General features: G+C 36.2%; 104 protein-coding genes and 1 tRNA gene (1 of these 105 running past the window's edge). 53 read left to right on the top strand and 52 right to left on the bottom strand.

Features of this window, described 5'->3' with window-relative positions; genetic code table 11:
* Positions 1 to 229 precede the first annotated feature (229 nt).
* From LUA86_RS09175 to LUA86_RS09195, 5 genes are all read right to left on the bottom strand, one after another.
* A complete protein-coding gene (locus LUA86_RS09175) occupies positions 230 to 1,141 on the bottom strand; it encodes an alpha/beta hydrolase (RefSeq protein WP_231460327.1) in 912 nt (303 codons plus the stop codon).
* Between the two features lie 10 nt (positions 1,142 to 1,151).
* Positions 1,152 to 2,226 (bottom strand): peptide chain release factor 2 gene (prfB, locus tag LUA86_RS09180; protein WP_231460328.1). Its coding sequence is split into 2 segments (ribosomal slippage): positions 1,152 to 2,165 and positions 2,167 to 2,226, totalling 1,074 coding nucleotides; the frame shifts between segments, so codons are not numbered across the junction.
* 298 nt (positions 2,227 to 2,524) lie between these two features.
* Positions 2,525 to 3,832: an amidohydrolase gene (locus LUA86_RS09185; RefSeq protein WP_231460329.1), complete on the bottom strand. Its 1,308-nt coding sequence runs from the start codon at positions 3,830 to 3,832 to the stop codon at positions 2,525 to 2,527.
* 61 nt (positions 3,833 to 3,893) lie between these two features.
* The gene (locus LUA86_RS09190; protein WP_231460330.1) at positions 3,894 to 5,099 is read right to left on the bottom strand and encodes an NHL repeat-containing protein; all 1,206 of its coding nucleotides are present in this window, start codon (positions 5,097 to 5,099) and stop codon (positions 3,894 to 3,896) included.
* Between the two features lie 57 nt (positions 5,100 to 5,156).
* The gene (locus tag LUA86_RS09195; RefSeq protein ID WP_231460331.1) at positions 5,157 to 5,669 is read right to left on the bottom strand and encodes a hypothetical protein; all 513 of its coding nucleotides are present in this window, start codon (positions 5,667 to 5,669) and stop codon (positions 5,157 to 5,159) included.
* 160 nt (positions 5,670 to 5,829) lie between these two features.
* Here LUA86_RS09195 and pgi point away from each other — a divergent pair, with 160 nt between their 5' ends.
* The 4 genes from pgi (at position 5,830) to LUA86_RS09215 (ending at position 11,869) form a co-directional block, all read left to right on the top strand.
* The gene (gene pgi, locus LUA86_RS09200; RefSeq protein ID WP_231460332.1) at positions 5,830 to 7,476 is read left to right on the top strand and encodes a glucose-6-phosphate isomerase; all 1,647 of its coding nucleotides are present in this window, start codon (positions 5,830 to 5,832) and stop codon (positions 7,474 to 7,476) included.
* A gap of 165 nt (positions 7,477 to 7,641) precedes the next feature.
* The gene (locus tag LUA86_RS09205; protein ID WP_231460333.1) at positions 7,642 to 8,955 is read left to right on the top strand and encodes a pitrilysin family protein; all 1,314 of its coding nucleotides are present in this window, start codon (positions 7,642 to 7,644) and stop codon (positions 8,953 to 8,955) included.
* A gap of 33 nt (positions 8,956 to 8,988) precedes the next feature.
* On the top strand, positions 8,989 to 11,070 hold the full coding sequence (locus LUA86_RS09210; protein WP_231460334.1) for a pitrilysin family protein: 2,082 nt from the start codon (positions 8,989 to 8,991) through the stop codon (positions 11,068 to 11,070).
* Between the two features lie 271 nt (positions 11,071 to 11,341).
* Entirely contained in the window at positions 11,342 to 11,869 is a 528-nt protein-coding gene (locus tag LUA86_RS09215) for a DUF4251 domain-containing protein (RefSeq protein WP_231460335.1), read from the top strand.
* 244 nt (positions 11,870 to 12,113) lie between these two features.
* Here the strand turns inward: LUA86_RS09215 and LUA86_RS09220 are convergent, their stop codons facing one another.
* The 11 genes from LUA86_RS09220 to LUA86_RS09270 form a co-directional block, all read right to left on the bottom strand.
* A complete protein-coding gene (locus LUA86_RS09220) occupies positions 12,114 to 13,193 on the bottom strand; it encodes a glutaminyl-peptide cyclotransferase (RefSeq protein ID WP_231460336.1) in 1,080 nt (359 codons plus the stop codon).
* Positions 13,171 to 13,536 carry a YraN family protein gene (locus LUA86_RS09225; protein ID WP_231460337.1) on the bottom strand — a complete coding sequence of 122 codons (366 nt, stop codon included), beginning with the start codon at positions 13,534 to 13,536 and terminating at the stop codon, positions 13,171 to 13,173. The genes LUA86_RS09220 and LUA86_RS09225 overlap by 23 nt, the downstream gene beginning before the upstream one ends.
* Positions 13,537 to 13,582: 46 nt before the next feature.
* Positions 13,583 to 15,547, bottom strand: coding sequence for a DNA primase (gene dnaG / locus LUA86_RS09230; RefSeq protein ID WP_231460338.1), 1,965 nt, complete (start codon positions 15,545 to 15,547; stop codon positions 13,583 to 13,585).
* Between the two features lie 187 nt (positions 15,548 to 15,734).
* Positions 15,735 to 16,334, bottom strand: a complete 600-nt coding sequence (locus LUA86_RS09235; RefSeq protein WP_231460339.1) for a GDSL-type esterase/lipase family protein — start codon at positions 16,332 to 16,334, stop codon at positions 15,735 to 15,737.
* A gap of 284 nt (positions 16,335 to 16,618) precedes the next feature.
* Positions 16,619 to 17,563 carry a hypothetical protein gene (locus LUA86_RS09240; RefSeq protein ID WP_231460340.1) on the bottom strand — a complete coding sequence of 315 codons (945 nt, stop codon included), beginning with the start codon at positions 17,561 to 17,563 and terminating at the stop codon, positions 16,619 to 16,621.
* 146 nt (positions 17,564 to 17,709) lie between these two features.
* On the bottom strand, positions 17,710 to 18,894 hold the full coding sequence (locus LUA86_RS09245; RefSeq protein ID WP_231460341.1) for a M20 family metallopeptidase: 1,185 nt from the start codon (positions 18,892 to 18,894) through the stop codon (positions 17,710 to 17,712).
* A complete protein-coding gene (locus tag LUA86_RS09250) occupies positions 18,881 to 19,327 on the bottom strand; it encodes an SPOR domain-containing protein (RefSeq protein ID WP_231460342.1) in 447 nt (148 codons plus the stop codon). The genes LUA86_RS09245 and LUA86_RS09250 overlap by 14 nt, the downstream gene beginning before the upstream one ends.
* Positions 19,328 to 19,426: 99 nt before the next feature.
* Positions 19,427 to 19,720, bottom strand: coding sequence for a type II toxin-antitoxin system RelE/ParE family toxin (locus LUA86_RS09255; protein WP_231460343.1), 294 nt, complete (start codon positions 19,718 to 19,720; stop codon positions 19,427 to 19,429).
* Positions 19,705 to 19,932, bottom strand: coding sequence for a hypothetical protein (locus tag LUA86_RS09260; protein ID WP_231460344.1), 228 nt, complete (start codon positions 19,930 to 19,932; stop codon positions 19,705 to 19,707). The genes LUA86_RS09255 and LUA86_RS09260 overlap by 16 nt, the downstream gene beginning before the upstream one ends.
* A gap of 93 nt (positions 19,933 to 20,025) precedes the next feature.
* A complete protein-coding gene (gene secA, locus LUA86_RS09265; protein WP_231460345.1) occupies positions 20,026 to 23,328 on the bottom strand; it encodes a preprotein translocase subunit SecA in 3,303 nt (1,100 codons plus the stop codon).
* Positions 23,329 to 23,461: 133 nt separating this feature from the next.
* The gene (locus LUA86_RS09270) at positions 23,462 to 23,761 is read right to left on the bottom strand and encodes a hypothetical protein (protein ID WP_231460346.1); all 300 of its coding nucleotides are present in this window, start codon (positions 23,759 to 23,761) and stop codon (positions 23,462 to 23,464) included.
* Between the two features lie 247 nt (positions 23,762 to 24,008).
* Here LUA86_RS09270 and LUA86_RS09275 point away from each other — a divergent pair, with 247 nt between their 5' ends.
* From LUA86_RS09275 to LUA86_RS09285, 3 genes are all read left to right on the top strand, one after another.
* Complete coding sequence (locus LUA86_RS09275; RefSeq protein ID WP_231460347.1) at positions 24,009 to 24,743, top strand: intradiol ring-cleavage dioxygenase; 735 nt, start codon at positions 24,009 to 24,011, stop codon at positions 24,741 to 24,743.
* Between the two features lie 66 nt (positions 24,744 to 24,809).
* A complete protein-coding gene (locus LUA86_RS09280; protein WP_231460348.1) occupies positions 24,810 to 25,313 on the top strand; it encodes a hypothetical protein in 504 nt (167 codons plus the stop codon).
* A 5-nt stretch (positions 25,314 to 25,318) separates the two neighbouring features.
* On the top strand, positions 25,319 to 26,011 hold the full coding sequence (locus LUA86_RS09285) for a hypothetical protein (RefSeq protein ID WP_231460349.1): 693 nt from the start codon (positions 25,319 to 25,321) through the stop codon (positions 26,009 to 26,011).
* Between the two features lie 73 nt (positions 26,012 to 26,084).
* Here the strand turns inward: LUA86_RS09285 and LUA86_RS09290 are convergent, their stop codons facing one another.
* The 4 genes from LUA86_RS09290 to LUA86_RS09305 form a co-directional block, all read right to left on the bottom strand.
* Complete coding sequence (locus LUA86_RS09290; protein ID WP_231460350.1) at positions 26,085 to 27,038, bottom strand: Smr/MutS family protein; 954 nt, start codon at positions 27,036 to 27,038, stop codon at positions 26,085 to 26,087.
* 69 nt (positions 27,039 to 27,107) lie between these two features.
* Positions 27,108 to 28,694 carry a DUF1501 domain-containing protein gene (locus tag LUA86_RS09295; protein ID WP_231460351.1) on the bottom strand — a complete coding sequence of 529 codons (1,587 nt, stop codon included), beginning with the start codon at positions 28,692 to 28,694 and terminating at the stop codon, positions 27,108 to 27,110.
* On the bottom strand, positions 28,691 to 30,259 hold the full coding sequence (locus tag LUA86_RS09300; protein ID WP_231460352.1) for a DUF1800 family protein: 1,569 nt from the start codon (positions 30,257 to 30,259) through the stop codon (positions 28,691 to 28,693). The genes LUA86_RS09295 and LUA86_RS09300 overlap by 4 nt, the downstream gene beginning before the upstream one ends.
* 95 nt (positions 30,260 to 30,354) lie before the next feature.
* Positions 30,355 to 31,401, bottom strand: a complete 1,047-nt coding sequence (locus tag LUA86_RS09305; RefSeq protein WP_231460353.1) for a 3-oxoacyl-ACP synthase III family protein — start codon at positions 31,399 to 31,401, stop codon at positions 30,355 to 30,357.
* 120 nt (positions 31,402 to 31,521) lie between these two features.
* On the opposite strand from LUA86_RS09305, the gene LUA86_RS09310 reads away from it, so the two are divergent.
* The gene (locus LUA86_RS09310; protein ID WP_231460354.1) at positions 31,522 to 31,803 is read left to right on the top strand and encodes an ATP-dependent Clp protease adaptor ClpS; all 282 of its coding nucleotides are present in this window, start codon (positions 31,522 to 31,524) and stop codon (positions 31,801 to 31,803) included.
* 94 nt (positions 31,804 to 31,897) lie between these two features.
* Here LUA86_RS09310 and LUA86_RS09315 read toward each other — a convergent pair whose 3' ends face one another.
* Together LUA86_RS09315 and rsmA are read right to left on the bottom strand one after the other, a co-directional pair.
* Complete coding sequence (locus LUA86_RS09315) at positions 31,898 to 32,497, bottom strand: thioredoxin family protein (RefSeq protein ID WP_231460355.1); 600 nt, start codon at positions 32,495 to 32,497, stop codon at positions 31,898 to 31,900.
* Between the two features lie 322 nt (positions 32,498 to 32,819).
* Complete coding sequence (rsmA, locus tag LUA86_RS09320) at positions 32,820 to 33,605, bottom strand: 16S rRNA (adenine(1518)-N(6)/adenine(1519)-N(6))-dimethyltransferase RsmA (RefSeq protein ID WP_231460356.1); 786 nt, start codon at positions 33,603 to 33,605, stop codon at positions 32,820 to 32,822.
* A 152-nt stretch (positions 33,606 to 33,757) separates the two neighbouring features.
* On the opposite strand from rsmA, the gene pdxA reads away from it, so the two are divergent.
* From pdxA to ade, 17 genes are all read left to right on the top strand, one after another.
* Positions 33,758 to 34,837 (top strand): 4-hydroxythreonine-4-phosphate dehydrogenase PdxA, encoded by a 1,080-nt coding sequence (pdxA, locus tag LUA86_RS09325; RefSeq protein WP_231460357.1) that lies wholly within the window; start codon positions 33,758 to 33,760, stop codon positions 34,835 to 34,837.
* Positions 34,838 to 35,235: 398 nt separating this feature from the next.
* A complete protein-coding gene (locus LUA86_RS09330; protein ID WP_231460358.1) occupies positions 35,236 to 35,955 on the top strand; it encodes a DUF4412 domain-containing protein in 720 nt (239 codons plus the stop codon).
* 36 nt (positions 35,956 to 35,991) lie between these two features.
* Entirely contained in the window at positions 35,992 to 36,834 is an 843-nt protein-coding gene (locus tag LUA86_RS09335) for a sulfurtransferase (RefSeq protein ID WP_231460359.1), read from the top strand.
* Between the two features lie 113 nt (positions 36,835 to 36,947).
* On the top strand, positions 36,948 to 37,478 hold the full coding sequence (locus LUA86_RS09340) for a DUF177 domain-containing protein (protein ID WP_231460360.1): 531 nt from the start codon (positions 36,948 to 36,950) through the stop codon (positions 37,476 to 37,478).
* Positions 37,479 to 37,493: 15 nt separating this feature from the next.
* Positions 37,494 to 37,685 carry a 50S ribosomal protein L32 gene (gene rpmF, locus LUA86_RS09345; RefSeq protein WP_231460361.1) on the top strand — a complete coding sequence of 64 codons (192 nt, stop codon included), beginning with the start codon at positions 37,494 to 37,496 and terminating at the stop codon, positions 37,683 to 37,685.
* 100 nt (positions 37,686 to 37,785) lie between these two features.
* Entirely contained in the window at positions 37,786 to 38,724 is a 939-nt protein-coding gene (gene plsX, locus LUA86_RS09350; protein ID WP_231460362.1) for a phosphate acyltransferase PlsX, read from the top strand.
* An 18-nt stretch (positions 38,725 to 38,742) separates the two neighbouring features.
* Positions 38,743 to 39,738 (top strand): beta-ketoacyl-ACP synthase III, encoded by a 996-nt coding sequence (locus LUA86_RS09355; protein ID WP_231460363.1) that lies wholly within the window; start codon positions 38,743 to 38,745, stop codon positions 39,736 to 39,738.
* A 154-nt stretch (positions 39,739 to 39,892) separates the two neighbouring features.
* Positions 39,893 to 40,369 carry an acetyl-CoA carboxylase biotin carboxyl carrier protein gene (accB, locus tag LUA86_RS09360; protein ID WP_231460364.1) on the top strand — a complete coding sequence of 159 codons (477 nt, stop codon included), beginning with the start codon at positions 39,893 to 39,895 and terminating at the stop codon, positions 40,367 to 40,369.
* 44 nt (positions 40,370 to 40,413) lie between these two features.
* Positions 40,414 to 41,760: an acetyl-CoA carboxylase biotin carboxylase subunit gene (gene accC / locus LUA86_RS09365; RefSeq protein WP_231460365.1), complete on the top strand. Its 1,347-nt coding sequence runs from the start codon at positions 40,414 to 40,416 to the stop codon at positions 41,758 to 41,760.
* Between the two features lie 156 nt (positions 41,761 to 41,916).
* The gene (locus tag LUA86_RS09370; RefSeq protein WP_231460366.1) at positions 41,917 to 43,143 is read left to right on the top strand and encodes an LVIVD repeat-containing protein; all 1,227 of its coding nucleotides are present in this window, start codon (positions 41,917 to 41,919) and stop codon (positions 43,141 to 43,143) included.
* A 118-nt stretch (positions 43,144 to 43,261) separates the two neighbouring features.
* A complete protein-coding gene (tatC, locus tag LUA86_RS09375) occupies positions 43,262 to 44,146 on the top strand; it encodes a twin-arginine translocase subunit TatC (RefSeq protein ID WP_231460367.1) in 885 nt (294 codons plus the stop codon).
* A 45-nt stretch (positions 44,147 to 44,191) separates the two neighbouring features.
* Positions 44,192 to 44,629, top strand: coding sequence for a ribose 5-phosphate isomerase B (rpiB, locus tag LUA86_RS09380; RefSeq protein ID WP_231460368.1), 438 nt, complete (start codon positions 44,192 to 44,194; stop codon positions 44,627 to 44,629).
* A gap of 29 nt (positions 44,630 to 44,658) precedes the next feature.
* Positions 44,659 to 46,296, top strand: a complete 1,638-nt coding sequence (locus tag LUA86_RS09385; RefSeq protein WP_231460369.1) for a M28 family peptidase — start codon at positions 44,659 to 44,661, stop codon at positions 46,294 to 46,296.
* 84 nt (positions 46,297 to 46,380) lie between these two features.
* Positions 46,381 to 47,769 (top strand): LutB/LldF family L-lactate oxidation iron-sulfur protein, encoded by a 1,389-nt coding sequence (locus tag LUA86_RS09390; protein WP_231460370.1) that lies wholly within the window; start codon positions 46,381 to 46,383, stop codon positions 47,767 to 47,769.
* Positions 47,770 to 47,852: 83 nt separating this feature from the next.
* On the top strand, positions 47,853 to 49,829 hold the full coding sequence (locus tag LUA86_RS09395) for a thiamine pyrophosphate-dependent enzyme (protein WP_231460371.1): 1,977 nt from the start codon (positions 47,853 to 47,855) through the stop codon (positions 49,827 to 49,829).
* Between the two features lie 169 nt (positions 49,830 to 49,998).
* On the top strand, positions 49,999 to 50,268 hold the full coding sequence (locus tag LUA86_RS09400) for a PH domain-containing protein (protein WP_231460372.1): 270 nt from the start codon (positions 49,999 to 50,001) through the stop codon (positions 50,266 to 50,268).
* A 5-nt stretch (positions 50,269 to 50,273) separates the two neighbouring features.
* Positions 50,274 to 51,917: an adenine deaminase gene (ade, locus tag LUA86_RS09405; RefSeq protein ID WP_231460373.1), complete on the top strand. Its 1,644-nt coding sequence runs from the start codon at positions 50,274 to 50,276 to the stop codon at positions 51,915 to 51,917.
* 130 nt (positions 51,918 to 52,047) lie between these two features.
* Here the strand turns inward: ade and LUA86_RS09410 are convergent, their stop codons facing one another.
* The 3 genes from LUA86_RS09410 to LUA86_RS19280 all read right to left on the bottom strand — a co-directional run bounded on the left by LUA86_RS09410 (position 52,048) and on the right by LUA86_RS19280 (position 55,407).
* Positions 52,048 to 52,653 (bottom strand): SprT-like domain-containing protein, encoded by a 606-nt coding sequence (locus LUA86_RS09410; protein WP_231460374.1) that lies wholly within the window; start codon positions 52,651 to 52,653, stop codon positions 52,048 to 52,050.
* 44 nt (positions 52,654 to 52,697) lie between these two features.
* Positions 52,698 to 53,075, bottom strand: coding sequence for a GxxExxY protein (locus tag LUA86_RS09415; RefSeq protein ID WP_231460375.1), 378 nt, complete (start codon positions 53,073 to 53,075; stop codon positions 52,698 to 52,700).
* Between the two features lie 64 nt (positions 53,076 to 53,139).
* A complete protein-coding gene (locus LUA86_RS19280; RefSeq protein ID WP_304622661.1) occupies positions 53,140 to 55,407 on the bottom strand; it encodes a helix-turn-helix domain-containing protein in 2,268 nt (755 codons plus the stop codon).
* A gap of 110 nt (positions 55,408 to 55,517) precedes the next feature.
* Between LUA86_RS19280 and LUA86_RS09435 the strand changes: the two genes are divergently transcribed.
* Together LUA86_RS09435 and LUA86_RS09440 are read left to right on the top strand one after the other, a co-directional pair.
* Complete coding sequence (locus LUA86_RS09435; RefSeq protein WP_231460376.1) at positions 55,518 to 56,438, top strand: MBL fold metallo-hydrolase; 921 nt, start codon at positions 55,518 to 55,520, stop codon at positions 56,436 to 56,438.
* Between the two features lie 303 nt (positions 56,439 to 56,741).
* The gene (locus LUA86_RS09440; protein ID WP_231460377.1) at positions 56,742 to 58,325 is read left to right on the top strand and encodes a peptide chain release factor 3; all 1,584 of its coding nucleotides are present in this window, start codon (positions 56,742 to 56,744) and stop codon (positions 58,323 to 58,325) included.
* A 66-nt stretch (positions 58,326 to 58,391) separates the two neighbouring features.
* Here the strand turns inward: LUA86_RS09440 and LUA86_RS09445 are convergent, their stop codons facing one another.
* The 13 genes from LUA86_RS09445 to LUA86_RS09505 form a co-directional block, all read right to left on the bottom strand.
* Positions 58,392 to 59,645 (bottom strand): pyridoxal phosphate-dependent aminotransferase, encoded by a 1,254-nt coding sequence (locus LUA86_RS09445; RefSeq protein WP_231460378.1) that lies wholly within the window; start codon positions 59,643 to 59,645, stop codon positions 58,392 to 58,394.
* A gap of 86 nt (positions 59,646 to 59,731) precedes the next feature.
* A complete protein-coding gene (gene argH / locus LUA86_RS09450; protein WP_231460379.1) occupies positions 59,732 to 61,063 on the bottom strand; it encodes an argininosuccinate lyase in 1,332 nt (443 codons plus the stop codon).
* A gap of 121 nt (positions 61,064 to 61,184) precedes the next feature.
* Entirely contained in the window at positions 61,185 to 61,517 is a 333-nt protein-coding gene (locus LUA86_RS09455) for a DUF5615 family PIN-like protein (RefSeq protein WP_231460380.1), read from the bottom strand.
* The gene (locus tag LUA86_RS09460; protein ID WP_231460381.1) at positions 61,517 to 61,738 is read right to left on the bottom strand and encodes a DUF433 domain-containing protein; all 222 of its coding nucleotides are present in this window, start codon (positions 61,736 to 61,738) and stop codon (positions 61,517 to 61,519) included. The genes LUA86_RS09455 and LUA86_RS09460 overlap by 1 nt, the downstream gene beginning before the upstream one ends.
* 149 nt (positions 61,739 to 61,887) lie before the next feature.
* A complete protein-coding gene (locus tag LUA86_RS09465; RefSeq protein ID WP_231460382.1) occupies positions 61,888 to 62,952 on the bottom strand; it encodes a M20 family metallo-hydrolase in 1,065 nt (354 codons plus the stop codon).
* Positions 62,953 to 63,059: 107 nt separating this feature from the next.
* Positions 63,060 to 63,872 carry a pyrroline-5-carboxylate reductase gene (gene proC, locus LUA86_RS09470; protein ID WP_231460383.1) on the bottom strand — a complete coding sequence of 271 codons (813 nt, stop codon included), beginning with the start codon at positions 63,870 to 63,872 and terminating at the stop codon, positions 63,060 to 63,062.
* Positions 63,873 to 64,231: 359 nt separating this feature from the next.
* The gene (gene argB, locus LUA86_RS09475) at positions 64,232 to 65,056 is read right to left on the bottom strand and encodes an acetylglutamate kinase (RefSeq protein ID WP_231460384.1); all 825 of its coding nucleotides are present in this window, start codon (positions 65,054 to 65,056) and stop codon (positions 64,232 to 64,234) included.
* A 69-nt stretch (positions 65,057 to 65,125) separates the two neighbouring features.
* Complete coding sequence (locus LUA86_RS09480) at positions 65,126 to 66,097, bottom strand: acetylornithine carbamoyltransferase (protein ID WP_231460385.1); 972 nt, start codon at positions 66,095 to 66,097, stop codon at positions 65,126 to 65,128.
* A gap of 167 nt (positions 66,098 to 66,264) precedes the next feature.
* On the bottom strand, positions 66,265 to 67,395 hold the full coding sequence (locus LUA86_RS09485; RefSeq protein WP_231460386.1) for an aspartate aminotransferase family protein: 1,131 nt from the start codon (positions 67,393 to 67,395) through the stop codon (positions 66,265 to 66,267).
* 24 nt (positions 67,396 to 67,419) lie between these two features.
* Positions 67,420 to 67,788, bottom strand: coding sequence for a four helix bundle protein (locus LUA86_RS09490; RefSeq protein ID WP_231460387.1), 369 nt, complete (start codon positions 67,786 to 67,788; stop codon positions 67,420 to 67,422).
* A gap of 25 nt (positions 67,789 to 67,813) precedes the next feature.
* The gene (gene argC / locus LUA86_RS09495) at positions 67,814 to 68,833 is read right to left on the bottom strand and encodes an N-acetyl-gamma-glutamyl-phosphate reductase (RefSeq protein WP_231460388.1); all 1,020 of its coding nucleotides are present in this window, start codon (positions 68,831 to 68,833) and stop codon (positions 67,814 to 67,816) included.
* Between the two features lie 172 nt (positions 68,834 to 69,005).
* Positions 69,006 to 70,199, bottom strand: a complete 1,194-nt coding sequence (gene argG, locus LUA86_RS09500; protein WP_231460389.1) for an argininosuccinate synthase — start codon at positions 70,197 to 70,199, stop codon at positions 69,006 to 69,008.
* Positions 70,199 to 70,900 carry a GNAT family N-acetyltransferase gene (locus LUA86_RS09505; RefSeq protein WP_231460390.1) on the bottom strand — a complete coding sequence of 234 codons (702 nt, stop codon included), beginning with the start codon at positions 70,898 to 70,900 and terminating at the stop codon, positions 70,199 to 70,201. Before LUA86_RS09505 ends, argG begins: the two co-directional genes overlap by 1 nt.
* A gap of 571 nt (positions 70,901 to 71,471) precedes the next feature.
* Between LUA86_RS09505 and LUA86_RS09510 the strand changes: the two genes are divergently transcribed.
* From LUA86_RS09510 to LUA86_RS09525, 4 genes are all read left to right on the top strand, one after another.
* Positions 71,472 to 72,173, top strand: coding sequence for a DUF4397 domain-containing protein (locus LUA86_RS09510; protein ID WP_231460391.1), 702 nt, complete (start codon positions 71,472 to 71,474; stop codon positions 72,171 to 72,173).
* 239 nt (positions 72,174 to 72,412) lie between these two features.
* Complete coding sequence (locus LUA86_RS09515) at positions 72,413 to 74,800, top strand: TonB-dependent receptor (protein WP_231460392.1); 2,388 nt, start codon at positions 72,413 to 72,415, stop codon at positions 74,798 to 74,800.
* 9 nt (positions 74,801 to 74,809) lie between these two features.
* Complete coding sequence (locus tag LUA86_RS09520) at positions 74,810 to 75,964, top strand: PepSY domain-containing protein (protein ID WP_231460393.1); 1,155 nt, start codon at positions 74,810 to 74,812, stop codon at positions 75,962 to 75,964.
* A 138-nt stretch (positions 75,965 to 76,102) separates the two neighbouring features.
* Entirely contained in the window at positions 76,103 to 77,269 is a 1,167-nt protein-coding gene (locus tag LUA86_RS09525; RefSeq protein WP_231460394.1) for a M28 family metallopeptidase, read from the top strand.
* On the opposite strand, the gene LUA86_RS09530 is transcribed toward LUA86_RS09525, so the two are convergent.
* Positions 77,255 to 77,842, bottom strand: coding sequence for a DUF6624 domain-containing protein (locus LUA86_RS09530; RefSeq protein WP_231460395.1), 588 nt, complete (start codon positions 77,840 to 77,842; stop codon positions 77,255 to 77,257). The two genes, LUA86_RS09525 and LUA86_RS09530, sit on opposite strands and share 15 nt — an antisense overlap.
* A 141-nt stretch (positions 77,843 to 77,983) precedes the next feature.
* On the opposite strand from LUA86_RS09530, the gene LUA86_RS09535 reads away from it, so the two are divergent.
* Positions 77,984 to 79,054 (top strand): DUF5694 domain-containing protein, encoded by a 1,071-nt coding sequence (locus LUA86_RS09535; RefSeq protein ID WP_231460396.1) that lies wholly within the window; start codon positions 77,984 to 77,986, stop codon positions 79,052 to 79,054.
* Positions 79,055 to 79,501: 447 nt separating this feature from the next.
* On the opposite strand, the gene LUA86_RS09540 is transcribed toward LUA86_RS09535, so the two are convergent.
* From LUA86_RS09540 to LUA86_RS09550, 3 genes are all read right to left on the bottom strand, one after another.
* On the bottom strand, positions 79,502 to 80,191 hold the full coding sequence (locus tag LUA86_RS09540; protein WP_231460397.1) for a bifunctional 2-polyprenyl-6-hydroxyphenol methylase/3-demethylubiquinol 3-O-methyltransferase UbiG: 690 nt from the start codon (positions 80,189 to 80,191) through the stop codon (positions 79,502 to 79,504).
* 155 nt (positions 80,192 to 80,346) lie between these two features.
* Positions 80,347 to 81,747, bottom strand: coding sequence for an MBL fold metallo-hydrolase RNA specificity domain-containing protein (locus LUA86_RS09545; protein WP_231460398.1), 1,401 nt, complete (start codon positions 81,745 to 81,747; stop codon positions 80,347 to 80,349).
* Positions 81,748 to 81,810: 63 nt separating this feature from the next.
* Positions 81,811 to 82,038: a YtxH domain-containing protein gene (locus LUA86_RS09550; protein WP_231460399.1), complete on the bottom strand. Its 228-nt coding sequence runs from the start codon at positions 82,036 to 82,038 to the stop codon at positions 81,811 to 81,813.
* Positions 82,039 to 82,117: 79 nt separating this feature from the next.
* On the opposite strand from LUA86_RS09550, the gene LUA86_RS09555 reads away from it, so the two are divergent.
* Positions 82,118 to 82,750: an HAD family hydrolase gene (locus LUA86_RS09555; RefSeq protein ID WP_231460400.1), complete on the top strand. Its 633-nt coding sequence runs from the start codon at positions 82,118 to 82,120 to the stop codon at positions 82,748 to 82,750.
* Positions 82,751 to 82,787: 37 nt separating this feature from the next.
* Here the strand turns inward: LUA86_RS09555 and LUA86_RS09560 are convergent, their stop codons facing one another.
* Positions 82,788 to 84,377, bottom strand: coding sequence for a DUF6600 domain-containing protein (locus LUA86_RS09560; RefSeq protein WP_231460401.1), 1,590 nt, complete (start codon positions 84,375 to 84,377; stop codon positions 82,788 to 82,790).
* Positions 84,378 to 84,654: 277 nt separating this feature from the next.
* On the opposite strand from LUA86_RS09560, the gene LUA86_RS09565 reads away from it, so the two are divergent.
* Entirely contained in the window at positions 84,655 to 85,356 is a 702-nt protein-coding gene (locus LUA86_RS09565; RefSeq protein WP_231460402.1) for an SAM-dependent methyltransferase, read from the top strand.
* 54 nt (positions 85,357 to 85,410) lie between these two features.
* Here the strand turns inward: LUA86_RS09565 and nadD are convergent, their stop codons facing one another.
* From nadD to LUA86_RS09580, 3 genes are all read right to left on the bottom strand, one after another.
* Positions 85,411 to 85,983, bottom strand: coding sequence for a nicotinate (nicotinamide) nucleotide adenylyltransferase (gene nadD, locus LUA86_RS09570; protein ID WP_231460403.1), 573 nt, complete (start codon positions 85,981 to 85,983; stop codon positions 85,411 to 85,413).
* Positions 85,984 to 86,093: 110 nt separating this feature from the next.
* Positions 86,094 to 86,663: a guanylate kinase gene (gmk, locus tag LUA86_RS09575; protein ID WP_231460404.1), complete on the bottom strand. Its 570-nt coding sequence runs from the start codon at positions 86,661 to 86,663 to the stop codon at positions 86,094 to 86,096.
* A gap of 69 nt (positions 86,664 to 86,732) precedes the next feature.
* Entirely contained in the window at positions 86,733 to 87,596 is an 864-nt protein-coding gene (locus LUA86_RS09580; RefSeq protein ID WP_231460644.1) for a YicC/YloC family endoribonuclease, read from the bottom strand.
* Positions 87,597 to 87,991: 395 nt separating this feature from the next.
* Here LUA86_RS09580 and LUA86_RS09585 point away from each other — a divergent pair, with 395 nt between their 5' ends.
* Entirely contained in the window at positions 87,992 to 88,702 is a 711-nt protein-coding gene (locus tag LUA86_RS09585; protein WP_231460405.1) for a hypothetical protein, read from the top strand.
* A gap of 90 nt (positions 88,703 to 88,792) precedes the next feature.
* On the opposite strand, the gene rnc is transcribed toward LUA86_RS09585, so the two are convergent.
* The 3 genes from rnc to LUA86_RS09600 form a co-directional block, all read right to left on the bottom strand.
* Positions 88,793 to 89,521 (bottom strand): ribonuclease III, encoded by a 729-nt coding sequence (gene rnc / locus LUA86_RS09590; protein WP_231460406.1) that lies wholly within the window; start codon positions 89,519 to 89,521, stop codon positions 88,793 to 88,795.
* 95 nt (positions 89,522 to 89,616) lie between these two features.
* Positions 89,617 to 90,870, bottom strand: a complete 1,254-nt coding sequence (gene fabF, locus LUA86_RS09595; protein WP_231460407.1) for a beta-ketoacyl-ACP synthase II — start codon at positions 90,868 to 90,870, stop codon at positions 89,617 to 89,619.
* Positions 90,871 to 90,891: 21 nt separating this feature from the next.
* The gene (locus tag LUA86_RS09600; protein WP_008508386.1) at positions 90,892 to 91,128 is read right to left on the bottom strand and encodes an acyl carrier protein; all 237 of its coding nucleotides are present in this window, start codon (positions 91,126 to 91,128) and stop codon (positions 90,892 to 90,894) included.
* 157 nt (positions 91,129 to 91,285) lie between these two features.
* On the opposite strand from LUA86_RS09600, the gene LUA86_RS09605 reads away from it, so the two are divergent.
* The 6 genes from LUA86_RS09605 (at position 91,286) to LUA86_RS09630 (ending at position 97,352) form a co-directional block, all read left to right on the top strand.
* Positions 91,286 to 91,705 carry an IPExxxVDY family protein gene (locus LUA86_RS09605; RefSeq protein WP_231460408.1) on the top strand — a complete coding sequence of 140 codons (420 nt, stop codon included), beginning with the start codon at positions 91,286 to 91,288 and terminating at the stop codon, positions 91,703 to 91,705.
* Positions 91,706 to 91,850: 145 nt separating this feature from the next.
* Positions 91,851 to 93,281 carry a pyruvate kinase gene (gene pyk / locus LUA86_RS09610; protein ID WP_231460409.1) on the top strand — a complete coding sequence of 477 codons (1,431 nt, stop codon included), beginning with the start codon at positions 91,851 to 91,853 and terminating at the stop codon, positions 93,279 to 93,281.
* Positions 93,282 to 93,367: 86 nt separating this feature from the next.
* Positions 93,368 to 93,452, top strand: a tRNA-Ser gene (locus LUA86_RS09615).
* 174 nt (positions 93,453 to 93,626) lie between these two features.
* Positions 93,627 to 95,762, top strand: coding sequence for a S9 family peptidase (locus LUA86_RS09620; RefSeq protein ID WP_231460410.1), 2,136 nt, complete (start codon positions 93,627 to 93,629; stop codon positions 95,760 to 95,762).
* 127 nt (positions 95,763 to 95,889) lie between these two features.
* Positions 95,890 to 96,645, top strand: coding sequence for a hypothetical protein (locus LUA86_RS09625; protein ID WP_231460411.1), 756 nt, complete (start codon positions 95,890 to 95,892; stop codon positions 96,643 to 96,645).
* Positions 96,646 to 96,674: 29 nt separating this feature from the next.
* The gene (locus tag LUA86_RS09630; RefSeq protein WP_231460412.1) at positions 96,675 to 97,352 is read left to right on the top strand and encodes an NAD-dependent epimerase/dehydratase family protein; all 678 of its coding nucleotides are present in this window, start codon (positions 96,675 to 96,677) and stop codon (positions 97,350 to 97,352) included.
* Positions 97,353 to 97,516: 164 nt separating this feature from the next.
* Here the strand turns inward: LUA86_RS09630 and LUA86_RS09635 are convergent, their stop codons facing one another.
* Positions 97,517 to 97,696, bottom strand: a complete 180-nt coding sequence (locus tag LUA86_RS09635; protein WP_231460413.1) for a hypothetical protein — start codon at positions 97,694 to 97,696, stop codon at positions 97,517 to 97,519.
* A gap of 399 nt (positions 97,697 to 98,095) precedes the next feature.
* Here LUA86_RS09635 and LUA86_RS09640 point away from each other — a divergent pair, with 399 nt between their 5' ends.
* A complete protein-coding gene (locus tag LUA86_RS09640; RefSeq protein WP_370634351.1) occupies positions 98,096 to 99,796 on the top strand; it encodes a glycoside hydrolase family 3 protein in 1,701 nt (566 codons plus the stop codon).
* A gap of 149 nt (positions 99,797 to 99,945) precedes the next feature.
* The gene (locus tag LUA86_RS09645) at positions 99,946 to 100,152 is read left to right on the top strand and encodes a hypothetical protein (protein WP_231460414.1); all 207 of its coding nucleotides are present in this window, start codon (positions 99,946 to 99,948) and stop codon (positions 100,150 to 100,152) included.
* 74 nt (positions 100,153 to 100,226) lie between these two features.
* On the opposite strand, the gene LUA86_RS09650 is transcribed toward LUA86_RS09645, so the two are convergent.
* Complete coding sequence (locus LUA86_RS09650; protein ID WP_231460415.1) at positions 100,227 to 100,760, bottom strand: thioredoxin family protein; 534 nt, start codon at positions 100,758 to 100,760, stop codon at positions 100,227 to 100,229.
* A gap of 110 nt (positions 100,761 to 100,870) precedes the next feature.
* Between LUA86_RS09650 and LUA86_RS09655 the strand changes: the two genes are divergently transcribed.
* From LUA86_RS09655 to LUA86_RS09695, 9 genes are all read left to right on the top strand, one after another.
* The gene (locus tag LUA86_RS09655; protein ID WP_231460416.1) at positions 100,871 to 101,527 is read left to right on the top strand and encodes a TatD family hydrolase; all 657 of its coding nucleotides are present in this window, start codon (positions 100,871 to 100,873) and stop codon (positions 101,525 to 101,527) included.
* A gap of 180 nt (positions 101,528 to 101,707) precedes the next feature.
* Positions 101,708 to 102,502, top strand: a complete 795-nt coding sequence (locus LUA86_RS09660) for a ThiF family adenylyltransferase (RefSeq protein ID WP_231460417.1) — start codon at positions 101,708 to 101,710, stop codon at positions 102,500 to 102,502.
* A gap of 128 nt (positions 102,503 to 102,630) precedes the next feature.
* A complete protein-coding gene (locus tag LUA86_RS09665; RefSeq protein WP_231460418.1) occupies positions 102,631 to 105,867 on the top strand; it encodes an exodeoxyribonuclease V subunit beta in 3,237 nt (1,078 codons plus the stop codon).
* 156 nt (positions 105,868 to 106,023) lie between these two features.
* Complete coding sequence (locus LUA86_RS09670; RefSeq protein ID WP_231460419.1) at positions 106,024 to 108,888, top strand: PD-(D/E)XK nuclease family protein; 2,865 nt, start codon at positions 106,024 to 106,026, stop codon at positions 108,886 to 108,888.
* A gap of 175 nt (positions 108,889 to 109,063) precedes the next feature.
* Entirely contained in the window at positions 109,064 to 109,498 is a 435-nt protein-coding gene (tnpA, locus tag LUA86_RS09675) for an IS200/IS605 family transposase (protein ID WP_231460420.1), read from the top strand.
* 3 nt (positions 109,499 to 109,501) lie between these two features.
* Positions 109,502 to 110,059, top strand: coding sequence for a GNAT family N-acetyltransferase (locus tag LUA86_RS09680; protein WP_231460421.1), 558 nt, complete (start codon positions 109,502 to 109,504; stop codon positions 110,057 to 110,059).
* Positions 110,060 to 110,275: 216 nt separating this feature from the next.
* Positions 110,276 to 111,262 carry a pyruvate dehydrogenase complex E1 component subunit beta gene (locus LUA86_RS09685; protein WP_231460422.1) on the top strand — a complete coding sequence of 329 codons (987 nt, stop codon included), beginning with the start codon at positions 110,276 to 110,278 and terminating at the stop codon, positions 111,260 to 111,262.
* A gap of 403 nt (positions 111,263 to 111,665) precedes the next feature.
* On the top strand, positions 111,666 to 112,037 hold the full coding sequence (locus LUA86_RS09690) for an iron chaperone (protein WP_231460423.1): 372 nt from the start codon (positions 111,666 to 111,668) through the stop codon (positions 112,035 to 112,037).
* 273 nt (positions 112,038 to 112,310) lie between these two features.
* Positions 112,311 to 114,602, top strand: a complete 2,292-nt coding sequence (locus LUA86_RS09695; RefSeq protein WP_231460424.1) for a Tex family protein — start codon at positions 112,311 to 112,313, stop codon at positions 114,600 to 114,602.
* Between the two features lie 114 nt (positions 114,603 to 114,716).
* On the opposite strand, the gene LUA86_RS09700 is transcribed toward LUA86_RS09695, so the two are convergent.
* The gene (locus LUA86_RS09700; protein ID WP_231460425.1) at positions 114,717 to 115,067 is read right to left on the bottom strand and encodes a hypothetical protein; all 351 of its coding nucleotides are present in this window, start codon (positions 115,065 to 115,067) and stop codon (positions 114,717 to 114,719) included.
* 232 nt (positions 115,068 to 115,299) lie between these two features.
* On the opposite strand from LUA86_RS09700, the gene LUA86_RS09705 reads away from it, so the two are divergent.
* Positions 115,300 to 115,343: the 5' end (the start) of a YccF domain-containing protein gene (locus LUA86_RS09705; protein WP_231460426.1), read on the top strand. 325 nt of this gene lie beyond the right edge of the window; 44 of the gene's 369 nt are visible here — the first part of the coding sequence; the start codon lies at positions 115,300 to 115,302; the stop codon falls past the right edge of the window.

Raw genomic sequence — 115,343 nt, forward strand, 5'->3', positions numbered from 1 at the left:
GATCCTGACGTAATTTATTTAATAGGCTTTCTCCTCGTCTAGATAACCTAAGGTCGTTAAAAAGTTTACTGTAATCTGTTCCAAACATGAAACAAAAATAAAAATAAAGATGTGGGTACACGGTAGGATATAAGCGGCAGCCCCGAAATGCAATGAGGGCTACAGCGTTTAGCGGGGCTGGTTTAGTCAAAAGTGATTAACCTTTAATTTTCAAATCCTTATAACGGATTTAAAATTTTTCCTTCTTCATCCAATCGGCCATTAGGTTAAACCAATCTACATCTGAAGTTTTATTTTTTAAACCGAAGCCATGTCCGCCTTTTTCATAAAGATAAAGTTCTGTTTTAACGCCATTCTTTTTCAAAGCTTCGCTTAACAGAATGCTGTTTGCAACCGGAACTGTTTTATCATCCTTTGCGTGAACCAGAAATATTGGTGGCGTTTTCTTATTTACGTTTTGGTTTGCAGAGAAATAGTGCTTTAATTCATCGCTTGGCGTTGCACCCAATAAGTTTTTCATGGTTCCGGTGTGTACCGATTCCTCGAAACTTATTACGGGGTAAACTAAAACCCCAAAATCAGGACGAAGATTAACTTTTTCTTTGTCTTCAATTTTGATATCAGCGTAATGCGCTAATAAAGTTGAAGCCAAATGTCCACCTGCGGAGAAGCCCATCATCCCGATTTTATTTCTTTTTACACGATACTTTTTAGCATTTTTCCGAACTAAATAGATTGCTTGCTGCGCATCTTGCAAAAGTGCGTAGGTTTTATCAACCATTATTTCTTCGCTGGGTAATCTGTATTTTAACACAAATGCAGTTACGCCAATTTCATTAAATCGTTTGGCTACGTTATAACCTTCATGGTCTATAGCCAAAATGCCATAACCACCACCCGGGCAAATTATTACAGCCGTACCGGTTGCTTTATCAGCCGGAGCTTCAAAAACGGTTAGTGTAGGCTCGGTTACCTTACTAATTCTCGATATGCCATCGCTTCCCTTTTGTATAACTTCGGTATAAGTTGTAGAAACTTTTGAACCTGGAACCACTCCAATATACAACGGAATAACTTCTTGTGCATTTGATTTTAACATGAGCAATACACTTAAGATAAACAAAAGGGAAACTTTTTTCATAAAAATAGATTTAAAACTCCATTAAATAGGCCTTTAAAAAACCATCAATATCGCCATTTAAAACGGCATCTGGATTTGAGGTTTGGAAATTTGTTCGATGGTCTTTCACTCTTCTATCATCCAATACATAACTGCGAATTTGCGAACCCCATTCAATTTTTTTCTTTGAACCTTCAATAGCAGCGATTTCTTCGTTACGCTTGCGTTGTTCAATTTCGTAAAGCTGAGATTTTAATAAACGCAAAGCATTTTCCTTATTTTGCAACTGCGATCTCGACTCCTGGTTTTTAATAATAATGCCCGAAGGTTTATGGTATAAACGAACTGCGGTTTCCACCTTGTTTACGTTTTGTCCACCCGCACCACCCGCTCTAAATGTTTCAAACTCCACATCAGCAGGGTTAATATTTATATCAATGGTATCATCAATAAGCGGATAAACATAAACTGAAGCAAATGAAGTGTGCCTGCGGGCGTTAGAATCGAATGGAGATATCCTCACTAGGCGGTGAACACCATTTTCTCCTTTTAAATAGCCATAAGAAAAATCGCCATCAAATTGCAGGGTTACAGATTTAATACCAGCAACCTCCCCTTCCTGACTATCCTGTTCGGTGATTTTATAACCATTTTTTTCGCCCCACATCATGTACATACGCATAAGCATATATGCCCAGTCGCAACTTTCGGTACCGCCTGCACCAGCTGTAATTTGCATTACGGCTGACAGCTGATCTTCTTTAGTACGAAGCATGTTTTTCAGTTCCAAATCAGAAACGATTTGTTTACTGTTTTCGAAGAGTTCTTCTAACTCTGCTTCGGTAGCATCGCCAGATTGAAAAAACTCAAACATTACCGCAGCATCTTCTACTGCACTGTTTGCCTTTTCAAAACCATCTGTCCACTTTTTCTTTGAACTGATTTCTGCAAGAATTTTTTCTGCTTTTTTTGGCTCCTCCCAGAAATCAGGCGCCATTGTTAATTTTTCTTCTTCGCGAATAGCGTAAAGTAATTCGTCGACGTCAAAGATGCCTCCTCAGAGACGTTATTCTGTCTCTTAAATCCTGTATTTGTTCTTTAGTCATGTTGGCAAATATATAAATTAGCTGATTAGTAAATGTGTTAGTTGCTTAATTCTTTATAAACCTAGCCGGACATTACGGGACACAGCCTGCCCCGACAATTCGGAGAAGCGATCTTTAAAACAAAATAGATTGCTTCGTGCCTTGCAATAACGATTTGTCTATCTAGATGCGCTTTGCTAGCATCCTGAGCAGCGATAGTATATAAAAATACCACAGAAAACTCCGTCATTGCGAGGCACGAAGCAATCTCTACGAAAATTAGATTGCATCGTGACTCGCAATAACGGAATCTTTAAAGTTAGTTCTTCTTCATCGACATATAATCAAGCGTTAAACTCGATAGCAATTTAACACCCAATACAAATCCGCTTTCATCCAAATAAAAATCAGGGGTGTGGTGCGAAGGCGCTTTTAATGGATCTTTTCCTTTCGGCATTCCACCTAAAAACACAAATAAACCTGGAACTTTCTCTTGGAAGAAAGAAAAATCTTCTGCACCGGTTACAGGTGGTTTAAGTTTTACATGAGCTGACCCGGCAGTTGCCTGCATACTAGGCAGCATTTTTTCTGTTAATGCGATATTATTAAAGGTAACGGGATAATGATTGCTGTAAGGAATTTTAACTTCTGCTTTTCCACCTCCAGCCTCAGCTGTTTTGGTAGCAATTGTTTTTATTCTTTCGATAAACATTGCTTCATCTTCTTTGCTAAAATTACGAACTGTACCAAGCATTTCCACTTTCTCTGGGATGATATTTGAACGCACACCACCATTAATAGCACCAATGGTTACTACACCGGGGTTTTCAGTAACATTTAAATTTCTGCTCACAATGGTTTGCAGATTATTTACAATTTGTGCAGAAATTACAATAGGATCGATACTACTCCATGGGTAAGCACCATGCGCCTGCCTACCGGTAACCGTTATTTTCATATCGTTTACTGCCGCCATTGTTCCACCGGGGCGATAGGTAACATCGCCAACTTCGGTTTGAGAATTAATGTGCAGGCCAAAAATTACATCAACCTTTGGATTTTCTAAAACGCCTTCTTTTATCATTAAAGCAGCTCCACCTTCTTCGCCAGCCGAAACACCTTCTTCTGCAGGCTGAAAAATAAATTTTACTGTTCCGGCGATATCCTTTTGCATAGAAGCAAGCACTTCTGCAACACCCATCAGGATTGCAACATGGCTATCATGTCCGCAGGCATGCATTACCCCAACTTCTTGTCCGTTGTATTGAGTTTTTACTTTTGATGCAAAAGGTACATCTACCCTTTCAGTAACAGGCAAACCATCCATATCTGCTCTTAAAGCAACCACCGGACCAGGTTTACCACCTTTCAAAATCCCAACTACCCCGGTTTTTGCAACACCAGTAGTTACCTTAATCCCCAATGCTTCCAGGTGTTTAGCAATAATCCCGGCAGTTCTGGTTTCGGTATTACCTAATTCTGGGTGTTGATGAAAATCTCTACGCCAGGTTATTACTTTCTGCTCGATGGCATCAGCCTTTTTTGAAACTGCAACATTTAATGTACTTTTTTGTGCATATAGTTGAGTAGAAATTAAAATGATAAATAGAGAATAGATTTTTTTCATGAAAGGAATTTATAGTTATTGAATACTATTTAAAATTAATTAAACTATCTGTAAAAACATTTTATCCTTTTTTAAATATAGAAATCCTTCTTCCATAAACATCGCAAGTAATAACTTCTCCATTCGGGCCAATAGCCATATCTACTAAATTGTTAAAAGTACCTTCGCCAATTTTTTCCTGAACATCACCACTTTCATCTGTTTTTATAACATAACCTGGTGAATTAGCTAAGAATAGGTTTGTACCATCTGTCCTCATTCCGTGTATATAGCCTTTTACCGGAAATATCTTTAAAAACTTTCCGGCCTTATCAAAAACTTCAACTCTGTTATTTCTGGTATCAGAAACATATATTTTATTATTGAGATAACAAATACCGAAAGGTGCATTAAAATCTCCGTTACCACTACCTTGCTGCCCAAATTTTAATAAAAGGTTTCCATTAATATCATACTTCTTTACTCGATGATTTACGCCATCAACAATCCAAATATTTTGCTCATCATCCAAAGTTAAACACTCAATGTTACCAAAATTACTATCGCCAGTGCCGTAGGTTCCCCACTCTCTTATCAGTTGTTTATTGGCATTAAATATTTGAACATAGCTATTGCTTTGTGTTCTGGTTGCAATGTAATTTCCATTAGGTAAAAATGCAATTGCCCGTGCTCCAGAACCGGTGTAAAACTGTTCGAGAAATTTACCAGCCGGATCGAATTTTAAAACTCTATTGGCACCCTCATCGCTGACATAAATATTGCCTGCTTTATCAACTTCAATATGCATTGTAAAATTAAACTGTGTAGGCCCGGTTCCTTCAGAACCAAAGAAAGATGCTCTGTAATAATTTAAACCAGAGGTGTATCCAAAATCTGCATCACTAAAACGGCTATATACAGAAGTGCTGTTAAAGGTTCTTACTTTATAAAAGTTTTTAGTTAGCGCTTTGCTAATGTTAGCATCATCAAATGTTGTATCTGCAAGCTCTTTAAACAGATCATATTTCTGGGTCGAGCCATTAAATTTCCATATCTGATATTTCTGAGCAAGCGGCATGGGCGTCCACGAAAGGGTAATTCTCGAACCATACACGCCTTTGGTAGCTTTGAAATTTATTGGTCTATCGATATTTAATGTATCAATAATCCTTATAGTATCTCTTATGGTTTTTGTTTCAACAATTGTTTCAACTTCTTTATCACAAGAAAATAAAAATGAGCTCGTAAGTATTACGAGTAATGTTTTAATTTTATTAGAGTGGGGCATTAGTTTGATTTTAAAATCACTAAAGATATTCAAATTAATATCTTTAGTGAGAAAGTTTTAATTAAATAAGCCTTTAAGCTTATCCATAATACCACCAGACTGTTGAGCGCTACCGCCTTGAGCCTGATTACCGCCGTTAAACATACCAATTACATCGCCAACATCAAACTTTCCATCCGCACCGCCAGCAAGATTTCCTAAAACATCCTGAATGTTGAAAGAGCTATCATTTGGATCGGCAGTTTTTTTGGTGAGCTTGCTTAAAATTACCGGAATAACTGTTGCTGCTAATGTTTTAGCCGTTTCTGCATTAATGCCCAATCCAGCCAACTTATCTGTAAAACTCCCTGCTGCCTGCGCAGTAACTGGCGAATTTTCCGTATTGCCGGTATTGAAAATTTCTGCCAAACCACCAATATTGCCAGAAGACAATTGATTTTTTAAAGCATCAAAAATAGAACCTGAAGCTGCTTGAATTACGGCCTCATTTTGTTCATTTGGAACTGCGCTATTGTTTACAACGCTTTCCTGTACGTTCTCTCGAACCAATTCACTCAAATTTTCTAACATAACATTTTTAATTAATGTTTACAAAATAGGATGCTTAGTAATTTAGGAGATGTTTACCGCAAGTTAATTCTTTATCAGAAATAAAAAATGAATTTTTTTGAACAAAAAAAGAATACTTTTAAAAGTTTGCTTTACTACTTTTACAAAAAACAAAAATACTATGTTACCAAAAATAAATTTTACCGAAACGGAAGCCTACAAATATTTGGCAGATCATTTTATAGATATCAACGAGAAAAGCATAAAGGATTTATTTGCTGGAGATGCAGACCGCTTTTCGAAGTTCTCTTTATTTTTTGAAGACATTTTACTGGATTACAGCAAGAACAGAATAACGGAAGAAACGCTTGCTTTATTGATTCAGCTTGCCCGTGAGTGCAAACTGGATGAAGCCATAAAATCGATGTATAATGGCGATAGAATAAATGAAACAGAAGACCGCTCTGTTCTTCACATCGCATTGCGTAATTTAAGCAACACACCGATTTTAGTTGATGGTAAAGATGTTATGCCTGATGTTAATGCCGTGCTTGCTAAAATGGAGAAATTTAGCAACAGTATTATCAGTGGCGAATGGAAAGGATATACCGGCAAGGCAATAACTGATATCGTAAACATTGGTATTGGTGGTTCTGATTTAGGTCCGGTTATGGTTACCGAAGCTTTGAAGCACTACAAAAATCATTTAAACATCCATTTCGTTTCAAATATTGATGGAACACACATTGCTGAAACCTTGGCCGGTTTAAACGCAGAAACTACATTATTTTTAGTGGCCTCTAAAACCTTTACAACGCAAGAAACCATGACTAATGCGCATTCTGCCCGTTCTTGGTTTTTAGAAAAGGGTGGTAAAGAAAACGACATTGCTAAACATTTTGCAGCCTTATCAACCAATGCGAAGGATGTTTCTGCATTTGGAATTGATACAGAAAATATGTTTGAATTCTGGGATTGGGTTGGCGGTCGTTATTCTTTATGGAGTGCAATTGGTTTATCAATTTCATTAAGTATCGGTTTTGATAATTTTAAACAATTACTTGCAGGTGCGCATGCGGCAGATAATCACTTTAAAGATGCAGAATTTGAAAGCAATATGCCTGTTATTTTAGGCTTATTGGGAATTTGGTACATCAATTTTTACAATGCAGAAACGCAGGTTATTTTACCGTACGACCAATACATGCATCGCTTTGCGGCATATTTCCAACAAGGAGATATGGAAAGCAATGGTAAACATGTAGATAGAAATGGTAATGAGGTTGATTATGAAACTGGTCCGATTATTTGGGGTGAACCCGGAACAAACGGCCAACATGCATTTTACCAATTAATACACCAGGGAACCAGAATTATTCCTGCAGATTTTATAGCACCAGCACAAAGTTTAAATCCGCTAGGCGAGCATCACCCTATTTTATTATCGAATTTCTTTGCTCAAACCGAAGCCTTAATGAATGGTAAAACGGAAGAAGAAGTTTCATCAGAATTAAAAAAAGATGGTAAAAATGCAGATGAAATAGCAAAGCTAGCGCCTTTTAAAGTTTTTGAAGGCAATAGGCCGACAAATTCAATTTTATTGAAAAAAGTTACGCCTTACACATTAGGTAGCCTTGTGGCCATGTACGAGCATAAAATTTTTGTACAGGGCATTATCTGGAATATTTTCAGTTTTGACCAATGGGGTGTTGAATTAGGTAAACAATTGGCTAAGAAAATTTTGCCAGAGCTGGAAGGAAACGAAAAAGTTGGCAGCCATGACAGCTCAACCAATGGATTGATAAATCAATACAAAACCTGGCGATAATATCAGAACATATAAAAAAGCGAGCTAAAACACTCGCTTTTTTTGTGATAATTATATAATTTAGCCGAATCTCCTATTTGTTTAGTTACAATTCTCAAGTGATTATTAATATTTTTTAAACCACGAAATCAAACCCAACGATTTCAAAAACAAACAAATTATCTAATGAAAAAAAGATTTCTTTTTGCTCTTGCCATTTCCGGTTTGTGCTTTAGTGCTTCTGCTCAAAAAGTGCAATTCTCGGAATTTGATTTAGACAATGGCTTGCATGTAATTTTACATCAAGACAAAACTGCTCCAGTTGTAGCCGTATCGGTAATGTACCATGTAGGCTCAAAAGATGAAGAAACAGAACGAACTGGTTTTGCACACTTTTTTGAGCATTTACTTTTCGAAGGTTCTAAAAACATTAAACGAGGAGAATTTATGAAACTAGTGAGCAGTAATGGTGGCCAGAATAATGCCAACACCTCACAAGATCGTACATTTTACTACGAGGTTTTCCCATCAAACCAATTAGAATTAGGTTTATGGTTGGAAAGCGAACGCATGTTACATCCAATTATTAATGAAGTTGGTGTAAAAACTCAAAACGAAGTTGTTAAGGAAGAAAAACGTATGAGGATTGATAACTCTCCGTACGGAAAATTCACCGAGAAAATTTTTACGCATCTTTTTGATGGTCACCCTTACAGATGGCAACCAATTGGCTCGATGGAGCATTTAGATGCTGCAAAGCTTAGTGAATTTATTGCATTCTTTAAAAAATACTATGTGCCGAATAATGCAGTATTAACTATTGCAGGCGATTTAGACGTAGAAAAAACTAAAGGCTTGGTAAAACAATATTTTAACGAAGTGCCAAAAGGTGCACCAATCGTTAGAAAAGAGATTGTTCTTCCTGAGATTAAAAAGCAAATTATTGATACAGCTTACGATGCGAACATCCAAATACCGGCAATTTTTGCAGCTTACCGCGTACCTGGAATGAAGAGTAGAGAAAATAAGGTTTTAGGTATGATAAGCTCGATTTTATCTGGCGGAGGAAGCTCTAGATTAAGTACTAAAATGGTTGATGAAAAGAAAACGGCTTTACAAGTTGCTGCATTTAACTACACGCTTGAAGATTATGGTGCGTACATCACTTTAGCTTTACCAAATAAAAACACGCCGCTTAACGATTTATTAAAAGATATTGATGAAGAAGTTTTACGCTTACAAACTGATTTAATCAGCGAAAGCGATTACAAAAAACTTCAAAATCAATTTGAAAACAGTTATGTGAGTGCAAACAGCAGAATGCTAGGCGTGGCAGAAAATTTGGCTAACGGATATACTTTTCACAATAAGGATACAAACGACATAAATAAAGAACTTGATGTAATTAAATCGATTACCAGAGAGGAAATTAGAGATGTGGCTAAAAAATACCTGAACAAAGACCAACGTATTGTTTTGTATTATTTACCTAAAAAATAACTAAAGCTATTTTCAAATTACATTATTTAAGACATGAAAAAATTATTCATAATAGCTGCAGTTTCCTTATTGGCTCAAGGTATCTCAGCACAAACAATAGATCGTAGCCAAAAACCAAAACCTGGTCCGGCACCAGTTATTACCATTGGCGACCCGGTTATTTACAAATTAGCAAACGGCATTACCGTACTGGTTGTAGAAAACCATAAACTACCAAAAGTTACGGCAAGTTACAGCATTGATGCTGGTCCGATTACTGAAGGCGCTAAAGCAGGTGTTGTTAGTTTAATGGGAAGTATGTTAAATGAGGGCACAATTACAAAAACAAAGGCTCAGTTTGACGAAGCTGTTGACCAATTAGGTGCAGATGTTTCTGCAAGTGCATCTGGCGGCTCGGTTTCGGCTTTAACACGCTATTTCGACCAGGCATTTATGCTAATGGCCGAAAGTTTACGTAAACCGGTATTTCCCGCTGCTTCATTCGAAAAATTAAAATCTCAAACCTTAACAGGATTAAAATCAAACGAAAAAAGTGCAAAAGCAATTTCTACAAGAGTTGTAAATGCACTTTCTTATGGTATTAATCATCCAAGCGGTGAATTTACCACTGAAAAATCAATCAATGGATTAACGCTAGATGATGTTAAATCGGTTTATACCAAATACATCACACCATCAAGAGGTTATTTAACTTTTGTTGGCGATATTAAGCCTGAGGCGGCTAAAGCGCTTGCAGAAAAAGCATTCGGCGATTGGAAAGGTACGGCCTTAACATTACCAACCGTTGCGAAAGTTAGTAACCCTGCAAAAACAGAAGTAGATGTAGTGAATGTAAGCAATGCGGTACAATCAGAAATTACTGTTGCTAACTTAGTCGATTTGCCTTTAAGCAGTCCTGATTATTTTGCTGTTTTATTGGCAAATCAAATATTAGGTGGCGGTTCTGAATCGAGATTATTTATGAACCTTCGAGAAAAACATGGTTTTACTTATGGCGCTTATTCTGGAACAGGTTCGGGTAGATTTCAATCTAAATTCTCTGCAAATGCTGCCGTTAGAAACGAAAAAGTAGATAGTGCAGTTGTAGAATTTTTAAGAGAAATTAATAACATCCGTACAACTAAAGTAAGTGCTGAAGAACTTCAAAACGCTAAAAATTTATACAATGGTTCGTTTGCGCTAGGTTTAGAAAACCCGGCACGTACGGCTGGCTTTGCAAGTAGCATCTTAATAAATGGTTTACCGAAAGATTTTTACCGTACTTATTTACAAAAAATAAATGCAGTAACTACTGATGATATTTTACGAGTTTCTAAAAAGTATTTTAATCATGATAATACACGTATAATTATTGTTGGTAAAACCGATGTTTTTGTTCCTGGCTTAACAAAGGCTGGTTTCAATGTCAAAACCTTTGATAACTATGCCGCACCGGTTACGGCAACATCAAGTGCAGCTACGGCACCAGTAAAATCTGCACAGGATATTATTGGCAGTTACATTAAAGCCATTGGCGGCGAAGCTGCATTAAAGAAAGTAACATCGCTACAGCAAAGCGGCGAAATGGATATGCAAGGCAATAAACTTGCTGTTTCATTTAAAAAGATGAATCCCAACATGAGCAGCATGGAAATCTCGATGATGGGCCAAACTGCAATGAAACAAACCTTTAACGGCACAAGCGGCTACCAAATGCAAATGGGTAAAAAAGCAGAAATGACCACTGAAGAAATTGCTGAAGCCAAAGCAGATAAAGGAATTTTCAATCAACTTTATTATGGAACTGATGGAAGTAAATTAGAGGCAGCAGGCACGGCAAAAGTTGGCAAAGCCGATGCTTACAAGCTAATTGTTACTTCTGCTGCTGGTAAAAAGAAAACAGAATATTATGATACAACATCTGGTTTACTTTTGAAAGAAGAAAGCACTACAAGCAAAGATGGCAACGAGATTACGCAAAGTACAGAATACGCAGACTATAAAAAAGTTGGTGATGTTTTGTATCCTCATACCATGATGCAAAGTGTGCAAACTGCAAGAGGCGGACAAGAATTTAACATCTCCATTAAAGAGATTAAAGTAAATCCAGCTTTACAAGCAGCTGATTTTAACTAAAGCATTATTTTACAACTCTTAGAGGCTGTAACATAAATCAAATCTCTTCTAACCTTGTCATGTTGAGCTTGTCGAAACGCCGAAAATGGTGTTTCAGCAACTCCTTCGACAAGCTCAGGATGACAAATTGAATTTATGGTACAGCCTCTTTTTTTGTGTTTTTTGGCTCGAAATTGGTTATATTTAATAGTCATCTACCTAAATTTCATTTAAGTAATTATGGAAAATGCACACTACTAGCATCTATAATTTGTATAAAACATAAACACAAATGAAAAAGATAAAAATATTATTGACTGTTATTTTTGCCGCTACATTTATGCAGGCAATTGCTCAAACCGACAAAGAAACCACTGCCAAAATTATTACAGAGCAAAATTATACTTTTAACGCACAAACGGCTTTACCATTGGCAAGCAATGATGTAAACCAGGTGTTAAGAAGTTTACCTGGAGCTATGGGTGGCGGAACCATTAATTTAATTGGCTCGCAGTACGATTTAAGGGTAACTAAAGATAGTGTTGTTGCTTATCTACCTTTTTATGGCAGAGCATTTAATGCTCCTTATAATCCTTCGGAGGGCGGAATTAAATTTAAATCGAAAGATTTTAATTATAAACTTACTAAAAACAAAAAGGGCTCGTACACCGTAAACATCAGAACAAATGATGTGAAACAGGAAAACTACCAGCTCACTTTAACGGTTTCTCAAAATGGTTATGGAAACCTTGTCGTTTTTAGCAATAATAAACAATCTATAAATTTTCAGGGTGTTTTAGCAGAGCCGAAAAAAGATTAGAAGACTACAGAAATTGTACAAACCACAATTTGGTTATTACAGTGCATTTTTTAAATTTACTAAAAGCTCTGCAATACAACATTTTATAATTAGATTCAAAGATTTCTCGACTACGCTCGAAATGACGATGCCCTATTAGACATTTAACTAAGCCATCACCTCGGCAGTAGTGGAGAGGTCTTTTAAACTCGTTGGAAAATAGCCATACAAAATGACGGAATCCCATTAGGTGCTTTTATTAAAATTACTTTTTGCTAATTTTAATCTCGAAGATATAAGGCCATTTCTTGCCGGCAACGAACAACCTTTTAGTAGCCTTATCGTATGCGATTCCGTTTAAAACGTTATTCATCCTTTCATTATCAGTTTTGAAATATGATGTGGAGAATAAACCTGTCAAATCAATTTTACCTTCTACGGCACCAGTATTAGGGTTTATAATAACAATATCATTTGTTAGGTAAACATTCGCGTAAATTTTACCTTCGATAACTTCGAGTTCATTTAACTGTGAAATAGCACCTTTATCATCGTAAACATCAATAGACCCAATTTGCCTGTAAGTGTTTTTATCAAGAAAATAGATGGTGTTTGTTCCATCAGAATTTAAAATTTTCACGCCGTCGAAAGTTAAACCCCATCCTGCTTGCCCTACAGAAAAAGGAAACTGCTTTATTAGTTTAAAGGTATTTTTATCATATTCAAAGGCCGTTTTTTCATTCCATGTTATTTGCAATATTTTATTATCGATAACCGTAATGCCTTCGCCAAAATATGCGGTATCTAACTTAACCTGCTGAAGCGTTTTACCACTTTTAACATCAACTTTCTTTAGATATGAGTTGCCTTTTTCGCCAGTTCCTTCATAAAAATTGCCATCATGATATTCTAGTCCCTCTACGTATGCACTAGTATCATGTGGGAATTTCGCGACAACCTGATAGGTATATAAGTCTGGTGCTTTAGCCGAAAGGATATTGATATTTGTAGTTAAATCTTCAGATTCGCTACCATTATAAATTTTTGCAGTGATGATGTGGTTGCCGAGCTTTAATCCCTCAGTTTTAAGTTTTATTGCCGAAGTATCAGTTTTAGAAACTGATTTTATCGTATCAATTAAATAAACTACAGAATCTACGGCTTTCTCCTTTCCGAAAAGGACTTTTACATCAATCTCGTTTCCAGATTTTACATTTAAGCCGGTAAGTGGCGAAATAAAACTACGATAGGTAGAACTTTCTTCTTTGCAAGAGCTTGCAAAACTGATTGCAACCGCGATAAAAAATAAGGTTTTGATTTTGTTAATCTTCAGGCCAAAAAGCATCTTCAATGTGGTTTAGTGTAAATGTATTATCTTTTTTAAAGGTAATGGCAATGATGTCAAAGCGAATATCGTTTTGATGATTCATAATTTCTATGTAAGCCAATGAACCTAACTCCATTTGTTTTTGTTTTCTTTTTTCTACAAAATCTTCTGGCTGACCAAAGGCCAGCGATGTTCTGCTTTTAACCTCAACAAATACCATTATTTGGTTTTTGTAAGCGATTAAATCTATCTCGGTTTTGCCATGAACCCAGTTCTCGTCCAAAATTTCGTAATCATTATCTTCAAGATAAGTTTTGGCAATTTGTTCACCTTTTCGACCTAAATCGTTATGCGTTGCCATGTTTAATTATTGAGTGATTGAATTTTGAATAGTTAAATATTTGTAGCTACTTAACAATAACAGAACCTAAAAACTTGGAAATTTCTCGCTCAACATTTTTAATTACACCATAACGCTGCATTAAAATCATTTGATTATCGCCATCTGATTCATCCTTAATTTCTTTTAACAATGAAGTTAAAATTCTATCAACTTTACGCTTTTTTAGGTGAAATATTCCGCCTAAGATGGTAGCTTTTAAATTCATGGATTCATCTTTAACATAAATAAGATGCTTGTTTAACCAATTTTCGCTTAACGCATAAGGCGAGGTTGACAAGTCTATAGCTAAATCAGCAATGATTCGCTCCTCATGCTTAATAAAATGATTTGCCGTTGGAAGTCTTCCGTTATCTAACTCCACTTTATAAAATTCAACAATTTGCTTGCAAACCGAATTTTCAAACTCTACATCGGCTAAGTTTTGCATGATGAAAGAACCAATGTACATATCATCAATATTATCCCAGTTTACAAACTCATGTCCGTATGCGAGTAACAAGCGTATAATTTCCTTTTCCTGATTTTCATCGGTTTCGGCAACTTGAGTTGTAGCAGATGGGCCATTATCATCCCATAAATCATCAGGCGGTCCAAGCGGTTCTGGCGCACCAGAATTATAGTTGTTTTGATTAGACCGTTGGTTACTTTCAAAAGCTTTTTTGCTTTTGTTAGAGCGCATTTTATTCAATTCAGAAAGTAAAATGCTTTCCTCAATTTGTAATAAGCTGCTGCTTTCTCTAATAAAAACGGAAGCTTTAATGGGATCAGGAATCTTTGCAATACTTTCTACTATATCTCGTATAATACCTGCCCTTTTAATTGGGTCGGTTCCGGCTTCTTTTAATAAAACGTTGGCCTTATATAGAATAAAATCTTTACGGTTATCTTCGATGTAAGTTTTAAAAGCACCTGCACCTACATGGTGCATGTACGAATCGGGGTCATGACCATCAGGAAAGGAAACGATTTTAACGTTTAATCCTTCTTCCAAAATCATATCCAAACCTCGAAGAGAGGCTTTTATACCCGCAGCATCGCCATCAAAAAGAATGGTTACATTTTGCGTAAACCGACCAATTAATTTAATCTGTTCTACAGTTAAAGAAGTACCAGAAGATGCAACTACGTTTTCTACGCCTGCCTGATGAACAGAAAGTACATCGGCATAGCCTTCGGCTAAATAACAGTTATCTAAATCACGAATGGCTTTTTTAGCATGGAATAAACCATAAAGCACGTTCGATTTATGGTAAATTTCACTTTCAGGCGAGTTTACATATTTCGGAACGTTCTTATCCGTTTTTAGGGTTCTGCCACCAAAACCAATTACTCTACCTGTAAAATTATGAATTGGAAACATTACACGGCCTCTAAACCTATCGTAAATTTTTCCATTATCGTTTTTAATTGATAAACCGGTTTGCTCCAAAAATTCGAGTTTATGACCTGCGTTTACGGCACTCTGTGTCATAGCGTCCCAAACATCAGGCGAGTAACCGACTTCAAATTTCTTTAAGATATCTTCTCTAAAGCCGCGTTCTTTAAAATAACTTAAACCAATGGTTTTACCTTCCTGAGTTTCCCAAAGTTGTTTAACAAAAAAAGCCGTCGCAAATTGCGAAACTACATAAAGGCTTTCCTTTGCGTTTTGGGCTTCTGTATCTTGAGGAGTAAGTTCTGTTTCCTCAACCTCAATATTGTATTTATTGGCTAAAAACTTAAGCGCTTCGGGATATGAATATTTCTCATGATCCATAATGAAGCGAACCGAATCGCCACCCTTACCGCAACCAAAGCACTTATAAATTCCCTTCGTAACCGAAACATGGAAAGATGGTGTTTTCTCTCCATGAAAGGGACAATTACCAATTAAACTTGTTCCGCGTTTTTTTAAGTGTACGAAATCCCCAACTACCTCCTCAATACGGGCGGTATCCATTATCTTATCTATCGTTTCGCGGTTTATCATTTAGGTTGTAAGTTTTAAGTGATACGTTATAGGTGTACCTACTTAAACGTATTACTTAAAATTTTTAATATGTTGGGGTAGTTTTTTGAATTGGAAACCTATAAGTTCAAAACTATTTTAGAGGTTTAAATTTTACAATAGGTTTGTAGGCTCACAGACTTACAACTTACAACCTATAACTTATCACTTATTTTACCAAAGGCAGCAATTGGTCAGCAACTAATTTATTCCCGGTTTCGTTCAAATGAACTCTATCACCTGTTAAAATGCCTTTTTCTTTATCTTCGGGGTTATTTTCAGCTTCGTATTCAGCAAAGATTTTTCTTAAATCACAAACTGGCAGATTGTTCTTCGCGGCTAATTGCCTGATACCTTCTGCATATTTATTTAAATCTGCATCTAATTCATTTGTACCATCTTTTTTCTCGCCAACAACTGAAGGTGTAACCACTACAACCTTACTTCCTGCAGCTTGAATTTTATTAATCAGCGCTTGATAAAACTTTAAAAATTTATCATAATCGGTTCCGGTGTGAGAAGATTGCTTGTGCCAAACATCATTAATACCCACGTAAATTACAACCAAATCAGGCTTTTTGCTTAAAACATCATCCTCTAAACGCAAATACAAATCATAAACCTTATTGCCACCAATACCCGCACCCATTACGGTGTATTTGGTAGAATCCAAAGCTTTTTTAATTAAGGTTACATATCCATTCTTAGATACGCCTTGCTGTGTTATAGAATCACCAAAAAACACGATTCTCTTTGGCTTAAATGTCATAGATGTTAGAATAATTAGGCATAAAGAAAAAAACAGGGTAATTTTTAGTGTGGTTCTCATCGCGGTATTTTTATTTTCTTGGAATTAGATTGTAACGTAAATTTATAAATTGAATGTCGATATACCAAAGTATTATTATTGGTTTATGTGTAGATCAAGTATCTAAGAAAGATTAATATTTGACAATTAAACACTGACGAGCTGAACTTGCAGAAACCTTAAAGAGTTTCAACAAGCTTAGGTTGACAAATTGTTAGCTGTAATAAGCTAGATTAAGAACTGCCTTATTTTTTTTCTAATCTGTAATCTTTGTGTAGAATCAAAAAACTTGCTCGTTCTTCCTTTTTTAATGGATAATCCCAATTGCCTTGATAGGTGATTTTTGTAGGGAGTTTATCTTCGCCGAAATAACCCATTTCAATATTCATTTGCACATCAAAATCGAAAAGCATGTTACTATATTTCATATCAACATATCGACCTAAAATATTGAAATTACGTTTATCGAAAATCGTAACCAGCTCTTTTATCATGATGCCGTCTTTTGTCCAGCTGCTTAAATCAGGTTTAACAGAAACCTTAAAACGGTAAACCGGAATGGAATCAAGATAGGTTCCGCTTGTAAAGCCATAATCATAATACTGACGCATATTTGCACTAAAAATTTCAGTTTTACTGCCTATAAACGGCACTTTTACCGGTCGACCAGGATTAAATATTAACGTTTTAAGTTTGCTTTTATAACTTTCGTTTGTACCGCCTTTTCGATCACTAGCTGGTGCGTTTGGAACGAAATCGGTATTGTAAGCGTTCATAAAAATGTAATCAAACATCTCTACAGTATATAACTGATACTTCCCGTTCTTTTTATACATTTTGCCTTCATCCTCCTTTACCAGATATTCCATGCGGTAAGGGCCGTTATTATTATGTTTTATCTTCCGATAAATCTTTCCATCAACCTTATTGTTTTTATCATAACTATAAATGCGGTTTTCTGCAATAAAACTATAACGTTTCATATCTCTAAACGACTGATAAAAACTAGTATCGTTAACAATTGCATTGATAAAAGTTTCAATATTTAATCGCTCGGCTTTAATGTTTACTGCTCCAGAATCGAGCATAATTGTTTTTACGGTATCCGGATTAAACCTATCAATAACCTGACTGTAAACCTGTGATGTAAAAAGCGTTAAAAAGGATATTGATAAAATTATTTTTTTCATGTGGTGGTGAATTGTCAAAAATGATGCCCGTTTATGGGTGAATGATGGAGAATGGGTGGAGGATAACGGATGATGTAAGATGTGAGCGGAAAATTAGATATTCTATCCACCTTCCATCATCCATAAATCACATCGTACAGCAATCGCTAGTTTCCAAGTTGCTTAACAGCGATGTAAGCCATTAAACCTGTTGATATTTTCAAGGCATCTTCATCAATATCAAATTTTGGTGTATGTACAGAATGTGTGGTATCTTTAGCTGTATTTCCAGTTCCTAAGCGGTAGAAACATGCATCAGTTACCTGAGAATAAAAAGAAAAATCTTCAGCAGCCATCCAGATATCTAAATCAATAACGTTTTCCTTTCCTAAAAAATCTTCGGCAAAACCTCTTGCATTAGCCGTTAATTTTTCTTCATTAATAAGAAACGGATAACCTTTGTGGATATCAAAATCACAACTACCACCCATGCTTTCGGCAATACCTTCAGCCATTTTTTTCATTCTTTTATGGGCTTCGGCACGCCAGTCTTCATCTAAAGTTCTAAAAGTACCCTCTATTTTAACTTCATTAGGGATGATATTGGTTGCGCCATTTGCAGTCACTTTACCAAAAGACAACACAGATGGCAAACGTGGATCTGCATTTCTACTCACAATTTGTTGCAAAGCAATAATAATATGAGATGCAATTAAAACCGGATCTATATTTTGATGTGGTTGTGCACCATGGCCACCCTTTCCGGTAACTGTAACATACAGCTCATCTGTAGAAGCCATATATATTCCCGAGCGAAAACCTACTTTACCAGATTCGATTAAAGGCATTACATGTTGCCCAACTATGTATTGAGGTTTTGGATTTTCCAATACGCCCTCTTTAATCATAATACTTGCACCACCCGGTAATAGTTCTTCAGCAGGCTGAAAAATTAATTTTATAGTACCGCCAAACTCATCTTTTAACTGATTTAGAATATACGCTGTGCCTAAAAGTGAAGATGTATGCACATCATGTCCGCAGGCATGCATAACTCCATGATTTTTAGAACGGTAAGGTTTGTCGTTGTCCTCATGGATGGGCAATGCATCCATATCTCCACGTAAAGCAATAATTTTATCAGATGGTAAATTGCCCTTAATTAAACCCACCACACCGGTGTTGGCACAACTTGTAAATTCAATGCCCCATTTACTAAGCTTATCTTTTACATATAATGATGTTTCGAATTCTTTAAATGATAATTCAGGATTTGCGTGTATGTGGCGACGATAACCTACAACATCATTGAAAATGATATCTGCTAAGTTTTTGATTTTATCTTTGATCATCAGTAGTGGTATCTAGAGTTGGTGCATTAATTTTTTCCCTGAAAATAAATAGAGTAGGGAAAGTTGGGCGAAGCTCACTCATTAATCGTTGTGCTTCTAACTTCGTTCTGAAATCGCCAACCCGCAAATAATAATTTGGCTCTTTGTAAATAATGTAGGTATTGATTTTTGGATAACTGTTTTTAAAGCGAGATTGCTGATTAAACATTTCTCTCCTATCAGAGCCATAAAAAACCTGAACCCGATATCCATAAGCCGAAACTATTGGTTTATTTATTTTAACGGCGGCATCACTGCCAGTTCTGTAAACCTCTATTCGTTTTGCAATTAAGCTATCAATCAGCGGGTCTTTATTAACGATTACCTCCCCTTTTTGAGCAAAAGATGTACTGTAAATAAATAGGATGAAGCTTATTGTATAAAATATTTTCATGTTGTTATGACATCGCTGGCGCTAAAAATGTTTTAAAACAAGAATGCCGAACTTTCTGCAAAATTCGGCATTCTTTATGGGTTGTGCAAATGCTTATATCTAAATACTTAAGCTATCAGGATTTTCACTGGTGGGCCAAAGCGTGTGGATTATTATACTGTCTTCATCACACTCGTAAAAAATAATATAATCCAATACAATCAAACCTCGAACATTCTCAACAGAAGATTGAATACCTAAAAAAGGATTTCGAATCAAAAGTTTAATTTCTTTATTAAATCGCTTGTATAATTTAGCCGAATAGTTTTTATTTCCATTCCGATCGGCATAAAATTCAAGAATAGTGAAAAGTTTAATTCTCGCTTTATGCGACCATATTATTTTTTTAGCCATTTTTCAACTTCATCATCAATCTCAGAATGCTCTGTAAATAAACCTTCTTTTATTTGCTTTTGGGATGAGTTGATTTCTTGTTCTTGCTGTGGGGATAAATTAACGGTTTTATTTTGTGTATCACTGCTAATTACCTTCGCACCAAATTCTTCGAGTACCTGACGAATTAGAATACTTTTATCATCTGGAATTTCTATTGTTAATGTTTCCATAGATTAAAAATACTAAAATTATTTCGGATTAATTTAAAACACAAAAGCCGAGTTTATTTAAACTCGGCTATATTATCTAAAGGTGAAATTTGATTACAAATTTGCGCCGTGGCAGTTTTTGTATTTCTTACCGCTACCGCAAGGGCATGGCTCGTTACGCCCGATTGCTGCTTCTTTACGGATTGGCTGTTGTTGAATTGGCTCACGCGTATCGCCTAACTCTAAACCTGGTTGCTCTGCACCAAACTCTTGTTTTGTGGTTTGCAATTTAGGCTGCTTTACCGGAGCTGGTGCTTCTCTAACCTGATCTGGCTCTTGCTGAACCGGGATACCACCTTTATATAAGAAACTTACAACCTCTTTATTAACTGCATTAAGCATGTTTTTAAATAAGTTAAAAGCTTCCATTTTATAAATCACTAATGGATCTTTTTGTTCGTAAACCGCGTTCTGAACAGATTGCTTTAAATCATCCATTTCGCGTAAGTGCTCTTTCCAGCTATCATCAATTAGGGCTAGCACAATTGTTTTTTCGAATGAACGAACAACTTCTTTTCCCTTATTATCAATTGCCTTTTTCAAATCTACAGCAACCTGAATACCACGGATACCATCAGTAAAAGGCACTACAATTTGCTCAATGTGCTCTCCACGTTCTTCAAAAACCTGTTTTAATACCGGCATTGATTGCTCAATTATTGCATCTGATTTACGGGAGTAGAAAGCTTCCGCTTCCTCGAATAATTTCTCGGTTAAGGTTGCGATATTTGTTGATGAAAATTCCTTTTCAGTAATTGAAGTATCAACAGAGAAGTTTTTAATTACTTCTAATTTAAAACCCTCGTAGTTTGATTCTTCTTTGTATTCGGTTACAATATCTTCAGCAACATCGTAAACCATGTTATTCATGTCAACATCTAAACGCTCACCAAATAATGCATTTTTACGTTTTGCATAAATTACCGTACGTTGTGAGTTCATCACATCATCATACTCTAACAAACGCTTACGAATACCAAAGTTATTTTCTTCTACTTTTTTCTGTGCACGCTCAATTGATTTGGTAATCATCGAATGCTGAATAACTTCTCCATCTTCAATGCCCATACGAACCATAATGCTTGAGATTCTTTCTGAACCAAATAAACGCATTAAGTTATCTTCTAATGAAACAAAGAATTGAGATGAACCTGGGTCACCCTGACGACCTGCACGACCGCGTAACTGTCTATCTACACGACGAGATTCGTGACGCTCGGTACCTACAATTGCTAAACCACCGGCTTCTTTAACGCCTGGCCCAAGCTTAATATCCGTACCACGACCAGCCATGTTGGTTGCAATGGTAACCGTTCCGGCCTGACCGGCTTCCGCCACAATATCAGCCTCTCTTTGGTGCATCTTAGCATTTAATACATTATGCTTAATGCCACGAAGCTTAAGCATTCGACTTAACAACTCAGAAATTTCAACCGAAGTTGTACCAACCAATACTGGTCTGCCGGCTTCTGTTAGTTTTACAATTTCATCAGCTACTGCATTATATTTTTCGCGAACTGTGCGGTAAACATAATCTTGCTCATCTCTTCTAGAAATATTTCTGTTAGTAGGAATTTCTACTACATCTAATTTGTAGATAGACCAGAACTCACCTGCTTCAGTAGTTGCTGTACCCGTCATACCGCAAAGCTTGTGGTACATACGGAAATAGTTTTGTAAGGTTACGGTAGCATAAGTTTGCGTAGCATCTTCAACTTTAACATTTTCTTTAGCTTCTATTGCCTGGTGTAAACCATCAGAGTAACGGCGACCATCCATAATACGGCCGGTTTGCTCATCAACAATTTTAATTTTTCCTTCGTCGATGATGTATTCAACATCAATTTCGAATAAAGTATAAGCTTTTAATAATTGATTTACCGAGTGGATACGTTCTGCCTTAACAGAATAATCACGCATTAAAGCATCTTTCGTTGCTACTTTTTCATCCAATGGTAAATCAGATTTTTCCAGCTCAGCAATTTCAGTACCTACATCAGGCAATACAAAGAAATGAGGATCCTCACCTGATTGGGTAATCAATTCGATACCTTTCTCCGTTAACTCAACCTGATTATTTTTTTCATCGATATAGAAGAACAATTCAGAATCTACCTTAGGCATATTCTTCGATTGGTCTGCCATGTAATAGTTTTCCGTTTTTAATAGTAAACCACGAACGCCGCTTTCGCTTAAAAATTTAATTAAAGCTTTGTTTTTAGGCAAACCACGGTAAGCACGTAATAAAGCTAAACCACCTTCGCCTTCTTCTGTACCACTATTACCTGCGTTGATTAATTTTTTAGCCTCATTTAATGATTGCGTAACATAAGCCTTTTGAGCATTTACCAATCTTTCTATTCTAGGTTTTAACTCGTAAAATTCATGCTGATCGCCATGCGGAATAGGTCCGGAAATGATTAATGGTGTACGGGCATCATCAATTAAAACTGAATCGACCTCATCAACCATTGCAAAGTGAGGTTTGCGCTGAACCAGCTGATCTGGTGTTTGCGACATATTGTCACGCAGGTAATCGAAACCAAACTCATTATTTGTTCCGTAAGTAATTCCAGCCGCATAAGCCTTTCTTCTTTCTTCAGAATTTGGCTCATGTTTATCAATACAATCAACACTAATGCCGTGGAATTCGAATAAAGGTCCGTTCCATTCACTATCCCTACGAGCAAGATAATCATTTACCGTTACAACATGCACGCCTTCGCCTGCCAAAGCATTTAAATAAGCAGGAAGCGTACTTACTAAGGTTTTACCCTCACCAGTAGCCATCTCGGCAATCTTACCGCTGTGCAATACAATACCGCCAATTAACTGTACATCGTAATGAACCATGTTCCATACAACTTCAGTACCTGCAGCATCCCAGCGATTTGCCCATTGTGCTTTATCGCCCACAATTTTTACATTGTTCTTGCGTGCTGCGTAATCTCTATCAAACTGCGTTGCGGTAACCTCTAAATAATCGTTTTCACTTAACCTACGAGAAGTTTCTTTCACTACAGCAAAAGCTTCTGGTAAAATTTCCAGCAATACCTTTTCTAATTCGGTATCGCGGTCTTTACCTAACGCATCAACCTGCTCATACAAAGCTGTTTTTTGATGAAGCTCTAAATCTTCTTGCTCTGCTTCAGCTTTAAGCGCCGAAATTCTGCTATCAATATCTTCTAAAAAAGAAGAAATTCTGCCTTTAAATTCTATTGTTTTAGCACGTAGCTCATCATTGCTTAAAGAAGATAATTTTGCATATTCTTCATTTATTTTTACAACTAATGGCTGTATGCCTTTTATATCTCTTTCCGATTTACTTCCGAAAACCTTCGCTAAAAATCCTAACATTATGTTTTATTGGTATTTATTTAAAAAATGGTGTGTTACAACAACTAAGCCACAACTTGCATTAAGTCATTTTGGCTGTTAGCTGCATAAAATGATGAAAGATCTTAAATTAAGATCTGCTTCGAGGAAGATACTACGGACTATTATTCTTAGGTTTTTTCCTAATGGATAAATCAGAAACTATTTGATTTACAGTAATATATTTTGCAGCTTTTAATGGCGCTTGAGTTCCAATTAAAGCTAAGCTACTGTAAGAAAGCAAATATGGATTGCGGTCTTCGTTGAGCTGAACAGATGCCTTACCTGCGGCATTTATAACAATAATGTGTTCAGTGCAATATTCGTTTAATATCCTGAGCCCTTCAACACGCTCGGCTTTGGCCAAATGCGTTAAGCTAAAAAATACAAGGGATATGGTAACGAGGTGCTTCATTATTTAGCGGCAAAGCTACTTTTATTCTTTTATAAAATGAAATTTCATCTTCGCAAAAACTATACCTCTATTTATTAACTCATCTTGGATAGTCATTGTGATGAAAACAACCTAGAACAGTAAAATCCTGCGAATCTTCTATTTAACTTATTTTAACAACGAAAAACATTCTTTCATATATATATTTGTTACAAGCATTACATGTCTAAAGAAGCGCTAACCAGTAAGTTAATAAACCGAACAATATATGGAAAGGAAAAATTTTATCAGGAGTTTAATGGTTGGAGCAATCTCAACGCCTGCAATAATCGAAGCTTGTAAAAAAACAAGCTCAAGCGATGGTACTAATGCAGCGTCAGGTTCTGGTAGCGCTGGTACAACGACCAGCACAAATGGCACCTGCACAGTTGCACCTACGGAAACTGAAGGTCCATTCCCAACAAAAGTTCCGGCATCTTACGTTAGAAGCGACATTACAGACGGACGAAATGGTTACAAAATGACCGCCAAAATTAACATTGGCAATCTAAATAATAGTTGTGCCGCATTAGCCGGAGCAATTGTAGATATTTGGCATTGTGATGCAGAGGGAAATTATTCTGAATACGGAGGAACAGGCATGCAAAGCACAAATTACCAAGCCGTTCATTTTCTACGTGGAAGGCAAATTACCGATGCAAATGGCTTGGTAACCTTTACAAGTATCTTCCCAGGATGGTATAACGGCCGTGCAACTCATATTCACGTTCATGTTTATAACGCGGCAGGCATTTCTTTAAACGTAACACAAATTGCCTTTCCCGAAGGTGCAGGAACATCAGTTGCTTTAGTTAATGGTTACAATAAAGGTTTAAGCGGTTATACCTACAATAATGCTGATAATGTTTTTAGTGATGACAAGACCGGTGTACAAATTGCTACTGTTACCGGTACAATAGCTACCGGTTTCGATTTAGCATTTAAATTAAATGTAAGAGCATAACTTATAATTGTTTGTTTATTTTTATGCAGCGTTGAGATTAACTTCTCAACGTTTTTTTATGCACAAATGATGTCAGAAAAAATAATTACCCTGTGTTATCGGAAAATAATTGATGTAACAAATATTAACCCTTGGGATAAGTTTGTACATGAGGATAGTTTTGCAGAATTTAAAATGCAAGCTCAATTTTATAATCAGGGAAATATATACCCTACTTTTTCTGAGCTTTTGATAAATGTGCCCGAAGCCAAAAAGCTTCATTTCTTGGTTGGCGGCGCAATTGTAGGTTATATTCAGCAGCTAAATGGTATTATACCAGATGTATTAGACAATTTAGGCAGACGCTTTTTAGTTTTTGAAAACTTTAGGTTTGAAATTATAAATTCGGATATAAATGACATTAATAAGCATAAAATTGCACTAAACTTTTTTTCAAAACCTTTAGTTTTACACCAAACTTTTGGAGAACATTTACTTATATCGCAGTTTGCAGAAAATGAGGAAAAAGAAATTTTCACAAATTTATTTAAGCTACAGCCTTTTGTAAGTATTCACTCCATAAAAAACTAAACATATTGGAAAAGCCCGGTAAAATTTATTTAGCAGATCAACGTGGATTAATTGAAAATTCAAGTATAAGAAGATATTGCACATTCAATTTTGAAAGCTATTTTAATGAGCATAGAACAGCTTTCGAAAACTTATTTATTTGTAATGATGATTCTATTGCTGCAGGAAAACTCAATTTCTATTTAGCCAAACAAAACTCTTTGCATTTATTTATCCCAATTACTGGCGGCATTGACATTGTTGCCAAAAACAAGGAGTTTTCTGTTGAAACGGGGCAGGTTCAACTACTGAGTTTAGAGAAAGGTGAAGTTTTAGAAATAAGCAATCCTTACCAAAATGATGTGGTTAATTATATCCATCTAGGTATGCTAAATGATGATTTTATATTCTTTAAAGATCAGCAATTTTCTTTCGATTTTGATAAAAACCCTAACAAATTAATTGATATTATTTCGGGCTATAAATTTCCTTTTAAACTTAGTGCAGGCATCTTTGCGGGTAGAGAAGCGGTAATTTATAACCTTTTGGAAAAGGATAATTTTTTTTATGCGTTTGTTGTAGATGGTGCTTTTGAAATTGAAGGCCGATTAATGCATGGCCGCGATGGTTTGGCCTTGTGGGCTACCGAGAATATAGAAATTGAAGCACTTAGCAATAATGCAATTGTTGTTACCCTGGAGTTATTTCCATTGATTTAGCGAAAAATATTATTCATAGTTTTAAAGGCGCAGGGTTTGCATTAGGGATAACGAACGCCGCCACTAATCTAAATTATTTAAAAACTACTTCGGTTGCGCCATAACCAAACTTTTCCTTTCTTGCATCCATATAAGTTTTGATATGCGGATTTTTGCTTATCAATTTATGGATTTTATCCCTCAAGGTACCATTGCCAATACCATGTATAAAAATCATTTTATCAAAATGATGAACAATCGCTGCATCTAAAGCATTTTGAAAATGGGATAATTGAATTTGTAAGATTTCATCAGTTTCTAAAAAATGATGATCGTCTCTTAGTTTTTCGATATGCAAATCAATTTCCTTATTAGGCACATCGACAGTTCTTTTTTCTGAAGGAGATTTAAAGAAGCTTTCTTTTAATTTTTGAGGATCTATATTTACTGAGGCCAATTCATCCAACCGAATTAACCAGCCTTTTTGCTTTAAACCAGGTAATTCCTTCTGTTCAGAACTAAAATCTTTTGCTCTGAATTTTTTAGTTATCACCAATGGCTCCAAAGGTTTTACATCAGCTTTGCTGAATACTATAAATTGAAAGGTAAACTCCGGCCACATATCCAATTCGGATAGGGAAGCAGAATGTACCATTGCTGATTGGAAATTTTGAATAATCCCGTGATAAAGACCTGTATATTTTTCTTTTCTTTCAGTAGTTAAACTTACAAGTAAAGTATTTGGAGATTGATTTTGTAAATGAAAATGAACCACGCTGCCGGCTTTTCCATCTGCTGCAACAGCGATATAAATTCCGTTTTCTATCTTGTGGATTGATGGTGCATTAACCTGAATTGGTTTTGGCGCATCTTGCTCTTCGGCAACAACACCGTGGCCATGAACCGAGGTTAAATTACTTATGGCAACCGGAATTTCGAAGCCATCTTCATCAGTTACACCCAAAGTTTGCGCATCAATTATTTTTGTAACATAGCCCTCACGTTTTTCATCTACAAAACGTACAAAATCACCAAGATTAAACTTCATATTAAGATATTTCTGAAAATCAATCATCCTAAATAAAACGATTGGATACAAAAGTACCTAATTTTTAGCTTAGGAAACGATTAGCATGTTTCTTACTTGCTGCAATTCTCCATTTTGTAAGCGGGCATAATAAACCCCTGGCGCAAAATGCTGGTTTTCAAAATTGATATTATACGTGCCTTCATCTTTTACAGCATCAACAACGGTAGCCATTAATTTACCCATGGTATTAAACACCTGAATTAAAACATGACCACCTTTTGAGGTGTATTTTATGGTAGTGGTTGTGGTAAAAGGATTTGGGTAATTACTGATTAAACTTTCGCCACTTAACCGGTTAGTTTGCGCTAAATTGGTAGACATACAATTGGTGCCGGCCTGAATAAGCGGCAGCGATTGGAAATTTTTTAGCATAACGCTTGATAAGGTTGCTTTATCTACGCAGAACCAGTTCTCTAATAATGTTGCATAAACCGAACGGAAATCATACTGCATCGGGATATTATCATTCACAGATGTTGCGGCGGAAATCGTTGGATTTTTACCTAAAACCCCGCCCTGAATAGCATCTCCAAAAACAATTAAGGGTGCTGCAGCACCATGGTCTGTTCCGTTACTTGCGTTTGATTTTATCCTACGCCCAAATTCTGAAAAAGTCATACCGGCTACTCTTTTTGATGCACCAAGACCTTTTAAATCGTCCATAAAGGCTTTAATGGCATCACTAACTCTTTGCAACAAAACAGCATGTGTTCCGGTTTCGGTTGAGCCCGTATTTACCTGTGCTGCATGTGTATCGAATGAGCCAATATTTACCATGTACAAACGGGTTTTTAAACCTCCGGCAACTAATCTTGCCACAACTTTTAGCTGGTCGGCAAGCGAATTATTTGTTGGATATGCACCTTGCTTGGTTACTTTGCCTGCGGCTGCTTTAATTACCGAAGCGTATTGTTGTGTTTGTTGTGAAACCTGACGGATGTAGGTTAGCTCTTTACCTGCGTTTGAATTTGGTGCAGGCGATTGAATGCCATTTATTAAATTATAAAAATTAACCGGGTCTGAAATTGCCATACCCATATTTACCGAAGGACCTTGAAAAGCGGGTGAAATAAATGAACCGATTTGAATGGCCAAAGGATCGGGCATTACTGTGTTTGGATAACCTATCGGAAAATTTGTATATTCTTCGCTTAAATATCTGCCAGCCCAACCACTTTCTATGGTTTGGTCAGCATCTGATGCAGAAAGCCAAATATCTGTAGCCCTGAAATGGCTAAAATTTGGTTGCGGATAACCTACTGATTGAATAACCTGAACTTTACCATCATCGTACAAACCTGCCAAACCCGACATAGATGGATGTATACCCGTGTTAAAACCAGAAAGCTTTATAATTTTATTTTGTGGAAGAATAATATTGGGGCGAGCCAATGTAAGGTTATCGTATTGATCTAAAGGTAGAATCATGTTCAAGCCATCATTACCGCCATTTAGCTGAATAATAACCAGTACATGGTCTGTTTCTTGATTAGCGGCCGTAATTGCCGATAACAAACTGGACGCACCAAATGCCTTCAACGAAAATCCACCGATTAAGGAAGGAAGCACTACGCCGGCTGGCATTGCCTTAGTTAAAAATTCCCGTCTTTTCATGATAGCTGATACTCTTCAAGGTTCATAATGTATTTATAAAACTCCTGTAAACGGGTTTGTACAATTGCAGTTTTTGCAGTAGTTGGGGCGGCTTTATAATCGAGCCAGGCGGTGGTCCAATAGGCATCAGTAACCTGGTTACTTAACAAAATACTTTTCAAAAACTTCTTTACGTCGGCACTTACATCAATGGTGTAAAGATGCGCCAATGCTTCATCGAGTAAGATATTTGGGTCTTCTGGTTTACTAAATTTAGAGGTGTAAGCAATTGGGTCGATAACTATTTTTTTCCCGTTTCGGGTATAACCCGTACTAATGAATCTATCGGTAAAAACGTTTCGCTTTGGTAAGGTATCTGAGTTTATCCAAAGTTCGTAAAACTGAGGTATTTGATAATAAGCCGGCCAACCGGAAACATTAGGCGGATCGGCCAGATTTTGCTGTAGGTTAGATGCTGTGCTGCGCAAATAATCACTCATGTAATAAACATTCACATAATCACTGGCATCAGGAAAAACGATTTCAAATTCGCGGGCCAAACCCACAACAAAATCAACCGGTGCTTTAATATTACAAGAACGATTTTGTGCTAAAAAGAAATGATTGCTGGTAAACAAAACCTTCAACACTGGTTTTATTTCATAATTGGCATTTCTAAATATTTCGGCCAAAGGCGTAATAAAGTTCGCCTCTACATCTGCTGTAATATCATAGTAAACAAAAAACCTGTACAAGCGCCTGCAGATATATTTGCTAACTTCTACCTGCGCAAAAATCATATCAAGTAAATCGTCAACTTCTTTTGCACCATCTGTACCGGTTCTCCCTTTAATTAATTTATTTCCATAAAATGATGAAAACTGTTTATCAGTAATATCGTGCCTGCTTGTGTTAAATACCGAAGTGATATTTGTGCTATCTAAAGTAAAACCAGTTAACAATCGGGCGGCAGCCTTAACATCGGCTTCTGTATATTTAGAATCCGGCCCTTTGCCTAAAGTAAAAAGCTCTTGTAACTCCCGGGCGTAATTTTCATCGGGTGCTGTTCTGGTACTGGCATATCCATTTAAATAGCGCAGCATTGCAGGGTCGATAGTTACCTGCTTGGTTAAGATTTTGAAATTGCCCATTGCATTGCTCCGCAGCAAAGCATTATGTTTGTAGATGTATCTGGCATCATCAACCATATCGGCTTCTGTTGCAAAATGATTGTGCCAAAATAAGGTAAGTTTTTCGCGAATAGATGCCGGCTGATTTAACATTTGTGTAATCCACCATGCTTTGAAAGAAGCAACTCTTCTACTATTGGCCGTTCCATCTGTATATGGCGCTGTTACCCACGTTTGCCCCGCTGGAACATTTGCGTCTGTGTAAGCTGTGTCGTTGTAATTGTTTACCGGAGGATTTGGTAGCGGTAAATCTCTTAATAAAAAATCAACAACCTGAGCAACAGATTGCCCGACAAAACCAGCTATATCACTTCTTTTAGCTCCGAATAAGGTACGTTTTAGTAGATGATTTAGTTCTTTTGCCCCGAAATTTCCTGCGTAAATGTCTATCGCCATGCAAATTATCTTGAAACAACATAAAATTATAAATTAATATGCTGGTTTTCAGTTTTTTTACACGAAATGTCAAAATTTAGTTACCAAACCTTTTTTTACCAACGGATAAGCGCACTTGCCCAAGTAAAACCCGAACCGAAAGCCGCTAAACAAACTAAGTCTCCATCTTTAATTTTACCAGCTTCCCAGGCTTCGCAAAGTGCTATCGGAACAGAGGCAGCAGTAGTATTGCCATATTTTTGAATGTTATTAAAAACCTGGTCATCTCTTAAGCCAAGTAACTGCTGCACATATTGGCTTATGCGTAAATTAGCCTGATGCGGCACTAACATATCAATATCTTTCTCCGTTAGCTTATTTGCGGCTAAAGCTTCTTTAATTACTTCAGGAAATTTAACAACCGCCTTTTTAAAAACCGATGGACCATCCATGTAGGGTAAAGCCGCTCCGCTTTCCAAAATTTCTGGTGTCATAAACAAACCACCCAATTCTTGTTCAGGAAAAGCCGGTTTATCTTTCATCCACTTATTGGCATGAGAACCTGGATAATACATTGCCAAAATTTCGGCATCTGCACCATCACTATGCAAATGTGTACTCAGTATTCCTTTACCAGGCGCATTAGTTGGTTGCAAAACCACAGCTCCTGCCCCATCACCAAAAATTACTGAAACATTTCTACTGCGGGTTTCAAAATCCATAGCGAATGAATGCTTTTCACTACCAACAACCAAAACGTTTTTATACATGCCGGTTTTAACAAACTGATCGGCTACAGAAAGTGCATAAACAAATCCCGAACATTGGTTGCGGATATCCAGTGCGCCAATTTCGCCCATGCCCATTTCTCGTTGTAATAAAACACCACAACCCGGAAAATAATAATCAGGGCTTAATGTTGCGAAAACAATAAAATCCACGTCTTTTGCCGTAATTCCGGCTCTTTCTAAAGCAATTTTAGAAGCTTCAATCCCCATTGTGGTGGTTGTTTCTTCATTCCTATCTGCAAAGCGGCGTTCTTTAATACCTGTTCTTTCTTGAATCCATTCATCGCTGGTTTCCATAAAACGGCTTAAATCATTGTTGGTGTATACATTTTTAGGAACGTAGTAACCTATTCCGGCAATTTTGGATTGGTGCATGTTATTATATATTGGTTAATCAAAGCTAATCATTTATTGGTTAAGGTATTATTATTCACCAATGAACAAAATCTTGATACTTGATACTAAATACTTAATACTAATGTTTATTTTTGCCAAATGTCTACAGAAACAAAAGAAGAGACCTTTACGCTCGAAGAAATTTTAACTTCCTTAAAAACTGTACATCGTTTAATTTTATGGAATGATGATGTAAATACTTTCGAGCATGTAATTTATTGCATGATGAAATATTTAGACTATAACGAATCTCAGGCAGAAAAAATTGCCTGGAAAGTGCACAACGACGGTAAATGCCCGGTTTTAGAAGGTTCTTTTACGGAGATGGAAGTTTACAGAAAAATTCTACAACAAGAAGGATTAACGGTTTCTGTAGATTAGATATATATAAATCTCATCGTTATGCCAAAGTTGTTTCATCATCCCTCACATTAAGTATTAATTTCAACAAATTGCGGCTACCGGTTGATTTGGCTTAATTCTTTAATCCTTTAAAAAGCTCCGCTAATTCCGCCTGCGTAGTTAAAGTTTTATCCTTAGCGTACCAGCCATGAAGCCTTTCAGCTAAAATAGTCATCTCTGTAGTTTCCTGTTTCCATTCTTTTAACAAGCCTTGCAAAATTTTTGGCCTTGGTGCCCATGTTGCTAAAACTTTATCAGCAGTTTCATTTAAAATAATTAAAACCGGAATTGCCCTGCCACCATTGGTTAAGTGCGCATCAATCAAGGGTAGGTTTTTATCCCGCAAAACAAATTTTAAATCAATTTTACCCAGAGATGCTGTCGCAATTTTATTAAAAACGGGAACAATTTGCGCAGCATCACCACACCAACCTTCGGTAATGACCAAGAATTTATAATTTATTTTAAAGCTCCCGATAATATTAGATAAATCTTCAGTTAAACTAACTGTTTTATCAACTCTGTTCATTCGTTGCACATTCATTTTAGTGTAGTGCAAATCGTAACTAACATCACCTGTAGCTTTACCTTCCAATAACAGTTGCTCTACCAATGCTCTGTAAGATTGGTAGTCCATGCCTTGTTCGTTGAAAATTTCGCTGTAGTTAATCATGATATTTATAGAATTTTATGCCGCAAAGGAAAGGAGAAACTGGAATAAATTAATCATCGCTTTGCAAGAAAATTTGAAGGATAATTAATTCATAAATACAATGTAAGACTAAGCAGTAAATAGGATTTGTCTTAGCCAGACAGGCTTTTTTCTTTTGACAACAAAAGAAACAAATTGCCGGCTGAAAATTTTTGTATTGAAGCCACTGCTTTGGCTTTAACAGAATAGCCCCAAAAATTTATGAGGCCGGTTTTAAGTAAAACGTAGGTTTTGTGCGAAGGCTACACAAATTTAACAATTTCAACAGCTACAAAATAAAATATTAAGCTTCCATTAATTTACTTACATGTTGTGTTAAAGCTACAAAATCAGCAACTGTTAATTGCTCTGCTCGTTTTTCGAAATAAATATGATTATCCATTTTATCTTTTGGCATTACAGCCGAAACCGCATTACGCAATGTTTTTCTACGTTGATTAAAACCTGCCTTAACCACACGCCAAAACAGTTTTTCATCGCAATCTAAAGTTTCAATTTCATTTCTTGTTAAGCGAATAACAGCCGAATGAACTTTTGGCGGTGGATTAAACGTACCCGGTTTTACGGTAAACAAATATTCAATTTTATAATATGCTTGCAGAAAAACACTTAAAATACCATAATCTTTTGTTCCAGCTGGTGATGCGCAACGTTGTGCAACTTCTTTCTGAAACATCCCAACCATTTCAACTACTTTATGACGATTATCTAAAATTTTGAACAAAATCTGAGATGAAATATTGTATGGGAAATTACCGATAATGGCAAACTGACCTGGAAAAATATCGTCGAAATTTAGCTTTAAAAAATCGCCGTTTATTAATCTATCTCCCAGTTGGGGATATTTCTCATTCAAGAAATGAAAAGATTCTGTATCAATATCAATTAAATAGGTTTGCAAATCCTGGCGCTGAAGCAAAAAATCGGATAAAATTCCCATCCCCGGACCAACTTCTAAAACCTGATTATATTTATCGGTATTAACCAAACTTTCTACAATTCGGTTTGCTATGCCTTTATCAGTTAAAAAATGTTGACCTAAATGTTTTTTTGCTTTTACTAAACTCATGGAAACAAAGGTAATGATTTAAGATGGAAGGTGTAAGCTTTAGGGCGTAAGGTATGGTAATTCAATCTATAAAGCCTATACCTTAAACCTTCCGCCCTATACCTTAATTATCAAATCAAATCAGTATTTTGCGCTAAAATTTTCCATTAATTATGAGCAGTAAACTTAAAATTGGTATTAGTATAGGCGATGTGAACGGTATAGGTTTAGAGGTGATTATTAAAACGCTTTCTAATCCGGCTATTCTAAATTATTGCACACCAATTGTTTACGGCCATACAAAGGTTTCTTCTTTCCACAGAAAAGCAAATAACCTTGGCGATTTTAGTTTCAACGTAATTAATCATGCAAATCAGGCGCAAGTTAAAAAAGCGAATATGATAAATTGCTGGGAAGAAGATGTTAAAATAGAACTTGGCCAGGTTACAGAAACTGGCGGAAAATATGCGCTTTTATCATTAGAAAGGGCAACAGCCGATTTAGTTAGCGGCGAAATTGACGCTTTGGTTACAGCGCCGATTAACAAACATAACATTCAATCAGATACTTTTTCTTTCCCCGGTCATACCGAATATTTGCAGGAAAAAAGCGGCAGTAAAGATGTGCTGATGTTTTTAGTTAGCGAAGGTTTACGCGTGGGCGTAGTAACCGGACATATCCCTGTTAAAGATGTACCCACAGCCATCACAAAAGAAAAAATCATAAATAAAATTCGTTTAATAAACGAAAGTTTAAAGAAAGATTTCTGGATTGAGAAGCCAAAAATTGCTGTTTTGGGCTTAAATCCACATGCCAGCGATAACGGTTTGCTTGGTGCAGAAGAGGCCGAAATTATTACCCCAGCAATTGAGGAAGCTTACGGCAAAGGCATTATGTGTTTTGGTCCGTACCCTGCCGATGGTTTTTTTGGCAACGGCAGTTATAAAAAATTCGATGCCGTTTTGGCCATGTATCACGATCAGGGCTTAATTCCTTTCAAAACTTTGGCTTTTCACAATGGTGTTAATTATACAGCAGGTTTAAACTTTGTGCGCACCTCTCCCGATCATGGCACGGGCTACGATATTGCCGGCAAAGACTTAGCAGACTCAACCTCATTTACCGAAGCACTATTCTCTGCTATCCACATCGTAAAAAACCGCAGAGAGCAAGAGGAAATGCTAATCAACCAGTTACGCACAGGCGGAAAGGTTGTAGAAACACAGTTCGATATTAAAGACGATGCTTCTTAAAGTTTAAAGCAGAAAGCTTAAAGTTTAAAGCTTTTTTTTCAGAAAAGCAATTCCGGCTTTTCATCGGTTTCGATAGTCCTGCTATGCGTTGCAATCTTTTTTGGTAATTGCCATGCTGAGCTTGTAGAAACACTGCAACAAAAAAGTATTGCTACTTCTATCAGGTTTATTTCAGTACAAACTGTGCAATAAGGCAAAATGAGCGGCACAAAAAAAATTCAATAATTATAATAGCAGAAAGAACTGCATTCATTTAACTATGTAAAGCTTTTTTTTATCTGACCAATCCTTAGGCTTCAGGCGCTTTTCAAAAAGCAAAAAACATTAAAAAAAATGGAAATTCCCTATCCATGATTCGATAAAATTGCTGAACTTTAAAGAAACCAAAACCTACAGCTATGAAAAAATCACTATTATTTCTCTCTGTTTTATTTGTTTCGATTGTAATTTCGAATGCTGCAATAGCCGCTGATGTTTATGCTGAATACGAAATTACAGGAATGACGCCAAGCCCGGTAATTAGTAAAATGTATAGTAAAAATGGTAATATACGTACAGAAGTAAATATGAAAATGGCAGGCAGTCAAATCAATACTACAACACTAATGCTTAAAAGCAACCCGGGTGTAACAATGGTTTTTAATTCGATGACGAAAACTTATACAGAAACCAAAAGTGGCAAAAATGCTGCGGTAAAAAATTTTACGGTTAAGGTAATAGGTAATGAAAAGATTGGAAAATATAACTGTAACCATGTTAGAATGACATCTGATGGCAAATCGTGGGATGTTTGGTACAGTAAGGATTTACCTCCCATTAACTTCCCGGTAAATGGCAGCAACATTAGCGACGATAAAATTGTAGCAGAGTTAAAAAGTAAAGGCGTAACGGGTATGCCCGTAAAAATTGCTTTTCTTAAACCAGGTACAACCCTACCATCAATGACTATGCTGTTAAAAAAATACGAGCCTAAAAATCTTGACGCCTCTTTGTTTACAATTCCGGCGGGTTACAAAAAAAGCAGCGTAAATTTCAATGCAGAAAAAATGAAAAACATGAGTCCTGCTGAACGTAAAGAAATGATGATGAAGATGATGCGTGAACAAATGAAACAATAATTATCATCTGGCTACTTAATTGCAAAAATTAATCAAATGCAAAAAAAACTTTCACCAATTATAAAACCCGAAGATTTAACCTGGTTAAATTTCGATGAAGAAATTGTAATCATAGATGCTAGCGCTGGTTCAAAATCGAGATACGATGAAGAACATCTGGCCGGTGCAATTTTTGCCGATGTAAATGAAGATTTAGCCACAGTAGGAGATTTTGCTGAAGGTGGACGCCATCCGCTACCTACACCAGAGCGTTTCGCTACGGTTTTACAAAAACTTGGAATAACAAAACATAGCCACGTTATTGTGTATGACGATAAAAATGGTGGGAATGCTGCTGCCAGATTTTGGTGGATGTTAAGGGCAATAGGACATGAAAACGTACAAGTTATTGATGGTGGTTATCAGGCTGCCGTTAAATCTGGATTTCCGGTAACTCATAAAACAGAAATACCAAAATCTGTAGACATTTATAAAGCAGATAACTGGAGTTTGCCATTAACGGATATTGATGAAGTAGAAAAAACTTCAAAATCAAACGAAAGTATTGTAATTGATGTTCGTGATGCTAATCGCTATGCAGGATTAACCGAGCCAATTGATACCATTGCCGGCCATATTCCTGGTGCCATAAATATTCCATTTACAGAAAATCTTGATAACGACGGCCGTTTTTTAGCGCCTGAAGTTTTAAAAGAGAAATATACTTCCACACTCTCTGCTGTTAAACCTGAAAATGTAATCGTTCATTGCGGCTCTGGCATTACGGCTTGCCATACTTTATTAGCACTGGATTATGCCGGCTTACAAATTCCAAAACTTTACGTAGGCTCGTGGAGTGAGTGGAGCCGAAACAATAAGGAAATGATATTAAAAAGCTAAACCTTTAAGGTTTTAAAAACCTCACAGGTTTTTTTACAGCGAACAATTTTTAAAAAACATTTTTAATCTAACTATTTTATCCCTACATTTGCAGGCTAAAATTTTACAGTACTTTGAACCCGCTAAAACAATTTTCAGTACCGTTTACCGGATTAAAATTGGGAAGCCATCATTTTGAATATGAGCTTGATGACACCTTTTTTGGTGCCTTTGAGTACTCGATGATTAAAAATGGTAATTTAAAAGTTGACCTGGAACTTGAGAAACAAGAAACCATGTTGCTACTTAAATTTAAAGTTTTAGGTACTGTTAATTTAGATTGCGATAAATGCCTTTCGGAATTTGCTTTACCAATCAATTTGTACGAAAGGCAAATTGTAAAGTTTGCAGAAGATGAACTTGAAAGCGATGATGAAGAAATTATTTCATTAAGCAGAAAAGAAACTTCGATTGATATATCGAAGCCACTATACGAAATGATTAACGTAGGAGTGCCTTATATCAAAAACTGCGAGCAGGCTGGTAAAGAATGTGATCAGGAAATGATTGATAGATTAGAACAACTTTCTATCGACAAGCAAGCTGAAGAAAATGAACAAATAAGCGACCCACGTTGGGAAGCACTTAATAAGTTAAAAAAATAATTAGATTATACACCAATGGCACATCCAAAACGGAAAATCTCGAAACAGAGAAAAAATAAAAGAAGAACGCACTATAAAGCTGAGCTTCCTTCTTTAGCAACTTGCGCAACTACAGGTGCTATCCACGTACCTCACCGTGCATATAACGTTGATGGTAACTTATACTATAACGGTAAATTGGTTATCGAAAATACTCAAATCGGGTAATTTTCTTAAAAAATTGTTTGTGTTTTCAGCGGCTTTAGTCATACCTTAGTCAACTGAAAAATCAGGATTTTACCTGTACTAACACAAACAGATTTTTTCTATGAAAATAGGCCTCGACATAATGGGCGGAGACTATGCTCCCAAAGCTGTAGTTTTGGGAGCAATAGCAGCTCATCAATCGCTAAACGCTGGTGAACATTTAGTTCTTATCGGCGATACCGAGCAGATTAAACCAATTCTTGCAGAAGAAGGATTTAATCCAGATCATTTTGAATACGTTCATACTGATGAAGTTATTGGTATGGGCGAACATCCCACAAAAGCAATTGTTCAGAAACCGAACTCGAGCATAGCCGTTGGTTTTAACCTTTTAAAAGGTGGTAAAATCGATTCTTTTGCAAGTGCCGGTAATTCTGGCGCAATGTTGGTTGGCGCTGTTTTTAGCGTTAAAACCATTCCGGGCATTATCCGCCCATGCTTATGTACAATCCTTCCAAAAATTAAAGGCGGTACCGGTTTATTATTAGACGTTGGTGCAAATGCCGATTGCAAACCTGATATTTTACTTCAATTTGGTGCTTTGGGCAGTTTATATGCAGAAAATTTATTGCAGATAAATAACCCTAAGGTTGCTTTAATGAATATTGGTGAAGAAGATGAGAAAGGTAACATGCTAAGCATGGCTACTTTTCCGTTAATGAGAGATACCAACTTATATAATTTTGTGGGCAATGTTGAAGGTAGAGATTTATTCAACGATAAAGCTGATGTAATTGTTTGTGATGGTTTTACAGGAAATGTGATGCTTAAGTTAGCAGAATCATTTTATGTGATGACGGTTAAAAAAGGATTAAAAGATGAGTTTTTTGATCGCTTTAATTACGAACAATATGGCGGAAGCCCTGTTCTGGGGGTTAATGCACCTGTAGTTATCGGACACGGAATTTCTAGTCCGCTGGCTGTTAAAAATATGGTACTTCAATCTAGAGAAATGATTACGACCGGTTTGGTAGAAAAAATTAGAACGGCATTTAATTAATTTATTAAAATTTTTAAAATGAGTAAAATTCACGCTGCTATTACGGCAGTAAATGGTTACGTTCCTGATTATGTGCTTACAAACGCAGAGTTAGAAACTATGGTTGATACTTCGGATGAATGGATTACCAGTAGAACGGGAATTAAAGAACGTAGAATTTTAAAAGGTGAAGGCTTAGGCACATCAGATATGGCAGTACATGCCGTGAATGGCTTGCTTAAAAAACGCGGTATTGATGCAAAGGAAATTGAATTAATTATTTTTTGCACCACTACTCCTGATTTTACCTTTCCTGCTACCGCAAATGTTTTAGCAGATAAAATTGGTGCTACAAATGCCTGGGGTTGGGATTTACAAGCAGCTTGTTCTGGCTTTATTTTCGGCTTGGCAACTGGAGCTTCATTTATTGAATCGGGCAGACATAAAAAAGTTTTAGTGGTTGGCGGCGATAAAATGTCGTCAATTATTAATTATGAAGACCGTACAACTTGTATCATTTTTGGTGATGGTTGTGGCTGTGCATTATTAGAACCTAATGAAGAAGGTTTTGGAATTCAAGATTCTATTTTAAGAACGGATGGTGCTGGAAGAGATTTCTTAGGCATGAAGGCTGGCGGTTCTGTTAAACCTGCCACACACGAAAGCATTGATGCAAGAGAACATTTTGCACACCAGGAAGGACCAACAGTATTTAAATTTGCGGTAACTAATATGGCAGATGTTGCAGCCGAAATTATGGAGCGCAACAGCTTAACATCAAATGATGTTGCCTGGTTAGTGCCTCACCAAGCAAACAAACGCATTATAGATGCTACCGCAAACCGCATGGGTGTATCTACTGATAAGGTGATGATAAATATTGAGCGTTACGGTAATACAACAAATGGTACAATTCCATTATGTTTATGGGAATGGGAAAGCAAACTTAAAAAAGGCGATAATATTGTACTTGCAGCTTTTGGCGGTGGCTTTACCTGGGGTTCTATTTACCTAAAATGGGCATACAATAGTTAGTTAATTGGTTTCTTAGTTGGTTAGGATTGTACATCATTCCAAAAAAACGAAAAATCGAGAAACCGAACAAGCAAACAACAAAGAATAAAACAAAAAAAGTATAACTTAGTTAATTCATTTTATACACTATTTTTTACATAACAAGGATTAAAAAATGGATATCAAACAAATACAAGAACTGATTAAATTTGTTTCTCGTTCTGGCGTAAATGAAGTTGCAATTGAGCAAGAAAATTTCAAAATTACGATTAAAACAAATCAAGCACCTACTGTTGTGCATGCCACTGTACCTCAAGCACCGCTTGTACAGGCAGCAGCGCCGGTAGCAACCGCCCCAACTGCACCTGTTGCGGCTACACCAGCAGTACCAGTTGCAGATGATACATCTAAATACATCACAATTAAATCGCCAATGATTGGTACTTTCTACCGTTCATCAAGCCCTGATAAACCTATGTTTGTTAATGTTGGTGATGAAATCGGTACTGGTAAAGTTGTTTGTATTATCGAAGCAATGAAACTTTTTAACGAAATTGAAAGTGAAGTTTCTGGCCGTATTGTTAAAATTTTAGTTGATAATGCTTCTCCAGTTGAATACGATCAACCATTATTTTTAGTAGAACCTATTTAATTAGCGAATTAATCAGTTAGCTAATTAGCTAATAAACAAGCATTATGTTTAAAAAAATACTAATTGCCAACAGGGGAGAAATCGCTTTGCGTATTATCCGTACCTGTAAGGAAATGGGCATCAAAACGGTTGCTGTTTACTCTACCGCCGATCGCGAAAGTTTACATGTACGTTTTGCTGATGAGGCCGTTTGTATTGGACCTCCGCCTAGCAAAGATTCTTACTTAAATATTCCTAATATAATTTCGGCTGCCGAATTAACTAACGCCGACGCGATTCACCCTGGTTACGGCTTTTTATCTGAAAATGCTAAATTTTCAAATATCTGCCGTGAGTATAATATCAAATTTATTGGTGCTACTCCTGAGCAGATAAACGGTATGGGTGATAAAGCTTCGGCTAAGGAAACCATGAAAAAAGCTGGCGTACCAACTATTCCAGGTTCTGATGGTTTATTATCTAGCGTTAAGGAGGGTATTGTAATTGCAAACGAAATGGGCTACCCGGTTATACTTAAAGCAACTGCCGGTGGTGGTGGCCGTGGTATGCGTGTAGTTTGGAAAGATGAAGATTTCGAAAATGCATGGGATAGTGCTCGTCAGGAATCTGGTGCTGCATTTGGTAACGATGGTTTATATTTAGAAAAATATATTGAAGATCCTCGCCACATTGAAATTCAGGTTATTGGAGATCAGTTTGGTAAGGCTTGTCACTTATCTGAACGTGACTGCTCTATTCAGCGCCGTCACCAGAAATTGGTTGAAGAATCTCCTTCTCCATTTATGACGGATGAACTTCGGGTAAGAATGGGCGAAGCCGCTATTAAAGGTGCACAAGCTGTAAATTATGAAGGTGCGGGAACTATTGAGTTTTTAGTAGATAAACACCGTAACTTCTACTTTATGGAAATGAATACCCGTATTCAGGTAGAGCATCCGGTAACAGAAGAAGTAATTAATTTCGATTTAATTAAAGAACAAATTAAAGTTGCTGCAGGTATTCCAATTTCTGGAAAAAATTATACTCCAGAAATGCATGCAATTGAATGTCGTATTAATGCAGAAGATCCGGCAAATAACTTCCGGCCATCACCTGGAAAAATTACAAATTTCCACTCGCCGGGCGGACATGGGGTTCGTGTTGATACACATGTGTACGCAGGATACCAAATTCCGCCGAATTACGATTCGATGATTGCAAAATTAATTTGCGTTGCACAAACACGCGAAGAAGCAATTTGTACAATGGAACGTGCTTTAAGTGAATTTGTAATTGAAGGTATCAAAACAACAATTCCTTTCCATTTACAATTAATGAAAGACCCTAACTTTAGGGCGGGGAATTTCACTACAAAATTTATGGAAACATTTGATTATGTAGATTCGCAATAAAATATTTAAAATCATTTTATAAAGCCAGGTTTTTAAAAACGCCTGGCTTTTTTTGTTACAAGGGATTAGAAAATCATCCAAAGTCTTTTAAAAAATTAACGCTAACCTTGTAGCGTTTAGGTAATTGCCATCGTTTTGCCTTAAAACCACTAAACAATGAAAAACTATTTACTTAACGGACTTATGGCAATATTCGCTATAGCGATATTTAGCCAGTGCAAAAAAAATGAAGACAATGATCTAAAGCTAATCCAGATTAGTAAGTTAATTACTGTTGAAGCCATTAGAACGCTTCCTGTTGGCCTAACGAAAGCAATAGCGGTAAAAAAGCCGGGCAAAATATACATCTACAACGATTATCTGTTTATTAATGAGCCAAATAAGGGCATCCATATCTATAACAATGCTAACCCTAATGCTCCTGTTAACCTGGCGTTTTTGCAAATTCCGGGTAATGTAGATTTGGCGATAAGCAATAATGTTTTGTATGCTGATAGTTACGTGGATTTATTGGCTTTCGATATCACTTCAGTAGCCAATATTAAACAGATAAAAAGATTACCTGATGTTTTCAAACAGTTTTACGCCTTGGGCTATAGTAATCAAAAATATGTAGTTACCTATAAAGATACCCTGGTTAGAGAAAATAACGCATCATCAGGTTTCAAAAACGATATAGCCTTTTACAGTTCGGCATCAAGCAGTTCATCAGGTCAGGGAGGTTCAATGGCAAGATTTACTTTATTAAACGATCATTTATACACAGTTGGAACGATGGATTTGAGTTTATTTGATGTAAAAGCGCCTGCAAATCCAACATTTGTAAAATCAATAAATTTAGGTTGGGGCGTAGAAACCATCTTTCCATACGATAACAAATTATTTATCGGAACGAATACTGGCATGCATATTTTTAACGCTGCCGATGCCGCAAATCCAGTAAAACTTTCTACTTACAGCCATATTTTTGCTTGCGACCCTGTAGTTGTGCAAGGAAAATATGCCTATGTAACCTTACGTATGGGTACATCCTGCAGGCAAGCTGTAAATCAGTTAGAAGTTGTTGATATAGAAGACCCAACTAAACCTAAGCAGGTTGCGGTGTTCCCAATGCTAAACCCACATGGCTTAAGTGTAAGTGGTAATAATTTATTCTTGTGTGAAGGCGATTATGGTATTAAAAGCTTCAACATCACCAACAAAATGGAAGTTGGAAAAAATATGCTACAGCACATTAACAATATAAAGAGTTATGATGTAATTGCCGGACCAAAATCTTTAATCGTTACCGGAGCAGATGGCGTTTATCAGTTTGCCTATTTCAATCCTGTTAATATGAAACAACTAAGTTTAATCAGAGTTGATAAATCAGCATCGTTATAAAATACTTTGTTATACAGCCCGCATTTTTATAGCGATTTCTCACAATAATATAAACTATTCTTATATTTAACACGTAGATACCATTCTATTCAATTAGAATGGTATTTTTGTTTTCAACATGAGCAACACTAGAGAAAAATCATCCCTTACCAAAGCCATTGGCCAACGCAGTACAACCTTAGAGGCAGAAATGTCCTTCTTCGATCATCTTGATGTTTTACGTAAGCACTTAATCAGAGCAGCAATCGCAATTGCAGTATTTACAGGGGTTGCATTTTATTTTAATGAAGAAATATTAGATAAAATTATTTTCGGTCCTAAAAAACCAGATTTCTGGACATATAGAATGATGTGTAAACTGGTTGATATGTTTCCATCATTAGGAAAAGATATGTGTATAACCAAAATTAATGGCGAAATTATTAACACGGAAATGGCCGGGCAATTTAATTTGCAGTTAAATGTTTGTGTAATGTGCGGTATCGTTGTTGGCTTTCCTTATCTCCTTTGGGAAATATGGAGATTTATAAAACCAGCATTACACGAAAATGAACGCAAATCTGCTAGTGGTTTTGTATTTTTTGCTTCTGTTCTGTTCATCATCGGTATCTTTTTTGGGTATTTTATTATTTGTGCTTTATCTATAAATTTCTTAACAGGATATACGGTTAGTACTGAAATTAAAAATACTTTTACCATTGATTCTTACGTATCATCTATTGCTACACTAACCCTCGGAACAGGAATTATCTTTGAATTACCAATAATCATATTTATACTTTCAAAGCTTGGATTAATGACGCCGAAGTTTATGAGGGCAAGTAGAAGATATGCCGTTGTTATCATCTTAATTATCGCAGCAATTGTAACACCAACGCCTGATATTTTAACCATGCTAACCGTTGCAGCGCCATTATTCTTACTTTATGAATTGAGTATTTTCGTTTCGGCATACATCGAAAGAAAGAAGAAAAAAGAAGATAAAGCGTTCTATGCTAACTAACAAAAACATTACGAATAGATTTCATAATTCTCTATAAATTTGGCCATGTCTGATAAAAAAATCAAAATTGCCATTGGAGCAGATCATGCTGGGTTTGAATACAAGGAAATGCTTAAAACTCACCTTTCAGATTATGAGGTTAAGGATTTTGGCGCCCATTCATTAGATTCTGTAGATTACCCAGATTTTGCTCATCCGGTAGCTTCTGCCGTAGAAAGTGGTGAATTTACCTACGGTATTTTGCTTTGTGGCTCGGCAAACGGCGTTGCCATAACAGCTAACAAACATCAGGGCATTAGAGCCGGATTATGCTGGGAAAATGAGGTAGCATCGTTAGTAAGAAAACATAATAATGCGAATGTTTTATGCATTCCGGCTAGATTTGTTTCTGAAGAACAAGCTAAAGAAATTACAACAACCTTTTTAAATACCGAATTTGAAGGTGGCAGACATCAAAACAGGGTAAATAAAATATCCTGCTAAATTTAATTGCAACTAACTTTACTAAAAAAATGAATAAAAAATTTTTAACACTTGGCTTTGTGTCACTACTTGCTGCAAGTAGCTTCGCTCAGGTTAAACCATTAGTTCCAAATAAGGATGCTATAAGGTTTAGCAAAGTCATCAATCCAGAAAACGGCTATAAACACTTATCTGTTTTAGCTTCTGATGAATATGAGGGCAGAGAAACCGGTAAGAAAGGTGCATGGATGGCTGCAGATTACATTCGTGATTATTTTAAATCAATTGGCTTAAAAGGTCCTGTTGATGGTAGTTATTTTCAAAAAATTGATTTGGCTAATTTTTCGATAACACAAAGTTCTTTAACTATCAATGGCCAGCCAAAACAATTGTATAACGATTATTTAATAACCAGCAATTCGGTTGGGTTAAACGGTTTTACTTTTAGTGCTGATGATTTAGTTTTTGCTGGTTACGGTGTAAATAAAGATGGATACAACGATTTTGAAGGGTTAAATCTTGAAGGAAAAGTTGTAGTTATTTTTGGAAGCGGAGACCCAACAGCTAAACCTGAAGACAAACAAGACAGAAGAACAATGATGATGGCAAGAGCCAGAAAAGTTACTTTTATCTCTCAAAGCAAAGCTAAAGCAGTTATAATTATCGACCCATCATTGGATAACAGAGCAGAGCAGCTAAAGGCTATTTATGGCGAAGGACAACCGGTAATGAAATCTCCGGAAGTTGTGGAGCGCATGAAAAGCCAAAATCCTTTTACCATGATTAGTGTAACTACGGCAACGGCTAACGAAATTTTAAAAATTGCAAATACTTCGGTAGAGGCTATTCAAAAGAAAATTGCAGAAACTAAAAAGCCAGCTTCTCAAGTTATTAACGTTGCAGTTTCTGCAAGCGCAATGAAATCTGAAGTGGCGGTTAGAGCCGAAAACGTTTTAGGATTTTTAGAAGGTTCTGACCCGAAATTAAAGAAAGAAGTTTTAGTATTAACCGGACACTATGACCATATTGGCTTAGTTGCAGATCCAAATGCTAAAGATAAAGTAAACAATGGCGCTGATGATGATGGCTCGGGAACTACTGGTGTTTTATTAATGGCGAAAGCATTTACTGATGCTAAAAAAGCAGGTAAAGGACCAAAGCGTAGTATTTTATTTATGACAGTTGTTGGCGAAGAGAAAGGACTTTGGGGTTCTGATTGGTATTCTTCTCATCCTGTTTTCCCAGTTGAAAATACAATTGCAAACTTAAATACAGATATGATTGGCCGTACTGGTGAATTATATTTGAATACACCAGATTCAGCTAATTACATCTATTCTGTTGGTTCTAATATGCTTAGTAGCGAGTTAGGAAAACTAAGTGAGCAAGTAAACGCAACTTACACAAAAATGAAACTGGATTATAAATATGATGATCCAAATGATACCGACCGCATTTATTATCGTTCTGATCATTATAACTTTGCGAAGTTGGGTATTCCTATTATTTTCTATTATGATGGAATGTTGCAACAAGATTATCACCAACCAGGAGATGAAGTAAGCAAGATTAACTTCCCACTTTTAGCGAAAAGAGCTCAATTAACCTACTATACGGCATGGGAATTGGCAAATCAAGCTAAACGACCGGCAGTTGATAGGGATGGAAAAGGAAATCCTAAGAAATAAATATTTAAAAAGCCTCGATATCTCAATCGGGGCTTTTTTATGCACATTACTTTTCGTGCCTGCTTAAATTCTTATCTTTGAAGTATGATCAAAACTGCCGAGGAATTTTTAGAGAAGTCTGATGAGAAAGCTTTCGATTTACCGCATCGTAAAACCATAAATTATAACATTGGTAAGTACAATACGGCTGTTGAGCGTGGCTTATCAAAATTCGAAAATCTCGAAGCATCAAAAAAGAAAGCACATGTTACAAAATGGCGGGTGATGGAAAATTTGGACAAATTCTTACCAGAATTTGAATCCAATTTTCAGCGTCGAGGTGGAAAAGTGATTTGGGCAAACGATGCAGCAGAAGCGCAGCAGGAAATTCTGAATATCATTAAAAGAAACAATGGTAAAACGGTTATCAAATCAAAATCGATGACTACGGAAGAAATCCATTTAAATGATTTTTTGGAAAGCAATCAAATAGAATCTTTAGAAAGTGATTTAGGTGAATATATTGTTCAGCTACTAGGGCAAGCGCCCTACCACATTGTTACTCCTGCAATGCACCTAAGCGCTACAGACATTGCGCAATTGTTTCACGATAAATTCGGAACGCCGCTTGATGCCACACCGCCGCAATTGGTACAAAAAGCAAGAGAATTGCTTCGTGATAAATATTTAAATGCTGATATTGGAATAAGTGGCGGAAACTTTTTAATTGCGGATACCGGAAGCATTGCCATTACAGAAAATGAAGGTAATGCCAGATTAAGTACAACCTTTCCAAAAATCCACATCGCAATCGTAGGTATAGAGAAAATTATTCCTTCAATTGCTGATTTAGATTTGTTTTGGCCTTTATTGGCATCACACGGAACTGGTCAAAATTTAACAGTTTACAATACCATTTTGAGCGGTCCACGGCAACCAAATGAAACCGATGGACCGGAAGAAATGTATGTTATCCTTTTAGATAATGGGCGTACCAATTTATTGGCTCAAAAAGACCAGCGTCAAGGTTTATATTGCATTCGTTGTGGAGCTTGCTTAAACGCTTGTCCGGTTTATAAAAATATTGGCGGCCATACCTACAATACCACTTATAGCGGACCAATTGGTTCGGTAATTACCCCGCATTTAAAAGGAATGGAAGAGTTTAAACATTTAAGCTACGCTTCCAGTTTATGCGGAAAATGTACGGAGGTATGCCCTGTTAAAATCGATATCCACAAAATGCTGTTACTTAATCGCAGAGATGCGGCAACCTCACACGAGAACAAGAAAGTAGAAGAAATAGGTTGGGGAATGTTTAACCGCATGATGCAAAAGCGAAAACTGATGGATTTATTTGGCGGAAAATTTAAAAACTTTATGCTAAAAACATTCTTCAAAAAAAGCTGGGGTAAATATCGCGAGTTGCCAAAGGTTGCTGATAAATCCTTTTCAAAACAATGGGATGATTTGAAGAAAGGTAAGGAGAATTAACAAATCATGCTCGGCTTATGATGTCTTTAATACTTGAATAAACAAAAATGATTTGATATCTGATACAATCCATCTAACCAAATATGCAATTTAACCGAGCTGATAAAGCCGACTCATTCTTACTGAATTTATATAAAAGATTGCTTTATCCTCGCATGGTTGAGGATAAAATGTTAAAACTTTTGCGTCAAGGTAGAATTGGAAAATGGTTTTCAGGTATTGGGCAGGAAGCAATTGCCGTTGGTTCGACTCTAGCCATGCAGAGCGATGAATACATTTTGCCTATGCATCGTAATTTAGGTGTTTTTACTTCTCGCGATATTTCCCTAAAAAAATTAATGGCGCAATGGCAAGGAAAGGCTAGCGGTTTTACCAAAGGCCGCGACCGATCCTTTCATTTTGGAACGCAAGACTATAAAATTATTGGGATGATATCTCATCTCGGTCCGCAGATGGCATTGGCTGATGGCATTGCATTGGCTGATGTTTTAGCAAAGAAGCAAAAGGCAACTTTGGTGTATACTGGAGAAGGTGCCACCAGTGAAGGCGATTTTCATGAAGCAGTTAACGTTGCTGCTGTATGGAATTTACCTGTAATTTTTCTTATCGAAAATAATGGCTACGGTTTATCTACCCCAAAATCTGAACAATTTCGATGTAAAAATTTAGTTGATAAAGCGATTGGTTATGGTATAGAGGGTATTCAGATTGATGGAAATAACATCCTTGAAGTTTATCATACTATAGACAGAATCGCAAAAGATATCCGCCAAAATCCCCGCCCGGTTTTATTAGAATGTTTAACTTTTAGGATGCGAGGCCACGAGGAAGCATCGGGCACAAAATATGTTCCGCAGGAATTATTTGATGAATGGGAAAAGAAAGACCCGTTAAGCAACTACGAAGCTTATTTAATTGAAGAAGGAATTTTGACTATTGACTCAATTATCGATATCAGAGCAAGATTTAAAAAAGACATTGAGTTAGAAGTTGAGGAAGCTTTTGAGGAACCTGAGCCAGAGGTTGATTCCGTTCGAGAGGAAAACGATATGTATTATCCTCACGAGCAAAACGTGGTTCATGCAAATCAATCATCAACAGAAAAAAGATATTTAGATGCCATAACTGATGCTTTGGATTTGGCCATGCAGAAATACCCAAATTTAGTTTTAATGGGGCAAGACATTGCCGATTATGGTGGCGCATTTAAAATTACGGATGGTTTTACAAGCAAATATGGTAAAGGCAGGGTTCGGAATACGCCAATTTGCGAATCTGCAATTGTTGGTGCAGGTTTAGGCTTATCCATTAATGGTTACAAAGCCGTTGTAGAAATGCAGTTTGCAGATTTTGTAACGGTTGGTTTTAATCAGATTGTAAATAATTTGGCTAAAACGCATTATCGTTGGGGCGAAAAGGCCGATGTTGTTGTACGTATGCCTACGGGCGCAGGAACTGGCGCTGGTCCGTTTCACTCACAAAGTAACGAAGCTTGGTTTACCAAAACACCAGGTTTGAAAATTGTTTATCCGGCATTTCCTGAAGATGCTAAAGGTTTACTTTTGGCTGCAATTGAAGACCCAAATCCGGTATTGTATTTTGAACATAAATATCTATACAGAAGCTTATCCACTCCTATTCCTGATGGTTATTACATCACCAAAATTGGCAAAGCAGTAACCTTAAACAAAGGAAATAAATTCGTAATCATTACTTATGGTTTAGGGGTTCATTGGGCGTTAGATTATTTAAAAAACAATCCACAAAGTGATGCAGAATTAATTGATTTACGTACGTTACAACCTTGGGATAAAGAAACCGTTCGAGCAGCAGTAAAAGCAACCGGAAGGGTTTTAATATTACATGAAGATACACTTACCAATGGCTTTGGGGCAGAAATTTCAGCATGGATTGGCGAACATTGTTTTCAGGACTTGGATGCGCCAGTAATGCGTTGTGCAAGTTTAGATACTGCAATCCCGATGAATAAAGCGTTGGAGGATGAATTTTTGGCAAAGGCAAGATTGGCAGAAACCGTTGAAAAATTGCTTGTATACTAATATGACATTCAAAAGTAAGGTCGACTTATTTTACCTTATTATCGTAGTAATAACAATCTTGTTATTAATCAGCGTATCGATTTATACTTTGATAAGATGTACCGATGGTTTCTCAATTTTATATACATTTATCATATCAACGTTGGTTGGTACTTTACTCTTATGGTTATTGTTTGATACAAAATATACCATTCAAAATAAGGTTTTAAAGTATAGGTCTGGTCCTTTTTTTGGACAAATAAAAATTGATGAGATTAGGGAATTACAATTAAATACAAAGAGTTTTGTAGGTTTTAAACCGGCTTTGGCATGCAACGGAATTATTATAAAATATAATAAATGGAATGAAATTTACATAAGCCCCAAAGAAGTTGAACGCTTTGTTATAGAACTTACAAAGGTCAATCCTAAAATCATCACAACTTCAAATAATTTATAACAGAAATGAGCAATTTTAAAGTCGAAGGAAATATAGTTGACATCACAAAGCGAAATATTTTCTTTGGCGAAGTAGAGGTAGAAAACGGAAAGATAAAATCAATAAATAATATTTCCGAAGCAAAAGATAACACACATTTTGTCCTTCCGGGATTTATTGATAGCCACGTTCATATTGAGAGCAGCATGCTCATTCCAAGCGAATTTGCCAGGTTAGCTGTTGTGCATGGCACCGTTGCAACCATCAGCGATCCACACGAAATTGCTAATGTTTGCGGTATGCAAGGTGTAGAATTTATGATTGAAAACGGCAATACCGTTCCGTTTAAATTTAATTTTGGTGCACCAAGTTGTGTGCCGGCTACGATTTTTGAAACTGCGGGGGCTGAGTTAAATCATGAAGCTGTTAAAGCGCTTTTAGAAAGACCTGAAGTGAAATACTTGAGCGAAATGATGAATTTCCCGGGTGTGCTTAATAGCGACGAAGAAGTATTAAAAAAGATTGCTGCTGCACATGAATTGGGTAAACCAGTTGATGGTCACGCACCGGGCTTACGAGGCGATGCCGTTCAGCAATATATTGATGCAGGAATTTCTACCGACCATGAGTGTTTTACTGCCGAAGAAGCTTTGGATAAACTTCAATGTGGCATGAAAATTCTTATTCGCGAAGGCAGCGCTGCTAAAAATTTTGAAGCTTTGATTGATTTAATGAACGATTGGCCGCAAATGATGATGTTTTGCAGTGACGATAAACATCCTGATAGTTTGGTTGAAAATCATATAAATTCGCTATGCGCAAGAGCGGTGGTTAAAGGAATAGACATTTTTAATATTTTGCAGGCAGCTTGTATCAACCCAATACTTCATTATAAATTAGATGTTGGCGCACTGGAAATTGGCGATTACGCAGACTTTATCATTGCTGAAGATTTGGTAAACTTCAACATAAAGCAAACTTATATTGATGGCGTTTTACTAGCCGAAAATGGTAAAATGGTTGGCGATTGGGTCAAAACTGTTGACGATAGATCCTCCGTAAATCATTTCGAATGCAGCCTTAAAAAAGTAGAAGACTTTATCTATCCTTACCAAAACCAAAAGGAAATTCCTGTAATTGAAGCATTAGATGGGCAACTCATTACCAATAAATTGTTTTTTGCACCAAAGGTTGATAATGGAAACATCATTAGTGATTTGGATAATGATGTTTTAAAAATGATTGTAGTCAACCGTTATCACGATGCGCCCGTTGCAGTATCATTTGTTAAAAATTTCGGAATGAAAAGTGGTGCAATTGCATCGAGCGTGGCCCATGATAGTCATAATATTATTGCAGTTGGTGTAGATGATAAAAGCATTTGCGATGCTGTTAATCTGGTTATAAACGAAACCGGCGGAGTTGTAGCGATAGGGAATGGTAGAGAAGAAGTTTTGCCTTTACCTGTGGCGGGTTTAATGAGCAACCATAACGGTTACGAAGTTGCAGATCGATACACTTCTATTGATAAATTTGCTAAAGAACTAGGCTCTACATTAGTCGCACCCTTTATGACGCTTTCTTTTATGGCATTGCTGGTTATTCCGCATTTAAAATTGAGTGATAAAGGTTTGTTTGATGGCGATACATTCGGTTTTTTGGTTGATTAGTTTTTAGCACCAAAATCTCGTCATTGCGAGACACGGAGCAATCCTCCAATGGTCGCAAAGATATTAAGGAAATTAGATTGCTTGCCCGATCGTCGGGGCAGGCTGTGCTTTGCAATGACAAACATTAATACTATACAACAAAAACCTCTGCTAGCGGATTAAACAGATATACCCGTTTATCATCTAAACAAATACAACGATAACGTTTCCTGATGCGTTCGCCTTTGGTAAAACGCCTTCCATCTTTAATTTTAAAAACGGTGTTAATGGGTAATTGCTCTAAATGTAAAGTTTCAGTTTTATCAGAATCGTATTTTTTTAGTGCCCGCGACAAGTGTAAATCAGAACAACTTGATGCTGCCGGATTAGACATGTAATTATCAATAGCCTTGTGTATATCCTGCGGAAAAATATTCATTTTGAAAAAAGGAACCATCATTCGCTGAAAGTTTTTCTTCCATTCTGCACCATGAGGCTTTACTTTATTTTTATAATCGTTCCAGGTTAAAAGATGTGCAAATTCATGCACGGTGGTTACTAAAAAAGCGTAATTATTTAAGTTAAAATTAACTGAAATTCTATGACCTTTACCTTGATATGGATGGCGGTAATCACCTAATTTGGTAGAACGTGTTTTAGAAATTTTGAATTCACATTGAAAATAATCTATCCATTTAGCAATTAAAGGCGCAGCCTGGGCAGGCATATATTGTGCTAAAACATTAACTTTCTCCATTTAACCGCAAAGTTCGCAAAGTTTTCCGCAAAGAAAAGAAAGATTTATAAGCCATTTACGATTCTTCTCAAACCATCTTTTAACCTGATTACATTAAAATTCATCAATAATCCTAATTTATAATTCCCCAGTTTCATATAAGTTAGTACTTGAGCCAAGTGTATATCATTGAGTGCTTCACAACTTTTCAACTCCAAAACGAATTTTCTTTCTACTAAAATATCGATTCTGTACCCACAATCAAGTCTTACATCCTCATAAATTAAAGGCATAGCTTTTTCCTTTTCAACAAATAAACCAGCTTTAGCAATTTTATAATATAGACATTCTTTATAAGCGCTTTCTAATAATCCCGGACCAAGCGCAGTATGTACTTCAATTGCTAAGCCGATAACAATTCTAGATAATTCATTTTCTTCCATATTCTGAAATAGCTCTAGCGTTCTTCGTGTTTTTCTCTTTGCGTTCTTTGCGGTTAAACAAAAACTATTCCTCTGTTGGAAACAATGAAGCTAACACTAGTTTTATCTCTCCAAAAGAATAATCCTTACCTAAAAACTCTCGAATTACGGCCATTGATTTAGTTTTCTGGCTTTCAACGGCATCACTTATATTTCTGATTTTGTTTGGTTTAACTAATTTCTTAACATCAATTTGCTGAGTAGAAACATAATACGCTAAATGACCTTCGATAGTTGTAACACTAAAGCCTCGCTCCTTAGCAATTTCTGCTAACGTTTTTCCTTGCTCATAGAGTTCAAAACTAACAAGCTTAGTATCAACCTTTGGTTCTTTCTTCTTTTTTTCAACTGCAGATTTTACTTTTAAGGTTTCTCCTTTTAGCTGGATAGCCTTCTGCAACTGTTTTTCACGCTCAGAAGTATTTAAAAGCGCATCTGTATCTGCTTTGCTAAACTCTTTTCCATCAATCATGGCTTGCAATAAAGCTTTGCTTTTGTGCATTTTCTTTAACTGTTCATAAACTAAAATCTCTAGTTCAAGTAATTCAGTTAAATAGGTTTTAATCTGTTTTTCTGCCTTTATGGCTTCAATATGCGTCAGTAGTCTATCAGAAACTTCTTTAATTAATGGATTAAAATATTTCAACGCAGCATCCACCCTTTTTGAAACATTAAACAATGTATGCTCGGTTTGTGTGGTAAACAAACCTTTTAATTGGTTTATGAAAGTATCTGCGGTTGCGGTAATTTTCTGAAAATCGCGGTACAATTCCATCGTCCAATCATCATAATGTTGTTTGGTAGATTTTTCTCCCTTATCAAAAGTTTGTACATGTTCTTTAAGGTAATAACGAACCAAATTCAAATCAAAAGCCGCAAGTAAATAGGTTTTGATAAAATCATAACTCTCTACACTAATTTGCTGCGTTAAAACTTCAGCAGGTTGTTTAGTGCTTGAGAAATAATGAATGTTTTGGTCTTGCTGCAAACCAGTTTCACGCAAATGCGAAGTTAAAACTAAACCTTTAAGCGAGCGTAAACGCGAAAGCGCTACGTATGCTTGCCCGGGGGCGAAGGCATCGCCAATATCAATAATCGCTTTATCAAAAGTTAAACCCTGACTTTTATGGACTGTAATTGCCCAGGCTAATTTTATAGGATATTGTACAAATGAGCCGGCAACATTTTCTGCAATCTCGTTTGTAGCTTCGTTTAATTTGTATTTAACGTTTTCCCAGGTGTATGGCGAAATGGAAATTACAGTTCGCTCATCCGGAAGTTCAATTTCAATAGTATCTTTTTCAATGTTATGAACAACGCCTATTTTACCATTGTAATAACGCTTTTCGGCAGTCATATCGTTTTTAATGAACATAACCTGCGCCCCAACTTTAAGCTCTAAACTTTTCTCGTTTGGGTAGGCATATTCGCTAAATTCGCCTGTAATCTTTGCTTCAAAAAAGTAAGATTTAGTTTTTAACTGAGTCAGCCTTTCTCTGTTAATGGCATCAGCTTTATTGTTATGGGTAGTTAAAGTAATGTAATTTTCATCCGCTGCAGGCTTAAAATCTTGCCTGAAGTGCTGCCGAAGTAATGCTGTGTCTTCAGAAGTGATTTTATTATTTCTTAAATTGTTTAACAAATCGATAAACACAGCATCATCCTGGCGATAAATTTTATCCAGCTCAATATAAATTGGTGGGTTATTTTGCAAAGCCAAGGCATCAAAAAAGTAAATGCTTTTATAAAAAGCAGCCATTGCCCGCCATTCATCGTTTTTTACCACTGGTGGCAACTGATGTAAATCGCCAATAAAAAGCAGCTGAACACCGCCAAACGGTACGTTTCTGTTTCTGCGGATGTAACGTAAAGAAAAATCAATCGCATCGAGCATATCCGCTCGAAGCATACTTACTTCATCAATTACAAGCAATTCCAACTCTTGAATCATGCGCCGTTTGTTGCCTTGCATATTTAAATGCTTAACAATTGTTTTAGGCGTATTAAAGTTAAATGTGATGTTTTGGTTGATAATACTGGAGGCCGCATCCGGAAAAAACGCCCCGAAGGGCAACTGAAAAAGGGAGTGAATGGTAACACCAGCTGCATTAATTGCTGCAATGCCGGTTGGCGCACAAATCATTGCTTTTTTATGCGTGAGCTGAATTAATTTGCGCAAAAAAGTGGTTTTACCAGTACCGGCTTTCCCCGTTAAAAAGACATGTTTTGAAGTGTAATTAACAAATTTTGCAGCAATTTCTGCTGGCATAGAAGTTTCCTCTAATTCTGGCATTTCTTTTAAAAAACTTGTGTAAATAATATGGCGGGATAATTTTAAAATTAGCCAATATTTAGCAAAGTAACGTATTACTTGCTAATTTCGTGAGCATTTAAATTATAAATATGCCATTTAGAATATCATTTTTATTGATTTTGTTATCCTCATTAAACGGATTTACACAAACGGACAACAAAGCTTTCGTTTTAGTTTTAGGCGTTGCACAAGATGGCGGCTTTCCACACATGGGATGTAACAAAATTTGTTGTACCAATGCATGGAAAAATCCTGAAACGCAAAAGGCTGTCGCTTCATTAGCGCTCGTTGACCCGAAAACAAAAAGATGGTATTTGTTTGATGCTACACCCGATATAAAGAAGCAATTGCAGAATTTTAGAAAGCAAACAAAAAATTTATACCCCTATTTGCCAGATGGTATTTTCATCACACATGCACACATCGGTCATTATACAGGTTTGATGGAATTTGGCCGGGAGGTGATGAATACCAAAAGCCTGAACATTTATGTATTGCCCAAATTAAAATCCTTTTTGGAGGATAATGGACCGTGGAATCAATTGGTGACATTACAAAATATTAAAATTACAGTTTTAGAGAATGATAAACCTTTTGAGCTGGGCGAAAATAAAGTAACGGCTTTCACAGTTCCACATCGTGATGAATACTCAGAAACCGCTGGCTTTGAAATTGCTACGCAAATTAAAAAATATCTTTTTATACCTGATATTGATAAATGGTCTAAATGGAATGAAAGTATTGTTGAGCGGGTGAAAAATGTAGATTTTGCCTTTTTAGATGCTACTTTTTACAATGCCGAAGAACTTGGCAATAGACCAATAAGCGAGGTGCCGCATCCTCTGGTTACAGAAACCATAAAAATATTTAAGGATGAACCTGCAAGTGTGAAATCGAAAATTAAATTCATTCATTTAAACCATACTAATAAATTGTTATGGGATAAAAATGCCCAAAAGGATTTTTTGAGAAGTGGCTTTGGTTTGGCACAGCAAAACGGTGTTTATTAGCAGATTTTGAGTTAATTAAAACCGATTGACGTAGAAATCCTTTTTGGTGCAGATCTTCGACAAGCTCAGATTGACAATGACAAAAAGATTGTAACAAAAGCGGGGCAGATTTAACCTAAGAATTACTGCAATTGCTTTACAAAAAATGATTAGCTACTGGGTTTTCAATTAAACAATTAAGCGGTAAAAACAGTTAACCAATTTTCTTATCTTTGCAGCCTGGTGAAACAACATTATTCAAATCTTATCGCTGTTAAATTCCTTTAACAAGGTTTCATCGCCATTGTACCCAAAAATTTTATTATGCTTAACCCTGAAATAGAAAAACGCAAAACCTTTGCCATTATTAGTCACCCCGATGCGGGAAAAACCACTTTAACAGAGAAATTTCTGCTTTTTGGTGGTGCAATTAATACGGCTGGAGCGGTAAAACGTAACAAGGCAAATCAGAGCAATACATCCGATTTTATGGAAATTGAGAAACAACGTGGTATCTCGGTTGCAACTTCGGTTATGGGTTTTGAATATAGCGGCAAGCGAATTAATATTTTGGATACGCCTGGTCACAAGGATTTCGCCGAAGATACTTACCGAACTTTATCGGCTGTGGATAGTGTTATTTTGGTTGTGGATTGTGTTAAAGGTGTAGAGGAACAGACCGAAAAACTGATGTCGGTTTGCCGTATGCGTAACACACCGGTAATCATTTTCGTAAATAAAATGGACCGTGAGGGTAAAGAAGCCTACGATTTATTAGATGAAATTGAAGAAAAGTTAAATATTAGTTTGTGCCCACTTTCTTGGCCAATTGGGCAAGGACATACATTTAAAGGTGTTTATAGCATTTACAACAAACATTTAAATTTATTTAATTCTGATAAAACCAAAGTAACCGATTCGGTTGTGGCTGCAAATGATTTAAACGACCCATCGTTATTAAATTATTTAAAAGAAAATGAAATTAACACCTTAAAAGATGATGTTGAACTGGTAGATGGAATTTATGGTAAAATTGAAAAAGATTTATATACCGAAGGCTTAGTAGCCCCTGTATTTTTTGGCAGTGCGATTAATAATTTCGGCATAAAAGAGCTTTTAGATACGTTTATTGATATTGCGCCATCGCCACGCCACCGCGAAGCCGAAGAACGTGATGTGTTGGTAGAAGAGAAAAACTTTAGTGGTTTCGTTTTCAAAATTCACGCCAATTTAGACCCAAAACACCGCGATAGAATTGCTTTTTTACGTATTTGCTCGGGTAAATTTGAGCGTAATAAATTTTACTATCATACCCGTCAGGATAAGAAATTAAAATTTTCGAATCCGATGGATTTTATGGCAAACGAGAAAAGCATAGTTGAAGAGGCTTGGCCAGGCGACGTGGTTGGTTTATATGACAGTGGCAACTTTAAAATTGGCGATACATTGACCGAAGGCGAAAAATTGCAGTTTAAAGGTATTCCGAGTTTCTCTCCATCTATTTTTAAAGAGGTAGAAAATATGGACCCAATGCGCACCAAACAATTAGAAAAAGGTATTGAACAATTAACGGATGAAGGTGTGGCGCAATTATTTGTAATGCAACCCGGAAATAGAAAAGTAATTGGTGCGGTTGGGGAACTTCAGTTTGAGGTTATAAATTTCCGTTTGGAGCATGAATATGGTGCGAAATGTCGTTTCCGAACCTTGAGTTACACACGCTCGAGCTGGGTAACATCAACAGACAGAAAAAAATTAGATGAATTTGTGAAGCGTAAGCAACAACATATTGGTTTTGATAAAGAAGCAAACCCGGTTTATTTATCAGATAGTGATTATATGATTAATCTAACCAAACAGGATTATCCTGATATCGATTTCCATAAAACTAGTGAGTTTAAGAGTTAACTGATTAAACTCCAATAAAAAAACCGCTCAAAAATATTTTGAGCGGTTTTTTTGTAAAATATATAATTATTTCAACTTGTTAAGCGCCGTTTTAATTCTCGGTAACATATCCTTAATATCTTGCAAGGTACATGCACCAACTGATGCTCTGAACCAAGGCATACTATGTTCATTACCGAAAGCAGAGAATGGAACAAGTGCAGCTCCGGCTTCTTTAATTAAATAGAAGTTTACATCTGCACTATCTTTTAATAATTGTCCGTCTTCAGTAGTTTTACCAATGTAATCTATTTTAATGGTTAAATAAATTGCGCCCATTGGCTCAACCGCATCAACATTAAAACCTTCGTTTTTCAACTCGTTAAAACCATTGTAAAGTGCGTTTAAACTATCTTGAATTTGAGCTTTGAAGCTTGTTAAGAACGAATCTACTAGTGCTTTATCATTAAAGTAATTTGACATGGCAACTTGTTCGGCTTTTGGTGCCCAGGCGCCCATGTGTCCAACCAAAGCTTTCATTCTGTTAACGATATCTTCCGGACCGAAACCCCAACCAACACGTACGCCAGTTGCAGCTAAACATTTCGAAGTACCATCAACAAAAATAGTAAACTCACGCATTGCCGGGCGTAATGAAACCGGGTTTACATGCTCTTTTCCAAAAGTTAAAAGCGAATAAATCTGGTCGTACATTAAGTACAATGGTTTTTCATCCGCTCCGCGGGATGCATTTTCTTCTAAAATTACATCGCAAATCTCAGCTAAAGACTCCGCATCGAACATTGTTCCGGTTGGGTTTAATGGCGAACATAAAGCCAACATTGTTGCACCTTTTAAATGTGGTTTCAGTTGCGCTGCAGTTGGCATAAAGTTATGCGCCGCATCGGTTTCAACAGCAATTGATTTAGCCGAAGTTAAATGACAATAATGATTGTTATTCCATGATGGCGCCGGAAAAACAACAGTATCTCCCGGGTCAATTACGGCTAAATACGCCGCATAAATTAACGGACGAGAGCCACCAGAAACTAAAATACTGTTGGTGTTATATTCTAAACCAAACCTATCTTTTAATAATTCCGAAACGGTTTCTCTTAATTGTAAAACACCATCAGCTGGCGGATAATTAGTTTGATTTGCATTATAGGCTTCAACTATTCCAGCTTTCAATTCTGTTGGGATTGGGTAGATATTTGAATCGAAATCGCCTATGGTTAAGTTAGCGATTGATGCACCTTTGCGCTTCATATCGTTAACCTCGTTACCAATTTTTATAATCTCTGAGCCAATTAATGCTCCAGCTAATTTTGATACTTTCATTATAATGTTTTTTGTCGCTACACACGTCATTGCGAGGCAAGAAGCAATTCAAACCAAGAGATTGCTTCGTAACTCGCAATGACGACTTAACGGATTAACTCTTCTATTGCTTTATTCACTTTATCAAAACCAAATTGATTTAAAATCGATTGCATTGAAGCAGCAATTTGTTCGTTGCAAAGGTTGCCGATGCTTCCTTCGTGTGTATGATGTATTTGGCTCGATGGTGCAAAAGTACCATTTTCTATTTGTTCGCCAACTATTTTATAAGCCTCTCTGAAAGCAACACCTTGTAAAGCCAATTCGTTAACCACTTCTACGCTAAACAAATAATCGTATTTTTTATCTTTTAAAATATCATCCTTAATGGTAATGTTTTGAAACATAAATGTAGCTATCTCCAAACATTCGTTTAACGAAGTTATTGCAGGGAAAAGGTTTTCTTTTAGCAATTGTAAATCGCGATGGTAGCCCGATGGAAGATTGGTAATCATCATGGCAATTTCATTTGGCAAAGCCTGAATTTTGTTGCAACGAGAACGAATCAGCTCAAATACATCAGGGTTCTTTTTGTGTGGCATAATGCTAGAACCCGTAGTTAACTCTGCCGGAAAGCTAATGAAACTAAAATTCTGGTTGATGAACAAGCAAACATCCATTGCCATTTTAGCTAAAGTTGCAGCAACTGCGCTCATTGCTTGCGCTAAAATTCTTTCGGTTTTACCGCGACCCATTTGTGCATATACTACATTGTAATTTAAGCTTTCAAAACCCAATAAATCAGTTGTTAAAGTTCTGTTTAGTGGAAAAGATGAACCGTAACCTGCGGCAGAACCTAATGGATTTTTATTGGTGATTTTCCAGGCAGCTAACATCAGTTCCATATCATCGGCAAGGCTTTCTGCATAAGCGCCAAACCATAAACCAAATGATGATGGCATCGCAATTTGCAAATGCGTGTAACCGGGCATCAATTTATCTTTATGCGTATTGCTCAGCTCTATTAGTTGATTAAACAAAGTTGATGTTTGGTTAACCATATCTTCAATGCAAGCCCGAAAAAATAGTTTTAAATCAACCAAAACCTGGTCGTTACGCGAGCGACCGCTATGAATTTTTTTACCGGCCTCACCAATACGTTGGGTTAGCAGCCACTCCACCTGCGAGTGTACATCTTCAACGGTATCTTCTATAGTAAAGTTGCCGGCCTCAATTTCAGCGTAAATATTTTTAAGCTCCTTTTGTACAGTTTCCAATTCATCCGCGGTAAGCAAACTAATGGTTTCTAACATTTGCGTGTGCGCCAATGAGCCTAACACATCAAACTTTGCCATTTGTAAATCCAATTCTCGGTCTTTACCAACAGTAAAGGTTTCCACGAATTTATTTACATCAATATTTTTTTGCCAAATCTTCATTTCATTTTATTTAACCTCAAAGTGCGCTGAGTTTTTCACGAAGAGCGCTAAGCTGTTTATAATCAAATTATTATTGCAAGGTACTAGGCAATAGATTGCTTCATACCTCTCAATAAAGTTTTCATTGTATTTCTAAACAAGAGAATTCCTCTTGCGTCATAAAATCATTTATTAATTGCTTTTTCTTTATCAAAACATCAGCGATTCCTGATGTTGTATTATTTCCAAAACGCAGCCAAATTATTTTTGGAGGATGTCCATATAGATTGGAAAACTCATAAAAGTCAGCATTGAAAATTGCCACGATAAATTTATTTTGGCCAGCAAATGTCCAGATTTCCTTGTCAGATTTATTTTCTAATTTCAACTGCCTGATTTGATTGCAGTCCGAGAATTCGGTTTCCAAAAGTTTTACAATTCTGTAAGAAATATTTTGGTCGAATAACAATTTCACTAGGCAACTCTAATTTTATGCTCTCTATCTGCTGAATAAGCCAAACATGATAAAACTTCCTCCTCACTTATTTCAGGAAAATCTACAAGAATTTGCTCTACGGTCATTCCATTAGCTAACCATCCTAAAACATCATAAACTGCAATTCTAGTGCCTCTTATGCAAGGTTTTCCAAAACGTTTGCTGGAATCAATTTCTATAAACTTAGAATAAGTTTTCATGTAGTAAAGATATGCAATATTATAAGAACTTCAATTTAACCGCAAAGCGAACTTCGTCATTGCGAGGCACGAAACAATCCTCTTTCAAATTAAGTTTATCGTTGCGAGTACGAGTGCTTTAAGATTGCTTCGTACCTCGCAATGACGTATTACAGTATAACTGGTTTCAACATATTTACATAACCTTCCACACCTTCTGCAACCTCTCTAACATATAAAAATTCATCAGCCATGTGTGAGCGGCCAGAAAAACCCGGGCCACATTTTACCGATGGAATATCCAATAAAGCTTGGTCTGATGTTGTTGGCGAACCATAAGTTGTTTTACCTAGAGCCACACCCGCCTGAACTACAGGATGATTTTTATCAATTGATGATGGTTTCAAACGGATAGAGCGTGGTGTAACATCGCAACCTACATTTGCTCGAATAATTTCCAAAACTTGTTCATTGGTGTAAGCATCAGTTACCCTAACATCAACCGTGAAAGTACAATTTGCCGGCACTACATTATGTTGCGAACCTGCATTAATAATCGTAACAGTCATTTTTAACGGACCAAAAACCTCAGATACTTTTGGAAATTGATAATTCCTAAACCATTCAATATCTGCTAAAGCTTTGTAAATAGCATTTTCGCCTTCTTCCCTAGCCGCATGACCCGCTTTACCATGAGCCACACAATCTAAAACCAACAAACCACGTTCGGCAATAGCCAAATTCATTTCTGTCGGTTCGCCTACAATCCCAAATTCAAGTTCGCCCAAATCAGGCAAAACCAATTCTAAACCATTGTTCCCAGAAATCTCTTCTTCCGCAGTTGCGGCCAAACAAATGTTATATTTTAAGTTTTCTTGCTCGAAATAGTACAAAAACGTGCCAATTAGTGAAACCAAACAACCGCCTGCATCGTTACTGCCTAAGCCGAAAAGTTTATCGCCTTCTATTGCTGCATCATAAGGGTCGCGGGTGTAACCAGAATTGGGCTTCACTGTATCATGATGTGAGTTTAGCAATAAAGTAGGTTTGCTGGCGTCAAAATGCTTATTATATGCCCAAACATTGTTCATTTTACGATGAATGCTAACACCTCGCTCCTCTAAAAACTGCGCAATTAAATTTGCAGTTCTGTCTTCTTCCTTGCTAAACGACTGAATGCGAATTAATTGTCGCAACAAATCCAGACTTTCCTTTTGTATTTTTTCTAACAACATAGTATCGAGTAGTTAGTATCAAGTATCAAGACTAATCTCAAACTTGCACTTTTTAAATTATTGGCCAGGTACATCTTCCATTTTACCTTAACCATTTTACATTAAGCTTAGCTTTCTTTTGTGTACAAATTTCCTGCTTTTAGCGCCGATAATTTAATACCTTTTATCAATGATGAACTAAAGCCATTGTGCTCCATTTCGTTTAAACCGGCAATGGTACAACCTTTCGGCGAAGTTACTTTATCTATTTCTGATTCCGGGTGCGTGCCGTGTAATAAAAGCAAATCGGCTGCGCCTTTTGCCGTTTGCACCGCCATTTTAAGCGCTTCATCTGCATGGAAACCAATTTCTACACCACCTTGCGATGCTGCCCTAATTGCTCTTAAGAAAAAAGCAATTCCGCAAGCACAAAGTGCCGTAGCCGAAGTCATCAAATCTTCATTTATTTTCACGACAGAGCCAACCGTCTCAAACATTTTGGTCACATCCGTAATATTTTCTGCCGAAGCATTATCACTTGCCATACAAGTCATCGATTGGCCAATTGCAATAGCTGTATTTGGCATTACGCGAACAACCTCAACGTTTTCGCCTAATTTATCTCTAACCGCAGCGCAACTCACACCAGAAATTACAGAAATAACCAGATGTTTGGCTGCAATTATAGAAGGTTGAATTTCATCCAAAACCGTATTTAATTGTTGGGGCAAAACAGCAAGAATTACAACATCGGCAGCAGAAACCGCTTCTTTATTATTATTGCTTACACCAAAGCCCGCATCAGCGAAAGATTTTAAATGGTCAATATTTCTACGGGTTAGCGTAATATCTGCAGCTTTGGCAAAATCAGCCTTTACAAGGCCTTTTGCTAAAGATAAACCAATATTTCCACTCCCGATAATGGCTATTTTCTTGTTCATTTGGTTCGATTTAATTAATTCTACTAATTGAATTTAAATTGTAATACTTTAAGCGTATTCAAGATATGAAAAGCAGTTTCTCTGGTTCTTTTTAATGTTAGTCCTGCTATTCACTTCGATCTTTTTTAAACTCATTGTCATGCGCCCCAACATCGTCATTGCGAGGAGGAACCAAGTGGCAATCTTTATGGTTTGTTCCACTAAAAAAGTATTTTCGTTTCTATCAGGTTTATAAAATCTCCGTCACTGCGAGGCACGAAGCAATCTTATTGCGATAATTGAATAGCGATAGTTTTAAGATTGCTTCGTGCCTCGCAATGAAGAAACGGCGATAGGTCGTCAACCTTTTAGCTTATACCCTATTTCAACATCTTCGTTCCAAAAACTCCATTAGCAAGCTCATTTAATTCATCGGCTTTGCCGATATAAACTGCTGAAACACCCTTTTTAATGGCTTCAAATGCATTATGTAATTTCGGAATCATGCCACCTTGCACTGTACCATCTGCTTTTAAACCCTCAAATTCATCAGCTTTGATTTCTGTCACAACAGATGAATCATCATTAACATCTTTCAAAACTCCTTTTTTCTCAAAGCAATATACCAAACGTGTTTCATATAAAGCAGACATCGCCACGGCAACCGAAGATGCAATTGTATCTGCGTTAGTGTTTAGCAATTGTGTATCTCCATCATGCGTAATGGCACATAAAACCGGAACTAATCCAGCTTTCAACAAGCTTTTTAATGTTTCTGCGGAAACTGAGTTTTCGTCTAAATCGCCAACAAAACCATAATCAATAGTAGCCCCCTCTAAATCTCCCCCAGTTGGGGAGACTTTTATAATGGGTCTTTTTTTAGCTTTAATAATGTTTCCATCAGCGCCTGTTAAACCAATTGCATTGATGCCTTTGGCTTGTAATTGGGCAACCATGTTTTTATTAATCAATCCGGCATAAACCATTGTTACAACACGCAGGGTTTCAATATCCGTAATCCGCCTGCCTTCAACCATTTTTGCTTCAATACCTAAGCTTTCGCCCAGTTCGGTTGCAATTTTACCGCCACCATGAACCAAAATTTTATCACCGGGCAAAGCCGTAAAATCCAACAGAAACTGGTGTAGGTTTGCAGAATTATCAATTACATTTCCACCGATTTTTATGATTGTAAGTTGTTTCATTTTATTTAGCTTAAAGCTTAAAGCAAAATGCTGAAAGCTTTGGTCTTTTAGCTTTAGTCTTTCTGCTTTTTATAATTCCTCCAATATCGCTTTAATCACCGCTTGCGCTGCCCATAAACGATTACCTGCTTCATGAATAACCAATGAATTTGGTCCATCTAAAATTTCAGAAGATAATTCCAAATCTCTACGAACAGGTAAACAGTGCATCACTTTTGCATCATTCGTAAATTTCAACTTTTCGTTGTTCATCATCCATCCATCAGGATAAGTTAAAACCTTGCCATATTCTTTATAGCTGCTCCAGTTCTTTACATAAACATAATCAGCGCCAGCCAAAGCCTCTTCTATATTATATTGAATATCTGCACCCGGTGTAAATTCTTCAGCCAGTTCATAACCTTCAGGTTGGGCAATGGTAAAATCAATCATCCCCTCTGCTTGTGCTTTACACATCCATTCTGCAAAAGAATTTGGAACTGCTTGCGGCAAAGCTTTTACATGTGGCGCCCAAGCCAAAACAACTTTGGGTTTTCTGCCATCAGGTTGCTTTGTCCAGGTTTCGTGAATGGTAATAATATCGGCAAAACTCTGCAGCGGATGACGAGTAGCACTCTCCAAACTCACAACAGGAACAGCGCAATATTTTACAAATTTGTTAAAGAAATCTTCGCTGTAATCTTCCTCGCGGTTGTTCAGTTTTGGGAAAGAGCGTAATCCTAAAATATCGCAATATTGACCCATCACAGCAGCAGCCTCACGAATATGTTCAACTGTTGAGCCATTCATAACTACACCATCCTGGGTTTCTAAAGCCCAACCCTCTTTATCCAAATTCATAACCATTACATTCATACCTAAATTTAAAGCAGCCTTTTGAGTGCTTAAACGGGTACGCAAACTAGGATTCATAAAAACCAAACCTAAAGTTTTGTTTTTACCCAAACTCTGGTGCGCATAAGGATTCGCCTTTAATTCAAGCGCATCTTTTACAAATTGTTTGATGTTTGGAACATCGTGTACGGAAGTGAAAAGTTTCATTTTAAGACGTTGTAAGTAGTAAGTTATACGTTATAAGTTTTGTGTATCCCTCATTAAAAAATAAAATTATGCCAGCTCACACTAACCTCTTATGCTGTCGTCATTGCGAGGCACGAAGCAATCTATCTAATTAGATTGCTTCGTGTCTCAATGACGAGTGTATTATATTACTTTACCAGCTTCCCGAAAGCCGCTAAAAATTCATCAGCATGTGCTTTAGTTAAATTTAATGCTGGCAATAAACGGATTACATTTGGTTTAGCTTCGCCAGTAAAAATGAAGTGCTTAAATAACAATTCTTTTTTTACATGTGCTAACTCCTCCGGCAATTCAATTCCAATCATCAGTCCGCGACCGCGAACTTCTTTTACCTGCTCAAATTTCTTTAATTCAGTGATAAGGTAGTTGCCAATTTCTTCGGCATTTTTCATTAGGTTATCTTGCTCCATAACTTCAAGAACTGCTAAAGCTGCCGCACAAGCTAAGTGGTTACCGCCGAAAGTTGTGCCCAATTCGCCATGCCAAGGCTTAAATTTGGGTGCGATAGAAATTCCCGCAACCGGAAATCCGTTACCCATCCCTTTTGCCATGGTGTAAACATCAGCTTCAACTCCAGACCAATCATGCGAATAAAATAAGCCTGTTCTACCGTAACCACACTGAACTGAATCGGCTATGTAAACCGCGTTATATTCATCGCAAAGCGAACGGATTTTTTGTAAGAAACTTTTTGAAGCTTCTTTTATGCCACCAACACCTTGTATACCTTCGATAATTACAGCAGAAATTTCATCGCCCTGCGATTTAAAAGTTTCTTTTAAAGCTACCTCATTATTAAAAGGCAAAAAGATTACATTTTCGGTTTGGTTAACCGGTGCAACAATTTTAGGGTTATCGGTTACCGCGACCGCTAAAGAAGTACGACCATGGAAAGCACCACTAAAAGCAATAACTTTCTTTCTGCCATTGTAAAAAGAAGCAAGCTTTAAAGCGTTTTCATTTGCTTCTGCACCAGAATTTACCAAAAACAGCTGGTAATCTTTCTTTCCAGAAACCTGACCTAATTTTGCTGCCAATTGCACTTGCAAAGGAATTTTAACCGAATTAGAATAAAATCCAACTTTATTTAATTGGTCAGTTAAACGACTTACATAGTGCGGATTGGTATGGCCAATCGAAATCACCGCGTGACCGCCGTATAAGTCTAAGTATTTTTGTTCATTAGCATCCCAAACATTACTGCCTGATGCCTTTGTAATTTCTATATCGTTAAGAGGGTAAACGTCGAATAAGTTCATATTACTTGTTATAAGTTGTACGTTTTAAGTTATAGGTTTGGGTGCTCTTACTCTTGAAATTAAATTGATAAGCATTGCCTTAACTTCGTTAATACTATTTGATAAAATTGTGAATTCATCTTCAGTTAGGTAATCTAAATCTTTTGATAAAATCAAAAAGTATTCAGTTTCATTAGCCGAGCCCAAAGAGATATTTAAAAAATTAGCCAAATCCGCTTGTGAATTTTTACCACAACCTTCGGCAATGTTTGCTGGTATTGATGCCGCTGCCCGCCGTAGTTGATTTGTTAAACTGTAAATTTCTTCTTTTGGAAATCTGGCACTTATTTTATAAACGCTTAGTGTAAGCTGATGGGCTTTATCCCAAACTTTCAAGTCTTTAAAATTCTGCATACACTTATAACGTATTACGTAAAACTTAAAACCCCACCGCTTTCAAACGCAAGCCTGCTGTTTCTTCCAAGCCAAACATTAAGTTCATATTTTGAACCGCTTGGCCGCTGGCGCCTTTTAGGAGGTTATCAATAATACTGATGATGAATAATTTATTGCCATGCTTTTCTACATGAACCAGTGCTTTATTGGTGTTTACAACCTGTTTTAAATCGATGTTTTTCCGGCTAACGTGCGTAAATGGATGTGTATTGTAATAATCTTCGTAAATGGCTTGCGCTTCTTCTAAAGTCAAATCGCTTTCCAGGTACATCGCCGCCAAAATCCCTCTGGTAAAATCTCCGCGTTGCGGGATGAAGTTTAAAACAGCCCCCTCCAAACCTCCCCCAGAAGTGGAGGCTTTAGCAGCTTGCAGAAGGCTTTCGCCAATTTCATTTAAATGCTGATGCTCAAAAGCCTTATAAACCGAAAGATTATTATTTCTCCAGCTAAAATGAGAAGTTGAAGCAAGGCTTTGTCCGGCGCCGGTTGAACCTGTAGTTGCATTGATGTGAACTTCATTTTTAATTAAACCTTTTGCAGCTAATGGCAATAAGCCCAATTGAATACAAGTTGCAAAACAGCCCGGATTAGCAATATTATTTGCGGAAGCAATCTTGCCCTTATTTAACTCTGGCAGCCCATAAACAAACTCTCTATCCAAATTTTGAATCTTGAATTTTGAATTTTGACTTAACCTAAAATCCTGAGATAAATCGATGATTTTTATGTTTTCGTTAATCTGATTAGCGTCCAAAAATTTCTTTGCATCACCGTGCCCAACGCACAAAAACAGCACATCGATATCCTGTGGAATATCACCTACAAAACGTAAATCAGTATCGCCAATTAAATCGGCATGAACATCAGAAATTAGGTTTCCGGCGTTGCTTGTACTATTTACGAAAGCAATCTCAACGTTTGGATGGTTAATTAGGATACGAAGCATTTCGCCGCCTGTATATCCTGCACCACCAATTATTCCTGCCTTAATTTTGTTACTCATAATCTGTTCTATCAATTATAGATGGATATGAAAATTAGTTTTAATAACCCTTCGACAAGCTACCGATGTAAATCGGGACAAGTCAGGATGACAATTGTAAAGAGATTGCTTCGTCGTTCCTCCTCGCAATGACGAAGCAGGAACGGAAGCTTTCTACTTTAGTCTTTTAGCTTTAAGCTTCTTCAGAATTCACTTTATGCCAAATCATTACCTGGTTACCGAAGATTTTAGAGAAACCTTTAACATCTTCTCCGCTCCAGGCGTTGTTCATTTCGCCGTAGCTACCAAATTTATTGCTCATTAAATCGTGGTTAGATTCTATACCAATAATTTGGAAACGATAAGGCAACAATTCAACAAAAACTTTACCGCTTACTACTTTTTGAGTATCCGCTAAAAAAGCCTCTATATTCCGCATAATTGGGTCGTGAAACTGACCTTCATGCAACCAGTTACCGTAGAAAGAAGATAATTGTTCTTTCCAGCTTAGCTGCCATTTCGTTAAAGTATGTTTTTCTAATGTATGGTGTGCTTTAATAATTAAAACAGGGGCGGCTGCTTCAAAACCAACACGACCTTTAATACCGATAATTGTATCGCCAACATGAATGTCGCGGCCAATACCAAATGGCTGTGCAATAGCTTGCAATTTCTGAATCGCTCTTACAGGCGCTAAAGTTTCGCCATCAATTGCCACTAATTCTCCCTTTTCAAAAGTTAACTCTAGCTTACGCGATTCTGTTTCAGAAACCTGAGTTGGCCATGCACTTTCTGGTAAAGTTTCATTAGAAGTTAAAGTTTCCTTACCACCTACAGAAGTTCCCCATAAGCCTTTATTAATCGAATATCTTGCTTTTTCAGCACTATATTCAACACCATGTTCAGCCAAATATTCTATTTCCGCTTCGCGGGATAATTTTAAATCTCTAATCGGTGTAATGATTTCAACCTCTGGAATAATTATGTTAAAAATCATGTCGAAACGTACTTGATCGTTTCCAGCACCTGTACTTCCGTGAGCTACATAATCAGCACCGATTTTTTTTACATAATTTGCAATCGCCGTTGCCTGACTAACACGTTCTGCACTAACAGAAAGCGGATAAGTTGCATTTTTTAATACATTGCCGAAGATTAAATATTTAATACAACCATCGTAATAATTATCTGTTTCATCTACCACAGCGTGAGATTTTACACCTAAAGCGTAGGCTCTTTTCTCAATTTCCTGCAATTCTTCATCAGAAAAACCACCAGTATTTACAATAACAGAATGAACTTCTAAGCCACGATCTTGAGCAAGATAAATACAGCAAAATGAGGTATCAAGACCTCCACTAAAAGCTAAAACAACTTTCTTCTTCATTATTTATTAAATAATAGGGTAAATAAAAACATCAATACTTTAAAGCCCGATTTCGGCTTAGGTTTAACAACTAAACGCTGCTTTATACGCATAAAGCGTTCGTATAATTTCGGTTTCTTCTGCAATTCTTCAGCAAATTTCTTGGCTGCATCGTGCTTTTGAGTAGCTGGGTCGTACAGCATTGCTGTACACATGCAATTTTTCCGCTCCTTCATTTTCAAAATCTCAAAGTTTACACAGCTTTGGCAACCTTTCCAAAATTCTTCATCCTGCGTTAATTCAGAATAAGTAACAGGTTCATAACCTAAATCAGAATTGATTTTCATTACGGCTAAACCAGTGGTTAATCCAAAAATTTTGGCTTTAGGATAAAGGCTTCTCGAAAGTTCGAAAACCTTCTCTTTAATGGCATGAGCCAAACCTGCTTTTCTAAATTCAGGAGATACGATTAATCCGGAGTTGGCAACAAATTGCCCATGGCTCCAGGTTTCGATATAGCAGAAACCTGCCCATGTACCGTCTTTATGGAATGCAATAACAGCTTTGCCTTCTTGCATTTTATTTGCAACATATTCAGATGAACGTTTTGCAATGCCTGTACCACGTGCTTTAGCAGATTCGGCCATCTCGGTTACGATTTGTTCTGCAAATACACGATGTTCAGGTAGTGCAACCTGCACTATAAATTCGTTAATATCCATTCGTTTTCTAACGAAAAATTATAAGTATTCTTGTTAATTGGGTTTTTAGAGAGGATCAATTCCTCATTACGTTTAGTTGAGTTACTAAATACGTGGAGTAAAATTTTGCCGACTTGTGGGATAGAATACGGGCTGAAAACGATTAATAAATAAACTCTCACCAGCAATTAAGTATGCTGTGATAATTGAAAGTTTATGTAAAAATTGTTTAATCATTATTTACGTATTAAAACGGCTTTAACTCCATTGAGGTGCAAAGGTTTAAATAATTATCGAGTTCTACAATATTAAACTGATTTTTTTATTTTATAATAACAATTTATTAAAGTAATCTGACGGTTTTAGACAAAATTTCATAAAAATAACCATCCTTCCACCAAATAAATTTCAGCTTACGAAACGAATTTTTGTGTAGCGTTTTCAACAATGTTAAAATACAGAGCAGAACTTTAACATCTACTTAACATCATTTAACAACCTCCCAATAGGTTTAAACACAATATTTGTATCCATGTAGCGAATGGCTCTGCCCTTTCGTTTCATTTTAAAATTCAAAAAGAAATTAAAACGAATGAGAAACTTTACATCGAAAAAAAACAGTTTTATAATTTTAGCTCTAGCGGTATGCTCAATATTTTTATCCTCTTGTGGAAAAACAGACGTTACAGACACAACAGTTTCTTATCTGCGAGTATTAAACGGCTCGCCAAGCTTGGCCACTTTTAATGTCTATTTAGCGGGAACTATTATTAATTCAGCAGCATTACCATTCGCAGGCTCAACATCGTATACCTCAAGAAGTTCTGGAGCATACAATTTAAAATTTACCAGCGCAAGTAGCGCCGAAGCTTTATTCTCTAAAGATATCACACTAAACCCTAGTACAAATTACTCGTATTACCTGGTTAATAAACCAGGGCAATTAGATGGTTTTATAGTTATTGATGACCTTTCTGTTTCATCAAAGGATAAGGCATATATCCGATTTATTAATTTATCTACAGATGCAGGAGCATTTGATTTGGCAAAAACCGGCGCTGCCACATCACTAATTACCAATAAAACTTATAAAACGGCAAGTTCATTTATTGCTGTTGATGCCGGCACAATTTCGTTCGACATAAAGGATACCTCAACCGGAATTATCAGAGCAACCCAAACAGATGTTGTGCTTAGCGCAGGTATACATTATGATGTAATTTCTTGCGGATTACTAAATCCGGCAAATGATACTGAAAAGGCATTGACCATACAGGTTTTAGCCATTAAATAAACTCAATCTTACCCAAAAAATCAATTAAATGGTAAGTCGTTCTTTATTTAGAACGGCTTTTTTTATGATCTCAGATAGCCAAATTGAACTGCTTTAATTGAATCAACGTTTGCATGCAGAATTAAGAACCATCAAAATTGATTCGATAAAACCTTATTTAGAATTATTCAAAATAATTTGGAATTTTAAGAATTGTAATGTTATTTTGCAGCTCTTTAGAATTAATCCAAATAAAAACAATGAAAAGATTTATCCCATTTTGTTTAACGTTAGTTATATTATTAAGCTCCGCTACTTCATTTGCACAACAATTTGGAACCATTAAAGGTACCATAACAACCAAAAATGGTAAAGCTGCCGCTTACATATCTGTAGGTTTAAAGGGAAGCGGTAGTGGTACAATTACCGATGATAATGGAAAGTACACCATTCATCGAGTTAAACCCGGCACCTATACTATTAAAGCTTCAGCGGTTGGTATTACATCAGCAGAAAAAGAAGTTAACGTTATTGCCGGCGAAAACAAAGTGATAGATTTTACACTTCAAGAAACAGACCAGGCCTTGGAAGATGTAATCATCGCTGGAAAAAAAAACAGATATAAAATTAGTTTGCCTTCTGCCTCATTACGACTTAATGAGCCATTACTTGAGGCACCCCAAAATATTCAAACCGTTAGCGACCAGGTTATAAAAGACCAACAAATTATTAGCATGAGCGATGGTTTGATAAGAAATGTGAGCGGTGCAGTTCGTGTTGAACATTGGGGTGATATGTACACCAACATTACTATGCGTGGTTCTCAAATTCAGGCTATGCGTAATGGCTTTAATGTGGTTTCTTCATTTTGGGGTCCGCTAACGGAAGACATGAGTTTTGTAGACCATATTGAATTTGTTAAAGGTCCGGCGGGTTTTATGCTAGGCAATGGCGACCCAAGTGGTATGTATAATGTGGTCACAAAAAAACCAACAGGATTTAACCGTGGTGAAGTTTCTTTTACTTTGGGAAGTTATGATTTATACAGAACCAGTATAGATTTAGACCGCAAATTAACCAGCGATGGTAAGTTATTGTTCAGATTAAATGGTGCTGCACAAACTAAAGGCTCATTCAGACCGTATGAGCAAAATGACCGTTACAGCATTGCGCCTGTTTTGAGTTATCAAATAACAGATAAAACAAAATTAACTGCAGAATATACTTTTCAGAATGCAAAAATGACCGAAGTTGGTTCGTATTATATTTTCTCGCCAAATGGCTATGCTGCCTTTCCGAGGGAATTAACTATGACACAACCGGGTGTTCCGCCAACGCGTATTAACGACCAAAGTTTATTTTTAAATTTGCAACATAATTTTGATGAGCATTGGAAATTAACAGCTCAGGCTGCATATTTTAAGTACAATCAAATGGGATACAGCTCATGGCCATCAGCTGTAAATGCAAATAATACAGTTATTAGAAACGTTGCCATTTGGGATGCAGCAAGCAGCATGAAATTAGCCCAATTGTTTATTAACGGACAAGCGAAAACGGGCGCCATAAACCATAGAATTTTAGCAGGTTTTGATGGAGGTAAGAAAAACTACATGGCCGATTGGGGCCAAACTCACGATTTAGATTTAGCCTCATCGCCGTTTGATTTGAACAATCCAAACTATGGTTTCCCGGCCAATGGCTTACCAAACTTTAATCGCATTACACCATTAGCGCAAAGGGCTATCAGCGCAGGCGGTTTAATGGATTCGAAATATATTAGTGGTTACGTTCAGGATGAATTAGGATTCTGGGAGAATAGAATCCGCTTAACATTAGCCGGAAGATATACTTATGTTAGCCAGGCAAATTGGGGAGGTGCACCAGATAAAGCTAAAAAAATAACGCCAAGAGTTGGTTTAAGCGTATCGCTTGATAAAAACACAGCAGTTTATGCTGTTTACGATGAAGCATTTACACCACAAAGCGGCTTGTTACGCAATGGCGGAAAAGTAGAACCAATTACCGGAACAAATAACGAAATCGGTATTAAAAAAGATTGGTTTGATGGCAAGTGGAATACAACCCTATCGGCCTACAGAATTCTTAAGCAAAATGAGTTAACCGCCGACCCGACGAATACACCAGGCACAAATTTTAGTGTTGTATTAGGTGAAAAAAGAGCACAGGGAATTGAGTTTGATTTAAGAGGTAAAATAACCGATGGGTTAACATTAATTGCAAACTATGCTTATACAGATTCGAAAGTTACTGAAGTTACGCCTGGTGTTACCGGCATTAATGTTGGAGACGTAATTCCGGGTTTTGCAAAACATGTATCAAATGCCTGGCTAACTTATACCTTACAAGAAGGTACTTTAAAAGGTTCTGGAATTTCGGCAGGCTTTACCTATTTAGCAGATAGAGCAACGGATACCTGGAGTGTTGGTTTGCAAAAATTACCTAACTATTTCAAATTAGATGGTGGACTATTTTACGAACGCCCAAAATTCAAGATTACCGGTAATGCATTTAACATCTTAAATAAATACCTGTTTAGCGGTTCTTACTATCAATGGTTAAACGCTTATTATTATCAAGCCGAAGCACCAAGAAATTACAGAATTAGTGTAGCCTATAAATTTTAATTGAGATAGATGGCTGTAAATAAAAAAAATAAAACCTTTAAGTATTGGGTTGGAAGATTACACTTATGGCTCGGATTAATTGCCGGGCTATTTGTATGTTTCTTAGGCATTACGGGCTGCATTTTAGCTTTCGAAAAAGAAATCGAATTTTATACTCAACCGTACCGCAAGTTAGAAACTCAGAATAAACCATTATTATCGCCAACTACACTAAAGCAAATTGCCGATAAAGCTTTACCTAACAAACATGCGCATAGTGTTACTTACCAACCGGGTAAATCGGCACAAGTGGTTTACTATAATTTTGAGCCAGAGTATTATTACATTGTTTTTGTAAATCAATACACCGGAGCAGTAATAAATGTTAAAAACATGAACGAAGATTTCTTCAGGATTGTAATTATGGGGCATTATTATTTATGGCTACCGCCAGAGATTGGTCAGCCTATATTAACCAGTGCAACCTTAATATTCGTTTTATTGTTAATATCCGGATTAATCCTTTGGTGGCCAAAAAACAAGGCGGCCTCAAAACAAAGATTTTCGGTAAAATGGAATGCAAAATGGAGAAGGGTAAATTACGATTTTCATAATGTATTTGGTTTTTACATCACCTGGATAATTATATTTATTGCCCTAACCGGTATGGTTATGGGTTTTCAATGGTTCGCTAAATCTGTTTATTATGTAAGTTCGGCGGGTAAACCATTAACAGAATTTACCGAAACATTTTCTGATACAACAAGCAATTCAAATCTTAAATTAAACCCTTCTGCGGCTGATAAAATCTGGAATGATTACCTCAAAGCGGATCCAAATTTTAAGGGCAGCATTGATGTTCATGTTCCTGAAAATGAAAAGGCATCTATTGAAATAGCCAAAAACCCCGACCCGGACACTTATTGGAAATCTGATTATAGATATTATGACCAGCACACGCTCAAAGAAATTGAGGTTAAGCATGTTTTTGGCAAAATTAAAAATGCAACTGTTGCCGATAAGATTTACAGAATGAATTATGACATACACGTTGGTTCCATTGCAGGCATTGCAGGTAAAATTATTGCCTTTTTTGCCAGTTTAATTGCGGCAAGTATGCCAATAACCGGCGTTTTAATATGGATTGGCAGAAATCGTAAAAAATCGAAAGCTCAAAAACCATAAAAAAGGATACAGAATAAAGAGGTAAATATTCTTTTAATGATATTCTAAATCTTTGCTTACATAACATATCATTGAAGCCGTTTGACCTAAAATTAAACGGCTTTTATTTTGATTTAATTTCATTTATTAAATTGCGGTATGCAAATCTCCACCTTAAGAAAAACTCTGTTCCTTTTATGTTTGTGCTGCTCATTAAATACATTCGCTCAAGATTCTACCTACACGCGTAGCCTAATTAAAACCTTAACATCTAAAGCATTTTGGGGCAGGGGTTACACAAAAAATGGAATGGCTAAAGCAGCCGATTTTATCACTTCAGAGTATAAAAAAATAGGTGTTTTGCCAATGGGCGATAAATATAAACAGGATTTTAGTTTTCCGGTTAATACTTTCCCGGGTAAAATGAGCCTTAATATTGATGGCAAAAAACTTATTGCTGGTAGAGATTTTATAATAAGCCCCGAAAGCATTGGTAAGGAAAGCGTTATTGATAAAATTAAAGACAGTTTAAATTTATCGGATACTACAAGTTTAACCATTAAAGTTGTTGATAAATTAACCTGGTCGGTTGCACAAAAAACTACAGATTGGACAACAATAAGTGTTAAAAAATCGGCCATTAAACAACCATTTAATTCGGTGAAGGTTGATATAGAAAATCGCTTTATACCCGATTTTAAAGCTTCAAATGTAGTTGGAATGGTTAAGGGTACTAAATACCCCGATTCTGTTTTAATGATTACAGCACATTACGACCATTTAGGCGGAATGGGTGCAAACACTTATTTCCCTGGTGCAAATGATAATGCAGCGGGTATTGCAACTTTGCTAAGTTTAGCTAAATACTATGCGGCAAATCCGCAACCTTATTCTATTGGTTTTATATGTTTTGCTGCAGAAGAAGCGGGTTTATTAGGTTCCAAATATTTTGTAGAGCATCCATTGGTTGCATTGAGCAATATTAAGTTTTTAATAAACTTAGATTTAGTTGGAACAGGTGAAGGTGGAATGACCGTTGTAAATGCAAGTGTTTATCCAAAAGCCTTTGCTTTGCTCAATGAAATTAACAATTCTGAAAATCTGATTTCTAAAATAAATCAAAGAGGAAAAGCAGCCAATAGCGACCATTATTTCTTTACTGAAAGTGGTGTACCTGCATTCTTCTTTTACACTCAAGGCGGACCAAGCGCATATCATGACGTGTTAGACGTAGAAAAAAATCTTCCTTTAACGGAATACAATGATTTATTTAAATTGATTGTCAGTTTTAATAATAGGTTGATGGTTAACTTAACGGTTAAATAACTTTAAATATTCGGCCAAAGTAGAAAGCCCAACAGATTTTCTTCTTGAATCTACCTGATCAGGATTCTCTATTGGAAAAGGTTGGCTTTTCTTAAGTGCTGCATTATAACGTACCTGAGTTCCATATATCTGCTTTTTACCTTCGCTAACCAAAACCCTATCTCTTAACATTGCATTGTTAGAAGCAGAAGCATTTTTTCTTTTCACTTCATTATCCATCAAAAGAAGCACTTTCTTCTGAAAAGCCAGATCATCATCACAATGCTGAATTATTGACCAGAATTTATTACTGCCTTCTGAACCAACTAAACTATATCCCGGAAAACCATACTTATTGATAATCTCTTTCGCTAATTGCAAATTTATACTATCGGTTTCGGCAAGTTTTTTATTTATAGTATTTTCATTGAAATCAGACTTTTCATCAAAATTTATTTTGTTGTATTCTGTTCGCCATTTCTGGTCTTCTTCAAACATTGCTGATATTTTGTCTACTAAAACAGAATTAAGTTTTTGTTGCCCTGCTACAGATAATGAAATTAAAGACAACACAATCATTATTGAAAATCTCATATAACTAATTTTTTAGGTAATTTACTTATTTCATTTTAAATAACCTATTGGGATAAAATTTTAACCCGTTGGGATAATTAAATAGCTGCATTTATATCTTCTTAACATCTTTGAATCAACAAATCAAAAACAAGATTCCTTATGCAAAAGATACACAACATCTGCTTATCCCTACTATTCATTATTAGTTCGGCATTAACTTCAAAAGCACAAATCGAAATCGTTATTGTTGGCTCGAGCCATAACAACACTAATTCAAAACAAAATTTTCAGGTGGTTATTGATAGATTAAAAAACTTTAAACCGAATATGGTTTTTGGAGAATACATACCAGCTGCACACTATGCTAAACTAGATGATGATAATTGGGCGAAAAAAGGGTTTAAGAAAAAACTGGATTATGTAAATAAATTAAATCCCGAGCCGGTAAAAAACACATCAAATTTTATTAATAAAAGTCAAAAAGCCTTGGCTTCATTTCCATACTATCATAAAACAAGAATGAATTTGGCCGTTGCTTATGCTAAAAATTGGGACCGTGGGAACTTTGATTATCAAGTATATGTTTTAGAAAACTACATGAAACAGAATTTTGGCAAAGAAGAAAAAGCAGCCTACGATAAAATGTTTGGAAGTACAGATTCTCTAAAAAAACTTGGCGTAATCAGACCAGGAAGTGAATACAATAAAATTTATTTCCCATTAATTTACCAATTAGGGCAAAATCAAATTTATAATATGGATTGTCAGACTTACGATAAACCATGGGGAATTGCCTGGGGTAAAACAGACTCTCTTATTAAAATCCTTTCTGCGAAAGCAAAGGCTGATACACTTTCTGCCGAAGCTAAAACCGTAAAAGCAATCGAAAAAGCTTCTAGCTATGCAGATGGTGAAGAACAAAAATTTATGGCAGATGAGTACGCAGGTATGAATAGTTTAAAATATGCAGAACTTGATGAGGTTTGGAATTTTTACGGTGGAAGAAAATTTTATGGCTATGCAGGCTTCCCAACCGAAACGGTTAAAGAAATGATTGCACAATGGACACTGAGAAATGAAGGCATGTGTAATAATATTTTAGAACAGGCAAAAGCAAAAAACGCTAAAAGAATTGTGGTTGGCGTTGGTGCATCTCATCGCAAAATTATGGAAGAAATTTTAGCCAAAAACAGTAATGTTAAAATTATAAACTATAACGATTTAAAGTAATATTTAAACCTATTTTCTGCATCATTGCGAGGCACGAAGCAATCTTCCACAAATGAGATTGCATCGTGCCTCGCAATGACGTGATTATAAATAATCGTCCTTTTGAATTTATTTCAGAATCTCTTCAATTAAATTATTAGAAAATGAAAGTTTGATTTCAATGGCGGCTTGTAGTCCCGCCAAACACTTTACTTCACTGCGTTTCGTGTTCGTTAATGTCGGGTTTAGGCACATAGGCTTGTGCATAAAACGTTTCAACAAAGGCACAGCTTTATTTAAATAGCCCCGACATAACGAAAATCCTTTTGGTAACTCAAAAGTTCGAATTGTATAAACTTTAACCAAAAGATTGCAGTATTGGCGGGACTGCTGCGACCTATTCTTACTGCTTTTGCGCTACAAATCGTTTAAGAAACTAATTTGTAATAACTTGTAATTATTAGAATGCTACAACTTTGCCAACACCAACCGAACCAAATATTGGTCTTCATCATCATCAAAAACAATTTCGCTAACCCAACCGGTTTCTTTTGCAATTTCGGCTATGGTTTGCTGGTCGATGTATAACCATTTAAACCAGTTTCCTTTCTCACCTTTATATTCATATTTATAAGAAACCTCTCCGTAATATTGGTTTTGAGGTTTAGGCAAATCTTCATATAGATATGCAATATCTGAAGTATCAAATAAAACCTGCCCATCAGGATTTAGCAGTGATTTTAGTTTAATTAAAAAATCTTTAAAACCAGGCAAAGTTCCCGTTAAACCGATGCCATTCATCAACATTAAAATGGTATCGAACTTTTCTGTGTAGTTAAAAATATCTTGATGAAGCGCTTTTTTAACGCCTCTGTCTTTCATAATTTTCACCGCAGCTTCAGATATATCAATTGCGGTAACATCAACATTAAAAGCCTGTAAAACCAATGCATGGCTTCCCACACCAGCGCCAATATCCAATACTTTACCATTACACATCTGCAAGGCATGCAACTCTAGTACCGGCATATCTTCATCATCTCGAAAGAAAAAATCTACAGGCATTTCCTCTGGCTCACCATAAGAATTGTGTAGCCAAAGTATATCTGCTTCGCCAGATTTATAAAAATCAGTAATTGCTTTACCAAAAACATCCATAAGGCAAAGATAAAAAAAATGGAAGATGTGGGATGGAAAATGGAACAAAGCTAATGATGGAAATTAGTCATGTTGTTCTGCAAAAGAGCCATAGATTAACAGATTTTAAATAAATATGAATCTGAAAATCTGTGGCGAAAAAATTTTGAGAGAAGTTATTCTAATTCAAATTCCTGATGATACTCAGGAATAGCTACATCCTTAAAACCATGGTTTTTTAATCGCTCTGCGAAATTTTGCTGTACTTCATATTCACCATGAACAAGGAAAACTTGTTTCACTTTTTGAGGGTCCTGACCAGATAAAAATTGAAGTAAATCTTCGTAATCGCCATGCGCACTCATAGATTTTATAGAGCGAACTTCAGCCTTTACTTCGTAATCATCGTTAAAAATATCTACAACTTTTTGCCCGGCAATCAAACGGCCGCCTAATGATGATGGCTCACAATAACCAACCATTAGAATTGTATTTTTAAAATTGCTAATATTATTCCTTATATGATGTTTCACGCGGCCAGCTTCCGCCATTCCTGATGAGGAAATAATTACACATGGTCTTGGATCGGCATTTAATGCTTTCGATTCTTCAACACTTTCGATAAAGCGCAAACCTTTAAAGGAAAAAATATCTTTATCAATCTTTAAAACTTCTTTAACACCATTATTATAAACTTCAGGATGATTTTTTAAAATTTCTGTGGCTTTTGATGATAATGGGCTATCAACAAAATACTTAACATCAGGAAGTTTGTGCTTTAATTCTAAGCTATTTAATGCATATAAAAGCTCTTGCGTTCTACCTACACTAAATGCCGGAATAATAACTTTACCCTTTTTTACATTACAGGTATTGTTAATCACTTCGTAAAGCATATCCTCAATTGGGTCTAAATCTTTGTGAAGCGAATCGCCATAGGTAGATTCCATCAAAATATAATCTGCCTGGCTAAATTGCTGCGGACTTTTCAATAACAAATCGCCATAGCGGCCAACATCGCCACTAAAGGTAATTCTTGTAACCTTGCCATCTTCAGTTATTTTTAAATGAACGGCTGCACTACCTAAAATATGACCAGCATCGGTAAATTTTAAACGGATATCGGGCTGAATTTCAAAATCCTCTTCGTAATCAACAATCTTCATCAATCCAACCGTTGTGGTTACATCATCATCTGTATAAAGAGGCTCTTCCTTTTCTTGTCCGGGTTTTAGGTGGCGGTTGGAGAATTCGGCATCTTGCATTTGTATTTTGGCCGAATCCATCATCAGGATTCTAGCTAAATCCATAGTAGCAGCGGTACAAAATATTTTACCGTTAAAGCCTTCGGCTACCAAACGTGGCAATAAACCACAATGATCGATATGCGCATGCGATAAAACCAGATAGGTTATTTTTTTAGGGTCGAAACCAAAAAAGCCGTTAAGCTTATCGGTAATATGTCCCATGCCTTGAAATAGGCCACAGTCTAATAGTATTTGAGTGTTGTTTTTGAGCGTAATAAGGTGCTTACTGCCCGTAACTGTTCGAGCAGCACCATGAAATGCGATTTTCATTTTTGATGGTTAGAAATTATAATTGAATAAAAATGCCGGAATTATCCGGCATCTCCAATTATTTTAAGCTTTAATTTCAGAAACTTTATCTTTCACTTTATCTGCAACATCTGTCGCTTTGCCTACTAAATCTGATATTTTATCTTTTGATGAATCTAACAAGTCGCTAAACCAATCTGAAAGTTTATTTTTAACATCATTGTTCGAATCTGAAGATAATGCTAACGCGATTGTTGCACCCAATGCTGCTCCGGCTAATACGCCTACTATAATTTTTGTTTCCTTTGTCATAATCTTAATTTTTAATTAATAAACATAAATTAGCGCTTGCTGTTTTTATTTTTTTTAATCTTACAAAAACCAATCCATAATGAAAAAAATTTTCTTCGTTGATTTAGATAATACCATTTATTTCACAAAGCCAAACGAACAACAATTAATGGGTGGGCTTTACGCAGTTTTAGAAAACCAAGATTTAGGTATTTCTGTGGAGGAATATCAAATGGCGAAAACAGAGATGCTCAAAACGCCATTTCAAAAGGTTGCTGCTAAATACGGTTTTAAACAAACTGCAATTGATAATGCAGTAAAATATCTGGTAACAGGAGAAGTTACTGAACCATTGAGTACATCAGAAGATTACCATTACATCAAAAATTTAATAGGAAGAAAATTTATTGTAACTGCCGGGTTTTTAAGAAAACAGACCACTAAAGTAAAAATGTTAGGTATTAGCGATGATTTTGAAGAATTATATGTTGTAGATGTAACCACTTCAAATCAAACCAAAAAAGATGCTTTCGAAGCATTGATAAAAAAACATAAGCTAAATCCGGAAGAAATATTAGTTATTGGTGATGATGCAGAATCAGAAATAAAATACGGATTGGAATTGGGGCTTTCTACCTTTCTTTTAGACCCGGAAAACCTTCATCCGAATGCAAAAACCACCTTTCGGGGAAAGGATTTAAGCGAACTTCATAAAGCGGCGGGGCAAGCATAAAAAAGTCCCGATCTTCATCGGGACTTTCATTATTGAATTATCCTCTGCCACCTCTACCAGGTCGGCCACTCTCACTACTTCTTTCACCACCTCTATTTTGCTGTTGCTGTTGCGGCTGTGCTTGTTGCCTGGTTTCCGCAGGGCGCCCCATTCTTTGCTGACGTTGCTGCTGAACTTGCTCATTTCTTTGTTGCTGCATTTGTTGCGAACGTTCTTGTTGTTGTTGACGTTGTTGCTGCATTTGCTCGCTACGTTGCGCTCTTTGTTGTTCCATTTGCTGGCGTTGCTGATCAACTTGTTGAGAACGCTGCATCTGCTCATTTCTTTGCTGTTGCATTTGCTGTGAACGTTCTTGTTGCTGGCGTTGCTGTTGCACCTGCTCGCTACGTTGAGCCCTTTGTTGATCCATTTGTTGGCGCTGCTGCTGCATTTGGTCATTACGCTGTGCATTCTGCTGGTCGCGATTTGCTCTCTCCTGCTGACTGCGTTGCTGCATTTGCTGAATGCGTTCCTGATCACGATTTCCCTGCTCTCTTGTTCTGTCGTTCGCTTGTCGGTTCCTTTGGTCAGTATTACCTAAATTCTGGTTACCTCTATCAGTTCTTCCATTCGCATCGCGATTATTAACATCCGGACGATTGTTCGGTTGATTATCTCTACGATTATCTATAGCACCATTATCTCGTCTGTTGGGTTGGGTCATTCTGTTATCGTTTCTATCTCCAAAGCGATTATCATTTCTGTTTCCATCTCTTTGATCGCGATTCGCATAACCTGTTTCTCCCCTTCCATTTCTGTTAAAGCCGGCATTGCCTTGCTCAAATTTTCTAGGTGCCGCGTTGCGGTTATCAACACCGTTACGTTCTGGTCTTGGACGATAAATAGATACTGCTCTATCATTAATTCTTCCTGCGCCTGGTCTGTTACTTTGCTCAAAACGATAAACCCTTACATCTCTGTTAGTAGCTCTTCTAATATCTTCTACCCTCGGCCCACCATAATAACTTCTTCTGTTATAAACATATGTGTTATTTATAATTGTAGTATTGCGGATGTAAACATTATTCCTTCCGTAATCATATCTAGGAAATCTGTTGATATAAATATTAGTTTGAGGGATAAAATTCCAGCAAAACTCCGGCACAACATAACGGCGACCAAAGCTTAAATTTATATTAATAGATGGTGCCATCGGAGCCCAACCATAATATCCATCACCACTTCTCCAGTCAACCCATGCTGGTCCCCAATTTGTATCAGGAAGCCAAATCCATTGTCTGTAATTATTGATTACCCATCTTCCATAGTGAAATGGCGCCCAGCCCCAGTCGTAATTAGAAACCCATGTGTTACCATATTCAGTCATTACCCAACGGCCATTAGTATAGTATGGGCGAAAATCATCCTGATCTACATCCGGACGCCAAACATAACCATATTGAGGGTCTTGAATCCAGGTACCATACGGCGAAAGCTCATCATAAAATGTTTGCATAGAAACATTCCCTGTATTGTAACCATCGTTCTGGTAATTGTCATCATAGCCTTGTGCCCGGGCGAGGGTTGTGGTTCCGGCAAGGAGCGAAAAAAGCCCCAGCACAAGTGCCGTAGTTTTCAGTGTTTTCATTTGTGTGTTTATTTTAATAACCTAATGTGTGTGTAACAATTAGAGCACCAATTTTAATTTTAGTTTAATATGCTAGCATAGTTTATTTAAATATTTAAAATATTGGCTTGCAGGGCATATTTTACTTATTATTAACGATTTGGGTAGTTATTAATTGTGCAGAAAATAAGTCGATCTGCAATAAAATTTGCTACACCACTGTTTATAAAAAAGAATATATCGTTATCAATATAAATTTTAGAACATATATTTTATTTATTGTAAGTATTTTTGCGATATGCAAAATGGCACCTTATACTTAATACCTGTACCGCTGGCAGAAGAAGCAGCTGCAAAAACTTTCACACCTTATCTGGTAGAAACAATCAATCAAATTGATACCTATATTGTTGAAAATAGCAAAACTGCCCGAAGATTTTTGAAAGAAGCTGGTTTAAAAACTGCTCAAAAGGATTTAATTGTACATGATTATGGTAAACATAACCGAAACGATTTAAATCAATTTTTCCATGAATTAAAAGCTGGCAAAGATGTTGGCTTAATGAGTGAAGCAGGTTGCCCGGGCATTGCAGATCCTGGTGCAGATATCGTTGCTGAAGCACACAAAAGAGGTATTAAAGTAGTTCCATTGGTTGGCCCGAGTTCAATTCTTTTAGCGCTGATGGCATCTGGTTTTAACGGACAAAGTTTTGCATTTTGGGGATATTTACCTATTGATAAAGAACAACGCACCAAACGCATTAAAGATTTGGATTTATCAGCGAGCCGTTACAAACAAACTCAAATTTTTATAGAAACCCCTTTTCGAAACAATCAAATGCTGGAAGAGGTATTAAAAAGTTGCAAGCCAAATACCCAGCTTTGCATTGCCTCTAATTTAACTGCCGAAGATGAGTTTATAAAAACACAAAGTGTTTACAATTGGCGCAAAGAGCAGATAGATTTGCATAAAAAACCAACGATATTTTTGCTGTACTAAGTAGATTAAAGAGCGAGTTAAGGCAAATTACAATTTCCTTAATTATCGCTCTTTTTATTTATACATGCCTTTGCTGTCAATAAAGTCGGTTACTTTATCCGGCAGGAAATACTGAACATTTTTGTTTTCTTTTATCGCTTTACGGATAAATGTAGAAGATATTTCCATAAGCGGCGTATTGGTAAAAATTATGGATGGATGGTTTTCCCATTCGGTAACATCGGCACCGGGCCGTGGGTAAACGAAAATCTGATAATCCTTTAGCAAAACCTCGTAGTTCTTCCATTTTTTAAAAGAAACCAGATTATCGGCACCCATAATTAATACAAAATCATTTTTAGGGTAACGCTCTTTTAGATGTATCAGCGTATCAATAGTATAAGATGGCTGAGGCAAACTAAACTCAATATTGCTCACACGTAAATTTAGAGCATTTTCGGTTGCTAGAGTTGCCATTTCAAACCTATCGTACATGTTAGCCAAACCACTTTTCTCTTTCAAAGGATTATGTGGCGATACAACCAACCATACTTCATCCAGATTAGTATGATTGGCCATATAGTTGGCAATAATTAAATGACCGGTGTGTATTGGATTATAAGAACCGAAGAATAAACCTATTTTCATTTGGAAGTTTTAGTTTATTAAAACGTCATTGCGAGGCACGAAACAATCTCTCTAACAAATAGATTACTTCGTACCTCGCAATGAAGACTGTTTATTTTTAGACTAAAAAATTATTTCTTTAAAAAATCCCCTACCAGCTTTTCAGCTTCCGCACAAGCCGTTTCTAAATCGAAATTCTTTAAAATCACATCAAATTTATCAGCGTAAAGCAATTCCTTTTCTGCCTTCACAAAACGTTCCTGAAGTTTTTCTGCGCTGTCTGTACCGCGTCCGCTTAAACGTTCTTTCAAAACCTCTAAAGATGGTGGCTGCACAAATATAGCCAAAGCATCATCTTCATATTTTCTCTTCAAACGAAGTCCACCTTCTACATCAATATCAAAAATAACGTGTTTATCGTCATTCCAGATACGTTCAATTTCCGACCTCAAAGTTCCGTAGAAAGTTCCGTTGTACACTTCTTCAAATTCTACAAATTCCTGGTGCGCAACCTTATGTAAAAACTCCTCTTTAGAGATGAAATAATAATCGTTCTCGTGTTTTTCAGCGCCTCTCGATTCGCGAGTTGTTGCAGAAATAGAGAAGCTTAATTCAGGAAACTTTTTAAGTAAATGATGAACTATTGTAGTTTTACCTGCTCCTGATGGTGCTGAAAATATAATTAATTTGCCTTGTTTCATTCTGTTAAGCATAAAGCTTAAAGCAAAAAGTCCAAAGCTTTAGCCTTTGAGCTTATTGCTTTAAGCTTTTTATAATACATTTAATAACTGTTCTTTAATCTTTTCTAATTCTTCTTTCATACCCACAACAAACTGCTGCATTTGCGCATCATTTGCTTTCGCCCCCATTGTATTTATCTCTCTACCAATTTCCTGCGAAATAAAGCCCAATTTTTTACCATTTGCCTCTTTACTTCCCAAGGTTTGTAAAAAATAATCGCAATGACTTTTCAAACGGGTTTTTTCTTCAGTAATGTCGATTTTATCAATGTAATAAATCAGCTCTTGTTCAAACCTATTTTGGTCGATATTAACCTTTCCAACAGCCTCTTCTAAAAAACTAGAAAACTTATCGCGAATTGCTGTAATTCTTTTAGGTTCAAGTTCTTCTACAGATTTAAAATAAGATAAAATATTCTTTATCCTTAACTCCAAATCAGCCTTTAAAACAGCACCTTCGTCAGTTCTAAATTTGTTAAAATTAACTAATGCCTCATTAAAGATTTTATATAATTCATTCCATTCATCTTCACTAACGCTCTCCTCTTTGTAACTAATTACCTCCGGAAAAGTGAGCGCCGTTTGTAATAAATTATTGCTATTTGCCTGTAATTCGTTATTAACGGCCAGTAATTGGTTATAATAATGCGTAAGTAATGCGGTGTTGATACTTGCTCCCGTAACCTCACCAGAATTTCTATCTACAGTAATGCTTAAGCTAACTTTACCACGCTCAATATCTTTGCTGCAAATGTTTCGCAGAATTAATTCTTTATCAGAAAAAGCTTTAGGATATTTTAAATTCAGCTCAAGAAACTTGCTGTTTAGCGATTTGATTTCGACACTATACTTAGCATTTGCATAATCAGCTGATGCCAGTCCGTATCCTGTCATGGATTTTATCATGCGCAAAGGTAAGAAAAATTTGATGTTTTTCAGACTGCAAAATGCCCTATATAATTCCTCAAAATTATTTTTTGAAGCGCAAGAACTGTGTTTCATGGCAAATACAGTCCCGCCAATGCTCCAATCTTTTGGCTTAACTAACGAAGTTTTACAAGCATCTTCATTATAGACTTCATAAATTTAAAGCGCCAAAAGTATTTCCGCTAATGTCGGGGCTAAGTAATTCTTGAAGCGGTTTTTGGCTCCTTTTAAAAAATATGGAGGCAAATAACTTTAACAAATGCAGCGTATAGTTTTAAAATACAAACAATTAATAAGCGTTAACGTTTTTTTAACAGTTTACTTCGGTAGCAATTGTTAATTTTACCAGAAAATACCGCTAAATGAATTTCAAATACCTTTTTATTTTATTATTCACAGTTACAACTATGAGCCTATCATCAAAAGCTCAGGATTTTATTGTGAAAGGTGTTGTGTTTGAAAAAGGTGCTAATGTTAGGGTAGCGCTGGCAAATATTACCAATGTACGCACAAAAACGGGCGTTACCAGTAATGATTTGGGGATGTTTCAAATCAGAGCGGCAGTTGGAGATACACTTTTAATCAGCAAAACATATTTAAACGACCAAAGGATTATTATTCATGGTCAGCAAGATATTTTAATTTATCTGGTACGAGGCAGTACAGTTTTAAACGACGTAACTATTTATGGCAACACTAAAAAGCAGGATTTGGCAGAAATAAGCCGGGAATTTAAAAACAAAGGCGTTTACAATGGTGGCAAATCTTCCATTCTATCATCTGTGTTCCATCCATTAAATGCTGTTTATAATTTATTCGGTAAAGACCCAAAAAATGCCAGAAGATTTGGTCGCTATGCGGATAATGAAATTAAGCAATCGCAAATTGATGTTTACTTCAATCCTTCTATAATCAAAAATAATACAGAATTAAGAGGTGATACGTTAGAAAAATACATGATTGATTATCGCCCTGAATACCAAAAAGTACAATATTGGAATAGCTACGATTACATCAAATACATCAAAGAGACCTCTAAGAAATTTACCGATACTTTAGGGAAAGGAAAATAAGTTTTTTGTTGTGTTTTAATCCTGGCAAGTCAATCTTTTAAAGCTTCTGATAACGCCAAATTAAGCAGTTTAGCAAAATTCAAAGTCAAATTAGATAGAAAGCGCTTCACAAGCCTTTTCGGCGGCTAGTTTCTCAGCATTCTTTTTATTATAATCTCTGCCAATGCCAACCTTTTCGCCTTCAACAACAGCGCTAATGGTAAAGAGTTTATTGCTTTCGCCTTCACCATTTTCTACCAATTCAAAGATGATATCTTTACCGTGTCTTTGGCACCATTCAATAAGTTTGCTCTTGAAATTAGTTTCCGTTAACTCAAGTGTATGAATATCAATATGGGGCTTAACAATCCTTCGTAATAAAAACTCCTTAGTGAAATTGTAGCCTTTATCCATGTATATTGCGCCAATTATAGCTTCAAAGGCATCGCCTAACATAGAATTATGCTTTGTTTGAATACTTACTGAGCGCTGATCAAATTGAATCATCTTATCAAAACCCATTTTTTTAGCCAGCTGATTAAGATTTGCCCGATTTACAATTTTAGATCGCATTTCAGTTAAAAAGCCTTCTTCCTTGTATGGATAATGCTTAAAAAGTAATTCAGCAATAACTGAACCCAGTACGGCATCGCCTAAAAACTCTAACCTTTCATTGCTACTTCTACTACCGTTTTTTAAAACTTTTGCTGCAGAGCGATGCCTGAACGCCATTTTATATAGCGTTACATTACCTGGTATAAACCCAAGAATATTCTTTAGCTTTTTAACAAATTCCTTTTCGGGAGAGATGTAAAGTTTATATAATTTTAATATCGGCATTAAATAAATAACAGAATTAGTGGCTTACGAGCATATTTAACTAAGTTATCTAATTTTAACTAGCATACAAAATTATGTAGCAAGGGCTGATAAAATTAATCTTCGTACTTTTTGAAAATTACTGAAGCATTATGACCACCGAAACCAAATGTATTACTTAAAGCAGCTCTAACAGTACGTTTTTGAGCCTTATTAAATGTGAAATTCAATTTTGGATCAAATTGCGGATCATCTGTAAAGTGATTAATTGTTGGAGGAACAATATCATTTTTAACAGCAAGAATTGCAGCAATTGCTTCAATAGCGCCAGCAGCACCAAGTAAATGCCCGGTCATTGATTTAGTAGAACTGATGTTTAACCTGTAAGCATCTTCACCAAATAAATCACCAATAGCCTTGGTTTCACTTATATCTCCAAGCGGAGTAGAAGTTCCGTGAACGTTAATGTAATCAATATCTGCAGTTGTTAATCCTGCATCTTTCATAGCGTTAGACATTACCATTCTGGCACCTAAACCTTCGGGATGCGGAGCTGTAATGTGATTTGCATCAGCGCTCATTCCACCACCAACAAGTTCGGCATAAATTTTTGCACCTCTTGCTTTAGCATGTTCAAGTTCTTCCAAAATAATAGTTCCGGCGCCTTCACCAGCAACAAAACCATCGCGATCTTTATCGAATGGACGTGAAGCCGTTTGCGGATCATCGTTACGTGTAGATAATGCATGCATGGCATTAAAACCACCCATTCCTGCTTCGTTAATGATAGCCTCAGAACCACCGCTGATGATAACATCTGCCATACCCAAACGGATATAGTTAAATGCATCAATCATTGCGTTTGTAGAAGAAGCACATGCCGAAACAGTTGCAAAATTTGGCCCACGCAAGCCATACTTAATTGAGATATGCCCTGGAGCAATATCCACAATCATTTTAGGAATAAAAAATGGATTGTATCTTGGCGTACCATCTCCTTTGGCGAAATTTGAAATTTCATCCAAAAAAGTTTTCAATCCACCGATGCCTGCGCCCCAAATTACACCAATACGGTTGGTATCCAATTTCTCAAAATCGAATCCTCCATCTTTAACGGCTTCTTCGGTAGCCACAAGAGCATACTGTACAAACGGATCTAGCTTGCGAGCTTCCTTTTTCTCCAAAAAATCTTCAGGATTAAAGTTTTTTACTTCACAAGCGAATTTAGTTTTAAACTTTTCAGTATTAAAACCCACAATAGGAGCAGCGCCACTCACCCCGTTAGTCAATCCTTCCCAAAAATCGGGAACATTATTGCCTATAGGAGTGAGCGCACCCAACCCTGTTACTACTACTCTTTTTAATTCCATTTATACTGAAAAAGCGTAATTCTATTTAACGTTTTTTTCCAAATAAGCAATCGCTTGACCAACTGTACCGATGGTTTCAGCCTGATCATCAGGAATAGCTACATTGAATTCTTTTTCAAATTCCATAATTAACTCTACGGTATCTAAAGAATCTGCACCTAAATCGTTGGTGAATGAAGCCTCTGGCGTAACTTCGCTTTCGTCAACACCTAGTTTTTCTACGATAATAGCCTTAACTCTTGAAGCAATATCAGACATAATTTTATAATTTAATGGTTAAATAATTCTGTGCAAAGAAAAATAAATTCTTACAATTTTCAAATGTTTTTATTTCGACACCTAAATTTGGCTCTGAAATAACAAGCGAATATAGAATTAGTTTTTTAATTTCGTTCTGTAAATAATTTATTTCGCCTTGAATAAAACTTACCTAAAATTAACCTTAGACCTTGATTTTACACTAATTGCGGTAACTGCCCCGTTAAAAGACTATGTGTTATGCCACAAAATTAATACGCGTTTAAACACTCACTTTGAGAAGATAGACGACCATGAAATATTTTTTAACATTGACGAACCAGCCTGGTATTTTTCTAAATATTACTTTTTTGTTGAGGAAGGAGAAACAGAATATTACCTGATAAGTAATAAAAGCAGCGATGGAATTTTGGTTCCGGAAATGAATAATGTTGATTTTTTTATTATCATTAAAGAATTTATTGATAAGGAAGATTTGAATTATTTAATAAATGGATTAAACAAACTGCCTGATATTCAGGTGGCTGCAAAAATAGACCCCACCAAACTTAAATCGAAAGAGAATTTGGTAATATAAAAATTATATACTTGGTGTATTAATTACACTATATTTGAGGGTTATAAAAAACTGTACAAAACAAATTATATATAAATATTAATGCAGTTTAATTAATTTAGATGATTAATTAGATACAAAACAGCATTGCTAAAACAATTATTAAATGAAACCTTTTCATTCCAGAACAAAAATTGTAGCCACACTCGGCCCCGCTTCAGCTAAACCAGATGTATTATACAGCATGTTTAATGCAGGTTTGGATGTTTGTCGTTTAAATTTCTCACACGGTTCACAAGCAGATCACCAGGCGGTATTGGATACAATCCGCGATTTAAATAAAAAATACGATTATAATGTTGGAATTTTAGCCGATTTACAAGGCCCTAAAATTCGTATCGGTTTAGTTAAAGAAGGTGGTATTAACCTTATCAACGGTAAAACAACAATAATTACTACGCAAGAATGCATTGGTAACGAAGAGCGTATTTACATCACTTATCAAAACTTTCCTCAAGATGTTCAGGCAGGTGAAATCATCCTTTTAGATGATGGAAAGCTGCAAATGAAAGTGATTTCTACAAACTTGAAAAATGAAGTAGTTTGTGAAATCGTTCATGGAGGTATCTTAACATCAAGAAAAGGTGTAAACCTTCCAAACACTAAAGTTTCAATTCCATCTTTAACTCCAGAGGATAGAGAAAACTTAGAATTTGTTCTTGAAAACGATGTTGAATGGATTGGTTTATCTTTCGTTCGTAAGGCCGAAGATATTATCGAACTTAAAAAAATAATTGCTGAGCGTGGAAAAACTGCTCGTGTAATTGCCAAAATAGAAAAACCGGAGGCTATCGCAAACATTGATGAAATTATCGCTGTAACAGATGGTATTATGGTTGCCCGCGGAGATTTAGGCGTTGAATGTCCGATGGAAGAAGTTCCATTATTACAGAAAATGATAGTTGCAAAATGTAGAGCAGCTTCAAAACCTGTAATTGTTGCAACTCAAATGTTAGAAAGCATGATTACCACACCTCGCCCTACTCGTGCCGAGGTTAATGATGTGGCTAACTCCGTTTTAGATGGTGCAGATGCTGTGATGTTAAGTGGAGAAACTTCGGTAGGTGAGTTCCCGCTGATTGTTATCGAAACCATGCAAAAAATCATTCAAAACATCGAAGAAAACAATTATCCATTCCATCCTGATAAGTTTTTAAAACCAAAATCTCCATCATTTTTAAGTGATGCGATTTGTGATTCGGCTTGTTTCTTGGCTAAACAAACAAACGCTATTGGTATCGTTTCTATGACTTTGAGTGGTTACACCGCTTTCGAAATTTCTAGTCACCGCCCAGAAGCTTTAACCTTCATATTTACAAGCAACCGTGCTTTATTAAATGCAGTAAGTTTATTATGGGGTGTTAGAGGTTTTTACTATGATAAATGGGAAAGTACAGATAATACAATCATTGAAGTTAACGAATTCCTTAAAAGCAAAAAATTGGTTAAGCAAGGCGATATCATTATCAATACTGCCGCTATCCCAATGGAAGCAAAAGGTAAAACCAATATGTTAAAAATCACTGTTATTGATTAATTTCGATAACGAAGAAATATTAAATGCTTCCAATTAATTTTGGGAGCATTTTTTTTGAATAAAAAATATATTTTTGCTGTCCATTCGGAGAGGTGTCAGAGTGGTCGATCGAGCACGCTTGGAAAGCGTGTGTACTGCAAGGTACCGCGGGTTCGAATCCCGCCCTCTCCGCTTTTTTGAATTCCACACTTATTCATGCAGTCACAAACCCAAGCATTTACTTCTAAATTGTTTTAAAACTCCTATCCGAATAAAAGCCATACCTTTCATTTTTGTATTATTATTGATAAATTAAAATCTAATGAGAAAACAGTTTTAATTTTATCGCAAAGAACAAACCTAAAAATGAATAAATATTTATTAAGCGTAACGGTTGTTGCCTTAGCTTTATCGGCTACAGCACAACAAAAAACTGCTTTTACCGCTCAAGATTATGAGCGTGCTGAAAGCTTTATGAGTTACAATACCGAGAAATTTATAGATGCAGGAAGTGTGCGTCCGAACTGGCTTGATGGTGATAAATTTTGGTATTCGGTGAAAATAAACGGCGAGGAGAAAAGCTATTTGGTTGACCCAAAAGCAAACACAAAAACGCTAACAATTGATTACAAAGCCAGCAATTCTGCACCGGGACCACGTAGAACAAGAGGCGAAGTTTTATCCCCAGATGGAAAAAAATCTATTCTAATTAAAGATTATAACCTTTATGTTAAGGATGTTGCATCGGGTAAATTAACCCAATTAACAACTGATGGCATTAAGGATTACGGTTATGCTACGGATAACGCCGGCTGGAAACACAGCGATGGCGCCATCCTTCGCTGGTCGCCAGATTCAAAAAAAATTGCAACATTTCAGCAAGATCAGCGTAATACAAAAGACATGTATTTAGTGACCACAAATGTTGGTTCGCCAAAATTAGAAGCATGGAAATATCCCTTACCTGGAGATAAAGAAATTCCAACCATCAGACGTGTAATTATTGATGTGGAGCAACCAAAGGTGATTTCTTTAAACGTAGCACCAGATCCACACCGTGCAACTTTAAGCGATGATATTTCGAGCAGTGGCACTTTTGATGATATTGACTGGAAAGCAGATGGCTCTGAAGTTGCTTTTGTTTCAACTTCGAGAGATCATAAAATAGAGAAATTCCGCATTGCAAATGCAACTACCGGTGCGGTAAGGGAGGTTTTTGAAGAAGTAGTTAAAACGCAATATGAATCGGGCCAAGGCGCCATAAACTGGAGATACTTACCTGCCACAAAAGAAATCATTTGGTATTCTGAAAGAGATAATTGGGGGCATCTTTATTTGTATGATTCTACAACCGGTAAAGTTAAAAATCAGATTACCAAAGGCGAATTTGTGGTTGCGAGAGTTGTAAAGGTTGATGAAAAAGCCCGCACAATATACTTTGTAGGAAATGGAAAAGAACCAGGAAATCCATATTTCACTCATCTTTATAAAATCGGATTTGATGGTAAGAAAATGGTTTCTTTAACTCCGGAAGAAGGAAATCACGTGAGTAGTTTTTCACCTTCGGGAAATTATATTTTCGATACTTACTCTCAACCAAATGTTCCATCGGTTAGTGTTATAAGAGATTTAAATGGTAAATTAATTACCACTTTAGAAAAAACAGATGTAAGCAGGCTAGCCGCTACCGGCTGGAAAGCACCAACCCCGGTTTCGGTAAAAGCACACGATGGCAAAACTGATATTTATGGTTTGGTTTTTACGCCAACAAAAATGGAAGCCGGGAAAAAATATCCTGTAATTGATTATATCTATCCAGGTCCACAGGGTGGAAGTGTGGGCAGCTGGGCATTTTCAGCATCAAGAGGCGACAACCAGGCATTGGCAGAGTTAGGCTTTATCGTAGTGGTAATTGAGGGAACAAGTAACCCAGACCGCTCAAAAAGTTTCCATGATATGAGTTACGGAAATATGGCTGAAAACACATTGCCAGACCAAATTACTGCGATTAAGCAACTTGCAGAAAAATACCCGATGGATACAACAAAAGTTGGTATCTGGGGCCATTCGGGTGGTGGTTTTGCTACAGCTACAGCAATGTTTCGTTACCCGGATTTCTTTAAAGTTGGTATTGCTGAATCGGGAAACCACGACAACAGAAACTATGAGGACGATTGGGGCGAACGCTACAACGGTTTAGTAGAAAATGCTGATTACGAAGCGCAGGCAAACCAAAATTATGCAAAAAACTTAAAAGGTAAACTTATGCTTGTGCATGGTATGATGGACGATAATGTTCCTCCATCAAATACTTTATTAGTTGTTGAAGCACTTCAAAAAGCAAACAAGTCTTTCGATTTGGTAATTTTTCCAAATAGTGCGCATGGCTTTGGTGCTTACTCGCCGTATATGATGAGAAGAAGATGGGATTATTTTGTGCAGCATTTATTAAACGCAGAACCACCAAAAGATTACAAAATGCAGGGAACTGTTATTAGATAGTACGAACCCAAATTGATATTACGCCCTGCAAGTTTTAAATAGTTTGCAGGGCTTTTTTTATGCTTATTAAAACGTTAAGTAATGTTAAACTTATGAAAACCATATTGTTATGTAATATATTGGCCTAATGCGCTACCTCATTATCATCGTGCTGATTATAACATCGAACAAAATTATTGCCCAGCAATTAATTACCGGGCAAGTGCTCGATAATATTTCGAAGTTGCCAATTGAAAATGCAATAGTTAGTTATGGCAATCGTGTCAGCATCACCTCTTATACTGGTAAATTTTCATTCGTTAGAGATACTTCGACTAAGTTTATAAGCATTAAAAAATTAGGTTACATAAATCAGGAAGTTAGCCTTAGTAATAGATTTAAAGAAGTTGTAATTCTGCTTAAAGCATCAGAAATTAATCTTAAGGAGATTACCATTTATCCGAAACGGGATTATCTTAAAGATTCTATTCAGTTAAGGAAAGACTTTGCAAAGGTTTTTGCCTATAAGGAATTGACGATTAAGGATGTAATTGTAAAGAAAGGTTTGCGCTATAAAACACCTGGTTCTAATCTGGTATCAAACTCTACCTCATCCATATTTAGTGTTGATGTTTTGAAAATAGCGGGCTTACTAGCGAAGAATAAATCTTCTGTTTCAAAACTGAAAAAAGCGCAGCTTAAAGATGAAGAAACAAAATACATAGACCACCGATTTGATGTTGAAAAAATCGTTTCTCTAACGAAATTAGAAGGCGATTCTTTACAAAAATTTATAACCAAATATCGTCCATCGGCAGCCGAGATAAAAAAAATGAACGATTATCAGTTGCTTAGCTACATAAAGAAAAGTTTTTTGGAGTTTACTAAGCAAAACAATGATTAATTTTAGAGGTTGATATATAAAACTTAAAGATGGGGAAGAGCAGAGCAACAAATAATGTTATAATAACCGGCAGCACCGGTATGGTTGGCGAAGGCGTTTTAATCAGGTGTTTAAACAGCCCAGAAATTGACGCTGTTCTGGTAATCAATCGTAAGCCTTGCGGATATTTACATCCTAAATTGAAAGAGGTTATACATAAAGACTTTCTTGATTTTAGCTCGATTGAGGAGCAGTTAATTGGTTATAATGCTTGTTTTTTTTGTTTGGGAATAACATCAGTTGGTGCAGATGATGATACTTATTATAAAATGACATATACATTGACCATGCATGTTGCCGAAACATTAAGCAGGTTAAATAAGGATATGACTTTTTGCTACGTTTCTGGTAGTGGAACCAACCCGGAGGGAAGATTAAAATGGCAAAAAGTTAAAGGTAAAACTGAAAATGATTTAACCGCACTACCTTTTGAGCAGGTTTTTAATTTAAGACCAGGCTTTATAAAACCAATTAAAACACAAAAGTTTGCACATAAATTTTATAACTATGTGAATTGGATGTTTCCTATCGGAAGAAAGTTTTTCCCGAATGGTTTTTGTACAATGGAAGAACTTGCTGATGCAATGATTAATACATTAAGCCATAATGGCGAACGTAAAGTGTTAGAAGGAAAAGATATTATTGCTTTGGCTAATGAACCAAATTAGGAATTGAAGACGTAAAAGGGAAAATGGAATAGGGTAAACGGCTGAAAAAATATGTAGAAAGGAAAATAGAGAATGGAAAATGTAAGATGGACGACGGAAAATACAAGGTGTAAACCGAAGTAACTATCCCATCATACATTTTCCTTCTTCCATCTTACATTATACTATTTCTTATTATCGTGTTTACGCTGATTATCTTTATTCGAGGTTTGGTCTGAACGTTGTCCGCCGCCATTGGTTATACCTTGAATTTTCTTATCAACTTTTACGTCGTGATTTGCTCTGTCGGCAATAGAACTTCCCTGAACTGTAGGATTATTCTTAGGTGTATTTACATTTTTCATGGTTAAAAAATTTAGGTTAATATTTTATCCAGAGCGTTATTATATTAACTTTTGATTTTACAATATGTTTTAATTTTTTTATTAAATGATGCGTTGGCTTTTGAATTTTGTATTTGAAATACTGCCTTTGTTGGATAAACCGGATTGACGTGAAAATACTTTTTTGATGGTCAACGATAAAGATTGTCACGTCTGTAAGTATTAAAAAGATTGTAACAGAAAGCAGGACTGCAGTTTTGATAGTATTACTGAATATTCGTTTTCCAAATATTTTTATAAAAATCCTGGCTTTTTATAACGCACAACTTTAAATTTTAAAATGTATTAAATCGATTACTTAGATTGGTTTTTGTTTTATTAACATTTTACTTGCTAATTTAGCCGACACAATAAAACACCGTGAAAAAGAACTTAATTACCTTAATTGCCCTATTTACGCTTGCAATTTCTGCACACGCACAACAAAATTCTTATATAGAGATGTTAGCTAATCAGCCAAAATGGGTTGATTCTGTATTTAAAAAATTAAATAGAAGAGAAAAAATTGCGCAAATGTTTTTCGTTAGGGCGCATACTAATTTAGGTCAGAAATATACTGATTCGGTTGGCTTGGTAATTAAAAAGGAACAGCTTGGTGGTGTAATTTTCTTTCAGGGTGGCCCGGTAAGACAGGCTGTGGCTACAAATGCCTATCAAAAGGTAAGTCGCGTACCATTAATTGTTGCCAATGATGGCGAATGGGGATTAGGTATGCGTTTAGATAGTACAATTTCATATCCTTATCAAATGACTTTGGGCGCCATCCAAAACAAAGAATTGCTTTATAAAATGGGGCTTGAAGTGGCTAAAGATTATAAGCGTTTGGGAATGCACATGAATTTGGCACCCGATGCGGATATTAATAACAACGCGAAAAACCCGGTAATTAACTACCGCTCTTTTGGAGAAAACAAATTTAATGTTGCAGTTAAAACCGGTGCATACATGAAAGGCATGCAGGATGGTGGTTTGCTAACTACCTTAAAGCATTTCCCCGGACATGGTGATACAGATGTAGATTCGCACTATGATTTGCCACAGCTAACTTTTAGCGCAACCCGACTGGATACTTTGGAAATTTATCCTTTTAGAGAATTGATAAAGCAAGGTGCATCAGGAGTGATGATTGCGCACATGAATATTCCATCTTTAGATAATACGCCAAATTTACCTTCTACCCTATCAAAACCAATTGTTACCGGAATTTTGAAAGAGAAATTAGGTTTTAAAGGTTTAATTATATCGGATGCTATGGATATGAAAGGCGTTGTTAAATATTTTAAAGGGGGCGAAGCCGATTTATTGGGCATTATTGCCGGTAATGATATTCTGGAGCTTTCGGAAAATAGCGACAGGGCAATTCATTTGGTTCGTAGAGCGATTCGTCAGGGTAGAGTTGATATTAAAACAATTGATGCCAGTGTGAGAAAAATTTTGACGGCTAAATACTGGGCAGGTTTATCGCAAAAAGATACGGTTGTTACCAAGGGTTTAATTGCAGGCATTAACCGTAATGCTAGCAATGCACTTGTGCAGGAGTTGGCGAATGCTTCGGTAACGATGTTAAAAGGCAAGGATTATATTAAAAACTTAATCCCAATTAGAAGAACTGCAATTGTTAGTATTGGTGTGCCATCGGTTACCAGATTTCAAAAGGAAGTAGCCAAAGGTTTTTACAATTCCGTTTATTATGTGCTTGATAAAAATGCAAGTGCTACGCAAATATCGAACGTAGCGAGAGAAATTGCCGCTTTTGACCAAGTAATTGTAGGCATTCATGATAGCCGGGCAAGACCAGCAAATAACATTCAGTTAAATGCAGGTGTTAAAAGTTTTATTAAAGATTTATCGACCAGAAACACCGTATTTGCTTTGTTTGCAAACCCTTATAACCTCGCCGGATTACCAGGATTAGAAAACAGTAAAGGTTTAATTATCGGTTATCAGAAAGAAGATTATATGCAAGTTTCGGCCGCGGCTGTAATTAATAACAGATTGGTACCTACCGGAAAATTACCGGTAAGCATTTTGCCGAACTATAAGTTTGGCGATGGCATGTAAGCCTTTAAAAAAGCTTTAGAAGGAGCCACAGATTTGCAGATTTTATGAGTTAGAATAATCTGTAAATCTGTGGCTTTCTTCATTTAAAGAAAAATCATTAAAACAAATCTTCGCCCAAAATCATTATCTATCTATAAAAACTTATTGTTATGATAGACCCAGAAAACGAAGATTATTCGAACGACCCAAATGATGCATTACGCAGGGAAGACGATACAGAAAACATAAATGAATTGGATGGCGATACCTCAAACGTAGAGCACGACAAAGATTTATTAAAACAAGCTGATGAGGCTTCCAGACCATCTTACGAGTTAAATGTTGATGATTTGAAGGAAGATGATTTGGATGATTAACAAAAAAGCCACAGATAATCAGAATTAAAATCTGATTATCTGTGGCTTTAAACTTTAGTCTTTACACTTTAAACTTATTTGGTTTTAGGCCTGTAAGTTTCAGGATCTACAGCTGCAACGGTCCATCCCTTTAGAAAGGAAATTGTTTTTTTAACATCATGACCAACTTTTCTTTTACCGTCTGCTCCAATTTCTTCTGATTCGAGATAAGCGGAATTCTGAATATGCAACACCTTCCCTTTTCCATCCAAAACTACAAAAACAGGGTAACCAAAACGGTTTGGAAAACCTAAGTATTTCATAGCTTCATCGTTATGGTGGTCTTTATCCCAATTCACTAATACGAATTCGAAATTATCGTTTATGGTTTGTTTTAAAATAGCAGTAGTATCAACCAGGTTATGGAAGGCAATGCACCATGTACACCAATTGCCGCCAACTTGTACCAAAACATGTTTATTTGCTTTTGCGGCTTTCTCTGTTGCGGCTTTTAAATCGGCCATTGCGTTAGCCTCCGGGTTATAAATATGAACGCCTGCTGTTTTCGCCTGACCAAAAGCAAGTGTTGAGCTAAGTGTAATCGCTAAAATTGTGATTAGTTTTTTCATGATTTTAATATAATAGCGTAAAAGTAATAAAGACTACAATTTTTATAGATTATCCAGCATATCTTTTACAGAATAAATACAATTTTGCAAAATACTATCTTTGTAGCCAAATGGATTTTTTAGATGTACACACTCATAAAACTGCTCAGCAAAAAGGAGTTATTTGTATTCAAAGTCTTTCGCTAACCAGCGATATTTTCTTGGCAATGCCGAAAACCAAACCCATTTCAATTGGCTTACACCCTTGGTACGCTAAAAAAGAATTGCTCGAAACTCAATTAAGATATTTAACTGTTCTGGCTAAACAGAAGAATGTAAAATTGATTGGAGAATGTGGTTTAGATAAGTTAAAGGGCGAAAGCATGGAAAACCAAATTTATATTTTTGAGCAACAAATTGCTTTAGCAGAACAATTGAAAAAACCCATGATTTTGCATTGTGTAAAAGCATTTGCAGAATTAATAGAAGTTAAAGATAGATTGAGCATTAAAGTGCCGTTGATAATTCACGGTTTTAATAAAAATGAAGAATTAGGGAAACAACTATTGGCAAAAGGCTTTTTAATATCTTTAGGAGCAGCTATTTTAAATGAAAATTCCGGTGCAGCAAAGCTGATTAAACAAAGTGACAACTTTTTTCTGGAAACCGATGATTCGAAAACGTCCATTGAAGAAATTTACCAGGCTGCTTCTATTATAAAAAAATGTTCGGTTGATGAGTTGAAAGCCCTTATTTTTGCAAACTGGAAGAAATTGGAATTACTTTAGCTTTGCCACGGAAACACAGAAATTATGGAAGCTTTAAGAAATTTATTTCGTTTTAATCCATATTCCAGGTCAGAGAAAAATAATCTCTTAAAAGCACATATTTTTGCTAACTGGTATTAATTGAGTTTGCCATAACCATTTTTACTTTTAGTTTTTACTTTACACTTTTTACTTAAATAAATGTCTGATACTAGTTGGCTTTCACGCTCCGCACTTTTAGTGGGAAATGATGGAATTGATAAATTACAATCGAAACATGTGTTAGTTGTCGGCTTAGGAGGCGTAGGCTCTTTCGCAGCAGAATTTATTTGTCGTGCTGGTGTTGGCGAAATGACAATTGTTGATGGTGATGTTGTAGACCCAACCAATAGAAACAGGCAATTACCTGCATTAGCTACCAATCACGGCGTAAGTAAAGCTGCCATTATGCAAGAACGGTTGTTAGCAATAAACCCCGAATTGAAACTTCATGTGGTAAATACTTTCTTAACGCCCGAAAAATGCAGAGAAATATTAGAATCGAAATTTGATTATATTATGGATTGCATTGATAGTGTGATGCCGAAGATTACCCTTCTTTCAAAAGCTTTGGAGAAAAACATTCCGATTGTTAGTTCTATGGGTGCTGGTGGTAAAATAGATCCTACAAAGCTTAGAATAGCAATGTTGCCAGATACTTATCAATGTGTTTTTGCAAGCTATGTGCGTAAAAGGCTTAATAAACTCGTTGGAGCAGATAAAATCAGGGCGGTTTTTTCTACTGAAGAAATGGACAAAAAATCTATGATAATGACAGACGGCAGCAATTTTAAGCGTTCTGCCTACGGAACGGTTTCTTACCTTCCGGCGGCTTTTGGCGGTACGTGCGCATCAGTTGTTATTCGCGATTTATTAGGACTCAAAATTGAAATGGCAGAACGCCCTGCAAGAATTAGTCATAAAACTTTGGCAAAAAGAAAAGCTAAAAAGAAATAAGCTATTGTGGATATCCTGATTTCGGGAAAATTTTAAATTGTTGTAAGTTAGGATATTTTTAAATAGCCACCCCCGCCTTACAGGCACCCCTCCAAAGGAGGGGAATAAAACCCATAGCCAAAAAAAATATGCCTCAACCCCTTAAAATCCTTCAAGCTTCTGCCGGTTCTGGTAAAACATTCAGTTTAACTGCGCACTACCTTACCTTGCTTTTTTCTGGCGAGAATAAATACCGCGAAATTTTAGCTGTAACCTTTACCAATAAAGCTACCGAAGAAATGAAGAGCAGAATTCTGGAGGTATTGGTTGGCTTAGCAAAAGGAAATCCCGCAAAGAAAATTGATGATTATCGGAAATTGGTTTTAGCGGCTCATCCAAATTTAAATGCTAAAGAACTCCAATTTAAAGCTGATAAAATCTATCGGAAAATTCTTCACGATTACAGCCGTTTTTCGGTAAGTACCATTGATGGTTTTGTACAAAAAGTAATTAGAGGCTTTGCTTTTGAACTTGGCTTAAATGCAGATTATAATTTAGAAATGAATTATGATAAAGTTAAAGATGATTTAGTAAATAAACTTGATGAGGCTTTAAACGACAATAAACAATTACTGCAATGGATTATCGATTTGGCTATCGAGCGCATTAGCGATAATAAAAGCTGGAATTACAAAATCGAATTATATAATCTAATCGGAGAAATTTTTTCAGAGCGCTTTCAAATTTTCGAATCAGCCGTAGAAGAATTAGGGCTGGAAAACATTGATGCTCTCTTTAAAAAATACATCAGCGTTACTAAAGATGAAATTAAAAATTTCGAAAGCGAAATTATTCAGCTTGCTAAAGATGCAAACGAGGCACTTGAAGTTTTAGGTGTAGAAAACGACCAGCTAAAAGGAAAATCGAGAAGCCCATTAACAAAATTAATTCTAATTGCCCGTGGCGATTTCTCCAAAATAGAACCCATTTTTAATATAATTGATGAGCCTGAAGAATGGTTTCAAAAAAACGCAGATAATCCTGAAGCCTTTACAACCGTTAACCCGATTTTGCAAAAGATTAAAGCTCATTATCTAAACCATTTACCAACTTATCAATTAGCAATTGCCTTTAACAAAAACCTTTATTATTTAAGGTTGATGCAGGAAATTGCCGTGTTATTAAAAGAATATCGGGCCGAGAATGATAATCTATTGATCAGCGATGCTCAAAAATTAATTTCAGGAATTACGGAAGATGCCGGCGACAACCCATCGTTTATCTGGGAAAAAGTTGGTAATCGTTATCGTAATTTTCTTTTTGATGAATTCCAGGATACTTCTACAAGCCAATGGGGAAGTTTTAAATCGCTTTTAACCAATGCTATTGCCACACCCAGTTTAGATTTAACCGACCATCTTATTGTTGGTGATACAAAACAATCTATTTATCGCTGGCGAAATGGCGATTGGAATATTTTACACAAGCATGCAAAAACGGATGTTGGCCCGCATAATGTTATCGAAGACAGTTTAGCAGAAAATTATCGGAGCACAGAAAACATCATCACATTTAATAACTTTCTATACCGCCAAATTCCTATAACCTTGCAAAATGAGTTAAACCAGAGTTTAGCGAGCAAGCCAGAAAATATTACAGCATGGTGGAATACGCAGCATTACGACTCCATCATTACCGATATTTATGCAAGCTCAACCCAAAATTTTGCAGCAAATACGGTAAAAGGCGGAACCATTAAAATTAAAAAATTTAGCAAAGAACAGGTTCCGGACGAGGCACGTTTTACAGAAACAATTTTTAGAGATATTGCTTTAAACGATGTTATCGAAGAAATCCTTCACCTTAAAAACGAGCAAAATTATGCACTAAAAGACATTGCAATTTTAGTTCGCTCCAATAGCGAAGCGATGTTAACGGTGCAGAAGTTGATGGAACAAAAACTTCCGGTATTATCTGGTGATGCTTTATTGATTTCAAACAATTCTGCCGTTCAGCTCATCATTAATACTTTAAAAATATTGATAGGTTTAGATGCTCAAACCGCACTTTACAAGGCAAATTGCATTGCACTCTATCATTCTTTACATGATAAAGATGCAAACGCCAACCACTATCTAAATTTAGTTAACGTTTCATTAAGCACGCTAGGTAATGTTCTCCCAAAATCGCTTTGCGAAAACTGGCAATCGTGGCTGCAACTTCCGCTGGCAGAATTAATAGAGATTTTGCTCGAAGCTTATGATTTAAAAAATCTTGCTCAACATTTACCCTATTTATTGGCCTTTAGAGATTTAACAGCAAACGCCGGAAAGCTTGGCGAAAAAGGTATTATTTCTTTCCTAACCTGGTGGGATGAAGATGGCGTAAAAAAATCTCTACCATCGCCAGAAGGCGCTGATGCGATTCAAATTATTACCATACATAAATCTAAGGGATTAGCTTTTAGGGCGGTTTTTGTCCCCTTTTGCAATTGGGAAGTCAAAGGCAAAGCGAATTCTACTTTTTGGGTATCATCAGAAGATACAGTTTATAAGGAACTGCGGGGTATTCCATTAAAATACAATAAAGATTTGGCTGATTCATCAATCGCACAAGCCTATTATGAAGAGTTACTTTATAACAATATGGATGCATTGAATATGCTTTATGTAGCCACTACCCGCTCTAAAGATTATTTATACATCGCAACTATGGGTAAGGCCGAACCAAAAGGGAATAAAGAAATTAATTTATCCAATATGGGCGATGTAATAAACCTCACTTTCGAAAACGAATTTGATGAAAACGGGGTTTATGAAATTGTAGAATACATTACAATCGAAAATAAGGATGGAGCATCAAATTTTATTAATTTGAAAAGCTATCCAACTACAACACGTTTATCAGAGCTCTACACTTCTTCAGAAGAAAAGCATTTAAAACACTTGGTTAATATCGAAAAATCGGGTCGGAAAGGTTCATTGCTTCATGATATATTGGCGAGTGCAACAAGTCAGAAAGGTGTTGAAGATTATGCCGCAAACCTTATTTTGCAAGGCATTATCAAGGTAGAAGAAAAGCAAAAGCTGGTTGAATCAGCAATGGAGGTTTTAAACCATCCGGAGCTTAAAGAACTTTTAGATGCCGCCGGAGAAAGTATAACCGAGAAAAGTATTATTGATGTTAATGGTAAACTTCACCGACCGGATAGAGTGCTTATAAATGATAATGAAGTAATTATTCTGGATTATAAATTTACTTTAGAAGAAAGTGAGAAACACATTCAACAAGTTGATGGCTATAGAAATTTATTATCGGAAATGGGTTATGATAATATTAAAACCTATTTATTTTATGCTGTTAAAGGCAAATTGAAATTAGTCTAATATGAAGTTCTACGACATAGATATTAACCACTTTAAGATTGCTTCGTGCCTCGCAATGACGACCGCACAAACGTTATTGCGAGGCACAGTCTATCCCGATTTTTCGGGAGAGCAATCTTCTTTAGAACTTTCAAATCTGTTTTTTAAATCTTAATTATGAAACCATTTTTACAAGAAGTTGCCGAAGATTTAGTTAGCAGATTTGGAAATCAGCTGGCTAATTGTGCCATTGTTTTCAATAATAAAAGACCAGCTGCTTATTTGCAAAAGCATTTTGCAGATATAATTAAAAAGCCGTTTTTCAGTCCATCCTTTTTTACCATTCAGGAGTTTTTTGCATGCTCTACAAATTATAAAATAGCCGATTTCTATTTGCAATTTTTTACGCTTCATAAAATCTATAATCAACTTTTGGTTGAAGAAAAGCTTGAAACCATTTCAAGTCATAAATTTTTTCCTTTAGCAAAGATAATTTTAAGCGATTTTAACCAAATTGATGCTGATTTAGTTGATGCAGAAAAACTCTACCGCGATTTGGAAGACATTTCAGTTATCAATCAGGATTTTGATTATTTAAGTCCGGAGCAATATCAATTCCTTTCACAATTCTGGACGTCATACTCAGAAGGTAAACACAAAAAACAGCAAGAATTATTTATAAAAATGTGGCGCAGAATGCCAAAGCTTTATAACAAATTTCACGCTGTATTAAAAGAACAAGGCTATTTAACCAATGGTTCAGTTTATCGCCACCTGGCGGATGATATTACAAGTCACCAGGAATTTATCTCAAATTTTGATAAAGGTAAAATCATTTTCGTCGGATTTAATGCTTTGAGTAGTGCTGAAGCAAAAATTTTTAGTCAGTTACAAGAAACAGATAAAGCGCTCTTTTATTTTGATGCAGATAGCTATTATTTAGATGATGCTTCGCAAGAGGCGGGATTGTTTCTAAGAAAAAACCTCAACCTTTTAGGCTTAAGAAATGAATTTTCTGAAAAGGAAAGCTTAATGAAAACGGGCGAGCACAATGTTAATGTTTTCAAAGTTCAGGGACAATCGGCACAGGCAAAAATCCTGAATAATATTTTAGAAGAAGATTACACCAATGCAGAAACCGTTGGTAAAACAGTTGTGGTTCTGGCAGATGAGAGTTTGCTTATTCCAACGTTACAAACCATCCCTACAAATTATGATGGTGAGGCAATCGACCTTAACGTAACCATGGGTTTTGCACTATCAACCTCAAGTATTTTTGGTTTGGTTGATTTATGGTTAACCTGCCAACTGGAAATTTTGCAAGGCAATAAAGTAAGTTACAAAAATGTTGAAGCCTTTTTAACGCATCCATTAACTGGCTTAACGCAAAAAATGCGTGATAAAATTTTAACTGCACTATTAGAAGAAAATCAGGTTGAAATAGAACACACTCGTTTATTGCGACAAAGTGGTTTTTTTGAAGTTTTTTATAAAAAAATCGATAATCCTCAATCGGTTGTGACCAATTTATTAGAGGTTCTGGATTTTGTTTTAACCAGATTATCAAACGCAAAAACTTTAAAGAAAATTGATGCTGAACTTTTTGTAAAAACCATTCAGGAGTTAAACCGCCTGCACGACACCTTTAATTCACATATTGGTAAAGAAGAAATTCCTTTTGTTATTTACCTTGTGCAAAAATCGCTACAAGCCATTGCAGTTCCGCTTTCCGGCGATCCACTAAATGGTATTCAGGTTATGGGCTTGCTCGAAACCAGGAACTTAAATTTTGATAAAGTGGTTATTCTCGGTTTTAATGAAGGCATCATTCCTAAATCATCTATCGGCAATAGCTTTATACCAGATTCTATTCGAAGGGTTTATGGTTTGCCTGTTTTAGAAAATTTAGATGCCATCTCATCATACATGGTTTACCGTTTGATGCAAAGAGCGAAAAATATCAACTTTGTTTACAACAGTTTAACCGATGAATCTACATCGGGCGAAGCCAGCAGAATTTTAAAGCAACTGGAATATGAAAGCGGCTTTAATTTTACCAACCATGAATTAAATCTCGAAGTAAAAACAGAGGAATTTAAAGCCGTTCAGATTGAAAAAACAGGAAATGCTTTTATTCAGGAAACGCTGCAAAAATATCTTGATAAGAAGAAAATTTTATCGCCTTCGGCGCTAACGCAGTACATTGCTAACCCGATTGATTTTTTCTTCAACTACATTGCAGGTATCAAAGAACCCAAGGAAATTAGTGCAGTTGTTGAGGCAAATGAAATTGGTTCAATTTTGCACAAGGTGATGGAATATTTTTACGAAGATTTAAGAAGTGCAGAGATTACTGAAGAAAGAATTAAAGAAAGGAAAAATTTAGTTCCTCAGTTAATTCAAAAAGCCTTTAATGCAGTAATGTTTAATCATGCTGACAAGGTGATGGAATATAAAGGCATGCAAAAGGTTATTCTTGCCATTGTTGATGCTTATGTAAACATTATTTTAAATCAGGATATTACGCAAACGCCGTTTACCATTATAAGTTTAGAGCAAAAAGTAGAGGCCGAAATCAGCTTCTCATTAAATGGAAAGCAAGAAAGTGTTAAAATTTTCGGTTATATTGACAGGGTTGATGTTAAGGATGGCATAACAAAAATTGTAGATTATAAAACGGGTAGTGATAAATTGGCATTTAAAGATGTTGATGAACTTTTTAATTCAAACGGTAAACATATCAACAAAGCACTGATACAAACCTTGCTTTATACCTATGCATACGAGCAATCTGCAGGCAAAACTTGTGTAGAACCAAATTTATATATCGTTAAAACAATGAACGACCCGATTAATGGCGGTGTTTGGTTTAAATCTAACCGACAGGTTTTAAAAGGCGATTTTTTAGAAGAAATTAAGCCTTTGTTTTTAGCCCGATTAAAAGAAAAACTTGCAGAATTATTTGGCGCACCGTATTTTAATGTCAGCGAAATACCTGATAATTATAAGTATTCGATCTATAAAACTTTGTTTGGGAAATAGGGGTTGGCTAAAGCCCATTTTTATGATCTTAAGCCGTTGGTTGAAACCAACGGCAATAAATAGAAAACCAATCAATATAATGAAATCGCCAACTGCACTGTTCATTTCTTTGCCGTTGGTTTCAACCAACGGATAAAAATTATTTCATATATTGGCTTTAGCCAAAATATCCATTATGTCGTATGTAAAAATTTGGGTTCACCTGGTGTTCTCAACAAAAAATCGACATCCCTATTTAACCAAAAGCATCCGTTACAAAGTTCAAAATCATATAATTGAAAATTGTATAGAAAAATCTATTTTCTTAACCGCTATAAATGGACATACTGAGCATTTGCATTGTTTGATATCGTTAGGAAAAGAACAAACTATTGCAAAGACCGCACAACTGATTAAAGGAGAATCAGCTTATTGGATAAACAAAAACAAACTAACTACTGATACATTTAATTGGCAGGATGATTATTTCGCTATATCTGTAAGTGAATCGCAATTAGAAATTGTAACAAGTTATATAAAAAACCAAGAGAAACATCATGCTAAAAAATCATTTGCAATGGAAGTAAAAGAATTCGCAGATAAGTATAAATTTGAAATACGAAACGAATAAAAAATGCTAACCCTCAACTTCACAAAATTCCCTATCCTCGAAACGGAACGATTAATCCTTCGGGAACATGCCATTTCTGATGCGGAAACTTTATTCGCCATGCGAACCAATGAAACGGTTATGAAATATATTGACCGTGAGAGGCCGAAAGATTTAGAGGAAATTAAAATATTCATTACCAAGTTTAACCTGGGTTTTGAAAACGGTGATAATTTAGCCTGGGTAATCGCTTTGAAAAAAAATCCGAATCAAATGATTGGCTCTATCGGTTATTGGCGAACGGATTTTGCAAATCACAGGGCGGAAATCGGCTATATGCTTCATCCCGATTATTGGCGAAAAGGAATTATTGCAGAAGCTTTGAAAAAAACGATTGATTTTGGTTTTCAAGACATCAACCTGCATACAATTAGTGCCAATATAAATGTAGACAACGATGCATCTCGACAAATGCTTATAAAACATGGGTTTTTAAAAGAAGCTCACTTTAAACAAGATTACTATTTTAGAGGGAAATTTTTAGATAGCGAAATTTATGGATTACTAAATCCCAATCATTAAATGTTTGGAGAAATAAACAAAATGTAATACAAAAACAACCTAAGTTAATGCACCGCGAAATTATATTTTAGCCTTTCGATAATAACAATCTAAATAAAAAGTAAAAAGCCAAATATTCCATCAAAACCAACCACAATTATTACAAAATACACGCATTATAGCCTTTGGTTTCAATGCTTTTAATAATTATATTTGCCACCGTTATAAAAATTTACAATGAGAGAAATCCAATTTAGAGAAGCACTACGCGAAGCCATGAGCGAAGAAATGCGTAAAGATGACCGCGTTTTTTTATTAGGTGAAGAAGTAGCAGAATATAACGGAGCGTACAAAGTAAGTCAGGGCATGCTTGATGAATTTGGTGCGAAACGCATTATCGATACCCCGATTGCCGAATTAGGTTTCGCAGGTATTGCAACTGGTGCTGCAACAGCAGGCCTTATTCCAATTGTTGAATTTATGACATTCAACTTCTCATTGGTAGCTATCGACCAAATTATCAACGGTGCAGCTAAAATTTTATCAATGAGTGGTGGTCAGTTCTCATGCCCAATGGTTTTTCGCGGCCCAACAGGTAATGCGGGCCAATTAGGTGCACAACACTCACAAAACTTCGAAAACTGGTTTGCTAATACTCCAGGTTTAAAAGTAGTCGTTCCGGCTACACCATACGATGCAAAAGGATTATTAAAACAATCTATTATCGATCCAGATCCAGTAATTTTTATGGAATCTGAAGTAATGTACGGCGATAAAGGTGATGTTCCGGCTGAAGAATATTATATCGAAATTGGTAAAGCAAAAGTAACCAAAGAAGGTACTGATGTAACCATTGTAACTTTCGGTAAAATGTTAACTCGCGTGGTTAACCCTGCTGTAGAAGAATTAACTAAAGAAGGTATTAATGTAGAAGTTATCGATTTACGTACTGTTCGTCCTATCGATTACGCCACAATTATCGAATCTGTTAAGAAAACAAACCGCTTAGTAGTTGTAGAAGAAGCATGGCCATTAGCATCACTTTCTGGTGAAATTGCCTTTATGGTGCAAAAACAAGCTTTTGATTATTTAGATGCTCCTGTTTTACGTATCACTTGTGCAGATGTACCACTTCCATACTCGCCAACTTTAATTGCAGCCAGCTTACCAAATGCTGAGAAAGTAATTAAAGCGGTTAAAGAAGTTATGTACGCAACAAAATAAATTGTCATTCTGAACAAATCGAAGACAAAACATATACAAATCCTCCAAAGCAATTTGGGGGATTTTTACGTTATACGTCATTTCAAGGCAGAAAGCAATCTTACTTTAATAAATAAATTCTGTATTTCAGTGGCAAATAATTTGAAAACCAACCTTCAGTAATTCTTCGCCTTCAGTAGCCCCGCCATCCATTTCAATCTTTTTATAACTTTTGTATGCTCAAATTGTCGTCATTGCGAGGAGGAACGACGTGGCAATCTTTTTCGTTGGTATGACAAAAAAGTATCTCCATTCCTGTCAGGTTTATTTTACAAAAACCTGTGCAAAAAACGCAGTGCGGTTCTTACTCAAACCCAAAAAACCAAACGATAATTTTTATATTAGCTCAGCAAAAATTATTATTATGGAGAAAATAGAGCCAAAAACCATCGATGAATATATTGCATTATTTCCTGCTAAAACGCAAGAAATTTTACAGCAGATTAGAGAAACTATTCATAATGCGGTGCCAAACGCTACAGAAGTAATCAGCTATAAAATGCCGGCTTTTAAGCAAAATAGGGTTTTAGTCTATTTTGCTGCCTATAAAAAACACATTGGCTTCTATCCTACTGGTTCAGGCATCGAGGCTTTTCAACACGAATTTGGAGATTATAAATGGAGCAAAGGTGCAGTTCAGTTTCCAATTGATAAACCAATGCCGCTGGATTTGATTGCAAAAATAACCAAATTTAAAGCGCAAAGAGATTTAATGAAGGCAGAGGAGAAAAAATAAATGTTTAAATTTTACGCTTTGTAGCCCTTCATAGCAGCAAAAACTTAAGTTATCTAAACGGGATTGAAGCGGCATCTCCCGATTTTTCATCGGGAATATAGCGTAAAGCCCGACGGACCATCATAAAATCTTCTGTTTTTGCTTTCCAAAAAATAAATCTAAAACATTCAAGTCTTAGTACACTTAAAGATTAAATACTCAAAATTTAAGGTGGAAAAATCATTTCTAAAAATCCTTAAATCCTGATTAGCTTTGCCGCATTAATTTTTGAATATGCTAACTCACCATAAAATAATTGCAGCCGAACTAAAAGTTGCAGAAAAACAAGTAAGCGCAACAGTAAACTTATTAGATGAAGGCGCAACCGTTCCGTTTATTTCGCGTTACCGTAAAGAATTAACCGGAAGTTTAGATGAAGTTCAGGTTGCCGCAATACGCGATAGAGTTTTACAATTACGGGATTTAGACAAACGCCGCGAAGCGATTTTAAAATCGATGACCGAATTGGGTAAACTTACACCTGAACTCGAAAAGCAGATTAATGAAGCCGAAACCATTTCATTTTTAGAAGATATTTATTTGCCTTTTAAACCAAAACGCAAAACCCGTGCTTCGATGGCGAAAGATAAAGGCTTAGAACCTTTAGCTTTGCAAATTTTCGACCAACAGAATTTTGATTTAAATGCTGCGGCAGATAAATTTATAGATGCTGAAAAAGGCGTAAATACGCTGGATGAAGCCTTAGCGGGCGCTCGGGATATTATTGCTGAAATGATTTCGGAAAATCTTGAAGCACGCACCAAAATGCGCACTTATTTCCAGGAAAAGGCCGAATTTAAATCGGAAGTTATTAAAGGAAAAGAAGAAGAGGGTATTAAATATAGGGATTATTTTGAGTGGACTGAACCAGTCAAAACGGCCGCATCTCATCGAGTTTTAGCCATGCGCCGTGGCGAAAAAGAACTGATTTTACGCTTAGATGCACTACCACCAGCTGAAGGAGCTTTATCAATTTTAGAAAACCAGTTTATTGCCGGAAATAACGCTGCATCTAAACAAGTGCAACACGCCTTAGAAGATGGTTATAAACGTTTGTTAGAGCCTGCAATGGAAACTGAGCTGCGGGTTTTTACTAAACAAAAAGCTGACGAAGAGGCCATTCGAGTTTTCGCAGAAAATGCTCGTCAGTTGTTGTTGGCTGCACCAATGGGACAGAAAAATGTTTTAGCGATTGACCCTGGTTTCCGTACAGGTTGCAAAGTAGTTTGCTTAGATAAGCAAGGCAAACTTTTGGAAAATACGGCCATTTACCCTCATACCGGACAAGGAAATGTAAAAAATGCTGAAACTACGCTTGTGCAGCTTTGCGAAAAGCATAATATAGAAGCTATTGCAATTGGTAATGGAACTGCTGGAAGAGAAACGGAATCTTTTGTGCGGAATTTAAATTTACCAAATGTTACAATTGTGATGGTTAATGAAAGTGGTGCTTCGATTTATTCAGCTTCGGAAGTTGCCCGTGAAGAATTTCCAACTCAGGATATTACCGTTCGTGGTGCGGTTTCAATTGGCCGCCGTTTAATGGACCCTTTAGCAGAATTGGTAAAAATTGATCCAAAATCAATAGGTGTAGGGCAATATCAGCATGATGTTGACCAAAACAAATTACAGGCTAGCCTGGATGATACCGTAATTAGTGCTGTAAATGCGGTTGGTGTAGAATTAAATACAGCTTCGAAACAAATTTTAGCCTATGTTTCTGGCTTAGGACCAACGTTAGCACAAAACATAGTAGATTATAGAAATACAAACGGAGCTTTTAAAAACCGCGAAAGTTTGAAAAAAGTTCCACGTTTAGGCGGTAAAGCTTATGAGCAAGCAGCCGGTTTTTTACGTATTCGCAATGCAGAAAATGTTTTAGATACAAGCGGCGTTCACCCAGAGCGATATGCTGTGGTTGATAAAATGGCTAAAGATTTAGGCACCACCGTTTCTGCATTAATGAAAGATACAACTTTGCAAAAGCAGATTAAATTGCAACAATACGTTACAAATGAAATCGGCCTACCAACACTAACAGATATTTTGAAAGAGTTAGCAAAGCCCGGCCGCGACCCGCGTGAACAATTCGAAGCCTTCAGTTTTACGGATGGCATAAATGAAATTGCTGATTTACGAATCGGCATGAAGTTGCCTGGAATTGTAACCAATATTACCAATTTCGGCGCTTTTGTAGATATCGGCGTTCACCAGGATGGTTTGGTTCACACCAGTCAGCTGGCAAACCGTTTTGTGGCAAATCCAAACGATATTGTTAAAGTACACCAAAAGGTTGAAGTTACGGTTATGGAAGTAGATGCTGCCCGTAAAAGGATTTCTTTATCGATGAAGACTGAAAATAATCCGAAGTTGGGAGTCGGAAGTCCGAAGTCTAAAGAACAAAAGCCAAGGCAAGATTTTAAACAGAACAATTCAAAACCTAATTTTAAGCCTAAGCATGAACAAAAAGATGCTGATGGAGATTTACAGGAAAAATTAGCGAAGCTGAAAGGTATGTTCAAATAGGTTTTAATTCGTCGTTTTACTTCCGTCATTGCGAGGCACCGTTTGTCCCGTTTTTTCGGGAAAGCAATCTCTTATAAGTGAGATTGCTTCTGCCTCGCAATAACGGACTAAAACTTATTTTCTTTTCATAACATAAACAGCATTACTTGAATCTTTCCCATGTTCTGAATACACTTGAAAAAGTTCGTACCCATAATTTTTAAATTTATTAATAAAATCTATAGTAGAATTAAATTCCATTCGCTTACCGGCATCATCTTTAACAACAACGTCATTAAATTCGGTAACAATTTGTCCGTATTCTAAAGAAATTAGAATTTTATCCGAAAATAGTTTGCCCGAGCCCTTAATTTCAACATAATCAGCATGGATATCGCTTAGGCGAACGCCGTTAATAGTTTGGGCCTTAGCACTAAATAGTGCAAAGCAGGCAACAGCCGTTGCCAGTGCAGTAATTTTTTTCATAATAAGGTCTCATTTTGTGTGTATCCCAAAATAAAGAAATTATAGTGTTCTGTTTTATGCTATCTGTAACAAAATTACATTTGAATTATCTTAAAATAACAAATACGGTATCGCCATTGCGAGGCACGAAGCAATCTCTTTTCATATAGATTGCTTCGTGCCTCGCAATGACGGAATTGGATAATATATTGCAAAAAAATGCAGTATAAATAATTTAAAACAAAAATATACAATGAATTTCATAGGCAATATTATCTGGATTATTTTTGGCGGAAT

This window comes from Pedobacter sp. Leaf132 (genome assembly GCF_920984695.1).
Classification (GTDB): Bacteria; Bacteroidota; Bacteroidia; order Sphingobacteriales; family Sphingobacteriaceae; genus Pedobacter.

Excerpts from the sequence above, each read along its gene's own strand:
- LUA86_RS09220 (WP_231460336.1), bottom strand. The coding sequence starts at position 13,193 with ATGCTTTTTGGCCTGAAGATTAACAAAATCAAAACCTTATTTTTTATC.
- LUA86_RS09490 (WP_231460387.1), bottom strand. The coding sequence starts at position 67,788 with ATGCAGAATTTTAAAGACTTGAAAGTTTGGGATAAAGCCCATCAGCTT.
- LUA86_RS09580 (WP_231460644.1), bottom strand. The coding sequence starts at position 87,596 with ATGACAGGATACGGACTGGCATCAGCTGATTATGCAAATGCTAAGTAT.
- dnaG (WP_231460338.1), bottom strand. The coding sequence starts at position 15,547 with ATGATAAACCGCGAAACGATAGATAAGATAATGGATACCGCCCGTATT.
- LUA86_RS09670 (WP_231460419.1), top strand. The coding sequence starts at position 106,024 with ATGAAACCATTTTTACAAGAAGTTGCCGAAGATTTAGTTAGCAGATTT.
- LUA86_RS09585 (WP_231460405.1), top strand. The coding sequence starts at position 87,992 with ATGAATTTCAAATACCTTTTTATTTTATTATTCACAGTTACAACTATG.
- LUA86_RS09290 (WP_231460350.1), bottom strand. The coding sequence starts at position 27,038 with ATGAAGTTTAATCTTGGTGATTTTGTACGTTTTGTAGATGAAAAACGT.
- nadD (WP_231460403.1), bottom strand. The coding sequence starts at position 85,983 with ATGAAAATAGGTTTATTCTTCGGTTCTTATAATCCAATACACACCGGT.
- LUA86_RS09700 (WP_231460425.1), bottom strand. The coding sequence starts at position 115,067 with ATGAAAAAAATTACTGCACTGGCAACGGCTGTTGCCTGCTTTGCACTA.
- LUA86_RS09355 (WP_231460363.1), top strand. The coding sequence starts at position 38,743 with ATGAGTAAAATTCACGCTGCTATTACGGCAGTAAATGGTTACGTTCCT.
- fabF (WP_231460407.1), bottom strand. The coding sequence starts at position 90,870 with ATGGAATTAAAAAGAGTAGTAGTAACAGGGTTGGGTGCGCTCACTCCT.
- LUA86_RS09205 (WP_231460333.1), top strand. The coding sequence starts at position 7,642 with ATGAAAAAAAGATTTCTTTTTGCTCTTGCCATTTCCGGTTTGTGCTTT.
- LUA86_RS09330 (WP_231460358.1), top strand. The coding sequence starts at position 35,236 with ATGAAAAAATCACTATTATTTCTCTCTGTTTTATTTGTTTCGATTGTA.
- pdxA (WP_231460357.1), top strand. The coding sequence starts at position 33,758 with ATGAGCAGTAAACTTAAAATTGGTATTAGTATAGGCGATGTGAACGGT.
- LUA86_RS09545 (WP_231460398.1), bottom strand. The coding sequence starts at position 81,747 with ATGAAAATCGCATTTCATGGTGCTGCTCGAACAGTTACGGGCAGTAAG.
- LUA86_RS09560 (WP_231460401.1), bottom strand. The coding sequence starts at position 84,377 with ATGAAAACACTGAAAACTACGGCACTTGTGCTGGGGCTTTTTTCGCTC.
- LUA86_RS09555 (WP_231460400.1), top strand. The coding sequence starts at position 82,118 with ATGAAAAAAATTTTCTTCGTTGATTTAGATAATACCATTTATTTCACA.
- LUA86_RS09415 (WP_231460375.1), bottom strand. The coding sequence starts at position 53,075 with ATGGAAGAAAATGAATTATCTAGAATTGTTATCGGCTTAGCAATTGAA.
- LUA86_RS09620 (WP_231460410.1), top strand. The coding sequence starts at position 93,627 with ATGAATAAATATTTATTAAGCGTAACGGTTGTTGCCTTAGCTTTATCG.
- LUA86_RS09600 (WP_008508386.1), bottom strand. The coding sequence starts at position 91,128 with ATGTCTGATATTGCTTCAAGAGTTAAGGCTATTATCGTAGAAAAACTA.
- LUA86_RS09480 (WP_231460385.1), bottom strand. The coding sequence starts at position 66,097 with ATGAAACTTTTCACTTCCGTACACGATGTTCCAAACATCAAACAATTT.
- plsX (WP_231460362.1), top strand. The coding sequence starts at position 37,786 with ATGAAAATAGGCCTCGACATAATGGGCGGAGACTATGCTCCCAAAGCT.
- LUA86_RS09270 (WP_231460346.1), bottom strand. The coding sequence starts at position 23,761 with ATGAAGCACCTCGTTACCATATCCCTTGTATTTTTTAGCTTAACGCAT.
- LUA86_RS09225 (WP_231460337.1), bottom strand. The coding sequence starts at position 13,536 with ATGGCAACGCATAACGATTTAGGTCGAAAAGGTGAACAAATTGCCAAA.
- LUA86_RS09305 (WP_231460353.1), bottom strand. The coding sequence starts at position 31,401 with ATGCACCAATCCAAAATTGCCGGAATAGGTTACTACGTTCCTAAAAAT.
- LUA86_RS09635 (WP_231460413.1), bottom strand. The coding sequence starts at position 97,696 with ATGAAAAATGTAAATACACCTAAGAATAATCCTACAGTTCAGGGAAGT.
- LUA86_RS09645 (WP_231460414.1), top strand. The coding sequence starts at position 99,946 with ATGATAGACCCAGAAAACGAAGATTATTCGAACGACCCAAATGATGCA.
- LUA86_RS09565 (WP_231460402.1), top strand. The coding sequence starts at position 84,655 with ATGCAAAATGGCACCTTATACTTAATACCTGTACCGCTGGCAGAAGAA.
- LUA86_RS09440 (WP_231460377.1), top strand. The coding sequence starts at position 56,742 with ATGCTTAACCCTGAAATAGAAAAACGCAAAACCTTTGCCATTATTAGT.
- LUA86_RS09210 (WP_231460334.1), top strand. The coding sequence starts at position 8,989 with ATGAAAAAATTATTCATAATAGCTGCAGTTTCCTTATTGGCTCAAGGT.
- LUA86_RS09540 (WP_231460397.1), bottom strand. The coding sequence starts at position 80,191 with ATGGATGTTTTTGGTAAAGCAATTACTGATTTTTATAAATCTGGCGAA.
- LUA86_RS09515 (WP_231460392.1), top strand. The coding sequence starts at position 72,413 with ATGAAAAGATTTATCCCATTTTGTTTAACGTTAGTTATATTATTAAGC.
- LUA86_RS09525 (WP_231460394.1), top strand. The coding sequence starts at position 76,103 with ATGCAAATCTCCACCTTAAGAAAAACTCTGTTCCTTTTATGTTTGTGC.
- argC (WP_231460388.1), bottom strand. The coding sequence starts at position 68,833 with ATGAGTAACAAAATTAAGGCAGGAATAATTGGTGGTGCAGGATATACA.
- LUA86_RS09485 (WP_231460386.1), bottom strand. The coding sequence starts at position 67,395 with ATGAACTTATTCGACGTTTACCCTCTTAACGATATAGAAATTACAAAG.
- LUA86_RS09280 (WP_231460348.1), top strand. The coding sequence starts at position 24,810 with ATGATGTCAGAAAAAATAATTACCCTGTGTTATCGGAAAATAATTGAT.
- LUA86_RS09520 (WP_231460393.1), top strand. The coding sequence starts at position 74,810 with ATGGCTGTAAATAAAAAAAATAAAACCTTTAAGTATTGGGTTGGAAGA.
- rpmF (WP_231460361.1), top strand. The coding sequence starts at position 37,494 with ATGGCACATCCAAAACGGAAAATCTCGAAACAGAGAAAAAATAAAAGA.
- LUA86_RS09665 (WP_231460418.1), top strand. The coding sequence starts at position 102,631 with ATGCCTCAACCCCTTAAAATCCTTCAAGCTTCTGCCGGTTCTGGTAAA.
- ade (WP_231460373.1), top strand. The coding sequence starts at position 50,274 with ATGAGCAATTTTAAAGTCGAAGGAAATATAGTTGACATCACAAAGCGA.
- LUA86_RS09235 (WP_231460339.1), bottom strand. The coding sequence starts at position 16,334 with ATGACATTTAAGCCAAAGAGAATCGTGTTTTTTGGTGATTCTATAACA.
- LUA86_RS09680 (WP_231460421.1), top strand. The coding sequence starts at position 109,502 with ATGCTAACCCTCAACTTCACAAAATTCCCTATCCTCGAAACGGAACGA.
- LUA86_RS09195 (WP_231460331.1), bottom strand. The coding sequence starts at position 5,669 with ATGTTAGAAAATTTGAGTGAATTGGTTCGAGAGAACGTACAGGAAAGC.
- LUA86_RS09650 (WP_231460415.1), bottom strand. The coding sequence starts at position 100,760 with ATGAAAAAACTAATCACAATTTTAGCGATTACACTTAGCTCAACACTT.
- LUA86_RS09685 (WP_231460422.1), top strand. The coding sequence starts at position 110,276 with ATGAGAGAAATCCAATTTAGAGAAGCACTACGCGAAGCCATGAGCGAA.
- LUA86_RS09505 (WP_231460390.1), bottom strand. The coding sequence starts at position 70,900 with ATGGATATTAACGAATTTATAGTGCAGGTTGCACTACCTGAACATCGT.
- pyk (WP_231460409.1), top strand. The coding sequence starts at position 91,851 with ATGAAACCTTTTCATTCCAGAACAAAAATTGTAGCCACACTCGGCCCC.
- LUA86_RS09215 (WP_231460335.1), top strand. The coding sequence starts at position 11,342 with ATGAAAAAGATAAAAATATTATTGACTGTTATTTTTGCCGCTACATTT.
- LUA86_RS09395 (WP_231460371.1), top strand. The coding sequence starts at position 47,853 with ATGCAATTTAACCGAGCTGATAAAGCCGACTCATTCTTACTGAATTTA.
- LUA86_RS09655 (WP_231460416.1), top strand. The coding sequence starts at position 100,871 with ATGGATTTTTTAGATGTACACACTCATAAAACTGCTCAGCAAAAAGGA.
- LUA86_RS09255 (WP_231460343.1), bottom strand. The coding sequence starts at position 19,720 with ATGGCTAAAAAAATAATATGGTCGCATAAAGCGAGAATTAAACTTTTC.
- LUA86_RS19280 (WP_304622661.1), bottom strand. The coding sequence starts at position 55,407 with ATGCCAGAATTAGAGGAAACTTCTATGCCAGCAGAAATTGCTGCAAAA.
- LUA86_RS09660 (WP_231460417.1), top strand. The coding sequence starts at position 101,708 with ATGTCTGATACTAGTTGGCTTTCACGCTCCGCACTTTTAGTGGGAAAT.
- rnc (WP_231460406.1), bottom strand. The coding sequence starts at position 89,521 with ATGCCGATATTAAAATTATATAAACTTTACATCTCTCCCGAAAAGGAA.
- LUA86_RS09175 (WP_231460327.1), bottom strand. The coding sequence starts at position 1,141 with ATGAAAAAAGTTTCCCTTTTGTTTATCTTAAGTGTATTGCTCATGTTA.
- LUA86_RS09625 (WP_231460411.1), top strand. The coding sequence starts at position 95,890 with ATGCGCTACCTCATTATCATCGTGCTGATTATAACATCGAACAAAATT.
- LUA86_RS09530 (WP_231460395.1), bottom strand. The coding sequence starts at position 77,842 with ATGAGATTTTCAATAATGATTGTGTTGTCTTTAATTTCATTATCTGTA.
- LUA86_RS09410 (WP_231460374.1), bottom strand. The coding sequence starts at position 52,653 with ATGGAGAAAGTTAATGTTTTAGCACAATATATGCCTGCCCAGGCTGCG.
- LUA86_RS09275 (WP_231460347.1), top strand. The coding sequence starts at position 24,009 with ATGGAAAGGAAAAATTTTATCAGGAGTTTAATGGTTGGAGCAATCTCA.
- LUA86_RS09445 (WP_231460378.1), bottom strand. The coding sequence starts at position 59,645 with ATGAAAGTATCAAAATTAGCTGGAGCATTAATTGGCTCAGAGATTATA.
- LUA86_RS09370 (WP_231460366.1), top strand. The coding sequence starts at position 41,917 with ATGAAAAACTATTTACTTAACGGACTTATGGCAATATTCGCTATAGCG.
- LUA86_RS09240 (WP_231460340.1), bottom strand. The coding sequence starts at position 17,563 with ATGAAAAAAATAATTTTATCAATATCCTTTTTAACGCTTTTTACATCA.
- LUA86_RS09695 (WP_231460424.1), top strand. The coding sequence starts at position 112,311 with ATGCTAACTCACCATAAAATAATTGCAGCCGAACTAAAAGTTGCAGAA.
- accB (WP_231460364.1), top strand. The coding sequence starts at position 39,893 with ATGGATATCAAACAAATACAAGAACTGATTAAATTTGTTTCTCGTTCT.
- accC (WP_231460365.1), top strand. The coding sequence starts at position 40,414 with ATGTTTAAAAAAATACTAATTGCCAACAGGGGAGAAATCGCTTTGCGT.
- LUA86_RS09300 (WP_231460352.1), bottom strand. The coding sequence starts at position 30,259 with ATGGCGATAGACATTTACGCAGGAAATTTCGGGGCAAAAGAACTAAAT.
- LUA86_RS09535 (WP_231460396.1), top strand. The coding sequence starts at position 77,984 with ATGCAAAAGATACACAACATCTGCTTATCCCTACTATTCATTATTAGT.
- argB (WP_231460384.1), bottom strand. The coding sequence starts at position 65,056 with ATGAAACAACTTACAATCATAAAAATCGGTGGAAATGTAATTGATAAT.
- LUA86_RS09385 (WP_231460369.1), top strand. The coding sequence starts at position 44,659 with ATGAATAAAAAATTTTTAACACTTGGCTTTGTGTCACTACTTGCTGCA.
- argG (WP_231460389.1), bottom strand. The coding sequence starts at position 70,199 with ATGAAGAAGAAAGTTGTTTTAGCTTTTAGTGGAGGTCTTGATACCTCA.
- LUA86_RS09630 (WP_231460412.1), top strand. The coding sequence starts at position 96,675 with ATGGGGAAGAGCAGAGCAACAAATAATGTTATAATAACCGGCAGCACC.
- tatC (WP_231460367.1), top strand. The coding sequence starts at position 43,262 with ATGAGCAACACTAGAGAAAAATCATCCCTTACCAAAGCCATTGGCCAA.
- LUA86_RS09690 (WP_231460423.1), top strand. The coding sequence starts at position 111,666 with ATGGAGAAAATAGAGCCAAAAACCATCGATGAATATATTGCATTATTT.
- rsmA (WP_231460356.1), bottom strand. The coding sequence starts at position 33,605 with ATGAGTTTAGTAAAAGCAAAAAAACATTTAGGTCAACATTTTTTAACT.
- LUA86_RS09390 (WP_231460370.1), top strand. The coding sequence starts at position 46,381 with ATGATCAAAACTGCCGAGGAATTTTTAGAGAAGTCTGATGAGAAAGCT.
- LUA86_RS09335 (WP_231460359.1), top strand. The coding sequence starts at position 35,992 with ATGCAAAAAAAACTTTCACCAATTATAAAACCCGAAGATTTAACCTGG.
- gmk (WP_231460404.1), bottom strand. The coding sequence starts at position 86,663 with ATGAAACAAGGCAAATTAATTATATTTTCAGCACCATCAGGAGCAGGT.
- LUA86_RS09315 (WP_231460355.1), bottom strand. The coding sequence starts at position 32,497 with ATGATTAACTACAGCGAAATTTTCAACGAACAAGGCATGGACTACCAA.
- LUA86_RS09260 (WP_231460344.1), bottom strand. The coding sequence starts at position 19,932 with ATGGAAACATTAACAATAGAAATTCCAGATGATAAAAGTATTCTAATT.
- LUA86_RS09190 (WP_231460330.1), bottom strand. The coding sequence starts at position 5,099 with ATGCCCCACTCTAATAAAATTAAAACATTACTCGTAATACTTACGAGC.
- LUA86_RS09465 (WP_231460382.1), bottom strand. The coding sequence starts at position 62,952 with ATGTTGTTAGAAAAAATACAAAAGGAAAGTCTGGATTTGTTGCGACAA.
- rpiB (WP_231460368.1), top strand. The coding sequence starts at position 44,192 with ATGTCTGATAAAAAAATCAAAATTGCCATTGGAGCAGATCATGCTGGG.
- proC (WP_231460383.1), bottom strand. The coding sequence starts at position 63,872 with ATGAACAAGAAAATAGCCATTATCGGGAGTGGAAATATTGGTTTATCT.
- tnpA (WP_231460420.1), top strand. The coding sequence starts at position 109,064 with ATGTCGTATGTAAAAATTTGGGTTCACCTGGTGTTCTCAACAAAAAAT.
- argH (WP_231460379.1), bottom strand. The coding sequence starts at position 61,063 with ATGAAGATTTGGCAAAAAAATATTGATGTAAATAAATTCGTGGAAACC.
- LUA86_RS09510 (WP_231460391.1), top strand. The coding sequence starts at position 71,472 with ATGAGAAACTTTACATCGAAAAAAAACAGTTTTATAATTTTAGCTCTA.
- pgi (WP_231460332.1), top strand. The coding sequence starts at position 5,830 with ATGTTACCAAAAATAAATTTTACCGAAACGGAAGCCTACAAATATTTG.
- LUA86_RS09295 (WP_231460351.1), bottom strand. The coding sequence starts at position 28,694 with ATGAAAAGACGGGAATTTTTAACTAAGGCAATGCCAGCCGGCGTAGTG.
- LUA86_RS09460 (WP_231460381.1), bottom strand. The coding sequence starts at position 61,738 with ATGAAAACTTATTCTAAGTTTATAGAAATTGATTCCAGCAAACGTTTT.
- LUA86_RS09250 (WP_231460342.1), bottom strand. The coding sequence starts at position 19,327 with ATGAAAATATTTTATACAATAAGCTTCATCCTATTTATTTACAGTACA.
- LUA86_RS09435 (WP_231460376.1), top strand. The coding sequence starts at position 55,518 with ATGCCATTTAGAATATCATTTTTATTGATTTTGTTATCCTCATTAAAC.
- LUA86_RS09245 (WP_231460341.1), bottom strand. The coding sequence starts at position 18,894 with ATGATCAAAGATAAAATCAAAAACTTAGCAGATATCATTTTCAATGAT.
- LUA86_RS09550 (WP_231460399.1), bottom strand. The coding sequence starts at position 82,038 with ATGACAAAGGAAACAAAAATTATAGTAGGCGTATTAGCCGGAGCAGCA.
- LUA86_RS09185 (WP_231460329.1), bottom strand. The coding sequence starts at position 3,832 with ATGAAAAAAATCTATTCTCTATTTATCATTTTAATTTCTACTCAACTA.
- LUA86_RS09310 (WP_231460354.1), top strand. The coding sequence starts at position 31,522 with ATGTCTACAGAAACAAAAGAAGAGACCTTTACGCTCGAAGAAATTTTA.
- secA (WP_231460345.1), bottom strand. The coding sequence starts at position 23,328 with ATGTTAGGATTTTTAGCGAAGGTTTTCGGAAGTAAATCGGAAAGAGAT.